103 protein-coding genes, 1 pseudogene and 1 riboswitch (2 of these 105 running past the window's edge) are annotated in these 111070 nt (G+C 73.7%); of the genes and pseudogenes, 45 read left to right on the top strand and 59 right to left on the bottom strand.

Annotated elements, in window-relative coordinates:
* The 4 genes from ACIOD1_RS08500 to ACIOD1_RS08485 all read right to left on the bottom strand — a co-directional run.
* Positions 1-432, bottom strand: partial view of a hypothetical protein gene (locus ACIOD1_RS08500; protein WP_401901062.1) — the 5' portion only. It extends 711 nt beyond the left edge of the window; only the first 432 of its 1143 coding nucleotides appear in the window; it begins with the start codon at positions 430-432; its stop codon lies off the left edge, out of view.
* A 139-nt stretch (positions 433-571) separates the two neighbouring features.
* Positions 572-1087, bottom strand: a complete 516-nt coding sequence (locus tag ACIOD1_RS08495) for a protein phosphatase (protein WP_365617083.1) — start codon at positions 1085-1087, stop codon at positions 572-574.
* 25 nt (positions 1088-1112) lie between these two features.
* Positions 1113-1859, bottom strand: coding sequence for a hypothetical protein (locus ACIOD1_RS08490; protein WP_401901060.1), 747 nt, complete (start codon positions 1857-1859; stop codon positions 1113-1115).
* Positions 1860-2018: 159 nt separating this feature from the next.
* Complete coding sequence (locus ACIOD1_RS08485) at positions 2019-5744, bottom strand: S8 family serine peptidase (RefSeq protein WP_401901059.1); 3726 nt, start codon at positions 5742-5744, stop codon at positions 2019-2021.
* Positions 5745-5991: 247 nt separating this feature from the next.
* Here ACIOD1_RS08485 and ACIOD1_RS08480 point away from each other — a divergent pair, with 247 nt between their 5' ends.
* Both ACIOD1_RS08480 and ACIOD1_RS08475 read left to right on the top strand, forming a co-directional pair.
* Positions 5992-7476, top strand: a complete 1485-nt coding sequence (locus ACIOD1_RS08480) for an MFS transporter (RefSeq protein WP_365617088.1) — start codon at positions 5992-5994, stop codon at positions 7474-7476.
* Between the two features lie 18 nt (positions 7477-7494).
* Entirely contained in the window at positions 7495-8160 is a 666-nt protein-coding gene (locus ACIOD1_RS08475) for a DUF6629 family protein (protein ID WP_401901057.1), read from the top strand.
* On the opposite strand, the gene ACIOD1_RS08470 is transcribed toward ACIOD1_RS08475, so the two are convergent.
* The 3 genes from ACIOD1_RS08470 to ACIOD1_RS08460 form a co-directional block, all read right to left on the bottom strand.
* Positions 8124-8378, bottom strand: coding sequence for a DUF6126 family protein (locus ACIOD1_RS08470; protein WP_401901056.1), 255 nt, complete (start codon positions 8376-8378; stop codon positions 8124-8126). The two genes, ACIOD1_RS08475 and ACIOD1_RS08470, sit on opposite strands and share 37 nt — an antisense overlap.
* Before the next feature lie 11 nt (positions 8379-8389).
* Positions 8390-9025 (bottom strand): helix-turn-helix domain-containing protein, encoded by a 636-nt coding sequence (locus tag ACIOD1_RS08465; protein ID WP_365617092.1) that lies wholly within the window; start codon positions 9023-9025, stop codon positions 8390-8392.
* Positions 9026-9093: 68 nt separating this feature from the next.
* Positions 9094-10632 (bottom strand): ATP-dependent DNA ligase, encoded by a 1539-nt coding sequence (locus tag ACIOD1_RS08460; RefSeq protein ID WP_365617527.1) that lies wholly within the window; start codon positions 10630-10632, stop codon positions 9094-9096.
* Positions 10633-10815: 183 nt separating this feature from the next.
* Here ACIOD1_RS08460 and ACIOD1_RS08455 point away from each other — a divergent pair, with 183 nt between their 5' ends.
* The gene (locus ACIOD1_RS08455; RefSeq protein WP_401901053.1) at positions 10816-13602 is read left to right on the top strand and encodes an alpha/beta fold hydrolase; all 2787 of its coding nucleotides are present in this window, start codon (positions 10816-10818) and stop codon (positions 13600-13602) included.
* Positions 13599-14465: an ABC transporter permease gene (locus ACIOD1_RS08450; RefSeq protein ID WP_365617096.1), complete on the top strand. Its 867-nt coding sequence runs from the start codon at positions 13599-13601 to the stop codon at positions 14463-14465. The genes ACIOD1_RS08455 and ACIOD1_RS08450 overlap by 4 nt, the downstream gene beginning before the upstream one ends.
* Before the next feature lie 105 nt (positions 14466-14570).
* Here the strand turns inward: ACIOD1_RS08450 and ACIOD1_RS08445 are convergent, their stop codons facing one another.
* From ACIOD1_RS08445 to ACIOD1_RS08420, 6 genes are all read right to left on the bottom strand, one after another.
* Positions 14571-15557: a D-2-hydroxyacid dehydrogenase family protein gene (locus ACIOD1_RS08445; protein ID WP_365617098.1), complete on the bottom strand. Its 987-nt coding sequence runs from the start codon at positions 15555-15557 to the stop codon at positions 14571-14573.
* Complete coding sequence (locus ACIOD1_RS08440; protein WP_401901051.1) at positions 15554-16501, bottom strand: aldo/keto reductase; 948 nt, start codon at positions 16499-16501, stop codon at positions 15554-15556. The genes ACIOD1_RS08445 and ACIOD1_RS08440 overlap by 4 nt, the downstream gene beginning before the upstream one ends.
* A gap of 74 nt (positions 16502-16575) precedes the next feature.
* Positions 16576-17205 (bottom strand): organomercurial lyase, encoded by a 630-nt coding sequence (gene merB, locus ACIOD1_RS08435; protein WP_365617101.1) that lies wholly within the window; start codon positions 17203-17205, stop codon positions 16576-16578.
* Between the two features lie 213 nt (positions 17206-17418).
* Positions 17419-18585: a galactokinase gene (galK, locus tag ACIOD1_RS08430; RefSeq protein ID WP_401901050.1), complete on the bottom strand. Its 1167-nt coding sequence runs from the start codon at positions 18583-18585 to the stop codon at positions 17419-17421.
* Complete coding sequence (gene galT, locus ACIOD1_RS08425; protein ID WP_401901048.1) at positions 18582-19625, bottom strand: galactose-1-phosphate uridylyltransferase; 1044 nt, start codon at positions 19623-19625, stop codon at positions 18582-18584. Before galT ends, galK begins: the two co-directional genes overlap by 4 nt.
* Positions 19626-19639: 14 nt before the next feature.
* The gene (locus ACIOD1_RS08420) at positions 19640-21445 is read right to left on the bottom strand and encodes a beta-galactosidase family protein (RefSeq protein ID WP_365617106.1); all 1806 of its coding nucleotides are present in this window, start codon (positions 21443-21445) and stop codon (positions 19640-19642) included.
* Between the two features lie 241 nt (positions 21446-21686).
* On the opposite strand from ACIOD1_RS08420, the gene ACIOD1_RS08415 reads away from it, so the two are divergent.
* The 5 genes from ACIOD1_RS08415 (at position 21687) to ACIOD1_RS08395 (ending at position 27345) form a co-directional block, all read left to right on the top strand.
* Positions 21687-22844: a substrate-binding domain-containing protein gene (locus ACIOD1_RS08415; protein ID WP_401901046.1), complete on the top strand. Its 1158-nt coding sequence runs from the start codon at positions 21687-21689 to the stop codon at positions 22842-22844.
* Positions 22845-22986: 142 nt separating this feature from the next.
* Positions 22987-24309: an ABC transporter substrate-binding protein gene (locus tag ACIOD1_RS08410; RefSeq protein ID WP_401901045.1), complete on the top strand. Its 1323-nt coding sequence runs from the start codon at positions 22987-22989 to the stop codon at positions 24307-24309.
* A gap of 128 nt (positions 24310-24437) precedes the next feature.
* Positions 24438-25286, top strand: a complete 849-nt coding sequence (locus ACIOD1_RS08405; RefSeq protein ID WP_365617529.1) for a sugar ABC transporter permease — start codon at positions 24438-24440, stop codon at positions 25284-25286.
* A 173-nt stretch (positions 25287-25459) separates the two neighbouring features.
* Positions 25460-26257, top strand: a complete 798-nt coding sequence (locus ACIOD1_RS08400; protein WP_365617531.1) for a carbohydrate ABC transporter permease — start codon at positions 25460-25462, stop codon at positions 26255-26257.
* 101 nt (positions 26258-26358) lie between these two features.
* Entirely contained in the window at positions 26359-27345 is a 987-nt protein-coding gene (locus tag ACIOD1_RS08395) for a hydroxyacid dehydrogenase (RefSeq protein ID WP_401901043.1), read from the top strand.
* On the opposite strand, the gene ACIOD1_RS08390 is transcribed toward ACIOD1_RS08395, so the two are convergent.
* Together ACIOD1_RS08390 and ACIOD1_RS08385 are read right to left on the bottom strand one after the other, a co-directional pair.
* A complete protein-coding gene (locus tag ACIOD1_RS08390) occupies positions 27333-28133 on the bottom strand; it encodes a sugar phosphate isomerase/epimerase family protein (protein ID WP_401901041.1) in 801 nt (266 codons plus the stop codon). The genes ACIOD1_RS08395 and ACIOD1_RS08390 overlap by 13 nt on opposite strands.
* The gene (locus ACIOD1_RS08385; protein ID WP_401901039.1) at positions 28130-29206 is read right to left on the bottom strand and encodes a LacI family DNA-binding transcriptional regulator; all 1077 of its coding nucleotides are present in this window, start codon (positions 29204-29206) and stop codon (positions 28130-28132) included. Before ACIOD1_RS08385 ends, ACIOD1_RS08390 begins: the two co-directional genes overlap by 4 nt.
* Positions 29207-29468: 262 nt before the next feature.
* On the opposite strand from ACIOD1_RS08385, the gene ACIOD1_RS08380 reads away from it, so the two are divergent.
* The 4 genes from ACIOD1_RS08380 to ACIOD1_RS08365 all read left to right on the top strand — a co-directional run bounded on the left by ACIOD1_RS08380 (position 29469) and on the right by ACIOD1_RS08365 (position 35062).
* Positions 29469-30593, top strand: a complete 1125-nt coding sequence (locus tag ACIOD1_RS08380) for a Gfo/Idh/MocA family protein (RefSeq protein WP_401901398.1) — start codon at positions 29469-29471, stop codon at positions 30591-30593.
* On the top strand, positions 30590-31765 hold the full coding sequence (locus ACIOD1_RS08375; RefSeq protein WP_365617119.1) for a dihydrodipicolinate synthase family protein: 1176 nt from the start codon (positions 30590-30592) through the stop codon (positions 31763-31765). The genes ACIOD1_RS08380 and ACIOD1_RS08375 overlap by 4 nt, the downstream gene beginning before the upstream one ends.
* Positions 31762-32601: a sugar phosphate isomerase/epimerase family protein gene (locus ACIOD1_RS08370; RefSeq protein ID WP_401901037.1), complete on the top strand. Its 840-nt coding sequence runs from the start codon at positions 31762-31764 to the stop codon at positions 32599-32601. The genes ACIOD1_RS08375 and ACIOD1_RS08370 overlap by 4 nt, the downstream gene beginning before the upstream one ends.
* Positions 32602-32668: 67 nt before the next feature.
* The gene (locus ACIOD1_RS08365) at positions 32669-35062 is read left to right on the top strand and encodes a polysaccharide lyase 8 family protein (protein WP_401901396.1); all 2394 of its coding nucleotides are present in this window, start codon (positions 32669-32671) and stop codon (positions 35060-35062) included.
* Positions 35063-35111: 49 nt separating this feature from the next.
* Here ACIOD1_RS08365 and ACIOD1_RS08360 read toward each other — a convergent pair whose 3' ends face one another.
* The gene (locus ACIOD1_RS08360; protein WP_401901036.1) at positions 35112-36095 is read right to left on the bottom strand and encodes a hypothetical protein; all 984 of its coding nucleotides are present in this window, start codon (positions 36093-36095) and stop codon (positions 35112-35114) included.
* Between the two features lie 184 nt (positions 36096-36279).
* On the opposite strand from ACIOD1_RS08360, the gene ACIOD1_RS08355 reads away from it, so the two are divergent.
* The 5 genes from ACIOD1_RS08355 to ACIOD1_RS08335 all read left to right on the top strand — a co-directional run bounded on the left by ACIOD1_RS08355 (position 36280) and on the right by ACIOD1_RS08335 (position 40135).
* A complete protein-coding gene (locus ACIOD1_RS08355; protein WP_365617125.1) occupies positions 36280-36633 on the top strand; it encodes a hypothetical protein in 354 nt (117 codons plus the stop codon).
* A 283-nt stretch (positions 36634-36916) separates the two neighbouring features.
* Entirely contained in the window at positions 36917-38554 is a 1638-nt protein-coding gene (locus ACIOD1_RS08350) for a N,N-dimethylformamidase beta subunit family domain-containing protein (protein WP_401901034.1), read from the top strand.
* 157 nt (positions 38555-38711) lie between these two features.
* Positions 38712-39092 (top strand): VOC family protein, encoded by a 381-nt coding sequence (locus tag ACIOD1_RS08345; protein ID WP_401901032.1) that lies wholly within the window; start codon positions 38712-38714, stop codon positions 39090-39092.
* A gap of 168 nt (positions 39093-39260) precedes the next feature.
* Positions 39261-39707 (top strand): SRPBCC family protein, encoded by a 447-nt coding sequence (locus tag ACIOD1_RS08340; RefSeq protein WP_365617129.1) that lies wholly within the window; start codon positions 39261-39263, stop codon positions 39705-39707.
* Entirely contained in the window at positions 39707-40135 is a 429-nt protein-coding gene (locus ACIOD1_RS08335) for a MarR family transcriptional regulator (RefSeq protein ID WP_365617131.1), read from the top strand. Before ACIOD1_RS08340 ends, ACIOD1_RS08335 begins: the two co-directional genes overlap by 1 nt.
* A 70-nt stretch (positions 40136-40205) precedes the next feature.
* Here ACIOD1_RS08335 and ACIOD1_RS08330 read toward each other — a convergent pair whose 3' ends face one another.
* Genes ACIOD1_RS08330 through ACIOD1_RS08320 form a run of 3 tightly spaced genes read right to left on the bottom strand, consistent with a single transcriptional unit; the run spans position 40206 to position 43035 of the window.
* Positions 40206-40982, bottom strand: coding sequence for an ABC transporter ATP-binding protein (locus ACIOD1_RS08330; RefSeq protein ID WP_401901030.1), 777 nt, complete (start codon positions 40980-40982; stop codon positions 40206-40208).
* Positions 40979-42040, bottom strand: coding sequence for an iron ABC transporter permease (locus ACIOD1_RS08325; protein ID WP_365617135.1), 1062 nt, complete (start codon positions 42038-42040; stop codon positions 40979-40981). Before ACIOD1_RS08325 ends, ACIOD1_RS08330 begins: the two co-directional genes overlap by 4 nt.
* Positions 42037-43035 (bottom strand): ABC transporter substrate-binding protein, encoded by a 999-nt coding sequence (locus tag ACIOD1_RS08320; protein ID WP_365617137.1) that lies wholly within the window; start codon positions 43033-43035, stop codon positions 42037-42039. Before ACIOD1_RS08320 ends, ACIOD1_RS08325 begins: the two co-directional genes overlap by 4 nt.
* Positions 43036-43070: 35 nt before the next feature.
* Positions 43071-43213, bottom strand: a riboswitch (cobalamin riboswitch).
* A 508-nt stretch (positions 43214-43721) separates the two neighbouring features.
* Here ACIOD1_RS08320 and ACIOD1_RS08315 point away from each other — a divergent pair.
* Positions 43722-45377 carry a GMC oxidoreductase gene (locus ACIOD1_RS08315; protein WP_365617139.1) on the top strand — a complete coding sequence of 552 codons (1656 nt, stop codon included), beginning with the start codon at positions 43722-43724 and terminating at the stop codon, positions 45375-45377.
* Positions 45378-45431: 54 nt separating this feature from the next.
* Here ACIOD1_RS08315 and ACIOD1_RS08310 read toward each other — a convergent pair whose 3' ends face one another.
* Positions 45432-45911, bottom strand: coding sequence for a carboxymuconolactone decarboxylase family protein (locus ACIOD1_RS08310; protein ID WP_365617141.1), 480 nt, complete (start codon positions 45909-45911; stop codon positions 45432-45434).
* Positions 45908-46987, bottom strand: a complete 1080-nt coding sequence (locus tag ACIOD1_RS08305; protein WP_365617143.1) for a dihydrodipicolinate reductase — start codon at positions 46985-46987, stop codon at positions 45908-45910. Before ACIOD1_RS08305 ends, ACIOD1_RS08310 begins: the two co-directional genes overlap by 4 nt.
* Positions 46988-47183: 196 nt before the next feature.
* Between ACIOD1_RS08305 and ACIOD1_RS08300 the strand changes: the two genes are divergently transcribed.
* The 3 genes from ACIOD1_RS08300 to ACIOD1_RS08290 all read left to right on the top strand — a co-directional run bounded on the left by ACIOD1_RS08300 (position 47184) and on the right by ACIOD1_RS08290 (position 50417).
* The gene (locus ACIOD1_RS08300; RefSeq protein WP_401901027.1) at positions 47184-48512 is read left to right on the top strand and encodes a glycoside hydrolase family 18 protein; all 1329 of its coding nucleotides are present in this window, start codon (positions 47184-47186) and stop codon (positions 48510-48512) included.
* A gap of 98 nt (positions 48513-48610) precedes the next feature.
* Complete coding sequence (locus tag ACIOD1_RS08295; protein WP_401901025.1) at positions 48611-49876, top strand: serpin family protein; 1266 nt, start codon at positions 48611-48613, stop codon at positions 49874-49876.
* Positions 49877-50117: 241 nt separating this feature from the next.
* Positions 50118-50417: a hypothetical protein gene (locus tag ACIOD1_RS08290; protein ID WP_401901024.1), complete on the top strand. Its 300-nt coding sequence runs from the start codon at positions 50118-50120 to the stop codon at positions 50415-50417.
* On the opposite strand, the gene ACIOD1_RS08285 is transcribed toward ACIOD1_RS08290, so the two are convergent.
* Positions 50390-51418 (bottom strand): PfkB family carbohydrate kinase, encoded by a 1029-nt coding sequence (locus tag ACIOD1_RS08285; RefSeq protein WP_401901022.1) that lies wholly within the window; start codon positions 51416-51418, stop codon positions 50390-50392. The genes ACIOD1_RS08290 and ACIOD1_RS08285 overlap by 28 nt on opposite strands.
* 3 nt (positions 51419-51421) lie before the next feature.
* Entirely contained in the window at positions 51422-52072 is a 651-nt protein-coding gene (locus ACIOD1_RS08280; protein ID WP_365617153.1) for a bifunctional 4-hydroxy-2-oxoglutarate aldolase/2-dehydro-3-deoxy-phosphogluconate aldolase, read from the bottom strand.
* Between the two features lie 89 nt (positions 52073-52161).
* On the opposite strand from ACIOD1_RS08280, the gene ACIOD1_RS08275 reads away from it, so the two are divergent.
* Together ACIOD1_RS08275 and ACIOD1_RS08270 are read left to right on the top strand one after the other, a co-directional pair.
* Complete coding sequence (locus ACIOD1_RS08275; RefSeq protein ID WP_365617154.1) at positions 52162-52944, top strand: IclR family transcriptional regulator; 783 nt, start codon at positions 52162-52164, stop codon at positions 52942-52944.
* A 118-nt stretch (positions 52945-53062) separates the two neighbouring features.
* Complete coding sequence (locus tag ACIOD1_RS08270) at positions 53063-54742, top strand: sigma-70 family RNA polymerase sigma factor (RefSeq protein WP_401901019.1); 1680 nt, start codon at positions 53063-53065, stop codon at positions 54740-54742.
* A gap of 84 nt (positions 54743-54826) precedes the next feature.
* Here ACIOD1_RS08270 and ACIOD1_RS08265 read toward each other — a convergent pair whose 3' ends face one another.
* Positions 54827-56218: a glutamate decarboxylase gene (locus ACIOD1_RS08265; protein WP_365617158.1), complete on the bottom strand. Its 1392-nt coding sequence runs from the start codon at positions 56216-56218 to the stop codon at positions 54827-54829.
* 192 nt (positions 56219-56410) lie between these two features.
* On the opposite strand from ACIOD1_RS08265, the gene ACIOD1_RS08260 reads away from it, so the two are divergent.
* The 5 genes and pseudogenes from ACIOD1_RS08260 to ACIOD1_RS08240 all read left to right on the top strand — a co-directional run bounded on the left by ACIOD1_RS08260 (position 56411) and on the right by ACIOD1_RS08240 (position 59088).
* Positions 56411-56815, top strand: coding sequence for a hypothetical protein (locus ACIOD1_RS08260; protein ID WP_401901017.1), 405 nt, complete (start codon positions 56411-56413; stop codon positions 56813-56815).
* Positions 56816-56889: 74 nt separating this feature from the next.
* On the top strand, positions 56890-57096 hold the full coding sequence (locus tag ACIOD1_RS08255) for a hypothetical protein (RefSeq protein ID WP_401901015.1): 207 nt from the start codon (positions 56890-56892) through the stop codon (positions 57094-57096).
* A gap of 47 nt (positions 57097-57143) precedes the next feature.
* Positions 57144-57573 (top strand): annotated as a pseudogene (locus ACIOD1_RS08250) (response regulator transcription factor); the annotation flags it as partial.
* Positions 57574-57850: 277 nt separating this feature from the next.
* Entirely contained in the window at positions 57851-58243 is a 393-nt protein-coding gene (locus ACIOD1_RS08245) for a tyrosinase cofactor (RefSeq protein ID WP_365617164.1), read from the top strand.
* Complete coding sequence (locus ACIOD1_RS08240) at positions 58240-59088, top strand: tyrosinase family protein (RefSeq protein ID WP_365617166.1); 849 nt, start codon at positions 58240-58242, stop codon at positions 59086-59088. Before ACIOD1_RS08245 ends, ACIOD1_RS08240 begins: the two co-directional genes overlap by 4 nt.
* Here ACIOD1_RS08240 and ACIOD1_RS08235 read toward each other — a convergent pair.
* Together ACIOD1_RS08235 and ACIOD1_RS08230 are read right to left on the bottom strand one after the other, a co-directional pair.
* Positions 59043-59747: a response regulator gene (locus ACIOD1_RS08235; protein WP_365617167.1), complete on the bottom strand. Its 705-nt coding sequence runs from the start codon at positions 59745-59747 to the stop codon at positions 59043-59045. The genes ACIOD1_RS08240 and ACIOD1_RS08235 overlap by 46 nt on opposite strands.
* A complete protein-coding gene (locus ACIOD1_RS08230) occupies positions 59744-61429 on the bottom strand; it encodes a sensor histidine kinase (protein ID WP_365617169.1) in 1686 nt (561 codons plus the stop codon). Before ACIOD1_RS08230 ends, ACIOD1_RS08235 begins: the two co-directional genes overlap by 4 nt.
* A 67-nt stretch (positions 61430-61496) precedes the next feature.
* Here ACIOD1_RS08230 and ACIOD1_RS08225 point away from each other — a divergent pair, with 67 nt between their 5' ends.
* Together ACIOD1_RS08225 and ACIOD1_RS08220 are read left to right on the top strand one after the other, a co-directional pair.
* The gene (locus tag ACIOD1_RS08225; RefSeq protein WP_401901394.1) at positions 61497-63074 is read left to right on the top strand and encodes a cation:dicarboxylate symporter family transporter; all 1578 of its coding nucleotides are present in this window, start codon (positions 61497-61499) and stop codon (positions 63072-63074) included.
* Between the two features lie 143 nt (positions 63075-63217).
* Complete coding sequence (locus ACIOD1_RS08220; RefSeq protein ID WP_365617173.1) at positions 63218-64978, top strand: S8 family serine peptidase; 1761 nt, start codon at positions 63218-63220, stop codon at positions 64976-64978.
* 75 nt (positions 64979-65053) lie between these two features.
* Here the strand turns inward: ACIOD1_RS08220 and ACIOD1_RS08215 are convergent, their stop codons facing one another.
* The 3 genes from ACIOD1_RS08215 to ACIOD1_RS08205 form a co-directional block, all read right to left on the bottom strand.
* Positions 65054-65749, bottom strand: coding sequence for a (2Fe-2S)-binding protein (locus ACIOD1_RS08215; RefSeq protein ID WP_401901011.1), 696 nt, complete (start codon positions 65747-65749; stop codon positions 65054-65056).
* Between the two features lie 80 nt (positions 65750-65829).
* Positions 65830-66885 carry an SIS domain-containing protein gene (locus ACIOD1_RS08210; RefSeq protein WP_365617177.1) on the bottom strand — a complete coding sequence of 352 codons (1056 nt, stop codon included), beginning with the start codon at positions 66883-66885 and terminating at the stop codon, positions 65830-65832.
* A 44-nt stretch (positions 66886-66929) separates the two neighbouring features.
* Entirely contained in the window at positions 66930-68279 is a 1350-nt protein-coding gene (locus tag ACIOD1_RS08205; RefSeq protein WP_401901008.1) for a PTS transporter subunit EIIC, read from the bottom strand.
* 179 nt (positions 68280-68458) lie between these two features.
* Here ACIOD1_RS08205 and ACIOD1_RS08200 point away from each other — a divergent pair, with 179 nt between their 5' ends.
* Positions 68459-69223 carry a GntR family transcriptional regulator gene (locus ACIOD1_RS08200; protein WP_401901006.1) on the top strand — a complete coding sequence of 255 codons (765 nt, stop codon included), beginning with the start codon at positions 68459-68461 and terminating at the stop codon, positions 69221-69223.
* A gap of 63 nt (positions 69224-69286) precedes the next feature.
* Here ACIOD1_RS08200 and ACIOD1_RS08195 read toward each other — a convergent pair whose 3' ends face one another.
* Together ACIOD1_RS08195 and ACIOD1_RS08190 are read right to left on the bottom strand one after the other, a co-directional pair.
* Positions 69287-70513 carry an MFS transporter gene (locus ACIOD1_RS08195; protein ID WP_401901004.1) on the bottom strand — a complete coding sequence of 409 codons (1227 nt, stop codon included), beginning with the start codon at positions 70511-70513 and terminating at the stop codon, positions 69287-69289.
* A 135-nt stretch (positions 70514-70648) separates the two neighbouring features.
* Positions 70649-71455: an alpha/beta fold hydrolase gene (locus ACIOD1_RS08190; RefSeq protein WP_401901002.1), complete on the bottom strand. Its 807-nt coding sequence runs from the start codon at positions 71453-71455 to the stop codon at positions 70649-70651.
* Positions 71456-71595: 140 nt separating this feature from the next.
* Here ACIOD1_RS08190 and ACIOD1_RS08185 point away from each other — a divergent pair, with 140 nt between their 5' ends.
* Complete coding sequence (locus tag ACIOD1_RS08185) at positions 71596-72282, top strand: GNAT family protein (protein ID WP_365617186.1); 687 nt, start codon at positions 71596-71598, stop codon at positions 72280-72282.
* Positions 72283-72345: 63 nt separating this feature from the next.
* Here ACIOD1_RS08185 and ACIOD1_RS08180 read toward each other — a convergent pair whose 3' ends face one another.
* Genes ACIOD1_RS08180 through ACIOD1_RS08170 form a run of 3 tightly spaced genes read right to left on the bottom strand, consistent with a single transcriptional unit; the run spans position 72346 to position 75621 of the window.
* The gene (locus ACIOD1_RS08180) at positions 72346-73374 is read right to left on the bottom strand and encodes a hypothetical protein (RefSeq protein ID WP_365617188.1); all 1029 of its coding nucleotides are present in this window, start codon (positions 73372-73374) and stop codon (positions 72346-72348) included.
* Positions 73375-73381: 7 nt separating this feature from the next.
* On the bottom strand, positions 73382-74737 hold the full coding sequence (locus ACIOD1_RS08175; protein WP_401900999.1) for an MFS transporter: 1356 nt from the start codon (positions 74735-74737) through the stop codon (positions 73382-73384).
* Between the two features lie 2 nt (positions 74738-74739).
* A complete protein-coding gene (locus ACIOD1_RS08170) occupies positions 74740-75621 on the bottom strand; it encodes an alkaline phosphatase family protein (RefSeq protein ID WP_401900997.1) in 882 nt (293 codons plus the stop codon).
* A gap of 260 nt (positions 75622-75881) precedes the next feature.
* Here ACIOD1_RS08170 and ACIOD1_RS08165 point away from each other — a divergent pair, with 260 nt between their 5' ends.
* Positions 75882-77396, top strand: coding sequence for an alpha/beta hydrolase (locus ACIOD1_RS08165; RefSeq protein WP_401900995.1), 1515 nt, complete (start codon positions 75882-75884; stop codon positions 77394-77396).
* On the opposite strand, the gene ACIOD1_RS08160 is transcribed toward ACIOD1_RS08165, so the two are convergent.
* The gene (locus tag ACIOD1_RS08160; RefSeq protein ID WP_401900993.1) at positions 77374-78888 is read right to left on the bottom strand and encodes a carboxylesterase/lipase family protein; all 1515 of its coding nucleotides are present in this window, start codon (positions 78886-78888) and stop codon (positions 77374-77376) included. The genes ACIOD1_RS08165 and ACIOD1_RS08160 overlap by 23 nt on opposite strands.
* Before the next feature lie 107 nt (positions 78889-78995).
* Between ACIOD1_RS08160 and ACIOD1_RS08155 the strand changes: the two genes are divergently transcribed.
* Together ACIOD1_RS08155 and ACIOD1_RS08150 are read left to right on the top strand one after the other, a co-directional pair.
* Positions 78996-79334, top strand: coding sequence for a hypothetical protein (locus tag ACIOD1_RS08155; protein ID WP_365617198.1), 339 nt, complete (start codon positions 78996-78998; stop codon positions 79332-79334).
* A gap of 119 nt (positions 79335-79453) precedes the next feature.
* Positions 79454-79735 carry a chaplin gene (locus ACIOD1_RS08150; RefSeq protein WP_365617200.1) on the top strand — a complete coding sequence of 94 codons (282 nt, stop codon included), beginning with the start codon at positions 79454-79456 and terminating at the stop codon, positions 79733-79735.
* Positions 79736-79811: 76 nt separating this feature from the next.
* On the opposite strand, the gene ACIOD1_RS08145 is transcribed toward ACIOD1_RS08150, so the two are convergent.
* The 4 genes from ACIOD1_RS08145 to ACIOD1_RS08130 all read right to left on the bottom strand — a co-directional run bounded on the left by ACIOD1_RS08145 (position 79812) and on the right by ACIOD1_RS08130 (position 82304).
* Positions 79812-80675, bottom strand: coding sequence for a tyrosinase family protein (locus ACIOD1_RS08145; RefSeq protein WP_365617202.1), 864 nt, complete (start codon positions 80673-80675; stop codon positions 79812-79814).
* A 26-nt stretch (positions 80676-80701) separates the two neighbouring features.
* Complete coding sequence (locus ACIOD1_RS08140) at positions 80702-81070, bottom strand: tyrosinase family oxidase copper chaperone (RefSeq protein ID WP_365617204.1); 369 nt, start codon at positions 81068-81070, stop codon at positions 80702-80704.
* A 72-nt stretch (positions 81071-81142) separates the two neighbouring features.
* Positions 81143-81676, bottom strand: a complete 534-nt coding sequence (locus ACIOD1_RS08135) for a GNAT family N-acetyltransferase (protein ID WP_365617206.1) — start codon at positions 81674-81676, stop codon at positions 81143-81145.
* A gap of 16 nt (positions 81677-81692) precedes the next feature.
* Positions 81693-82304, bottom strand: a complete 612-nt coding sequence (locus ACIOD1_RS08130) for a trimeric intracellular cation channel family protein (protein ID WP_401900990.1) — start codon at positions 82302-82304, stop codon at positions 81693-81695.
* A 274-nt stretch (positions 82305-82578) separates the two neighbouring features.
* On the opposite strand from ACIOD1_RS08130, the gene ACIOD1_RS08125 reads away from it, so the two are divergent.
* Entirely contained in the window at positions 82579-83571 is a 993-nt protein-coding gene (locus ACIOD1_RS08125; protein WP_365617210.1) for a DJ-1/PfpI family protein, read from the top strand.
* Between the two features lie 94 nt (positions 83572-83665).
* The gene (locus ACIOD1_RS08120; protein ID WP_365617212.1) at positions 83666-84289 is read left to right on the top strand and encodes an isochorismatase family protein; all 624 of its coding nucleotides are present in this window, start codon (positions 83666-83668) and stop codon (positions 84287-84289) included.
* A 71-nt stretch (positions 84290-84360) separates the two neighbouring features.
* Here ACIOD1_RS08120 and ACIOD1_RS08115 read toward each other — a convergent pair whose 3' ends face one another.
* From ACIOD1_RS08115 to ACIOD1_RS08105, 3 genes are read right to left on the bottom strand one after another with little or no spacing between them, the layout of a single operon-like run.
* Positions 84361-85482, bottom strand: a complete 1122-nt coding sequence (locus ACIOD1_RS08115; RefSeq protein WP_401900986.1) for an acyl-CoA dehydrogenase family protein — start codon at positions 85480-85482, stop codon at positions 84361-84363.
* Positions 85479-86669 (bottom strand): acyl-CoA dehydrogenase family protein, encoded by a 1191-nt coding sequence (locus tag ACIOD1_RS08110; RefSeq protein ID WP_365617216.1) that lies wholly within the window; start codon positions 86667-86669, stop codon positions 85479-85481. Before ACIOD1_RS08110 ends, ACIOD1_RS08115 begins: the two co-directional genes overlap by 4 nt.
* Complete coding sequence (locus tag ACIOD1_RS08105) at positions 86666-87646, bottom strand: NADPH:quinone oxidoreductase family protein (RefSeq protein ID WP_365617218.1); 981 nt, start codon at positions 87644-87646, stop codon at positions 86666-86668. The genes ACIOD1_RS08110 and ACIOD1_RS08105 overlap by 4 nt, the downstream gene beginning before the upstream one ends.
* A gap of 344 nt (positions 87647-87990) precedes the next feature.
* On the opposite strand from ACIOD1_RS08105, the gene ACIOD1_RS08100 reads away from it, so the two are divergent.
* Together ACIOD1_RS08100 and ACIOD1_RS08095 are read left to right on the top strand one after the other, a co-directional pair.
* Entirely contained in the window at positions 87991-88896 is a 906-nt protein-coding gene (locus tag ACIOD1_RS08100) for an SDR family oxidoreductase (RefSeq protein ID WP_401900983.1), read from the top strand.
* 34 nt (positions 88897-88930) lie between these two features.
* Complete coding sequence (locus tag ACIOD1_RS08095) at positions 88931-89728, top strand: hypothetical protein (protein ID WP_401900981.1); 798 nt, start codon at positions 88931-88933, stop codon at positions 89726-89728.
* Here the strand turns inward: ACIOD1_RS08095 and ACIOD1_RS08090 are convergent.
* From ACIOD1_RS08090 to ACIOD1_RS08070, 5 genes are all read right to left on the bottom strand, one after another.
* Complete coding sequence (locus ACIOD1_RS08090; RefSeq protein ID WP_401900980.1) at positions 89715-90548, bottom strand: enoyl-CoA hydratase/isomerase family protein; 834 nt, start codon at positions 90546-90548, stop codon at positions 89715-89717. The genes ACIOD1_RS08095 and ACIOD1_RS08090 overlap by 14 nt on opposite strands.
* 54 nt (positions 90549-90602) lie before the next feature.
* Complete coding sequence (locus tag ACIOD1_RS08085; protein WP_365617225.1) at positions 90603-91367, bottom strand: PIG-L deacetylase family protein; 765 nt, start codon at positions 91365-91367, stop codon at positions 90603-90605.
* 145 nt (positions 91368-91512) lie between these two features.
* Positions 91513-92817, bottom strand: a complete 1305-nt coding sequence (locus ACIOD1_RS08080; RefSeq protein WP_365617227.1) for an alpha/beta fold hydrolase — start codon at positions 92815-92817, stop codon at positions 91513-91515.
* A 270-nt stretch (positions 92818-93087) separates the two neighbouring features.
* Positions 93088-94173: an S-(hydroxymethyl)mycothiol dehydrogenase gene (locus ACIOD1_RS08075; RefSeq protein ID WP_401900977.1), complete on the bottom strand. Its 1086-nt coding sequence runs from the start codon at positions 94171-94173 to the stop codon at positions 93088-93090.
* Positions 94174-94245: 72 nt separating this feature from the next.
* The gene (locus ACIOD1_RS08070) at positions 94246-95229 is read right to left on the bottom strand and encodes a LysR substrate-binding domain-containing protein (RefSeq protein WP_401900976.1); all 984 of its coding nucleotides are present in this window, start codon (positions 95227-95229) and stop codon (positions 94246-94248) included.
* 70 nt (positions 95230-95299) lie between these two features.
* Between ACIOD1_RS08070 and ACIOD1_RS08065 the strand changes: the two genes are divergently transcribed.
* The 3 genes from ACIOD1_RS08065 (at position 95300) to ACIOD1_RS08055 (ending at position 98217) form a co-directional block, all read left to right on the top strand.
* Complete coding sequence (locus ACIOD1_RS08065; RefSeq protein WP_401900974.1) at positions 95300-96328, top strand: dihydrodipicolinate synthase family protein; 1029 nt, start codon at positions 95300-95302, stop codon at positions 96326-96328.
* Positions 96329-96468: 140 nt separating this feature from the next.
* Complete coding sequence (locus ACIOD1_RS08060) at positions 96469-97017, top strand: hypothetical protein (RefSeq protein WP_401900971.1); 549 nt, start codon at positions 96469-96471, stop codon at positions 97015-97017.
* Between the two features lie 387 nt (positions 97018-97404).
* Entirely contained in the window at positions 97405-98217 is an 813-nt protein-coding gene (locus ACIOD1_RS08055; RefSeq protein WP_365617236.1) for a LysM peptidoglycan-binding domain-containing protein, read from the top strand.
* Between the two features lie 16 nt (positions 98218-98233).
* Here the strand turns inward: ACIOD1_RS08055 and ACIOD1_RS08050 are convergent, their stop codons facing one another.
* From ACIOD1_RS08050 to ACIOD1_RS08005, 10 genes are all read right to left on the bottom strand, one after another.
* Positions 98234-98839, bottom strand: coding sequence for a response regulator transcription factor (locus ACIOD1_RS08050; RefSeq protein ID WP_365617238.1), 606 nt, complete (start codon positions 98837-98839; stop codon positions 98234-98236).
* The gene (locus ACIOD1_RS08045; protein ID WP_401900967.1) at positions 98836-100086 is read right to left on the bottom strand and encodes a sensor histidine kinase; all 1251 of its coding nucleotides are present in this window, start codon (positions 100084-100086) and stop codon (positions 98836-98838) included. The genes ACIOD1_RS08050 and ACIOD1_RS08045 overlap by 4 nt, the downstream gene beginning before the upstream one ends.
* 112 nt (positions 100087-100198) lie before the next feature.
* Entirely contained in the window at positions 100199-101110 is a 912-nt protein-coding gene (locus tag ACIOD1_RS08040) for a squalene/phytoene synthase family protein (protein ID WP_401900964.1), read from the bottom strand.
* 101 nt (positions 101111-101211) lie between these two features.
* Positions 101212-102891: a protein kinase gene (locus ACIOD1_RS08035; protein WP_401900962.1), complete on the bottom strand. Its 1680-nt coding sequence runs from the start codon at positions 102889-102891 to the stop codon at positions 101212-101214.
* A 27-nt stretch (positions 102892-102918) separates the two neighbouring features.
* Complete coding sequence (locus ACIOD1_RS08030) at positions 102919-104571, bottom strand: peptide-N4-asparagine amidase (RefSeq protein WP_401900960.1); 1653 nt, start codon at positions 104569-104571, stop codon at positions 102919-102921.
* A 161-nt stretch (positions 104572-104732) separates the two neighbouring features.
* Entirely contained in the window at positions 104733-105218 is a 486-nt protein-coding gene (rraA, locus tag ACIOD1_RS08025; protein ID WP_401900957.1) for a ribonuclease E activity regulator RraA, read from the bottom strand.
* 71 nt (positions 105219-105289) lie between these two features.
* Positions 105290-105556, bottom strand: a complete 267-nt coding sequence (locus ACIOD1_RS08020) for a GlsB/YeaQ/YmgE family stress response membrane protein (RefSeq protein WP_365617248.1) — start codon at positions 105554-105556, stop codon at positions 105290-105292.
* Positions 105557-105652: 96 nt separating this feature from the next.
* Positions 105653-105958 (bottom strand): hypothetical protein, encoded by a 306-nt coding sequence (locus ACIOD1_RS08015; RefSeq protein ID WP_401900954.1) that lies wholly within the window; start codon positions 105956-105958, stop codon positions 105653-105655.
* Positions 105959-105962: 4 nt separating this feature from the next.
* A complete protein-coding gene (locus ACIOD1_RS08010; protein WP_401900953.1) occupies positions 105963-106874 on the bottom strand; it encodes a hypothetical protein in 912 nt (303 codons plus the stop codon).
* Positions 106871-107854 (bottom strand): phosphatase PAP2 family protein, encoded by a 984-nt coding sequence (locus tag ACIOD1_RS08005; protein WP_365617254.1) that lies wholly within the window; start codon positions 107852-107854, stop codon positions 106871-106873. Before ACIOD1_RS08005 ends, ACIOD1_RS08010 begins: the two co-directional genes overlap by 4 nt.
* 209 nt (positions 107855-108063) lie before the next feature.
* On the opposite strand from ACIOD1_RS08005, the gene ACIOD1_RS08000 reads away from it, so the two are divergent.
* Entirely contained in the window at positions 108064-108675 is a 612-nt protein-coding gene (locus ACIOD1_RS08000; protein WP_365617256.1) for a TetR/AcrR family transcriptional regulator, read from the top strand.
* Between the two features lie 270 nt (positions 108676-108945).
* On the opposite strand, the gene ACIOD1_RS07995 is transcribed toward ACIOD1_RS08000, so the two are convergent.
* Entirely contained in the window at positions 108946-109491 is a 546-nt protein-coding gene (locus tag ACIOD1_RS07995; protein ID WP_365617258.1) for a TerD family protein, read from the bottom strand.
* A gap of 170 nt (positions 109492-109661) precedes the next feature.
* Positions 109662-110801, bottom strand: a complete 1140-nt coding sequence (locus ACIOD1_RS07990) for a hypothetical protein (protein WP_401900950.1) — start codon at positions 110799-110801, stop codon at positions 109662-109664.
* A 219-nt stretch (positions 110802-111020) separates the two neighbouring features.
* Here ACIOD1_RS07990 and ACIOD1_RS07985 point away from each other — a divergent pair, with 219 nt between their 5' ends.
* Positions 111021-111070: the 5' portion of a glutamate ABC transporter substrate-binding protein gene (locus tag ACIOD1_RS07985; RefSeq protein ID WP_401900948.1), read on the top strand. 763 nt of this gene lie beyond the right edge of the window; the window shows 50 of its 813 coding nt (coding positions 1-50); its start codon is at positions 111021-111023; its stop codon lies beyond the right edge, outside the window.

Below are 111070 nucleotides of genomic sequence, written 5' to 3'. Positions count from 1 at the left end.
GTCGGCCTGCCGGTCCTCGGCGACGGCCCGCAGCACGGCGGCGCAGCCGGGGTCCGCGAGCAGGTCGGGGCGGCCCACGCTCGCGACGCGGATCCGCGCCTTGAGCCCGCAGACGGCCGTGCTCACGGCGAGGCTCTCCCGGCGGGCCAGTACCCCGGCGAGCCAACCCGCCCGGGCGACGCCGCGCCCGCGCGGGGCCCAGCCGAGGCCGGCGGGGTCGGTGAGGGTGCGCAGCAGGGTCCGCCAGGCGCGTCGGCGGCGGTTGCCGCCCGCGAGGAGGGCCCGGGCCGGCAGTCGGGAGCCGAGGGCGATCCCGGAGGCGTACCGGGCGGCCTCGCCCACGGCGTCTGCGGCCTCGGCCAGTTCCCGACACAGGGCGTCGAGCGTGTCGACGTCCGGGTCTGCGGCCAGAGCGGTCACGGCGTCGGACATGGGCTCCTCGCGGGGTGCGACGGGGGTGCGGCGGCCGGGGTACGGCCGCCGGTGGGCCCCGGACACGGCCCGGGGATCCACGTTCGGTGACGTCGGCTTCACCGTACGTCGGTCCCCCGGGGCGCGCGCCCCGACTGCGCTACGGGAGTGGGTCGAGGCCCCTGAGCAGGGCGGCCGCGTCGAGCCCGGTGTCGAGGTAGTCGGTGAACAGCTCGTTGTGCAGGGCGTGCGGCGAGCGCCGGCTGCGGATCAGGGTGATCGCTTCCGCGGGGGCCATGCCCCGGTCCACGAGGCACTGCGCGACGACGAGGCCGGAGCGGTTGTAGCCGTGGAAGCAGCGCACGAGGGTGCGCCGGCCCGCGTCGAGGGCGTGGGCGGCGCTGCGGGCGAGTCCTTGGACCGTGTGGAGCTGCCCGGCGGTGAGCGGCGCGTCGGGGACCACCCCGACGAGGTGCTCGACGTCCGGGTGGGGGCCGTGGCCGGGTCTGCTGTAGAGGCTGATCACGAGGTCGAACTCCTCGCCCGGGACGGCGGCGCGTTCGGCCCCGTCGGGGCCGGCCCAGACGTGGCCGCCCATCCAGAGTCCGGGGATGATCTCGTCCCACGGGGTCGTGGGGACCGGGGCGTCGGGATTCTTCCAGCGGGTCTTCGTCATCGTTCGGGGAGCGTACAACAGGCTTTCAGATCGCGGGAGTTGCCGCGAAGGCGGTATCTCGGAAGGCCGTTCGCAGCGGGGCGGAGGGCGGGGCCGCGCGGCCCGGCAGGAGCAGGGCCCAGCGGTCGTGGCGCGGGGCGATCCACAGGGCCGGGCCGGATCCGGGCCGTGGGTGGTGGGCCCAGATCCCGCTGCCGGCGGGGTGCCAGAGCAGCCCCCGGGCCGGGGTGAGTTCGCCGGTGCGGATCCGCAGGGAGTCCGCCGTCCAGGCACGCGGGACGGGGTGGTCGGCGGTGGACAGGAGGTGGCGCAGGAAGCGCACCAGGTCGGCGGGGGGTGCGTACAGGGTGCCCTCGACGGCGCGGGTTCCGGCCATGCCGAGCGGGGCCCAGATCCGCCGTGCGGCGTAGTCGGCGAGCGGACCGGCGCCGAGGTGCTCGGCGAGGCGGGTGAGGGCGGCGAGGGCGGGTCCGTCCTCGCCCCGGGTCAGCAGGTGGTGGGCGGTGGCGCCGGCGGGGAGGTCGGCCGCGTCCGGCACCCCGTAGGTGGCGAGGGGGGTGTGGAGCGACAGCTCGCCCTGGCCGACGAGGCAGCCGAGGACGGGCCAGAGCGCGAGGACGCCGATCAGTGAGCCGACGTCGAGCGGGGTGTCGGCTCCGTCCGCCGGGCCGTGGTGGAGGGTGTCGCCCGATCCGGTCGCCCAGACGGCGTCCGGGTCGGCGGTGCGCACGAGGGCCTCGATCCGGGCGGCCTGTTCGCTGTGCGGGGTCATGTCCGGCACGGTACGTCGGTCCGGGCGGCCGTCGGGGCAGGTCGGGGGGAAGCCGCCGGGGAGTCGCCGCCCGCCACCCGAATGCCGGGGGCGGACGGCGGAGCCCGGCGGCCCGGGAGCCCGGGGCCCGCTGCGGACCGCGGGCTCCCGGGCCACCGGCTACGGCCTGTCGGGCCGGTCGGTCACCCGGAGGGTGTTGACCAGCGGCTTGCCGAAGCCGCTGTGGGTGACGAAGCGGACGTTGAGCACCCCGTCGGTGACCTTGACCGTGTAGGTCCGCTTCAGGGCGGTGTAGGGGCCCGCCTCCAGGGAGATGTCCAGGGAGGGCAGCACCAGGGCGTCTTCGGCCAGGACGTCGAAGACCCGCTTGTTCGGCTTGGTGGAGGACACCTCGGAGAAGCCGAGCTCCACGGTGTAGGTGCCGTTGGGCACGTTGTCGAAGCGGTACTCGTACATGCCCTCACGGGCGTTGCGGAAGAGCCGCTGGTCGTCCGTGCCGGCGATGGCGCGGCCGGTGGACCGGACGGTGGAGCTGCCCTGGTAGCCGTAGGAACCGGGGGTGTACTTGCGGTCCGGGGACCAGCCGTCTCCGGCCGCGTCGGTGCCCGCCTGGTCCGCACCGGTGTCCAGCGCGGCCTGGTAGCGGGGGACGACGAGCTTGACCGGGACGGTGAGGACGGGGCTTCGACCGCTGACCGAAGTGATCTTCAGGTCGGCGCTCAGCACCGCGCCGGGGGCGAGGCCGGCGGTGTCCACGGTCAGGGAGACCGGGGCCCGCCCGCCGGTGGGGAGGTTCCCCTGGGCCGGGGTCGCGGTCAACCAGGGGGCGTCCTCGGCCACGGCGTAGGCCGTGTCGAGGCCGGGGTTGGTGAGGTCGAGGGTGCGGGTGCGCCGCTGCCCGGCGGGCAGGACGACCTCCAGGGAAGAGGCGCCGGCCGTCACCCGGCCGGTGCGCAGGGACCGCGTCACCGTCGTGACGTCGGCGGCCTTGACGTCGAGGTCGGCCCGGGCGGCCTCGTAGGAGGGCGCGGTCAGGGACACCGTCCGGGGACCGGAGGGACTCTGGACCACGTAGCCGCCGTCGGCCGCGGTGGTGGCGGAGACGGCCGAATCGCCGCTGCCGACGGTCACGGTGGCCCCGCCGACGCCCGCTCCGTCGTTGGCGTCGAGGACCCTGCCGGTGACCACGCCGCTGCGGGTGGTGCGGAAGCCGATGGACAGGCCGTCGCTGAGGACGGCGGTGTTGAAGGAGTACGCGAAGGCGTCGGTGCCGGCCGCGTTCTCCACGCCGACGGTGGCGGAGGAGCCGCCCTTGATGCCGGTGCCTCCGGTGCCCTTGTAGGAGTAGGTGACGGCGCCGTCCTCGCCGATGGAGGCCGAGAAGGAGAAGGTGTCGGCCTGCGCCGACCAGTGGGAGACCTGGCGCCACTCGATGACGTAACTGCGGTGCGGCGCGGTGCCGGTGACGGCGGTGAAGACGCCCGAGCCGCTGCCGGCGGCGCCGACGACCAGGTCGTCCCAGAAGGGGTAGAGGGCGGCGTTGGGGGTGCCCGTGCTCGGGATGTCCCCGTTGACGTCGGCGGTGTTGTTGCCGCCGAAGCTGACGGTGCCGTTCGTGCCGATCCAGGCATGGCCGTACGTCTTGCCGTACAGCGGGAGCGGGAAGGGCAGGTCGACGCGCTCGGTGGTGTTGTCGCCGGTCAGCGCGAGTGGGTGGTCCCCGACCGGGTACGGGCGACTGCCCGGGGCGGCGCAGGCGTAGCCGTAGCCGTCGGTGCGCTCGGGCAGGTCGACGGCGACGGTGGTGTCCCCGGTGACGGTGACCCGGGCGGCGCCGGCGGTCACGCAGCGGGAGGGGTGGGTGGCGCCCACGGTGTAGGTGCCGTGGGGCACGGTGACCCGGAAGCGCCCTTGGGCGTCGGTGGTCGCCGTGAGCGGGGTGTCCGCGAGGATGACGGTCGCGCCCGCGGCCGGGCCGGCGGCGGAGGAGACGGTCCCGGTGAGCGTGCCGGAGGGGGCCTGGAGGAGCGTGAAGTCGCCGGTGGTGGTGGCCTGTTCGGTGACGGTGGCCGTCGCGGTCCGCGGTCCGTAGCCGAACTTGGCCGCGGTCAGGCTGTACGCGCCGACCGACAGGGAGGCGAAGCGGTAGCCGCCGTCGGCGGCGGTGGTCGCCGTACGGTCGATGGGGCCGTCGGCGGTGACCTTCACGCCCGCGACGGGGGCGCCGGAGCCGTCGCGGACGGTGCCGGCCAGGGAGCCGATCGCGCCGCGCGGGGCGGCGGCGACCGCGGCGAGCGCGTCGAGGCGCCCCTCGCCGAAGACGTTGTTGTCGGCGGCGCTGCCGCCGCACTGGGAGCTGTCGGTGTCCAGGGCCGTGCCGTCGAGCAGGGCCTCGGTCTGCGCGACGTCGCCTTCGAGCGCGGGCGCGGCCGACCAGAGCAGCGCCACGGTGGCGGCGGTGTGCGGGGAGGCCATGGAGGTGCCGGAGAAGGACTCGTAGCCGCCGCCGGGCACGGAGGAGCGGACGTTCACGCCGGGGGCGGAGATGTTCGGCTTGACGATGCCGCCGGGGCCCGCGCCGCGCGAGGAGAAGGAGGCGACGGCGCCGTTGATGTCGAAGGCGCCGGAGCTGTAGGAGGCGGCGTAGTCGCCGGGCGAGCCGCTCGTGGAGCAGCCGGGTCCGGCGTTGCCGTTGCTGAACGCGGGGAAGATCCCGGCGGCGCGCCAGGTGTCGACGACCTGCTGGTACCAGGTGTCGCCGCCCGATCCGCCCCAGGAGTTGTTGACCACGTGCGGGGCCAGGTCGGGTCGCGGGTTCTGACCGGACAGGTCGGTCGGGGCGACGATCCACTGGCCGGCGGCGAGCAGGGAGGCCTCGGAGCAGGAGTTGGACTCGCAGCCCTTGGCGGCGATCCACTTGGCCCCGGGTGCCACACCGATCTTGTTGGCGCCGCCGTCGTCGCCGACCATCGTGCCCATGGTGTGGGTCCCGTGGTCGTTGTTGTCGCACGGCGCCGCGCTGGCGCAGACACCGGCGGGGTCGAACCAGTTGTAGGCGTGGTCGTAGGTCCCGTCCGCGTTCTTGCCGCGGTACTGGTTGTTCACGGCGGGGTGGGTGTAGTCCACGCCGCTGTCGATGTTGGCGACGACGATGCCCTCGCCGCGCACGCCGAGCTGCTCCCAGACCTGCGGGGCCTTCACGCGGTCGATGTTCCACTCGACGGCGTCGGCCGCGGTCTTCTCGCGGGCGCCCTCGGCGGGTCGGGGGAGGGTGATCTTCTCGTCGGTCGCGATCCGGGAGACCTCGGGACGCTGGGCCAGGGCGCCGGCGAGCTTCTGGGTGCCGACGACGCGGACGGCGTTCACGATCCAGTACGAGGTGTACTCGGCCTTGGCCCCGGCAAGGGCCTTCAACAGCTCGGCCTGGGTCCGGGCGGCGTGCTCCCGCTTGGTCCGCAGAACCGTTTCCGCTTTGGCGGCCCGAGTCTTCTGCCGCCCGGCCGCGGTGAGGTCGGCGGCGCTGTCGAGGTAGACCCAGAAGGCCGCCTTGTCCGCCCCGTCCAGCTGGGCGCGCAGCGCGGGCTCGATCTTGCGATCGGCGGTTCCCGGGGTGGGCCCGGGGTCCGGCGCGGCGGCGGCGACCCCCGCGCCGAGCGGGAGGAGCAGCAGGGCGGCGAGGGCGGCGAGCCCCGTCCGTAAGGAGCGCCGACCCCGGCGCGGGGCCGGGCGATGGTGCGGCGCGGCGCGGTGGTGGGATCCGCCGCTGCGACGGGATGCGTGATGCCGCGGAGCGGGGGCGTCGTGGGGTGCGGGGTCGCTGTGGGGTGCGGGGCGGTCGTGGGGTGCGGGGTCGCTGCCCGGTGCGGGGCGGTTGCCTGGTGCCACGTGGGTCTCCTCGTACGCCGTGGGCGGGTGGAGCGCTGGGGTGGAGCGGTGAGAAGGCGCGCGCGGGCTCGTCCCGGCGGCGCCGGAGGGGGCCCTGGTGACGTGCGCGGGTCATGGTCCGCGAGGCGGCATGTCCACTACAAGAGCGCCTATTGAGCCTCGCCCCCGGGCCCTACGAGCGGACAGGCCGGCATCTCGGACCGGCCGCCGGGTGGCCTTCCCGGGCGCGGCGGGCCAGCCTGGGGGCATGACCGCGCCCGCACCCGGTGTTCCGCTGCACTCCGCCCGAGGTCGGTGGATCGTCTTCGCCACCGTGCTCGGTTCGGCCATGGCCCTCCTGGACTCGACCGTGGTCAACGTGGCGCTCCCGCGCATCGGCCGCGACCTCGGCGCCGACCTGGCGGTGCTCCAGTGGACGGTCAACGCCTATCTGCTGACGATGGCCGGGCTGATCCTGGTCGGCGGTGCGCTCGGCGACCGCTTCGGCCGGCGACGGATCTTCGTGCTCGGCGTGGTGTGGTTCGCGGTGGGCTCGCTGCTGTGCGGAATCGCCCCCAACGAGGGGGTGCTGATCGCCGCCCGGGCCCTCCAGGGCGTTGGCGGAGCCCTGCTGACCCCGGGGTCCCTGGCGCTGATCCAGGGCTCGATCCACCCTGACGACCGGGCCCGGGCCGTGGGCCTGTGGTCCGGGTTCGGGGGCGTCGGGGCGGCGGTGGGGCCGTTCCTGGGCGGCTGGCTGGTGGACGGGCCCGGCTGGCGGTGGGTGTTCCTGCTGAACGTGCCGGTGGCCGCGCTCTGTGTGCCGGTGGCGCTCAGGCACGTACCGGAGTCGCGCGATCCACACGCCGCCGGACGGTTCGACGTGGCCGGGGCGGCCCTCGCCGCCACCTCGCTGGCCCTGATCACGTACGCGCTGATCGAGGCCCGCGACGGCTCGGTGTGGGTGGTGTGCGCCGCGGTGGTCGGGGTGCTGCTGGGGGCCGCGTTCGTGTGGGTGGAGCGCAGCCGGGCGGATCCGATGGTCCCGCCGGACATCTTCGCCTCCCGGCTCTTCACCGCCGTCAACCTCGTCACCCTGTGCGTCTACGCGGCGTTCGGCGGCTTCTTCTTCCTTGTCGTGCTACAGCTCCAGGTGGTGGCCGGTTACTCGGCCCTGGGTTCCGGCGCGGCGCTGCTGCCGACCACCGCCCTGATGCTGCTGCTGTCGGCCCGGGCGGCGGCGCTCGGCGAGCGGATCGGGCCGCGGATCCCGCTGACGGTGGGACCGCTGCTCTGCGCCGCCGGGATGCTGCTGATGCTGCGGGTGGGGCCGGACGCCTCGTACGTCCGGGACGTGCTGCCCGCCCTCCTGGTGATGGGCGCCGGGATGACCACCCTGGTGGCCCCGCTGACCGCGACCGTGCTGGCCTCGGTGGACCCCGGGCGTGCGGGCCTGGCCAGCGGGATCAACAACGCCGCCGCGCGGGCCGCCGGGCTGCTGGCCGTCGCCGGGCTGCCGCTGCTGGCCGGGATGGGCCCCGAGTCCTATCTGTCGGCCGACGCCTTCGACGCGGCCTTCGGACGGGCCATGCCCTGGTGCGCGGGGATCCTGGTGTTCGGGGCCGGCCTGGCCTGGGCCACCGTGCGCAAGCCCGCCGTCGGGGCCCCGCACGCGCAGTGCCGCACCCAGTGCGCGCTCACCTCCCCGTCGCTGGAGCCTCCGGAGGCGAACCCGCCGGCCCGGCGCACCTGATCGGGCCCGGCGGACGCGATGTGCTGGAGTGCGGCTGCGGACCTGACGGCGGGCACGGTCGTGACCGCCGTCGGGGTGGTGTGCGTGGTGCGCGTGCGGCGCGCCCGCGACCTGCTCGTCGCCGGGCTCCCGCTGCTGCTGGGCGCGCACCAGCTGATCGAGGCCGCCGTCTGGAGGGCGGGCGGCGGCTGCGGACCGGCGACCACGGCCTGGGCCGTCGTGGCCCTGCCGGTGCTGCCCGTCTGGGTTCCGCTGGGGGTGCTGCTCGCCGCCGCCCCCGGCGACCGGCGGCGGCTGTGGGGGCCGGCGGCGCTGGGCCTGGCCGCCGCCGCGGTGCTCGCGTACTGCCTGGCCACGAGGCCGGTGACCGCCGAGATCCGGGGTCGGGTGATGGGGTACGCCCTCGACGTGCCGTTCGCGCCGCTGGTGACGGCGGTCTACCTCGCCGCCACCCTGGGCTCCCTGCTGCTCGCCGGGGACCGCCGGCTGCGCCGACTGGGTGTCGTCCTGACCGCCGGGGCGGTGGTGTGCGCGGTCCTCTGGCGGCTGGAGTTCGCCTCGACCTGGTGCGCCTTCGCCGCCGCGGCCTCGCTGCTGGTCCTCGGCTGGGTGCGGCGCGGGCCGCCGCCGCCCGCTCCGGAGCGTGGCTACTGGTTCTCGGCGCCGAGCACGAAGAGGAGGTAGACGAAGAAGGCGAAGAGGTGGCCGACGAAGAGGTAGGCGACCAGGCGGATCACCAGTCCGCGCGGGAACTTCGACTCGATCCGGCTCCGTACGGGCGCGGTCGCCGCCGCGGGCTCGGGCGCGATCGGCCCCCGCGCCTCGTCACGGACCTGCGGGGCCGCGTCGGGCTGCGGGGCGGCGGTCGGCTGCGCGTGTGACACGTTCTCTCCCTGGGGCATGGTCGGGCTCCCTAACGGTGGTGCGTGGTGTCGCCCGCGCCGAGGCACAGCCCGGCGAGGCTGCTCTGGAGCAGGGTGTGGACGAAGAGCAGCTCCGCGCCTCCGGGATCGGGCGCGCCGATCCGGTGCGGGGTCAGCGAGTCGAAGTGGGCGCTGTCCCCTGGCTCCAGGAGGTGCTCGACCTCCCCCAGGTGCAGTCGCAGCCGTCCGGTGAGCACGTACAGCCACTCCTCGCCGGGGTGGACGCGGACGAGGTCGCCCTGGCCGCGCCCCTGGGGGACGCCCACCCGCAGCGCCTGCATCCCGCGTCCGGAGCCGCCCGCCTGCCGGTACGTCCAGCCGTCGGCCTCTCGGGCTCCCGGTCCCCCGCCCCGTACGATGGGATCCGCGACGGCCGGGGTCTCGCCGAGCAGTTCGGAGACGGTCGTGCCGTAGGTGCGGGCGAGGCCGAGCAGCAAGGGCAGGGACGGCAGACGACGGCCGGTCTCCAGTCGCGACAGGTGCGCGGGCGAGAGCCGGGCGCGGGCGGCGGCCGCTTCCAGGGTGAGGCCCGCGCGGCGGCGCAGGTCGCGCAGTTGCGGGGCGACCGCGGGCAGGTCACCGGCGGGGTCGCCGGAGTCCGCGGGCCCCTCGGGATCGGGGTTCATACACCCGATTGAGCCAGAGGTTTACCTTCCTGGCAATTTCCCTTACCTCTGAGGCAAAAGCGCCCGGGTCACGACTCCATGGCGCCCTGTCCGCGGACCGTCTCCACGGTGTCGGCCTGCTCGGCCTCCTTGTCGGGGCGGTGGCGCAGGACTCGGGCGAAGCGCAGGGCGATGCCGGCGGGGTAGCGGGAGGAGCGCTGCAGGCCGTCGTAGGCGATCTCGACCACCAGCTCGGGGCGGACGCGGGCGGTGAACCCGTCGTCCTCGACCGTCAGCTCGCCCAGGCGAACGGTCTGCCAGCGGAGCATCTCGTCGGTCAGCCCCTTGAAGGTCTTGCCGAGCATGACGTACCCGCCGTCGGAGGTCCGCGCGCCCAGGTGGAGGTTGGACAGCAGGCCGGTGCGGCGGCCGTGGCCCCATTCGGCGGCGAGGACGACGAGGTCGACGGTGTGCACTGGTTTGACCTTGAGCCAGCGCTTGCCGCGCCGGCCGGCCTCGTAGGCGGAGTCCAGGGCCTTGACCACGGCGCCCTCGTGGCCCCGGGCCAGCGATTCGGCCAGGAAGCGTTCGGCCTCGGCCGCCTGCGCCGCCGGATCCTCCACCACCAGCCTGCGTACCCGGGAGGCCTCCGGGACGAGCGCGGCCAGCGCGGCGTAGCGCTCGCGGACGGGCAGGTCGAGCAGCACCCGGTCACCCTCGGCCAGCAGGTCGAAGAAGTACGCGGTCACGGGGAGGACGCGCCGGGCCGCCGCCACGTCCGAACGTGAGCCGACCCGGCTCGCGATCTCCTGGAAGGGCACCGGGCGGCCGTCGAGGCCCTGTCCGATGACCTCGCCGTCGAGGATGAACCGGTCGCCCGGCAGGGACAGGGCCAGTTCGGCCACCTCCGGCAGCCGGTCGGTGATCTCGTCCAGGGACCGGGTGTGGATGCGCACCTCGTCGCCGACGCGGTGGACCTGGACGCGGATCCCGTCGAGCTTCTCCTCCACGGCGCAGGGGCCCAGCGCCGTCAGGGCGTCGGTCACCGACCTGGCGGTCCCGGCGAGCATGGGCTGTACGGGCTGCCCCACGCGCAGGGTCACCCCGCGCAGGGCCTCGCTCCCCTCGGCGAGCACGGCCGCCGCGACCCGGGGCAGCGAGCCGTCCAGCATCACGGCCCGGCGCAGGGCGGCAGCGGGCACCCCGGCGGCCGAGGCCACGCCCTCCAGGGCGACGGCGTCCGACGCGCCCTGCCGGACCTCCCCCGAGAGCAGCGCCCGCAGGAAGCGCTGCTCGGGCGCGGTGGCGGCGCCGAGCAGGGCGGCGAGGATCCGGGCGCGTTCGGCCCGGGCCCCCGGCCCGGCCACGGCGGCCAGCTCGGTCACCGCCGCGTCCACCGCGCCGACGGTCAGGGTGGGGGACGGGGCCGGTTCGCTGTCGCCGGCCAGGGCGCGCCAGCCGACGCCGGGGCGGCCCTGGGGCAGCCGCCCGGACAGGTAGGCGACGACCAGGGCGGCCTCGCCGGCGGGAGCCTCCGCGAACAACCCCGCCAGCAGGGCGGTCTTCCGGGAGCGGGCGGAGGTCTCGGCGACCTCGCGGGACACGCGCACGACCTCGGCCAGCAGCATGCCGCCCATCCTGCCGCCGCCGGGCGGCTCCCGCAGTCCGGGACGGGCCCCCGGCGATCTCCCCGCGCGGCTCTCGCGTACCGCGGGCGCGGTACGCGGGAGCCGCGCGGTACTCCCGAAGAAGGGGTCGAGGTCCACCTGGGGCAGCTCGGGCCGGGGCACCGGTGGCCGTAGGGTTCCCGTATGAAGCCACGAATGCCCCGGCGGCCACGTCTGCCCCGGCGGCGCCGCGACCGTCTGCTGGCCGGCGCCGCCGCCCTCGCCGTGCTGGCCGGCGCCGGAACCTGGACGGTGGCCGCCGCGTCCGGCGACGCCCCGGCCGCCCACCGCACGGACCAGGTACTGGAGCGGCCCGGCGCCGGGATCGACACCTCCTACTTCACCGCCGGGGACCCCTCCCGCAAGCGTCCCGCCGTGCTCCTCGGGCACGGTTTCGGCGGGAGCAAGGACGACGTACGGGCCCAGGCGGAACAGCTGGCCCGCGACGGGTACGCCGTCATGACCTGGTCGGCGCGCGGCTTCGGCCGCTCCGGAGGGCAGATCGGGCTGAACGATCCCGAGCACGAGGTCAAGGACGTCTCCGCGCTGATCGACTGGCTGGCCCGCCGGCCCGAGGTGCGCCTGGACGCCGACGGGGACCCGCGCGTGGGCGTGGCCGGGGCCTCCTACGGCGGGGCCGTGTCGCTGCTGGCCGCCGGCCACGACCGGCGCGTCGACGCGATCGCCCCGCAGATCACCTACTGGAACCTGGCCGATTCCCTCTTCCCTCAGGGCGTCTTCAAGAAGCTGTGGGCCGGGATCTTCTTCACCACCGGCACGGCCTCGGGCCTCCAGCCCGGTGGCGGTCAGGCGGCGGCCGGAGCAGGGTCGTCCGGCGGCGCGTCCGCCGGCGCCGCGCCCTCCGGGACGCCGAACGCCGGCCCCACGGGTCCGGGCGCGGCCTCCGCCTGTGGGCGGTTCGAGCCGCAGCTGTGCGCCATGTACGAGCGGGTCGCGGTGGCCGGGAAGCCGGACGCCGAGGCGCGCGAGCTGTTGGAGCGGCGCAGCCCCTCCGCCGTGGGCGACCGGATCAAGGTGCCCACCCTGATCGTGCAGGGTCAGGACGACTCCCTCTTCCCGCTGGACCAGGCCGACGCCATGGCCCGGACCATCGCCGCCAACGGCGCTCCCGTCGCCGTCGACTGGGCGGCCGGCGGCCACGACGGCGGGATGCGCGAGTCCGACCGGGTCGCGGCCCGCGTGTCGTCCTGGTTCGACCGCTACCTCAAGGGCGACGAGGGGGTCGACACCGGCCCGGCGTTCCGCGTCTCGCGCTCCGGCGGCATCGACTCCACCGACGGGCGGGTCACCCTGCGCGGGGCGAGCGGCGACCGCTACCCCGGGCTGACCGCCTCGCCGAAGGAGTTCGCCCTCGCGGGTCGGGAGCAGACCTTCGCCAATCCGGCGGGCGCCACTCCGCCCGCCCTCTCCGCGCTGCCCGGCATCGGCGGCCAGTTGGCCTCCCTCGGCGCCGGCTTCGCGCTGGACTTCCCGGGGCAGTACGCCCGCTTCGACTCGGAGCCGCTGGCCGAAGGGATCCGTGTCACCGGCACTCCGACCCTCACCCTGAAGGTGAGGTCGACGGCTGCCGACGGTTCGGCCGTGCTGTTCGGCAAGGTGTACGACGTGGGGCCCGACGGGCTTCAGCAGGTGCTGCCGAGTCAGCTCGTCGCGCCGGTACGGGTGGAGGACGCCGGTCAGGGTCGCGACGTGCGGCTGCGGTTGCCGGCGATCGACCACGCCGTCGAGGCGGGACACCGGCTGCGACTCGTCGTGGCCGCCACCGACCTCGGCTACGCCTCCCCCGTCGCGCCGGCCTCGTACACGGTCGCGGCGCAGGGGCCGCTGGCCGTGCCCGTCATGGACGGCGTGCGCACGGCGACGGCCGGGCTGCCCGCCTGGGTGTGGTGGCTGCCCCTGGCCGCCGCGGCGCTCGCCGCGGGTCTGCTGGGCATCCGGCGCGGCGGGCCCGCCCGTGCGGCGCGGCCCGACACGGCCGCGGATCCCGCACTGGCCGACGTACCGCTGGACATCACCGGGCTCTCGAAGCGCTACGCCAAGGCCCAGGACCGGTACGCGGTGCGGGACGTTTCCTTCCGGGTGGAGAAGGGGCAGGTCCTCGGCCTGCTCGGGCCCAACGGGGCCGGGAAGACCACCACGCTGCGCATGCTGATGGGCCTGATCACCCCGGACGCCGGTGAGATCCGCGCGTTCGGGCACCCGATCCGACCCGGGGCGCCCGTGCTCTCACGGGTCGGTGCCTTCGTGGAGGGCGCCGGATTCCTGCCGCACCTGACCGGCCGGGCCAATCTGGAGCTGTACTGGCAGGCCACGGGCCGGCCCGCCGAGGACGCGCACCTGGCCGAGGCCCTGGCGATCGCCGGGCTCGGCGACGCCCTGGAGCGGGCGGTGCGCACCTACTCGCAGGGCATGCGCCAGCGCCTCGCCATCGCGCAGGCCATGCTCGGGATGCCCGACCTGCTGATCCTGGACGAGCCGACCAACGGGCTGGACCCGCCGCAGATCCGCGAGATGCGCGACGTGATGATCCGCTACGCGGCGGGCGGCCGGACGGTCATCGTTTCCAGCCACCTCCTGTCGGAGGTGGAGCAGTCCTGCACCCACCTGGTCGTCATGGACCGGGGCCGGCTGGTGCGGGCGGGCGAGGTTGCCGAGATCACCGGCGGCGGCGACACGCTCCTCGTCGCACTGGAGGGCCCGGTCAACGAGGTGACCGTGGAGAAGATCGCCGCCCTGGAAGGGGTGGGCTCCGTGGTTCCGGCGGACGACGGGCTCCTCGTACGGCTCGAAGGGACGACTGCCGCCCGGCTGATCGCCGAACTCGTCCGCCTGGAGGTTCCGGTGGCCGCGGTGGGTCCCCACCGCCGGCTGGAGGACGCCTTCCTGACCCTGATCGGAGGTGCGGCATGAGCACCGTCCAGGAGACCGCGCCCGGCTACCACCCCTCCCGGACGCTGCCGCTGCGCGTGGAAGCACTGCGCCAGTGGCGGCGACGGCGGACGCTGGTGATGGCCGGGGTGCTGGCCGCGCTGCCGTTCGTCATGATCATCGCGTTCGCGGTGGGCGGCGGCCCCGACAACGGTCCGGGCGGCGGCAACGGCCGGGTGTCCCTGATCGACACGGCCACGGCCTCCGGCGCGAACTTCGCCGCCACCTGCCTGTTCGTCTCGGCGGGCTTCCTGCTGGTGGTGCCGGTGGCGCTGTTCTGCGGGGACACCGTGGCCTCGGAGGCCGGTTGGTCCTCGCTGCGCTACCTGCTGGCCTCGCCCGTGCCGAGGGCGCGGCTGCTGTGGAGCAAGCTGGTGGTGGCGCTCGGGTTCAGTCTCGCCGCGATCGTGTTGCTCCCGGTGGTGGCCCTGGCCGCGGGCACGGCGGCGTACGGCTGGGGACCGCTGAAACTGCCGACGGGCGGGGCGCTGCCGGCGGCGGACACGGTGCCCCGGCTCGCGCTGGCCGTCGCCTTCGTCTTCGTGTCGCAGCTGGTCACGGCCGGGCTGGCGTTCTGGTTGTCCACGCGTACCGACGCACCGCTGGGCGCGGTGGGCGGCGCGGTCGGACTGACCATCGTCGGGAACGTGCTGGACGCGGTGACGGCCCTGGGGTCGTGGCGCGAGTTCCTGCCCGCGCACTGGCAGTTCGCCTGGGCCGACGCCCTCCAACCGCACCTGGAATGGGGCGGGATGATCAAGGGCACGGCGGTGTCGGTCTCGTACGCGCTGGTGCTGTTCGCGCTGGCGTTCCGCGGGTTCGCCCGCAAGGACATCGTGTCCTGAGCCCGCTCGCGCACGCCCTCGCCCCGGCGCGGCCCTCCACGAACCGGAGGGCCGCGCCGGGGTGTTCGTGTGCGGGGATGCGTCGGCCGGTCGAGGACGCGTCGGCTATGTGAGGACGCGTACGGGCGCGCCGTCCAGGTAGGCGAGGACGTCCTCGACCGCCTCCCCGTAGTACGTGGCGTAGTTGGCCCGGGTGACGTAGCCCAGGTGCGGGGTGGCGAGCAGGTTCGGGGCGGTGCGCAGCGGGTGGTCGGCCGGCAGCGGTTCGGTGTCGAACACGTCGAGGGCGGCGCCCGCGATCCGCCCCTCGCGCAGGGCCTCCAGCAGCGCGTCCTGGTCGACGATGGCGGAGCGGGAGGTGTTGACGAGGTACGCGTCCGGGCGCATGAGGGCCAGTTCGGGCGCGCCGATCAGCCCCCGGGTGCGGTCGCCGAGGGCGAGGTGGACGGAGACGAAGTCGCTGTCGGCCAGGAGTGCCTCCTTGGAGGGGGCCAGGACGGCCCCGACCTCTTCGGCGCGTTCCTCGGTGAGGTTCGCGCTCCAGGCCGACACCTCCATCCCGAAGGCGAGCGCGACCCGTGCGACACTGCTGCCGATCTTGCCGAGTCCCAACAGGCCCAGGCGGCGACCGTGGAGGTCGGCGCCGACCGTCTGCTGCCAGGGCCCGCCGGCGCGGAGGCCGGCGTTCTCCACGGCGATGCCCCGGGCCAGGCCCAGGATGAGGGCCCAGGTCATCTCGACCGGCGGGGTGGAGGAGCTGGCGGTCCCGCACACGGTCACGCCGACGCGCGCGGCGGCGTCGTGGTCGATGACCGAGTTCCGCATGCCGCTCGCGACGATCAGCCTCAGGCGCGGGAGCCGTTCCAGCACCCGGCCCGGGAAGCGGACGCGTTCGCGCAGGGTGACGAGGACGTCGAAGTCGGCGAGACGGGCGACGAGTTCGTCCTCGTCGTCGAGGTGGTCGGGGAAGGAGACGACCTCGATGCCCCGGTCCGTGACGGCGGACCAGTCGGCGTGGGCGCCCGCCGCCCGCTGGAAGTCGTCGAGGATCGCGCAGCGCAGGACGGCGGTGCCGGGAGCGGGGTCGCTCATGCGGCGGTTCCGGCGACGGCGTCGATCTCCGCGAGGAGTTCGGCCTCCAGGGGGCGGTCGGCGACGGCGGCGTTGGCGCGGACCTGTTCGGCGGAGGTGGCGCCCGCAATGACGGAGGCGCATCCGGGCTGGGCGGAGAGCCAGCCGATCGCGATCTCCAGCAGGGTGCGGCCGTACTTGTCGGCGAGCGCGGCGAGGGCTTCGACGGTGTCGAGGCGCTGCTCGGTGAGGTAGGAGTCGCGGCCTTCGAGTCGGGAGCCGGCCGGGACGGGGGCGCCGCGCCGGATCTTGCCCGTGAGCAGGCCGTTGGCGAGCGGGAAGTACGGCAGGACGCCGAGGCCGTAGTGGCGGGCGGCGGGAACCAGTTCGCGTTCGGCCGACCGCTGGAGCAGGGACCATTCGTTCTGCGCCGAGACGAAGGGGGTCGCGCCGGTCTCGCGGGCGACGTGGGCGGCTTCGGCGAGCTGCCAGCCGCTGAGGTTGGAGTGCCCGATGTAGCGGATCTTGCCCTCGGCGACCAGTTCGGTGAGCGCGGCGAGGGTTTCGGCCACGGGGGTGGCGGGGTCGGGGCTGTGCAGTTGGTAGAGGTCGATGTGGTCGGTGTCCAGGCGGCGCAGGGACTCCTCGACGGCCCGCCGGACGTAGGCGCGGCCCCCCAGGGACCCGGCGGCGCGGCCGTAGCCCATGTCCACGCCGTCGTAGCCGAACTTGGTGGCGAGGACCACCTGGTCGCGGCGGCCCTTGAGGGCCTGGCCGAGGTGCAGTTCGGAGCCGCCGCTGCCGCCGTAGATGTCGGCGGTGTCGAGCAGGGTGATCCCGGAGTCGAGGGCGGCGTCGACGACGGCGCGCGTCGCCTGGGCATCGAGGCGTCCGCCGAAGTTGTTGCAACCGAGGCCTACGGCGGAGACCTGGAGGCCTGAACGGCCCAGGGGGAGATAGCGCATGCGGGTCTTCCTCCACGTTCGTCCTGCACATGATCAACTGAGCAGGTCGAAGTCTAGGTCGCCCGACGGCCCGCTCAGAAGAGGTCGGCGAGGCGCTTGCCGATCTCCCAGGCCTCCCGCACCGAGCACACCCCCAGATCGGGGTCCCGGTCCGCGGCGGCCCGCGCGAGGGCGGGGGTGGCGTAGAAGTTGACCCGGTCGCAGAACACCTCGCGGATGTCGGCGCCGGTGGCCGGGGCCAGGGTCACGGAGGCCTCCGCCGGTGTGAGGTCGCGGATCCCGTCCGGGGTGACGGTGAGGGCGATGGCCTCGCCGGTGCTCGCGCAGCGGCCGGTGACCTTGCTGATCGGCTCCTTGAACACCAGGGGGAACATCAGCACGTCCATCACGCACCACCCGTACACCGTGCGTCCCCGCAGTTCCATGGCGTACGGGCGGGCGGAGTTCAGGGACACGCCGGCGCCGATGATGTCGCCGCTCTGCTCCGGGCCGTCGGTCTCCAGATCGAAGTCCATGCCGTGGAAGCGGTCCAGGACCTCCTCCGCCGGCCGGCCGAGCAGGGCGCCCGCCTTGGCCGGGGAGAGGGGCCCGTGTCGGAGCAGCCCCTCGACGACGACGGCGCCGGCGGCCATGAGCTCGACGCCCTTCGGGGAGGTCCACTTGGCGACCAACTGGTCGGACAGGTCCTGCACGCGGGGGTTCACTCACGTCCTCCTTGCTCACCGCGCCTACGGCCGGCCGGGCACGGGGTCGGGGTTGGGGTCGGGTCCGAACCCAGACTCAGCGTCCGATTCGCCCTGTTTCCAACCTATCGGACGGCAGGCCGACGCGGCGGGCGTGACCTCCCTCACTCCCCCCGGGGTCCGGGGCGCGGGTCGTCCGGGGCGCGGGTCGTCCGGGCCGCCGGGAGCGCCGCGTCAGAGGATCCGGTCCGCTCCTGCGGCGGGGGCGGCGGCCGTGACGCGCGGCGGTCGGAACCCGGCCCGGACGAAGGCGTCCGTGACGGCTCGGGTCACCTCGGCCTCGGCTTCGGCGTCGATCAGGGTCAGGGCGGAACCGCCGAAGCCGCCGCCGGTCATCCGGGCCCCGTACGCGCCCGCGGCCTCGGCGGTGGCGACGGCGAGGTCCAGCTCCGGGCAGGACACCTCGTAGTCCTCGCGCAGGGAGGCGTGGCCCGCGCTGAGCAGCGGACCCGCCTCGCGCAGCCGGCCGGCGCGCAGGGACTCCTCGACGCGCAGGACGCGTTCGTTCTCGGTGACCACGTGTCGCACCCGGCGGCGCGCGACCGGGTCCGCGAGCCGGGACAGGGCCTCCTCCAGCCCGGCGTACGGGAGGTCGCGCAGGGCGGGCAGTCCGAGCGCGGCGGCGGCCCGGTGGCAGGTGGCGCGGCGCTCGGCGTAGGCCCCGTCGGCGAGGGCGTGCCTGACCCGGGTGTCGACGACGAGCAGGCCCAACCCGGCCGCCGCGCAGTCGAAGGGGATGTGCCGCTGTTCGAGGGTGCGGGTGTCCAGGCGCAGGGCGTGCCCCTCGGTGGCGCACGCCGAGGCCATCTGGTCCATCACCCCGCAGGGCACGCCGACGTACGCGTTCTCGGCGCGACGGGCGAGCGCGGCCAGTTCGGGGCTGGGCGGGGTGAGCCCGTGGATGCCGGTGAGGGCGAGGGCGGTGGCCACCTCCAGGGCGGCGGAGGAGGACAGGCCCGCCCCCGTCGGGACCTCGGAGCGGACGTGGAGGTCCGCGCCGCCCGTGAGGTCGGCCGGGAGCCCGGCCTCCAGCAGCGCCCACGCCACTCCGGCGGGGTAGCCCGCCCAGGCGTCGGCGCCGCGCGGCGGTCGGGCCGGGTCGAGTCCGGCCGCGTCCAGGGTGAGGACCCCGGCCCGGACGTCGGCGGAGTGCAGCCTGAGGATCCCGTCGGTGCGGCGGGCCGCGGCCACCTCGGTGCGCTGCGGGAGGGCGAAGGGCAGGGCGAAGCCGTCGTTGTAGTCGGTGTGTTCGCCGATCAGGTTGACCCGGCCCGGCGCCGCCCAGACCCCTTCGGGCGAGTACCCGTACAGCTCCCGGAACTCCCCGGCGGTCCGGTTCACGGGGTCGCCACCTCGCGCAGGCGGGCGGCCGCGTCCTCGGGCCGGACGTCGTTCATGAAGGCCTCCATCCCGGACTCGGTGCCGGCGAGGTACTTCAGCTTGTCGGCGCTGCGGCGGACGGTGAACAGCTCCAGGTGGAGGGCGAAGTCGGCGCGCGCCCGGCCCGGCTCGGTCGGCGCCTGGTGCCAGGCGGAGATGTAGGGGGTGGGGTCGGCCCGGTCGAAGAGCCGGTCGAAGCGGCGCAGCAGTTCCAGGTAGAGCCGGGGGAACTCGGCGCGGGCCGCGTCCCCGAGGGCGGGCAGGTCGGGGACCCGGCGGTGCGGGTAGAGGTGGACCTCGTACGGCCAGCGGGCGGCGTAGGGGACGAAGGCGCTCCAGTGCTCGCCCTCCAGCACCACGCGGGCGCCCTCCGCGCGTTCGGTGGCCAGGACGGAGTCGAAGAGGTTGCCGCCGGTGCGGTCCCGGTGCGCGGCGACGGCGGCGAGCATCCGGGTCGTGCGGGGGGTGACGAAGGGCAGGGCGTAGATCTGCCCGTGGGGGTGGGCGAGGGTGACGCCGATCTCGGCGCCCCGGTTCTCGAAGCAGTAGACCTGGGCGACCCCTTCGCGGGCGGAGAGTTCGACGGTGCGGTCGGTCCAGGCGGCGAGGACCAACGCGGCCCGCTCCTCGTCGAGTTCCGCGAACGAGGTGTGGTGGTCGGGGGTGAAGCAGACCACCTCGCAGCGACCGGTGTCCCCGGCGAGGGAGGGGAAGCGGTTCTCGAAGACGGCCACCTCGTAGTCCGGCGCGGGGATCTCGCTCGCGTGGTCGGGCGTGGAGGGGCAGAGCGGGCAGTCCTTGGTGGGCGGCAGGTGGGTGCGGCCCTGGCGGTGGGAGGCGATGACGACGTGGTCGCCGAGGAGGGGGTCGCGGCGGACCTCGGAGGAGGTCAGGCCGGCGTCGAGGGGGCGGGTGTCGGGTACGGCGCGGGCGGCTCCGTCCGCGGTGTCGAAGTAGAGGATCTCGCGGCCGTCGGCGAGGCGGGTGCTCGTGCGCTTCACGTGCGGATCTTCTTTCACTGGAGGGTGACGACGGTGGCACGGCCGAGGTCGGGCCGGTCGCGCAGCGGGAGTCCGGCGGCGGGGTCGGGGTGCCCCGGCGCGGCTTCGAGTTCGAGGAGGACGAGTTCGTTGGGGCCCTCGCGCCAGAGGGGGGCGGGGGCGTAGAGGGTCCGCTGCGGGCCGCGCGGGGTGTCGTAGTGGCCGAGGAGGAAACCGTTCAGCCAGAGCAGGCCGGCCCCGCGCGCGGAGAGGTCGACGAACCCGTCGGCGGCCGGATGGTCGAGGGTGTGCGTGAAGCGGTGGAAGACGGGCTCGCCCCGCGGCGCGGCGGCGTCGGACCACGACAGGCCGTCGAGGTCGGTGAGCGGCAGCGGTCGCATCTCCCAGTCGAAGAGGTGCTGGTGGCCGTGGCGCACCGCGCGCCAGATGCCCTTGCGGTCGTCGAGCAGCGGCCCGTAGTTGACCCGGCCCTGGGCGCGCACCAGGAGGTCGAGGACCACGCCCGCCTCGCCGACGGGCAGGTCGAGGCCCTCGTCGGGGGTGTTGCGGTCGAGGATGCCGAGGGGGCGGCCGTCGGCGAAGACGTACGCGCGGTCCCCGAGCCCGTCGACGCGGACGGGCATCGCGGGGCGCGGGCCGGAGACGGTGGTGCGGTAGTGGACCAGGCCGTGGCTCTGGCCGAGCTGTTCCATGGACTCGGGGGCGGGGCGCAGCACGGGCGGCCCGGCGAGGAGGTCCAGGGCTCCGAGGAGCGGGGCGGAGCCGGCCGGGAGGGCGTGGGCGGGGGCCATCCGGGGCGGGAGCGTGGGCAGCGGTTCCTCGGGGAGGGGGAGGTACTTGCCGATGACCTCGCGGAACGCGTGGAACTTCGGGGTGAGTTCGCCCGCCTCGCCGATCGGGGCGTCGTAGTCGTAGCTGGTGACGGTGGGCTGGTAGCCGGGGTCGCCGGGGCGGGAGCCGGTGTGGTTGGCGCCGGCCCAGAAGCCGAAGTTGGTACCGCCGTGGGCCATGTAGAGGTTGACGGAGGCGCCGGTGGCGAGGAGTTCGTCGAGGGAGTCGGCGGCGTCCCGTACGTCGCGGACGTGGTGGTCCTCGCCCCAGTGGTCGAACCAGCCGATCCAGAACTCCATCGCGGTCAGGGGGCCGGTCCGCTGGTAGCGGCGCAGGGTGGCGAGTCGTTCGGCGGGGCGCGCGCCGAAGGTGGCGGTGGCCAGCCGGCCGGGGACCGAGCCGCCTTGGAGCATGGCGTCCTCGGGGCCGTCGGCGGTGAACAGGAGGCAGTCGAGGCCGCGTCCCAGCAGGGCCCCTTCCACGTGGGCCCGGTAGCGGACGTCGTTGCCGTACGAGCCGTACTCGTTCTCGATCTGGACGGCCACCACGGGACCGCCGCGACTCGCGAGCAACGGAAGCAGCTCGGGGACGACCAGGTCGAACCAGCCGTCGACCTCGGCGAGGAAGCGGGGGTCGGCGCAGCGCAGGCGCAGGCCGTCGATGGCGAGGAGCCGGGCGGGCAGGCCCCCGAAGTCCCATTCGGCGCAGATGTAGGGGCCCGGGCGGACGATGGCGTCGAGGCCGAGGTCCTGGGCGGTGCGCAGGAAGCGGGCCAGGTCGCGCGGACCGGTGAAGTCGGCCTTGCCGGGGGCGCTCTCGTGGAAGTTCCACGGGACGTACGTGTCCACGGTGTTGGCCCCCAGGGCGCGGAGCCGTCGCAGCCGGTCCTCCCAGAGGTCGGGGTGGACCCGGAAGTAGTGGAGGGCGCCCGAGACGATGCGGTGGGGGCGGCCTGCGCGGCGGAATCCGTCCTGGTCGTGCGTGAGCATGCGCTGACTCCCGAGAGAGGTCGAGATGCCGTGAGGTGCCGGACGTCGCCGAATATATGAACGTGTCGTCCGCGACGTCAATGACCGGTTGAACGGGATCGATCGAATCGATCGTTTCGGTTGCCTATGATGGCCACCACGCCGGGCGAACGTGGATGCCGCCCGCGACCGGGCGACGCCGGCGGACGCCGCACCGGGCGACCACCACCGGGAACGACCGGACCGACCTCAGGGGGACCTCGTGAGAGCACATGTGGACCAGCGACAGGCGCAGGTGTTGGCGCTCGTTCGGGCGCGGGGCAGCGTGCGCGTGGCGGACCTGGCCCGGGAACTGGGCATCTCCCCCGTGACCCTGCGGCGGGACATCGAGGCGATGGCGTCCCGGGGCGAGATCCTGCGGATGCACGGGGTGATCACTCGCGTCGCGTCGCGCGGCGGCACCCTCGGGGAGCCCGGCGCGCGGAACGGCCCGCACCCGGCGGGAGCCGTGGGGGGCCCGGGACGCACGGCCGGGCGCGTGGTCGGCATGGTGGTGCCGACCACCGAGTACTACTACGCCGATGTCGTGCGCGGGGCCCGGGAGGTGGTCGAGGCGCGGGGCGGACGGCTGGCCGTGGGGCTGACCCGGTACCTGCCGGGCGAGGACCGGACGCAGGCCGACCGGCTGCTGTCGACGGGGGCGGAGGGGCTGCTGCTGACGCCGAACTGGGACACCGGGTCGCCCGGGCCGGGCGAGGGGGCGTGGACGGCGGAGCTGGCGGTGCCCACGGTGCTGGTCGAGCGGTGGGCTCCGGCCGGCCATCCGGCGGCCTCGCTCGACCGGGTGGTGTCGGACCACGCGCACGGGGCGGCCCGGGCCGTGCAGCACCTGGTGGCGTCGGGGCACCGGAAGATCGCGCTGGCCTGCCAGGAGACCCCGACGACGGCGCGGCTGAGGGCCGGGTACGAGGCCGCCGTCGCCGCGCTCGGGCTGGAGCCGGCGCCGGAGTGGCCCCCACCGGCGGCGGGCGGGGCGCCCTCGGTGGCCGACCGGTTCGCCCGGACGCTGGAGTACCTGTGCGGGGCGGTCACCTCGGGCGGGGTGACGGCGGCCCTGATCCACAGCGACACCGACGCGATCATGCTGATCCCGAGGCTCCAGGCGCGGGGCGTGCGGGTGCCGGAGGACCTGGCCGTGATCACCTACGACGACGAGGTGGCGGGGCTGGCCGACGTACCGCTGTCGGCCGTGGCGCCGGCCAAGCGGGAGGTCGGCGCCCGGGCGGCCGGGCTGTTGCTGGACCGGTTGGACGAGCGGGGCGCCGAGGGAGTTGAGGGAGTCGTCGGAGTCGTCGGGGAAGCGGCCGAGAGTCCGCGCCAGCACCTGGAGCTGCTGCCACGCCTGACCATTCGTTCATAAAGGGCATGACGATCTCAAAGAAGTGATTGTTTTGATCGACTTGCGCATTCGCTCTTGACGCTCTGCCGTGGCGTGCCAAGGATGGGCCGCGTTCTCCCATCCGTCGCCGCCGTCGGCGGCGGTCGTCCGTAGGAGCCGAATCATGTCGCGCAGCCTTCCCGCCCGTGTCCCCCGCGCCGCCCTCACCGCCTCGGCCGTCTCCCTCGTCCTGCTGACCGCCGCGTGCGGCGGCGGGCCGAAGGCGCAGACGGCCGCGGACTCGAACGGCTCGCCCGCACAACCGGTCACCGTCACCTACTGGTCGTCCTCGGCGGGCGCGCAGCAGACGGCCGATGCCTTCAACAAGACGCACCCGAACATCCAGGTGAAGTTCTCCGCCGTACCCGGCGGCCCGGACGGGGCGGCCAAGCTGGCGAACGCGGTCAAGGGCGGCAACGCCCCGGACATCGCGACGATGGACTACTCGGCGCTGCCGGAGTTCGCGAGCGGCGGGAACCTGGAGGACCTGAGCGCCACCTCCGGCGAGCTCGTCTCCGCGAAGTTCCCCGAGGCGGTCCAGTCGCTCGTGAAGCTGGGCGGCCGGACGTGGGCCGTACCCTTCGACGTCACCCCGCTCGAACTCTTCTACCGCAAGGACATCTTCGAGAAGCACGGGGTCGCCGTGCCGAAGACCTGGGAGGAGTACAAGGCCGCCGGGGAGAAGATCAACAAGGCGGACCCCTCGATCCGCATCACCAACTTCGGCGGTGGAGACCCCGCGGCCCTGGCCGGTCTGGCCTGGCAGGCGGGCGGGCGCTGGTACGGGACCGAGGGCGAGAAGTGGAAGGTGGCGGTCGACGATCCGCCCTCGCGGAAGGTCGCGGAGTACTGGAACGGGCTGATGGCCTCCGGAGTCGCCTCGAAGACCCCGCTGTGGGGTGAGGGCGAGGCCAAGGAGCGCAGCTCCGGACAGGTGGCCACGGTGATCGGCGCCGCCTGGACGGCGGGCACCTTCCTCGCCAACTACCCGGACCTGAAGGGCAAGTGGGGTATAGCCCCGCTGCCCACGTGGGACGGCCGACCGGCCACCGGCATGTACGGGGGGACCTCGTACATCGTGCCGAAGGGCAGCAAGCAGACCAAGGCGGCGGCCGAGTTCATCCGGTGGGTCACCACGGAACCGGAGGCGATCCGGGCCCGGCTGAGCTCACTCAAGTCGCCGAGCAGCGCCCTGCCCGCCAATCCGGAGATGCGGGCCGAGGCGGCGAAGCTGTTCGACGCCTCGTACTTCGAGGGACAGGATCCGTACGCGCTGGCGAGCGAGGCCGCCGGGACGATCCGGCCCGGGTGGACCTGGGGGCCGGCTCAGCTCCAGGTGAGCGCGGCGCAGGGCGCGGCCGGGGCGGACCTGGTGAAGGCCCTGTCCGAGGGGCAGTCGGCCGCCGAGAAGGCCATCAAGGACCGCGGCCTGGGGCTGGCGGGCTGATGCCCGCCCACCACCCCGGCACCTCTGGTACCACCGGTACCACCGGTACCACCGGTACCACCGCCCCATCGGCTCCGGTGGGGCGGGCGGCGACCAGGGCCGGGACGCTGTCGCCCGCCGCGTTCTTCATGGCCCCGTTCTTCCTGCTCTTCGCCCTCGTCACCGTCGCTCCCGTCGTCTACGCCGGGTACCTGAGCCTCTTCCACGACGAGCAGTCGGGCCTGGGCTTCGGCGGCACCCGCCGGGTCTTCACCGGACTCGGAAACTTCACCAGGGCCCTGTCCGATCCCCTGTTCCTCGCCTCCTTCCGCAACGTCGCCGTGTACTGCGTCCTCTACGTTCCCCTGATGATCGGCGGCGCCCTCCTCCTCGCCCTGCTGCTCGACTCGGCGCTCGCGCGCGCCCGACGCTTCTTCCAGATCGCCTTCTACCTGCCGCACTCCGTGCCGGGGTTGATCGCCGCGATGATCTGGCTCTACCTGTACACGCCGGGTCTGAGTCCCGTGCTCCAGGCCCTGGACGGCGTGGGCCTCACCTGGAACTTCTTCGGCGGCGACGAGGCCCTCCTCTCCGTGGTCAACATCTCGGCCTGGCAGTGGCTCGGCTACAACATGATCATTTTCTTCGCCGGGCTCCAGGCGATCCCCCGCGAGACCTTGGAGGCGGCGACGATGGACGGCGCCGGAGCCGTCCGCACCGCCTTGCAGATCAAGGTGCCCAGCATCCGGCCCACTCTGGTGCTGACGGTCCTGTTCACCTGTGTCGGCGCCGTCCAACTCTTCGACGCCCCACAGCTCCTCCAGCTCCGGGCGGGCGAGATGGGCGAGTCCTGGTCGCCGACCATGTACGTCTTCAGCGCCGCGTTCAAGGGCCACGACTACGGCCTGGCCGCCGCGAGCGCCCTGCTCCTCGCCCTCGTCGCGGGGGCCGCGTCCTTCGTGGTCACCGCCCTCGGCAACCGCTGGAGGTCCGCGTGACCAGCGCCGCCCCGCTCACCACACCGCCGGCCGACCCGCCGGTGGGCCCATCGGTCGACCCGGCCGTCGCACCTTCTCGTCCCCCTCGCCCGGCTCGTCCGGCTCGTCCGGCCCGACCCGCGCCGCGCCGTACCGCCCGCGCCCTCCTCTCCCGGACCGCCGTCAACGCCGTCCTGCTGCTCTTCGCCGCCTACACGCTCTTCCCCCTGGCCTGGCTGGTGCTGGCCGCCACCAAGAACCGGCGCGACCTCTTCGCCACCGATCCCTTCTCCGCCGGCGAGTTCCACCTCCTGTCCAACCTCGCCGAGCTGTTCACCTACGAGGACGGCATCTTCGGACGCTGGCTCGGAAACAGCCTGCTCTACACCGTCTTCGGCTCGACCCTCTCCGCCCTGATCAGCGTGGCCTGCGGCTACGCCTTCCACGCCTACGGGTTCAGGGGCAAAGAGGCCCTGTTCGGCGTCGTTCTCGCCGGGGTCCTCGTCCCGGCCACCGTCCTCCAGCTCCCCCTGTACCTGATGGCCTCGGCCACCGGCACGGTGAACACCTACGCCGCCTACCTGGTGCCCATGCTCGTCAACCCGTTCGGGGTCTATCTGGCCCGGGTCTTCGCCGAGGGGTACGTCCCCGACGAGGTGCTGGCTGCCGCCCGGGTCGACGGTGCGGGTGAACTGCGCGTCTTCACCCACGTGTCGTTCCCCATGCTGTGGCCCGGGTTTGTGACCATCTTCCTGTTCACCTTCACGGCCATCTGGAACAACTTCTACGGCGCCTTGACCATGCTGAGCGACGAGCGGCTCTACCCCGTCAGTCTGGGCCTGTTCATGTGGAACCGCAGTGTCTACCAGCAGCCCGAGCTGTATCCGATGGTGATCACCGGTTCACTCGTCGCCGTCGTCCCGCTCGTGCTGGCCTTCCTCGGGCTCCAGCGGTTCTGGCGCTCGGGCCTCACCGCAGGAGCCGTCAAGTGACCCCTCTCAACTCCCCCGCCGCACCCTCCCCCTCCCCATCTCCTTCTCCTTCCTCTCCCTCCGCCGGCCCTCACGTCCGCCGGCCCGTCACGGTGCTCGCCATGCGCACCGGCACCCGAGCCGCCGTCCTGGGCGAGGCGGTCCTCCCCGAACTGCTCCGCGTGGCCGACGTGGATCCCGCGCTGCTCGTCACCGACTTCACCGACGAGGATCCCGAGCTCGCCGACCGACTGGACCGCGCCGAGGTGCTCCTCACCGGCTGGGGCTGCCCGCCCCTGGACTCGGCCGCCCTGGGACGGATGCCTCGCCTGCGGGCCGTCGTACACGCCGCCGGGAGCGTCAAGCACCATGTGACCCCGGCTTGCTGGGAACGGGGCCTGCTGGTGTCGAGCGCGGCCGCCGCCAACGCCCTCCCGGTGGCCGAGTACGCCCTCGCCGCGATCCTCTTCTCCAACAAGCGCGTCCTGGAATCAGCCCACGCCTACCGCGCCGCGCGCGGCCCCATCGACCTGCTGAGCCACTATCCGACGGTCGGCAACTACCGTCGGACCGTCGGCCTCGTCGGCGCCTCCCTCATCGGGCGGCGCGTACTGGAACTCCTGCGCCCCTTCGACCTGCGCGTCTTGGTCCACGACCCGTACGCCGACCCGGCCGAGGTCACCGCCCTCGGCGGAGAATGCTCCTCGCTCGACGAACTGCTGCGCCGCAGCGACGTGGTGAGCCTGCACGCGCCCGCCCTCCCCCAGACCCGTCACCTCCTCGATGCCTCCCGACTGTCCCTGATGAGGGACGGGGCCACCCTCGTCAACACCGCACGGGGCTCCCTCGTGGACACGGACGCCCTCACCACCGAGTTGGTGACGGGGAGACTGCACGCCGTGCTCGACCACACCGAGCCCGAGGTCTTGCCGGCCGGCTCCGTCCTGTTCGACCTGCCCAACGTGCTGCTCACTCCGCACGTGGCCGGATCCCTGGGCGGCGAGCTGGACCGGCTGGCGGCGAGCGCCGTCGAGGAACTGGAGCGCTACGCCCGGGGCCTCGCCTTCCGCCACCCCGTGGACCCGGCCCGCCTGGCCTACTCCGCCTGACGGCCGTGGCGTTCCACCAGGCGCTCCAGATGCTCCCTCCCCCGGGCGAGCAGGCCCGTCAGCTCGGCGGCGTCCGGGTACCAGCGTCTCTCGTACTCCCAGCAGAGCCAGCCCTCTCGGGGGGCGGCGGCCACCGCCTCGGCCAGCGGCAGCACCCCCGAGCCGAGCCCGAGCGGGGTCAGCTCCCCGGCGGACGCCACGTCCTTGACCTGGAGGTAGCCCAGATGCGCTCCCAGCCGTCGCCCCGACTCCGCCGGCTCCTCACCGCCGAGCCAGGTGTGCAGCACGTCCCACAGCGCGCCCACCGCTGGGTGCGCGACCTCGTCCAACACCCGGGCCGTCGCGCCCGCGGTGCGGTGCGAGTCGTGGGTCTCCAGCAGGATCCGTACGCCGAGGTGCTCGGCGTACGGGGCGGCTTCCCGCAGCCGGCGCACCGCGTTGGCGTCGGCCCGTCCCGGGTGGAGCTCGCCACCCCCGGGGAAGACCCGAACGTACGGCGCTTCGAGGTCCGCGGCGAGCCGGACCAGGTCCCGCAGCTCGGCGAGGAGCGGACCGTCCTCACCCGGCGCGGCCACCCGGGCGTAGCCGGCCACGCCGAGCACCCGCACCCCCGCTCCGGTCACCTCGCGCAGCCCGGCCGTCCGCTCGCCGACCGAGCTGCCGGGATGCAGCGGTTCCTCGGGGTGGGCCCGCAGTTCGAGGCCGTCGTACCCGTGCTCGGCGGCCAGCCCGGCGCTGCGGGCGAGTGGGGCGCCGGGCAGCCCCAGCGTGGAGAAGGCGTACCTCACGGCTTCCTCCCCTCGGCCGGCGGCGGCGCGGTGGAGCCGCGCACCATGAGTTCCGTGGGCAGGGTGGTGATGCCACCGGGAGGCAGCGGGCGGCGCCCGGTCACCAGTTGGGCGGCGAGCACTCCGGCCTCCCGCAGCGGTACCCGGACGGTGGTCAGGGCCGGCGCGGTGTCCACGCAGAACGGCAGGTCGTCGAAGCCCGCGACGGAGACGTCCTCGGGGATCCGCAGGCCCGCTTCGCGCAGGGCGGCGGCGACCCCCGTGGCCACTGTGTCGTTGGCCGCGGCCACAGCGGTGAAGGTCGCTCCCCCGCGCAGTAGTTCACGGGTGGCGTCGTACCCGGCGGAGCGCTCGAATCCGGCGTGCACGGTGAGCGGTGCGCAGGCCTCGGGCAGGTCGGCGTCACAGTGGGCGAGGGCGGCCTGATGACCGGCGAGCCGCTCTCTGCTGGTGCTCAGGTCGGGCGGCCCGGCGACGTAGGCGATGCGCCGGTGCCCCAGGGTCAGGAGGTGTTCGGCGAGGGCGAAGGCGCCGGCATGGTCGTCGAACATCACCGTGGCCACGGGCAGTTCGGGGGGCACGGGCAGGGGGGGACGCCCGCACAACACGACCGGGGCTCCGCTGCCCGCTATCCGTGCGACCCGGGCGGTCAGTGCGACGGTGTGCCGGGGGTCCTCGACGGCACCTCCGGTGAGGACGACCCCGCCGGCCCGTTGACCCTCCAAGAGGCCGAGGTAGTCGACCTCCGCGGCCGGATCGCCCTGGGTGTTGCAGACGACGGCCAGCCGGCGCGCGCCCGGCCGGCCGGTGGGGTCCAGGGCGCTCTGCAAGGAGCCCGCCAGGATGCCGAAGAAGCCGTCGGAGACGTCGTGGACGAGCACGCCGACGAGGTCCGAGGTGGCCGCAGCGAGCGCGCGGGCGGGGCCGTTCGCGACGTACCCGAGTGCTTCGACGGCCCGCTCCACCCGGGTCTTGGTGCCGCCGGCCACCGGATAGCCGCCGTTCATCACCCGCGAGACCGTGGCGGGCGACACGCCCGCGTGCGCCGCGACCTCGGCAAGAGTCACCGCCATGACCAACCCCTCCTTCTGCCTGCCCGGACTTCCCCGGGCCATCGTGTCATCGAGTGCGTGGATCTCCATAGTGCCCAATGATGAAAGCGCTTTCTATCCCTCGAACGAGTGTTGTGTTGGAGGGTCGGCCGGTCCTAGCCTGGACGCGTGGAAAGCGCTTTCTATCGAGCCCCTTCCCGCACGGCACGGCAATGAACGAGGCACGAGGACGAACGAGGACGGAGGAGGAAACACCGTGGAACGCAGGACGATCAAGATCGCGATGAACGGCGTGACCGGACGCATGGGGTACCGGCAGCATCTGGTCCGGTCCCTGCTGGCCCTGCGCGAGCAGGGCGGGCTGGACCTCGGCGACGGCACGGTGCTGTGGCCGGAACCCGTGCTGGTCGGGAGGCGGGAGACGGCCCTGCGGGCCATCGCCGAACGCCACGGTCTGGAACACGTCAGCACCGACCTGGCGGCCGTCCTGGCCGACCCCGAGGTCGAGATCTACTTCGATGCCCAGGTGACCGGCGCGAGGGAGGCGGCGGTGCGCAGCGCCGTGGCCGCCGGCAAGCACGTGTACTGCGAGAAGCCGACCGCCCTTTCCTTCGCCTCCTCGTTGGAGTTGGCCAGGGAGGCCGCGGCGGCCGGGGTCAAGCACGGGGTCGTGCAGGACAAGCTGTTCCTGCCGGGACTGCTGAAGTTGCGCCGGCTGATCGAGGGCGGGTTCTTCGGCGAGGTGCTGTCCGTGCGGGGCGAGTTCGGCTATTGGGTGTTCGAGGGGGACTGGCAATCGGCCCAGCGCCCCTCGTGGAACTACCGGTCCGAGGACGGCGGGGGCATCGTCGCCGACATGTTCCCGCATTGGGAGTACCTGCTGCACGAGCTGTTCGGTCGGGTCCGCACGGTGCAGGCGCTCACCCGGACGCACATCGGGACGCGGTGGGACGAGGAGGGCAAGCCCTACTCGGCCACGGCGGACGACGCCGCCTACGGCATCTTCGAGTTGGAGGGCGGCGCGGTCGCGCAGATCAACTCCTCTTGGGCGGTCCGCGTGCACCGCGACGAGCTGGTCGAGTTCCACGTGGACGGCACGCACGGGTCGGCGGTGGCCGGGTTGCGCGGCTGCCGGATCCAGCACCGCGCCGGAACACCGAAGCCGGTGTGGAACCCGGACCTGCCGCAGGGCGAGTCCTTCCGGTCCCAGTGGCAGGAGGTCCCGGACAACGCTCCGACGGACAACGGCTTCAAGGCCCAGTGGGAGCTGTTCCTGCGCCACGTCGTGCGCGACGAACCCTGGCAGTGGGACCTCCTCTCGGGTGCGCGCGGGGTGCAGCTGGCCGAGCTGGGACTGCGCTCCTCGGCGGAGGGCCGCCGACTGTCGGTGCCGGAGGTGGCACTGTGACCGGGATCCGGCTCCCCTCCGCGGACGGCGGGCTGCGCCTGTACCGCCCGTCCACCGATCCGCTCCCCCCGTTCGGCTGCGGACCGGCCCGCAGCCGGGTCCTGTACGCGGCCGCGCACGTCGTCGCCGACCCGCTCGCGGGCCCGGCCGGTGAGGAGCGGGAGGGGGCCGGCGGGACGGTCGACTGGGAAGCCACCCTGGGCTTCCGGCACCGGTTGTGGGCGCAGGGTTTCGGGGTCGCGGAGGCCATGGACACCGCCCAGCGCGGGATGGGGCTGGACTGGCCGACGGCGGCGGAGCTGATCCGCCGCTCCGCGGCCGAGGCCCGGTCGGTGGGTGGTCGGCTCGTCTGCGGAGCGGGCACCGACCAGTTGTCCGGGGGGCGGCCCGTCCCCCTGGCCGCCGTCGCCGCGGCGTACGAGGAGCAGGTGGCACACGTCGAGGCCTGCGGGGCCGGGGTCGTCCTCATGGCGTCCCGGGCACTGGCGGCGACGGCCCGTGGACCCGAGGACTACCTGAGCGTGTACGGGGAGCTGCTGCGACAGAGCGCCCGGCCGGTCGTCCTGCACTGGCTGGGGCCGATGTTCGATCCCGAGCTGGCCGGATATTGGGGCCACGAGGACCTCGATCTGGCCACGCGGGTGTTGTTGAAGGTCGTCTCGGAGCATCCGGACAAGGTGGACGGGATCAAGGTGTCGCTGTTGGACGCCGACCGGGAGAGGGAGCTGAGACGGCAGCTGCCGGCGGGCGTGCGCTGCTACACGGGCGACGACTACCACTACCCGGAACTGATCGCGGGCGACGGCGAACTGTCCAGTGACGCGCTGCTCGGGATCCTCGACCCCATCGCGCCGATCGCCGCGCGTGCGGCCCAGGCGCTCGACCGGGACGATCCCGGGGAGTTCCGGCGCCTGTTGGACCCGACGGTCGCCCTGTCCCGGCATCTGTTCGCGCCGCCCACGCGGCACTACAAGACGGGAGTGGTCCTGTTGGCCTGGCTGGCGGGGTACCAGGGGCATTTCACGATGCTGGGCGGGTTCCAGTCGGCCCGCTCGCTCCCGCACCTGGCGACCGCCTACGAACGGGCCGACCTGCTCGGGCTGTTCCCCGACCCGGAGCTGGCCGCGGACCGGATGCGTCGACTCCTGTCGGTGTACGGGGTGACCTCATGAGCCGGCAGCCGGCTCCGGAGCGGTTCAGCCTGAACCAGGAGACCGTGCACCAGTGGTCGCTGCCCGAGCTGGTGGCCGGGTGCACGGCGGCAGGGGTGGGCGCGGTCGGCCTGTGGCGGGAGCCGGTACGGCGGTTCGGGGTCCGGGCGGCGGCGAAGTTGGTCGCCGGCGCCGGGCTGCGGGTCAGCTCCCTGTGCCGGGGCGGATTCTTCACCGCCGCCGATCCGACGGGGCGGGCTGCCGCCTTGGAGGACAACCGGCGAGCCGTCGAGGAGGCCGCCGAGTTGGGCGCGGACACCCTGGTCCTGGTCTCCGGCGGGCTCCCCGAGGGGGATCGGGACCTGGTGCGGGCCAGGGAACGGATCGTCGGCGTCCTGGAGGAACTGGTGCCGTGGGCCGCCGCGCACGGGGTTCGGCTGGGCATCGAGCCGTTGCATCCGATGTTCGCGGCGGACCGCTGTGTGGTGTCGACCCTGGGCCAGGCCTTGGACATCGCAGAGCGGTTCCCCGCCGAGCACGTCGGGATCGTCGCCGACTCCTACCACCTGTGGTGGGACGAGCGACTGGCCGTCGACCTGATGCGGGCCGGGGCGGCCGGGCGGATCGTCTCCGTCCAGGTCGCGGACTGGGTCACCCCCTTGCCCGAGGGCGTCCTGCTGGGCCGGGGCCAGCTCGGTGACGGCTGTGTGGACCTGCGGGCCTTCCGGGAACTGGCCGACGCGGCCGGTTACCGCGGACCGGTCGAGGTGGAGATCTTCCATCCGGGGCTGTGGGCCAGGGACGGCGCCGAGGTGCTCGGGGAGGTGATCGACCGCTTCCGCGCACACGTCGGGTGAGACGGGGCCGGGAGACGGCAGGCCGGATTCGGACCGATCGGACAAGGAGCATGCGATGACACGCGAAATGCCGTACGGGTGGAGCAGGCGCGCTTTCCTCTCGGCCGCGGGCGGGGGTGCGCTGCTGTTCGGCGCGGCCGCCGGACCGGCGGCGGCCGAACCCGGGGCCGATGCCTACGAGGGGATGCGCGCGGTCTGGCGTCGCCTGTTCCTGGGGGACGGGTTCTCGGCCTCGGCCGAGCCGTTCCGTACCCGGCTGGCGGCTTCGGGCGAGGAGGCGGCGCGCTGGGTCGGTTCGATGGCGCCGACGCCCGAGTCCCTCTGGCCGGACCTCGGGTTCGCCACGGATCCCGAGAAGTTGATGCAGAGCTTCTACCGGCTGCGGGCGATGGCCGAGGCCTACGTACGGCCCGGGACGGGGCTCACCGGGGACGCCTCGCTGCTGGCGGCGCTGCTGACGGGGCTGGACCACCTGCACGCGCGGGCCTACCACGCGGGTCAGGTCCGGTACGGCAACTGGTACTGCTGGCAGATCGGCGCACCGCAGGCCCTGTTGGACCTGTGCGTGTTGTTGTACGCGGAGCTGTCGGCAGAGCGGCGGGCCGACTTCTGCGCGGCGGTGGACCACTTCGTGCCGGATTCCGCGGTGGCCTCCTACAGCGGGACGAGTACCGGCGCGAACAGGGTGGACCTGTGCCGGGTGTTGGCCCTGCGCGGTGTGGTCGGGGCGGATCCCGCGAAGATCGCTCTGGCCCGGGACGCGCTCGCGCCGGTCTTCCCCTACGTCACCTCCGGTGACGGGCTCTACCGGGACGGCTCCTTCGTCCAGCACACCTGGGTGCCGTACACCGGAACGTACGGGGCGGTGCTGTTGGGCGGGCTCGGCCTGCTGTTCGGCCTGCTCAGGGGAACGACCTGGGAGGTCACCGATCCCGGGGCGCGGATCGTATTCGATGCCGTGGAGCGGGCGTGGGCGCCCTTCCTGTTCAACGGCCTGGTCATGGACGCGGTGTCGGGTCGGGCCGTCAGCCGGGGGATCGCCGCCGCGGACGCCCGGCAGGTCCAGCAGGACGACCACACCCGGGGGCACGCCGTGCTGGCCGCGATCCTGCTGCTCGCGGAGGGCGCGGCTCCCGGCGACCGGAACCGGTGGCGGGGGCTGGTGAAGGGATGGTCGGCGCGCGACTACTACAGCCGTCCGATGGCCGACCGGTCGCTCCCCCTGTCGGCGCTCGCCCGGATGGCGGCCCTCGACGCCGACTCCTCGGTCGTCGCGGTGCCCGAACCGGTCGGACACCGGCTGTTCCCCTCGATGGACCGGGCCACGCACCGACGTCCGACCTGGGCGGCCTCGCTCTCCCTCGCCTCCCGCCGCATCGCCCACTACGAGACGGGCAACGGCGAGAACACCCACGGCTGGCACACGGGCAGCGGAATGCTGTCCTGGTGGGGTTCCACCTACGGCAACGGGCAGTACGCGGACGCCTTCTGGCCGACCGTCGACCCGTACCGGCTGCCGGGCACCACCGTGGCCCGCAAGGCCCTGGCCGACGGCGCGGGCGGAGACTGGGGCGCCTCACGGCCGGACGCGGTGTGGGTCGGCGGGACGACGGACGGCGAGTTCGCCTCGGTGGGCCAACACCTGCGGGGCCTCGGAAGCACCCTGGAGGCACGCAAGTCCTGGTTCTTCCTGGCGGACACCGTCATCTGTCTGGGGGCGGGGATCCGCGCCTCGGACGGCGTCGCGGTGGAGTCGGTCGTCGACAACCGCAATCTGGGCGCGACGGGCACCCACGACCTGATCGTCAATGGCGCGACCCAGCCCTCGACACCGGGCTGGTCGGCACGGTTCGCGGCACCCGGCTGGGCCCATCTGGCGGGCTTCGGCGGCTACGTCCTGCACGGCCCGGGTTCCTTCAGGGCTCTGCGGGAGACGCGTACGGGCCGGTGGAGCGAGGTGAACCGGGACGGGGCGACGACGGCGCTCACCCGACGCTACGTCACCCTCTGGTTCGACCACGGCACGGATCCGGTGGGCGCCGGCTACGCCTGCCAGATCCTCCCCGGGGCCACCGCCGCACAGACCTCGGCCCGCGCGGCGGCCCCGGGCTGGTGGAGCGTCCTGGCGAACACGGAGGCGGCGCAGGGCCTGGCCGTGCGCTCGCTGGGGTTCACCGGCGTGAACTTCTGGCAGGCCGGCGCCGTCGGCCCGCTGGAGGCCGATGGTCCCTGTTCGGTCACCGTCCGGGAGCGGGCCGACGGTACCGCCTCGGTGTGGGTGGCGGATCCGGGCCGGACCCTGGGGGCGTTGACCGTGGTGTGGAACCGGCCGGTGGCCGCGGTGGTGTCCCGACCGCCGAGTGTGGTCTCGGCGGAGGCCGGAGCGCGCCTCCGCCTCCGGTTCGGGGACCTCACCACGGCCGCGGGGTCGGGCCAGGAGGTGGTGGTGCGGCTGGGGTGAGTGCGGTCGTGCGGAGAGGGAGCGGGGCGGGGGCGGGGGCGGGGCGGGCTCAGTTCCCGTAGTCGTAGGTCATGCCGATGCCGAGGGTGCTCTGGGCGGGGAGCAGGCCGGTGCCGACGATGTCGAGGAGGGGCGGGAGGAGGAGTTCGGGGAGACGGCTCACCTCCTGGGGGCTCAGCGCGGCCCAGGGGGCGGCGGCGAGTTCGTCGGTGAGGCGCTCGACGGAGGTGCGCACGGCGAGTCCGGCTTCGGTGGCGGTGGCGATGGCCCCCTCGGTCAACAGGCCTCGGGCTACGAGTCGGGCGCGGGCGGCGCTCCACTGCTCGGGGGACCATTGGCGGCTCTCGAACACCTCGGCGGGGGCGGCGCCCGCTCCGGAGTGCAGAACCAGCGACTCGACGGGGTCGAGGTGGTGGGCCTTGAGGGCCGCGATGTGGCCGTCGCCCCGGTGCTCGCGCAGGATGGTGGCCGCGTGCCAGAGGACGGCGTGCGGCTCCTCGGGCCAGGGCAGCGCCGCGTTGGCCGCCGCCATGGGGCGTCCGGCCGTGACAGCCGTCTCGGCAGCCCGGCGGGCCAGCTCCGCGGCAGCGGCGAGGTCCGGGGAACCGGTGCGCTCGCCCAGCAGGGAGCGCAAGGCCCGGTCCACAGCGACGGCCCGCGCCGCGAGGGTGTCGGCGGTCGAGGCGCCGCCGGCGCCCGCGGCCACGTACCGCTCCACCATGGGCGGGGCGAAGGAGTAGAACAGGGCGGTGACGAGTGGCGCGGGCACCGTCCCGAGGGGGGCGGCCCGGAAGGCGAAGTACATGGGCCAGCGTTCGTCGGTGGCGTGGCCGAGCCCGGCCGCCTCCTCGTAGCACTCCGGCGCGTAGTAGAGGATCGCGTGGACGGGTTCGAGGTACTGCCACAGTTGCCGGACCGTGCCGAGGCCGTGTGTTCCGTCGCCCGCCCCGGTGGTCCCCGTGGATCGGGCGGAGCTGGTGGACGGAGTGGACTCGCCGACTCCCCGAGACCCGGCGACTTCCTCGTACGTCATCTTCGTTTCCTCCAAGGCATGTTGGCGGGCACCTCTCAAGCCGGCAGCCTAAGCGCGGAACCCGCCCGTCCCACCGGGCACACAGGAACCCGGTGGTCGCCGAGCGGCCCTGCCGGTATCGTCCACTCCCCCGACCAGCCGTTTCGCAGGATGCGACATGGCGTGACACCGAGAGAGCGGTTCCGTGCAGAGCCCACGAGCGACGACGACCCTCTGGCGCCCGACGGGTCCCGAGGAACTGGACCTCGTCCGCGCCTCGAACTGGCGCGCCTGGCCGCCCCGCCTGCCCGACCAGCCGATCTTCTACCCCGTCCTCAACGAGGAGTACGCGGTGATGATCGCGCGGGACTGGAACGTGAAGCACTCGGGGGTCGGGTTCGTCACGCGCTTCGAGGTGGACTCGGAGTTCCTGCTCCGCTACCCGGTGCGGCAAGCCGGCGGCAGGACGATCCTGGAGCTGTGGGTTCCGGCGGAGGAACTCGACGCGTTCAACGCCCACATCGTCGGCGACATCGAGCTCGTCCACGAGTTCCGCTGACGGATCGACCTTGGACGTGCGGCGTCCGGCCGAGGGGCGGCGGGCTGCTGCGTCTGCGGGGCGACCACCCACCCGGCCGACTGGGCGGCGTGGGTCTGCTCACGACCGAGCCCCAACACCTGCACCAGACGCTGTAGTCGAGGGGGCGCGGTCCTCGTCCTCACGGCTTCTCCCGCTTCGTCAGGATGCCACCACGGTCGCCCATCCCGGATGGAGCAGCGGGGCGGCTCCGGCGTCCAGGGCGGTCGGGGCGGGGCCAAAGGTGTGACATAGCGTGCCCCGTATGGATCAGCAGCACATACCCGGGGATGCCGACGGCGCGGGCAGGCGCCATTTTCTCGCCCTCGCGACCGGCGCGGCCACGGTCGCCGGCATCGGCGCCGTGGCCGGATGCGCGCAGGGCGGGGGCTCGGCCGGTGACACCCCCTCGAAGGGGGGCGCCACTTCAGGCAAGCCCGGGAAGCCCGGCTCGACCGGCTCTCCCCCGCCCTCCGCCGGAGCGGGGTTCGACGTCCGCGTCGAGAACGCCCGCCCCGGTAACGCCGACTGGCGCGTGACGAAGGCCGGACCGGCCCGGGCCGTCGAGGGGTTCGCGGACAAGGTCAGCGTGCTGCCGGGCGAGTCCTTCGGGCTGCACGTGTCGACCACGGCGCCGCGTTTCACCGTGTCCGCCTACCGGATGGGCTGGTACGGCGGGGCCCGCGCCCGCCTGGTGTGGCGGTCCGAGGCATTGCCGGGCGTACGCCGGCCCGAGCACACGGTGGACGCCGCCACCAGGACGGTGCGTACCCGCTGGGCCCGCAGCGCCTCCGTCGACACGAAGGGTTGGCCGGAGGGCTGCTACCTGCTGAGGCTCGACGCGCAGGGCGGCGAGGGCGGGCGCTTCGTCCCGATCACCGTCCGCTCGGCGACGACCGCCGGACGCACGGTGCTCGTCAACGCCGTCGCGACCTGGCAGGCGTACAACCGATGGGGCGGTTACGGAAGTTACGACGGACCGAGCGGCGGTTACGCCTCGCGCTCGCTGGCGGTGACCTTCGACCGGCCCTACGAGTACGACGACGGGGCGGGCCTGTTCCTCGTCTACGAGGCCCCGCTGCTCGCGCTCGCCGAGCGTATGGGCGTCCCCCTGGCCTACGCCACGACCAGCGACGTGGCGCGGGAGAAGCGGCTGCTGGAGGGGGCGACGGCGGTACTTTCCCCGGGCCACGACGAGTACTGGTCGCCGGAACAGCGCGCGCACCTCACGGCGGCGCGGGACGCGGGAACCAACATCGCGGTGTTGGGCGCGAACTGCTGCTACCGGCGCATCCGGTGGGAGCCCTCGGAGCTCGGGCCGGACCGCACGGTGGTCTGCTACAAGACCTCCTACGCCCAGGACCCCGGCTTCGGGCGGGGCCATCCGGCGACGAACGACTTCCGCTCCCCGCCCGCCGCCGATCCGGAGAGTTCGCTGCTGGGCGTGATCTACGACGGGTATCCGGTGGACGCCCCGTACGTGGTGACGAACCCGGGCCACTGGCTGTTCGAGGGGACCGGCGTGAAGGCGGGCGACAGCTTCGCCCACCTCGTCGGCGTGGAGTACGACAAGGTGGACGCCGGGTTCCCGCCACCGCGCCCGATCGAGATCCTGGCCCACTCTCCGGTGGTCTGCGAGGGGCGGCCCAGCCATCAGGACACCGCGTACTACACCACGTCGAGCGGAGCGGGGGTGTTCGCGACCGGCACCATGCGTTGGGTGGAGTCCCTCGACGCCACGGGCGACGGTCGCGGCGGAGGCAACCACGGCCTGGACGCGCGCTGCGGTGCGTTCACCACCCGGGTGACGGAGAACCTGCTCCGGGTGTTCGCGGCGGGGCCGGCCGGGCGGACCCATCCCGCTCGGGACAACGTGACGGCGGTGTACGGCGGGGGCGCGTGACCGTGACCGACGGCGGCCCGCACCCAGGAGCCGCCACCGCTATGGGTGGACTTCACCCGGTAGGGCTGTCTAGGATCGCGCTCACGGCATCGCGTGTCGGTCACCGACCGGGTGAGGCATGGAGGTGCCGTGACGTGCCTTTCGGAGGCATTCACCCATGTCGGTCCAGTTGAACCACACGATCGTCCACTCCCGTGACAACCGGGAGTCCGCCGAATTCCTGGCGCACATCCTGGCTCTCGAAGTCGGTCCCGAATGGGGCCCCTTCATTCCCGTGTCCACGAGCAACGGGGTGACCCTCGACTTCGCGACCGTCCCGGCCGGGTCCATCACCGTGCAGCACTACGCCTTCCTCGTCTCGGAGGAGGAGTTCGACGCCGCCTTCGAGAAGATCCGGTCGGCGGGGGTCCGCTACTTCGCCGACCCGCACGCCCAGCACCCGGGCGAGATCAACCACAACGACGGCGGTCGGGGCGTCTACTTCATCGACCCGGCGGGTCACGCGATGGAGATCATCACCCGCCCGTACGGCGGCTAGACGGCCGATCCGGCCACACCGAGGGGCCCCGGCGCGCAACGCGTCACGGGCCCCTTCCCCATTCTTCCGGGTCCCTCCGGGCGCGCCGTGGACAGATAGTCTGTGCACAGATAGTCTGTGCACACAGGATCGGGATCCGGTTCGGGATCGCAGTCGAGGAGAACGCGCATGTGGACGTACGAGCACGGCATCGAGACCACCGCCACCCCCCGGGCGATCTGGGCACTCTGGGCCGACGTGGCGCACTGGGCCGACTGGAACGCCGGCATCGAGAAGATCGAGATCGACGGCCCCTTCGCCACGGGCGCCCGGATCACGATGACCCCGCCCGGTGACGACCCGATCCTGCTGCGCGTCGCCGAGGCCCTGGAGGAGGAACTGTTCGTCGACGAAGCCCTCTTCGCGGGACTCGTCGTGCGCACCGCCCACCGGATCGACCCGGCCGGCGAGGGCCGGGTACGGGTGACCTACCGGATGGAGATCTCCGGTCCCGGATCGGACCAGGCCGGCCCCGAGATCGGCCCGGCCATCACGGCGGACTGGCCGGAGACCATGGCGGCCCTGGTGGAGCGCGCCGTGCGCACGCCCGCGCCCGCGCGGCCGGCGGGGCGCTGATGCCCCTCAGCCCCGGAGAGAGCCCCGGGTTCCTGCTGTGGCACGCCACGCTGCGCTGGCAGCGCGAGATGGTTACGGCGCTGACGCCGCTCGGTCTGACCCACGTGCAGTTCGTGCTGCTCGCCTGTGCCTGGTGGCTCAACGGCCGGGGTGAGCACCCCAACCAGCTGGCGCTCGCCCGGCAGGCCGGCACCGACGTCAAGATGACCTCGCAGGTGCTGCGCGCGCTGGAGCAGAAGGGCCTGGTCGTGCGTGAGGTGGATCCGGCCGACACCCGGGCCAAGCGGCTCCGGGTCACCGAGGCCGGCGCCGAACTGGCCCCCCGGGCGATCGCCGCCGTGGAACGGGCCGACGCGGAGTTCTTCCGGGTCGTCCCCCTCGACGATGCGCTCCCCCTGCTCAAGCGGCTCGCCCGACCGGAGGCCTGACCCACCCGGCACCGCCGCTCCGGCAGGGCCAGGGCGAGGGCGAAGGCCAGGGCCAAAGCCACCAGCCGGCCTACGGCACGTAGACGATGTTCGGCGCGCCCGTGATCGGGTGGTCCCGCACGTGGGCGCGTACCCCGTAGACCTCTCCGAGCAGTTCCTCCGTCAGGACCTCGCCCGGCGTGCCGGCCGCCACGACCCGACCGGCGGCCAGGACGTACAGCCGGTCGCAGAAGGACGCGGCGAGGTTGAGGTCGTGCAGGACGAGCAGGGCCGTCGCGGGGAGCCTGCGGACCAGGCCCAGGACCTCCAGCTGGTAGCGGATGTCGAGGTGATTGGTCGGCTCGTCCAGGGCGAGCAGGCCCGGCTCCTGGACCAGGGCGCGGGCGACCAGCGCGCGCTGCCGTTCGCCGCCGGACAACTCGTCGAAGGGGCGTGCCGCGAAGGCTCCCGCTCCCACGGTCTCCAGGGCGGAGGCGACCCGCAGCGCGTCATCGGGGCCGTCCTGTTCCCAGAACCGCTTGTGGGGGCTGCGGCCCATGGCGACGACCTCGCGGACGGTCAGCCCGAAGGTGCCGGAGGCGTCCTGGGGGACGACCGCCACCCGTCGGGCGCGTTCCTTGACGGCGAGCGAGCCCGCGTCGGTCCCGTCGAACCGGATCGATCCCCAGACGGGCCGCAGCGCCCCGTACACGCAGCGGAGCAGGGTGGTCTTGCCGCTGCCGTTCGGCCCGACCACGCCGACCGTCTCACCGGGGCGGGCGGTGAGGTCGATCCCGTGGAGGAGGGTGTGCCCGTCCACCTCGTAACGCACGGCGTCGAGGGTGAGTTCCAGCGGGCGGCCCGTCATCCGACGACCCCCTCGGTACGGGTGGACCTGCGCAGCATCCACAGGAAGCACGGCCCCCCGACCAGCGCGGTGACCACGCCGACCGGTATCTCCTCGGGGGCCGCCGCCGTACGGGCGACCAGGTCGGCCAGGGTCAGGAACACGGCGCCGCCCAGCGCGGCGACCGGCAGCAGGGCCCGGTGTCCGGCGCCCACCACCATCCGGGCGGCGTGCGGAACCATCAGCCCCACGAAGCCGATGGCCCCGCTGTACGCGACCAGCACCCCGATCACGAGGGAGGTGAGGACGAAGACGGCGGCCCTGAACCGGCCGGTGTCCAGGCCGAGGGTCCGGGCCCCCTCCTCCCCCGCGAGCAGCAGGTCCAAGGGGCGGGCGAGGGCGATCAGCAGGGCGGTGCCGACCGACAGCGCGGCTGCGGGCAGGACGAGTTCGTCCCAGCGGGCCCCTCCGAGGCCGCCCAGGGTCCAGAACAGCACGGAGCGGACCTGGTCGGGGTGCGCGGAGAGCACCAGCACGAGGCTGGTCAGAGCGGACAGGACGTACTGCACGGCGACGCCGGCCAGAACGAGGCGCCCGGTGGTCATGGTGCCACCGCGCCGGGCCAGCGCGTACACGGCGAGGAGCGCCGCCAGGGAACCGACGAAGGCGGCGAGCGGCACGCCCACGGCGGCCGCGATCCCGGCCGCTCCCGTGGCCGACCCGGCGGCCACGCCCGCCCCGGCCCCGAACACGATGACCAGCACTGCCCCGGCCGAGGCTCCGGAGGAGGCCCCGAGCAGGAAGGGGTCGGCGAGCCGGTTGCGCACGAGGGCCTGGAGCACGGCTCCGGCGACCGCGAGTCCGGCGCCGACGACCGCGCCGAGGAGCACGCGCGGCATCCGTACGTCCCAGACGATGGAGGCGAACGCCCCGCCCTTCGCCCCGCGTCCGGCGAGCAGGATGTCGACCACCCGGCCCGGTGCGATGCGTACGGGTCCCAGGGCCAGGCCCGCCACGGCCGAGGCGGCGAGGGCGACGGCGAGGAGGACGAGGACCGCGACGGTGTTCGGCCGCCTCACGCGGCGTCGGGGTGCAGTTGCCGGCCCAGGGACTCGACGGCCTCGGCGACGCGTACGCCGAGGACGGCCGAGGAGAGCGGGAGCACGACGAACCGGCGGTTCTTCACGGCGGGAACCTCGGCCAGGGCCGGGTCGTTCAACAGGCGCTGCTTCTTCGCCTCGACGGTGGTGCCGCCGTAGTCGTAGATGAGGACGACCTCGGGCTTGCGCTCGATGACCTTCTCCCACGACACGTCACCGAAGGTGTCCTGGAGGTCGGCGAAGACGTTCGTCCCCCCGGCCAGGGAGACGATCCGGTCGCCGATGCCCTTGCCGCCGGAGGTGAAGGCGGAGGCCTCGCCGGAGTCGTAGACGAAGACGGTCGGCTTGGCCTCGTCCTTCACCCGGGCGGTGACGGCGTCGACACGGCGTTGTTCGTCCGCGATGAGCGCCTCTCCGCGCTCGGGCACCCCGAAGGTCCGGGCGACCTCGGTGATCTCGGTCTTCAGCTGTTCGAGGCCCACCGGGCCGGAGGTGCAGTACTCCACGCTCAGCCGGGAGTCGATCCCGGAGGCGGTCAGCCCCGCGCGGTCGCGGCCCTGAGCCTTGTCGAAGGCGCTGGCGTAACCGCCGTACACGAAGTCGGGGTCGGCCGCGAGGAGCACCTCCTTGGAGGGGTACTCCTCGGCCAGCACCTTGATCTTGTCGTAGGCGGGGCGGTAGGCGGGCAGTACGGAGTCGTCGAGGTAGGCCGTGCCGGCCATCCGGTCCTGGAGCCCGAGGGCGAGCATGACCTCGGTGGCGTGCTGGTTCATGGTGACGGCGCGCTCGGGCGGCGCCTGATAGGTGCTGCTGACCCCGCAGTTGGTGACGGTGTACGGGAACCCGGGCGCGGCCCGCCCGTCGGCGGTGGCCCTCCCGGCTCCGGACGGGCCGCCGCACGCGACCAGCGGTATCAGGAGCGCGAGGGGAGCGAGGGGCAGGAACGAGCTCAGGGGTGCGCGGGAACGCGACATGGCGAGGCCTCTCCGGGGGATCCTCGTCCCCGGTCGAAGTGGAGAGGCGGCGCGTCAGTGTCTGACTCCCGGGGCCCCGCGCGGGCGGGTACCTCCGGTCACAGTGGCGGGACCGCACCGGATTCACACCGGTTTCCTGTCCTGCGCCGCCCGGGACAACCCGGCCAAGTCTGCCAGACGCGCACACCGGGAAGCGCGCCGCTCACGGGGCCGGTGCGCGGCGCGGGGCCGGTGCGCGGCGCGGGGCCGTGCCGACGGCCGCGGTCCGCGACGGCGAGACCTCGGCGGAGAGAATCGCCTGCGACCCGCCGGTCGTCGCGCCCGCGCGCCGGGCCCGCTGTCAGTGGCGGGGCCTAGCGTGGGCCCATCATCCGCGAGCAGTTCCCTGACTTGCGGGGGTGCTGCAGGGCTGCAGCCGTACGATCCCGCCCCACCGGCCCCCTCGGCTCCGCCAGGGGACAGCGCCCGGTGGGGCGGACGTGCGTCCGGGCCCGGCCGGAAGCAGGCAGCGCTCCCGCACCGGCACCGGCACCCGCACCCGCACCCGCCGAGAGCGCCAGGGGCGCAGGAGGAACCAGGGCCCCAGGAGGCGGAATCAGCCGGAAGTTACCTCGTCGTATGTAGTGACTTAGCTGACGCTCGACAGTAGAACTTGTTCCACTCCATCGGAGAGTGAGGAAGATCACATGAGTGACAAATCCCTGCACAGCAAGGTATCCAAGGGTGTCTCCCGACGCGGATTTCTTGCTGGAACCGGTTCCATTCTTGGGGCCATGGCCCTGACGGTCAACACCACTCCGGCCCAAGCGAATTCCGCCATGGCGGCGGCCGCCCCGACCGCCCCCATCGACAACGGCGCCCACGTCCGGGCCCTCGTCATCGGCACCGGCTACGGCGGCTCCGTCGCCGCGCTCCGCATGGCCCAGGCCGGGGTCGACGTCCACATGATCGAGATGGGGATGGCCTGGGACACCCCGGGCAGCGACGGCAAGATCTTCGCCAACACCACGAAGCCCGACTACCGTTCCTACTGGCTGCGCACCAGGACCAAGGCCCCGCTCAGCAACTTCCTCGGCTTCCCCATCGACAAGGACGTCCCCAAGTACACGGGCATCCTGGACGCCGAGGAGATGGGCGGGATCATCGTCTACCAGGGCCGCGGCGTCGGCGGCGGCTCGCTGGTCAACGGCGGCATGGCCGTCACGCCGAAGCGGCAGAACTTCGCCGCCATCCTCCCGTCGGTCGACGCCGACGAGATGTACAACACCTACTACCCGCGCGCCAACGCCGGTCTCGGCGTCGGCCTGATCGACCCCAACTGGTTCGAGACGGTGGACTGTTACCAGTTCGCCCGGGTCGGCCGCAAGCACGCCCAGCGCTCCGGCTTCCCGTTCGTCTTCGTACCGGACGTGTACGACTGGGACTACATGAAGCAGGAGGTGGCCGGCACCGTCCCCAAGTCGGCCGTGGACGGCGAGATCCTCTACGGGAACAACGCCGGCAAGAAGTCCCTCCAGAAGACCTACATCGCGGCCGCCAAGGCCACGGGCAAGGTCAGCATCTCCCCCCTGCACCGGGTCACCACCGTCTCCCCCTCGGGCGGTGGCGGCTACACGGTCGTCATCGAGCAGCTCGACACCACCGGCGGCGTCGTCGCCACCAAGACCGTCAGCGCCGACAAGGTGTTCTTCGCCGCCGGCAGCGTCGGCACGAGCAAGCTCCTGGTCAAGCTGAAGGCCACCGGCGCGCTGCCCCACCTCAACGGCGAGATCGGCAAGGGGTGGGGCGACAACGGCAACGTCATGTGCGGTCGCGCCAACCACATGTGGGACGCGACCGGCAAGGTCCAGGCCTCCATCCCCTGCGGCGGCATCGACAACTGGGACGCGGGCGGCGCCTTCGCCGAGGTCGCCCCGCTGCCCACGGGCATCGAGACCTACGCGTCCTTCTACCTGTCCATCACCAAGAACCCGAACCGTGCCGAGTTCACCTGGAACGCCGCCGCGGGCAAGGCCGAACTCAACTGGCAGACGGCCTGGAAGCAGCCGTCGATCGACATGGCCAAGACCATCTTCGACAAGATCAATTCGAAGGAGGGGACGATCTACCGGAGCGACCTCTTCGGGCTCAACAAGATCTGGGGCGACCACCTGACCTACCACCCGCTCGGTGGCGCCGTGCTCAACAAGGCGACGGACAACTACGGTCGCCTGCACGGGCACCCGGGCCTGTACGTGATCGACGGTGCGCTGATCCCCGGCAACACCAGCGTCAACCCGTTCGTGACGATCACCGCGCTCGCCGAGCGCAACATCGAGAAGATCATCGCCACCGACCTCTGACGATGACCGGATGCCGGGGCCGGCCGGACTCACCGAACGGCCCCGGACCATCCGTCAGCTCCCCGGCAGTACACAGACGCTGTCGAGGCCCAGTACGTGGTTCAGCCGGCCGAAGGCCAGCCAGGAGCCGATGCTCATGCTCAGCTCCACGATCTCCACCTGGGTGTAGTGCGCGGTCATCCGCTCCCAGAACTCCTCGTCGAGGTTGTGGTGGTCCAGGGCGTACCGCTCCGCGTACTCGGCGGCGAGCCGGGTGCGGTCGTCGAAGGCCTTGGTGGTCCGCCACTCGGTGACCGCGTCGGGGAACTCGTCCTCGACCTTCTCGCCGTCCCGGTCCGTCCGCCAGTCCAGGCAGAAGACGCATCCGTTGATCTGCGCGATGCGCAGCCGGGCCGCCTCGAACTCGCGGAGCCCGAGCGTGGTGTGGGCGTACACCGACAGGGAGAAGTTGGCCGCGGCCATCCCGATGCCGGGGACGAGGTCGCCCCAGACGTACTCGATCGGGTGCTGGCCTTCGGGGACGTCGATTCTCATGACTGCTTCCTTCCGAGTTTGCCGACTGCGGGACGCAGCGGGATGTCGAGCGCGTCGTAGAGGCCCGGTTCGGCGGCCACCAGCCAGTCGATGGCGCCGACGAGGCGGCCGACGGCGGTGGCGTTGCCGCCGGCCGAGCGGTTGTCGCCCTCGTCGGTGCACTCGATGGTGACCTCGATGCGGGGGCGGCCCTCGATGACCACGCGGTGGGCTCCGGCCCCGTCGGGCGGGGTGGGCCAGTCGGGGGCGCAGGAGGGGTGGATGCGGGTGACGTGTTCGATGACGATGCGGGGCTCGCCCTCGACGATCCCCTGGACCTCGAAGCGGATGGCGCCCTGCGTGCCCGCCTCGAACTCGCCCATGGTGGGCGTGGTGACGGTGGCGTCCAGGGCCCGCCGGTCCGAGGTCTCGCGTATCTCGTCGAGTTCGACGCCGAGGGCGCGGGCCATCATCCGGATCTGGCCGCCCCACACCATCGTCGGGACCGAGGGCATGAGCATCATGGGCTCGAAGTCCATGGGTTGGCCCATGCCCACGAGGTAGCGGACGGAGTCGGGCTGGTCGTAGGTGGAGTAGTCGAAGATCTCCTGGCAGCGGATCACGTCCACCCTGGTGCCCAGTCCGCTGAGCAGCAGCGGAAGCACGTCGTTGCCCCATCCCGGGTCGACCCCGGAGGCGAAGAGCGAGCCGCCGCCCTCCTCGACGGCCGCCACGATCGGGTCGCGGAACTCGGGCGGCGCGTTGCGGTGGTCATAGAGGGGGTAGAGGGCCGGGCTGACGACGACCGCCCCGCATCTGATCGCGCGGGCGAGGTCGGCGAGGGCGTCGTCCGGGCGGACGTCGCCGGAGGCCGCGTAGACGACGGCGGCCGGGCGGGCGGCGAGCACCGCCTCGATGTCGTCGGTCGCCGCCACCCCCAAGGAGTGGGCGAGTCCGGCCAGTTCGCCCGCGTCGCGGCCGACCTTTCCGGGATCGTGGACGATCACTGCCGTGAGTGCGAGCGCCGGGTGGGCGTCGACGGCGCGGATCGCCGCGCGGCCGACGTTGCCCGTGCCCCAGACCACCGTGGGAATCATGCGCGGAGGGTAACGACGGGGCGTAGAGGTGCCCAGAGGCATGAACGATGAATTTCGGACGGCCCGACGAACGGGAGGAAGCCGAGGTGGACACCCCCTTGACCCAGATGGTCCAGACCAATAGTTTCCCGTTGGACGGCTCACGCGTTCACGCACGGCTCAGGAGCACTACTCCCCGCATCCGCAAAGGAAGCCCATGCGCCGCAGCACCCTCGGCAGGCTGGTCGTCGCCGCCTGCTCCCTGTCCCTCCTCACCGCCTTCGCGCCCGCCGCGACGGCCGGACCCCAGGACGGCGCGGGGAGCCACGACCGCTCGTTCAAGAAGGTCGGCTACTTCACCCAATGGGGCGTCTACGGGCGTGACTTCCAGGTCCAGGACCTGGAGGCGAACGGGACCGCCGCGAAGCTCACCCACCTCAACTACGCCTTCGGCAACGTCAGCGCCGAGGGCAAGTGCTTCACCGGGAACATGCCGGGCGAGGCCGACGCCTGGGCCGACTACGCGCGGCCGCTGGACGCGGCGAACTCGGTGGACGGGGTCGCCGACACCGCCGAGCAGCCCCTCGCGGGCAACTTCAACCAGCTGCGCGAGCTCAAGGCCAAGCACCCCGGGCTGAAGGTGATGATCTCGCTGGGCGGCTGGAGTTGGTCCACGCACTTCTCGGACGCCGCTCTGACCCCCGCCTCCCGCAAGGAGTTCGTGCGCTCCTGCATCGACCTCTACATCAAGGGGAACCTGCCGCAGGACGGCGCCCGGGGCGGAGCCGGCGCGGCCGCCGGGCTCTTCGACGGCATCGACCTCGACTGGGAGTGGCCGGGCTCGGCCGGGGACAGCGACACCAAGTACCGCCCGGAGGACAAGCGCAACTTCGCCGCGCTGACGGAGGAGTTCCGCAACCAGCTCGACGCGTACGGGCGCCAGCAGCGGCGGAAGTTCGAGCTGTCGGCCTTCGTCCCGACGGCCCCCGCCAAGATCGACGCGGGCTTCGACGTCCGCCGGATCATGCGGTCCTTCGACTTCGTGAACCTCCAGGGCTACGACTTCCACGTGTCCGGGGAGAAGACCACCGCCCAGCAGTCCGCGCTGTACGCCCGCGACGACTTCAGCGTGGACGGCACCGTGAAGGCCTGGGAGCGGCGCGGGGCCCCCGCGCGCAAGCTGGTCGTGGGCATGCCGTTCTACGGTCAGGGCTGGACCGGGGTCAGCGGCGGCGGCGACGGCCTGGGGCAGCCGGCGACGGGCCCGGCGCCCGCGGCCTGGGCCGCCGGTTACGCGGACTACAAGGAGCTGAAGACGCTCGCCGCCTCCGGCGCGTACCAGGTCCACCGCGACCAACGCGGCGGCCACGCCTGGCTGTTCGACGGCACCACCCTGTGGACCTACGACGACCCGCAGGTGCTGCGCAACAAGGCCCGGTACGTCCGCGAACAGGGCCTGGGCGGGGCGATGTTCTGGTCCCTGGACGCCGACACCTCCGACGGCGAACTGACGGCCGCCGTGGACCGGGGCCTGAGCGGCCACTGACGGCGTGCGGGCCCGGCCCGCACGCCCCTGAGACCGGCGCCGCCGGGCCGCGGAAAACCGTTCCGGCCCGGCGGCGTCCACCACGTACCCTCCCCGCCATGAGGAACTCCACCGTCAGGGCCGTCAACGCCCTCACCTCGCGCTGGGCCGGCGCCCTCCCCGACGGGGGCACCGTCTTCACCGCCGCCGGGGTCTGGCCGCTGCTGGGCCTCCTCGCCGGCGGCGCCGCGGGGGCGGCCCGCGCCGAACTGGCCGGGGCTCTGGGCCTGTCCGCCGAGGAGGCGCCGGCCGCGGCGCGGGAGCTGCTGTCCGCGTTGGAGGGCGTACGGGGCCTACGGGCGGCGACGGGCCTCTGGAGCACGGCGGGCTCCACCCCGGCGCGGGAATGGCTGGACACCCTCCCCGAAGGCGCCCGGGGCACGCTCGGCGGCGACGACCCGGCGGCCGATCGGGCCCTGCTGGACGGCTGGGCCGCCGAGCGGACGGGCGGTGAGATCGGCCGTGTGCCGGTCGACCTGCCGAAGGATGCGCGGGGCCCGTCCCTCGTCCTGGCCTCGGCCCTCTCTCTCCGGCTGAACTGGATACGCCCCTTCGACGCATGGCCGGGCGAGGTGTACGACGGCCCCTGGGCCGGTCGGATCCTGCTCCTGCTGCGCCGCGACACCGCCCTCCTCGACCGGGTCGGGGTGGCCCGCGCCGACAGCGGGACCGTCACCCTGCTGGAGGTCGTCGGGGACGCCGGGGTGGACGTCCACCTGGTGCTGGGCGGCCCCGGGGCCGCACCGGGCGAGGTGCTCACCACCGGCATCGAGGCGGTCACCCGCGCCCGCGCCACCATCGGCGCGAGCCGGCTGCCGGACGGGGAACCCGGACCAGGTCTGACCCTCACCACCGTGCCCGCCACGACCCGGGAGCCCCGGCTCCTCATCGAGACCCCCGCCTTCGAGGTCCGGGCGGAGCACGATCTGCTGCACTCGGCCCGGTTGTTCGGTCTGGAGAGCGCCCGCGATCCAGCCTCCCACCTCTTCCCCGGGATCTCCGGGATCGCCGGCGAGCCCGTGTTCGTCGGCTCGGCCGCCCAGTCGGCCGTGGGGCGCTTCCACGCGCGGGGCTTCGAGGCAGCGGCGGTGACCACGATCGCCATGGCGGCGGGCGGGCTCCCCCGGTTCCCCCACCGTGCCCGACACGCGGAGGTCTCCTTCCACCACCCCTTCGGCTTCCTCGCCGTCCACCGCACCTCCCGCCTGGTCCTCGCGGCCGGCTGGGTCACCGAACCGTGCGCCTACGAAGAGCGTGAGGAGCACGGGGAACACGCGGACTCCAACGCGCACGGGGACCGCGCGAAGGGTGTGGTCGGCGCATGAGCGGGGTCACTTCGGAGGAGTGGTGGGGGCTGTTGCCCGGCGGTGTTCGCGGGCAGGTCGACGGGTACGTGCTCCAGGACGCCCGGATGCGGGCGGTCCGGCTACTGCTGGAGGTCTGCCGGGCTCGCGGCATGAGCCTCCACGACACCGAACGCGTCGTGCACGCCCGCTCCGTCCACCACGGCGACCGGATCGCCCGGACCCCCGACAGCCCCTCGACGCGGACTCGCTGGACGCCCTCGTGGCGGGCGCGCCCGGCCGCGTGGTGGGCATCGAGGCCGTCTGGGACGGGGACACCACCCACGACTGGTTCGTGATCCTTCTCGCCGTCATCGAGGACCCGCCGGGCGAGCGGGAGTTGGCGACGGTCCACCGGGGCGCGGCCGTACGCCTGCTCGGCGAGGGGCCGTACGCCCTCCCCCACCCGTCGGCGGCGGCCGCCGACCGGGTGGGCCGGGCCCTGGCCGACCGGTTCGGGGTCCCCTTCCACTTCGGGAGTCCCGAGGTGGCGTCCTACGGGGCGCCGCGCCTGCGGCCGTGACCACCCGGCGGTGATGCGCCGGGGGCGCCGGCGGTGCGGCCTCGGTGGGCCGCCGCCAGGGCCGCCGTTTCCGCGAAGGCGGGCACGTGTCCGGTGCCGCCCCGGCCGGACACCGACAGGGACGCCGCCGCCGTGCCGAGGGCCACGGCGTCCGCGAGGGGGTCGCCCAGGGCGAGGCGGGCGGTGGCGGTGCCGGTGAAGCAGTCCCCCGCGCCGGTCGCGTCCACGGGGTCCGGGTCGACGGGCACGGGGTGGTGGGAGACGGTCGTCCCGTCGTGCAGCAGCAGCCGGCCGGGCCCGGCGGTGACGGCCACGGCCCGGGCGCCCAGGGCCCGGTAGCGCCCGGCGGCGGTCTCCGGGTCGTCGGTGTCGACCAGGGCGAGCGCGTCGGCCGGGCAGGAGGTCTTCAGCAGCCCGGTCAACGGGGCGATCCGGGCCAGCAGTTCCCGGGCCTCGCCCGGACCGGTCAGCCCGGCGCGGTAGTTGGGGTCGTACGAGACGTGCCCGCCGGCCCCGTGGACGATCGCGGCCGCCGCCACGACCGCCTCCCGGCTGCTCGCGGAGAGGGCGCCGGTGATCCCGCTGGTGATCAACGCGCCGGCGGCGCTCAGCAGTCCGCGCCAGGATTCCACGTGGGCCGGCGCGAGGGTGGAGCCGGCGCTGCCCGTGCGCCAGTAGACGAACGAGCGGTCGCCGTCGGGGTCGGCGCTGAGCAGGTAGGCCCCGTTGGGGCGGGGGGCGCGCCGGACGTGCGAGACGTCCACGCCGAGGTCGGCGGCGCGGCGCAGCAGCGGAACGCTCAGTCGGTCCTCGCCGACGACGGCCAGCAGGGCGGTGCGGGCTCCGGCGGCCGCCGCTGCCGCCGCCGCGTTGAGGGCGTCTCCGGAGTAGGAGAGGCGGGCCGGGGTTCCGTCGGCGGCTTCGTGGAGGGCGGCGTCGGCGTGGATCTCGACCAGGACCTCGCCGAGGACGAGGACGTCGTAGCCGTTCGGGCTCGGCACGGTTCAGCGCCCCCCGTCCGCGGCGCAGGCGGCGCAGCACGGCAGGGCGAGGTCCGCGAAGGCGGCGGCGAGTTCGGCCGGGTCCTCGGGCAGGCCGTTGCCGATGCCGACGGCGCTCGCCCCGGCGGCCAGCCACGAACGGACCTCCCCGGGCCGGATGCCGCCGGTCGGGACGAGGAGCGCCTCGGGGAGCACGGCCTTGAGGGAGCGGACGTACGCGGGGCCGCCCACGTGCGCCGGGAAGACCTTCGCGGCTCCCGCGCGGCCCGCGGCGGCGGCGATCTCCCCGGGGGTGAAGCCGCCTTCGACGAACACCGCCCCGCGCCGGGCGGCGACCTCCCGGACCTCGGGCGCCGGGTAGGGGGAGATCAGGAAGGCCGCGCCGGCGTCGAGGGCCTCCTCGGCCTGGGCGGCGGTGGTGAGGGTGCCCACTCCGATCAGGGCGGTGCGGCCCGAGGCGTCGGACAGGGGGGCGGTGCGGGCGACCGCTCCGGCCCAGTCGGGGGTGGAGGTGGTCAGTTCCACCGCGCGGCACCCGGCGGCGAGGAGGGCCTCGGTGCGGCGGACGGCCTCGTCGGCGCCCGGGTCGCGGAGCACGGGCAGCAGGCGTTGCGCGGCGATCACCGCGTAGGGATGACAGGCCTGACGGGACATGCGCCCTCCCCAACCGTTCCACGTAGCGGAACAAGGTATCGTGTACCGGAACCAATGTGGTCCAGACCATACACAGCCAGGGAGCCGACGTGTCAACAGGGGACGCCCCCACGCCCCGCCCCGGCGGGCGCACCTCGGCGGCCGGTTCCGCCCTGGAGAAGTCGTTGCGGGTGTTGGAGGCAGTCGCCGCCCCCGGCGGCCCGCACCGGCTCACCGACGTCATGACGGCGGCGGCCGTGCCGAAGTCGAGCACCTTCCGGATCCTGGCCTCCCTGATCGAGCAGGGCTTCGTGCGGTCCGAGGGCGAGAGCCGCTACGGCGTCGGCCCCCGGCTGCGCGGCCTGTCCGCCCTGGTCGGCGCCGGCGAGCCGGCGAGCGTCCAGAGCATCCTGCGCGAACTCCAGGAGGCCACGGGGCAGACGGTGCACCTGGCCGTCCACACCGGGGAAACCATCACCTACATCCACAAATTGGAGGGCGACCAGCCCTTCCGGACGGCCTCCCGCGTCGGCATGCGCATGCCCCTGCACTCGACGGCGATCGGCAAGGCCGTCCTGGCGCACCTGGATCCGGCGGAGGTCCGCGAGCTGGTCGCCGCCACCGGACTGCCGCGCCGCACCCCGCGGACGCTCACCACCGCGCCCGCCCTCGCCGCCGAGTTGGAGGCCGTTCGAACGCGGGGCTTCGCCTTGGACGACGAGGAGAACGAGCTGACGATCCGGTGCGCCGGGGCGGCCGTCCTCGGCCCCGACGGGCGTCCGGTGGGCGGGGTGTCCGTGACGACCGTCACCTTCCTGGTCTCCCGCGAGGAGGTCGAGGGGTACGCACCCGCCCTCCTGGCGGCGGCATCGTCGCTGGCCCCGCTGCTCTGAGGGGCCGACGGAGAAGGAATGCGGAAAACTTCCCGCGATAAGTGTTATCGGGGTCCCCCCTCGACGGTCTCCCGGTTGTTGGGCATCATCGGCCGCCGGTACGGACAGGGAAGTTCACATGAGTACAGAGCACACGGCAGCACTGGTGGCAGCGGCCCGCGCGGGCGATCCTCGCGCGCAGGACGAGCTCGTCAGCGCCCACCTGCCGCTGGTCTACAACATCGTCGGCCGGGCCCTGAACGGGTCCTTCGACGTGGACGACGTGGTGCAGGACACCATGCTCAGGGCCTTGGACGGTCTCGGCACGCTGCGCTCGGACGACAGCTTCCGGTCCTGGCTGGTGGCGATCACCATGAACCGCGTACGGGCGCACTGGCAGGCCCGCACCACCGGCCCGGGGCAGAGCGCCCTGGAGGAGGCCGCCGACGTCGCCGATCCGGGGGCCGACTTCGCCGACCTGACCGTCGTCCGCCTCCACCTTTCGGGCCAACGCCGCGAGACCGCGCGGGCCACCCGTTGGCTGGAGCCCGACGACCGGGGCCTGCTGTCGCTGTGGTGGCTGGAGTGCGCCGGCGAGCTGACCCGCGCCGAGATGGCCTCCGCCCTGGAGCTGACCCCGCAGCACACGGCGGTGCGCGTCCAGCGGATGAAGGCTCAGCTGGAGTCGGCGCGCGTGGTGGAGCGGGCACTGGAGTCCCGGCCGCTGTGCGACGGCCTGCGGGCGATGACGGGTACCTGGGACGGCCGGCCCTCCGCGCTGTGGCGCAAGCGAATAGCCCGCCACGCCCGCGAGTGCCTGCGCTGCTCGGGCCTGTGGAACGGCCTGGTCCCGGCGGAGGGGCTGCTGGCCGGTCTGGCGCTGGTCCCGGTGACCGCCGCCCTGCTGGCGGGCGTACGGTCGGCCGTGTCCTTCGGGGCCACCCCGGCGGGAGCCGCCTTCGCGGACGCGGCGACGCAGATCTCCCCCGCCGTCGCGGGCCCCGGGCGGGCCGCGCGCCGCAAGGCGGGCGAGTCGGGGCACGGGTCCGACGGGATCGACCCGGCGGCCGGCCGGGCCACCCAGCGCAAGCGGCGCCAGAACCGACGCCGGGCCATCGGCGGCGCCGTCCTCGCCGCCTGCGTCGCGGGCGGCGGCATGGTCTACCTGGTCCAGCGGCCCGGCGACGCGGACACCCGGGCCGACGGCGCCGCGACCGCCTCCCCGCTGGCCGCCCTCTCCGCGACCGGCTCGGGCTCCCCCTCCACCCAGGCCTCCCCGTCGGCTTCCGCCTCGCCCTCGGCGTCGGCCTCGACGTCCCCCTCCCCCTCGACGTCCGCCTCCGCGTCGCCGTCCAAGAGCGGTGGGGCCGAGCCCACCCCCGCACGCAGCACCTCGAAGGCGCCCAGGCCCGTCGCGCCCGCTCCGGCGCCGGCCCCGCAGGGCACGGCCGCGCAGGTGGTGGCCCTGGTCAACTCCGAGCGCGCGAAGGCCGGCTGCGGACCGGTCAAGGAGGACTCCCAGCTGCGCTCCGCCGCCCAGGGCCACTCCGACGACATGGCCGCCCGGGACTTCTTCGCGCACACCAACCCCGACGGCGCCGACCCGGGCGCGCGCACGACGGCCGCCGGGTACCGCTGGTCCACGTACGGGGAGAACATCGCGAAGGGTCAGCAGACCCCGGAATCGGTCATGAACTCGTGGATGAACAGCCCCGGCCACCGGGCCAACATCCTCAACTGCTCCTTCAAGGACATCGGCGTGGGCATCCACACGGGTTCGGGCGGTCCGTGGTGGACCCAGAACTTCGGCGCACGATGAACCGCACCTGACCCGACCTCACCCGGACCTGACGCGGACGTGATCCCGGTGGGACCCCGGCGGGACCCCGGTGCGGCCCCGGCGTCAGTGGTGGAAGCCGGAGCGGGACTCGTCGGCGGGGACCGTGGGCGGGTGCGCGGTGAGGTGGTCCACGGCCTGACGGAGGTCGACCAGGAGGAGGGCGATCTGGTCGCGGGTCACCCCGTGCCGGATCAGGACGCGTTGGATGACCGTGTCGTCGCGGTCGGCGGGCAGCGGGTACGAGGGGACCTGCCATCCGCGCATCCGCAGCCGGTCGGAGAGGTCGTAGAGGCTGAACCCGGCGCCTTCGGGGTCGGCGAGGGTGTAGGAGACGGCGGGGAGCGCCCCCTGGCCGTCGTAGAGGAGCGTGAAGGGGCCCATGTCGGCGATCTGCCCGGCCAGGTACTGGGCGGTGTCGGCGCAGGCCTGTTGGACCCGGCGGTAGCCGCCGCGGCCCAAGCGCAGGAACAGGTAGTACTGGGCGATGACCTCGCCGCCGGGGCGGGAGAAGTTGAGGGCGAAGGTCGGCATGTCGCCGCCGAGGTAGTCCACGTCGAAGACGAGGTCGGCGGGGAGCAGGTCGGCGGTGCGCCACACGATCCAGCCGACGCCGAGCGGCGCGAGTCCGTACTTGTGCCCGGAGGTGTTGACGGACGCCACACGGGCGAGGCGGAAGTCCCACACCACGTCGGGGTGGAGGAAGGGGGCGACGAAGCCGCCGCTGGCCGCGTCCACGTGGATCGGGATGTCCCAGCCGTGCTCGGCCTGGATCCGGTCGAGGGCGGCGGCGATCTCGGCGACGGGCTCGTAGTCGCAGGTGTAGGTGACGCCGAGGATGGCGACGACGCCGATGGTGTTCTCGTCGACGTACTCGGCGAGCTGGTGGGGGCGCAGTCCGGTGGCGCCCGGCTCCAGGGGGACCTGCCGCAGTTCCACGTCGAAGTACCGGCCGAACTTCTCCCAGCAGACCTGCACGGGGCCGCAGACCAGGTTGGGGCGGTCGGTGGACTTGCCCTCGGCGCGGCGGCGTTCGCGCCAGCGCCATTTGAGGGCGAGCCCGCCGAGCATGGCGGCCTCGCTTGAGCCGGTGGTGGAGCAGCCGGTGCCGGCGGTGCCCCGGGGGGCGTTCCAGAGGTCGGCGAGGATGTTGACGCAGCGGGCCTCGATCTCGGCGGTCTGCGGGTACTCGTCCTTGTCGATCATGTTCTTGTCGAGGCACTCGTTCATCAGCCGGTGCACGCCGTCGTCCGACCAGGTGGTGCAGAAGGTGGCCAGGTTCTGGGCGGCGTTGCCGTCGAGGAGGAGTTCGTTGTGGAGCAGCGAATAGACCACCTCGGAGGGCGAGTGGTCGTCGGGCATCCGGTACTTGGGGAGGATCTCGCCGCTCAGCGCGGACGCGAACACGTCCGTGCCGGCGTCCTCGGCGTGCGCGTCCTTCGTCTTGTGAAGAGCCATATCCGGACTATAGACACATAGCGGTCGGTAAGGCCTGAGGTGTGGCACCCCCCGGCACCCCCCGACACCCCCCGGCGGAAGCCTGAAGACGGGTTCAGGAACCTTCAGGGACGGTTCAGGCGGGCCACCGAGAGTGGGGTCATCGCCGCACGGAACCCCGCACGGCGCCACCACGCAGCCGGGAGACACCCCATGCCCCACAGCCGTCCGTTCGCCTCGCCCCGCCACCGCCTGGTGGCCTCCGTCCTCGCCGCGGGGGCCCTCGGCCTCACGCTGACCGCCTGCGGTTCGGATTCCGGCGCGGGCGTGGACAAGGCCCGCTCGGCCCCGGCCGCCGAGGCGACCCCGGCCACGGAGCCCGTCGCGGCCGAGGCCCCCGCCCCCGGGACCACCCCGAAGGCCGCACCCGACGCCGCCGCGGGCCCCGCCGAGAAGGGCGGCCCGAAGACGACCCGGATCCAGGCCGTCGCCACGGCCGAGCGTTCGGTGGCGGGGGGCAGGATCACCGACGTCGAGCCCGCCCGTACCTGGAGATCCCGGCGGCCAAGCTGGACGCCGCCCGCGTCGACCGGAAGGCCGCCGCCCGCACCGCCCTGACCGGGGCGGGCGACGGGTTCGTCTCCCGGATCTCCATCCAGGGCAGCGAGTCCCGGCCGCTGTGGCAGGTGCGCGTGAACGTCGGCGAGCTGCGCCACGAGATCGACGTGGACGCGAAGACCGGAGCGGTGGTCCGGCACGAGAAGGAGACCGGCCGCGCCACCGACCCCGCGCGGAACGACCGGACCGGCTCCCACGGCCGCGAGGACTCGGACCGGCGCCCGTCCAAGGAAGAGGTCCGCGAGCGCTCGGGCGACTTCGGCCGCGACTTCTACGACTGATCCCGGCACGTTCCGCGCTAATCGGCTTAATAGGTAGGATTCGGGCAATGAGCAGCATCCTGATCGTCGAGGACGAGGCCTCCCTCGCCTCCGTCCTGCGCCGCGGGTTCGAGGCGGAGGGGCTGAGGGTCGACCTCGCGCACGACGGGAACGAGGGGCTGCGGCTCGCCCCTCGCCGGGGAGTACGACGCGATCGTGCTCGACGTGATGCTCCCCGGCCTCGACGGCCACCGGGTCTGCCGGGCGGTGCGGGCCGCCGGGCTGTGGACGCCCATCCTGATGCTCACCGCGAAGGACAGCGAGTACGACGAGGCCGAGGGCCTGGACACGGGGGCGGACGACTACCTCACCAAGCCCTTCTCGTACCTGATCCTCCAGGCCCGGCTGCGCGCCCTGCTGCGGCGCGTGGCCGCCGCCCGGCCGGCCCTCGTCGAGGTCGGGGACCTGGTCCTGGAACCCTGGCCATCGCGCGGGACATCGCCGCCGCGCACGGGGCGCGTTGTCGGCCGGATCGGGTCCCGGCGGCCGTTTCACGCTGCGTCTTCCGGCCGATTCCGGAGTGTGACCCCTTCCATATGACCCGTTCAACACCATAAGAATTCCTGCCACATGGCACTTTCCCCGGAAATCCTCCCGCCCGAAGCGGCGGAGACGGTCGGGACGGGAAGATCACTCATATGGTTGTATGCAGAACTTGTCTGCGCATGTCCGGATAGCGGTCAACTGGCCTGGTCACGCTGGTAGTTCTTCGCTCATGAACAAGATCACCCGCCGGCAGGCTTTGGGCGCCACTGCCGGTGCACTCACCGTCCTCGGCATCGCGGGCGCCACCGCGCACGCCGCCGCCACCGACTCCCGGGCCGCGACCACCCCCGCCGGCACCGTCGACGAGGTGTACCAGGGCCGCCGCATACGCATAACCCCCGCCACGGGCGGCGGCCACCACGGGGGCCACCACTCCCCGGGCCTGCCGACCGTCACGATAGACGGGCGTGAACTGCACGTGATGCAGAACGCCGACGGCACCTGGATCAGCGTGGTCAACCACTACGAGACCTTCGCCGAGCCCGTTTCGCTCGCCCGGGCCGCCGTGCGCGACCTCCAGGGCTCCCAGCTCGCGCCGATGCAGATGGGTGGCACGGCATGACCGTCCGCAAGAACCAGGCCACCCTCACCGCCGAGGAGAAGCGGGCCTTCGCCAACGCGCTGCTCGAACTGAAGCGCACCGGCCGCTACGACCGCTTCGTGACCACCCACAACGGTTTCATCATGAGCGACACCGACTCCGGCGACCGGGTGGGCCACCGCTCCCCCTCCTTCCTCCCCTGGCACCGCCGGTTTCTCCTGGAGTTCGAAGCGGCTCTCCAGGCGGTGGACGCGAGCGTGGCGCTCCCCTACTGGGACTGGACCGTCGACCGCACCTCCCGCTCCTCCCTGTGGGCCGGCGACTTCCTCGGCGGCACCGGGCGGGCCCGCGACGGTCAGGTCCTCGACGGTCCCTTCGCCTACGCCGCCGGCAAGTGGGAGGTGACGGTCCGCGTGGACGGCCGCGCCTACCTGCGGCGCGCGCTCGGCGAGGGCGTCGCCCAACTGCCCACCAAGGCCGAGGTGGAGGCCGTGCTGGCGATGCCGGTCTACGACGCGGCCCCCTGGAACAGCTCGTCCGGCGGCTTCCGCAACAACCTGGAGGGCTGGCGCGGGGCCAACCTGCACAACCGGGTCCACGTGTGGGTCGGCGGCCAGATGGCCACCGGCGTCTCCCCGAACGACCCGGTGTTCTGGATGCACCACGCCTACATCGACAAGCTGTGGGCCGACTGGCAGGCCAGGCACCCCCAGTCGACGTACCTGCCGACGGCGGGCACGGCGAACGTCGTGGACCTGCGCGACACGATGCGGCCCTGGAACGACGTGACCCCGGCGGACATGCTCGACCACCGGAAGTTCTACACGTTCGACACCGAGCCGGCCGCCTCCGCCCTCCAGCGGTAGTGCAGTTCGGGGCGGCCGACCTGGCCGTAGCGGGGGGCGCGGTCCGCGCGGCCCGTGTCCACCAGGTGCTCCAGGTAGCGGCGGGCGGTGATCCGTGAGGTCCCGGCCGCCGCGGCCGCCCCGGCCGCGGTCAGCCCCTCGGGGGCGGACCGCAACAGCGCCGCGACCCGGTCCAGGGTCGGGGCGCTGAGCCCTTTGGGCAGCTCCGTCGGACCGGGCGCGCGCAGGGCGGCGAGCGCCCGGTCCACGTCGTCCTGACCGGCCGCCTCGCCCGCCGTCGCACGGAACTCCGCGTAGCGCAGCAGCCGTTCGCGCAGGGTCGGGAAGGCGAAGGGCTTCAGTACGTACTGCACGACGCCCACCGAGACGCTCTCGCGAACCATCGCGAGATCACGCGCGGAGGTCACCGCGATCACGTCGACGGGATGGCCCGCGGCCCGCAGCCCCCGGGCGAAGCGCAGCCCGTGCCCGTCCGGGAGGGTCAGGTCGAGCAGCAAGAGGTCCACGCGGGTGCGCTCCAGCACCCGGGCGGCCTCGGCGAGGGAGTGGACGGCGGCCACGGCCGTGAACCCGGGCACCCGACCGACGTAGAGGGCGTGTGCGTCGGCGGCGACGGGGTCGTCCTCGACCACCAGCACCCGCACCTCGGGCGCGCTCACGAGGATCCGCCCGCGGTGCGCTGCCCCGGGATGCGGTACCCGGGCGGGAGCCCGGGATCGACCGGCGGGGGCGGGGGTTCCTGCGCCGGCCCCGTTTCGGCGGGCGGTAGGCGTACGGTGAACTCCGCTCCCCCGCACGGCACTTCGGCGGCGTCCACGGTGCCCCCGTGGCGGTGGGCCACCTGCCGGACCAGGGCCAGGCCCAGGCCGCGCCCCTCCCCCTTGCCGGACCAGCCCCGCCGGAACACGTCCACCCCCTCGGGCAGCCCGGGGCCGTTGTCGGCGACCTTCAGCAGGAGCCCGGCGGGGTCGCGGCGCACGGTGACGGCGATCCGCCCGGCCGGGACTCCGGTGAGGGCGTCGACCGCGTTGTCGATGAGGTTGCCGAGCACGGTGACCAGGTCCCGGGCGGGCGGGATGCCCGGGCCGGCGTCGATCGCCCCGCTGTCGGGGGTGACGACCAGCTCGATGCCCCGCTCGTGGGCTTGGGCGGCCTTGCCGAGCAGCAGGGCGACCAGGACGGGTTCGCCCACGGCGGTGACGACCTCGTCGGTCAGGGCCTGGGCCAGCTCCAGCTCCGCGGTGGCGAACTCCACCGCTTCCTCGGAACGACCCAGCTCGATGAGGGAGACCACGGTGTGCAGCCGGTTGGCGGCCTCGTGGGCCTGGGAGCGCAACGCCTGGGTGAAACCCCGCTCGTGGTCCAGTTCCCCGGCGAGCGCCTGGAGTTCGGTGTGGTCGCGCAGGGTGACCACGGTGCCCCTGCGCCCCCCGCCGGCGACGGGCGAGCTGTTGACGACCAGGACCCGGTCGGCGGTGAGGTGCACCTCGTCCACCCGGGGCCGGTCGGCGAGCAGGGCCCCGGTGAGGGGGGCCGGGAGGCCGAGGTCCGCGACCCCGGTACCGGTGATCCGCCCGCGCAGGCCCAGCAGTTCGCGACCGGCGTCGTTGACGAGGGTGATCCGGCGGTGGCCGTCGAGCAGGAGCAGCCCCTCGCGGACGCCGTGCAGGGCCGCCTGGTGGTAGTCGTACATCCGGCTCAGCCCGGCGGCGTTCATCCCGTGGGTGTGCCGGCGCAGCCGGGCGTTGACCACGTACGTACCCGCTCCCCCGAGGGCCAGCGCCCCGGCGGCGACCCAGCCGAGGGCGGAGAGCTGCTCGGCGAGGCGGTCGCTGACGGCGCGGACGGTGATGCCGGCGCTGACCAGACCGACGATCCTCCCGTCGACGTCGGCGAGCGGGGTGACCACGCGGATGGAGGGCCCCAGCGTGCCGGTGTAGGTCTCGCTGAAAGTCTCGCCGCGCAGGGCGGGTGCGGTGTTGCCGAGGAAGCGCTCGCCGATGCGGCGGGGGTCGGGGTGGGTCCAGCGCCGGCCGTCCGGGGCCATGATCGTCACGAAGTCCACGCCGGAGTCGGCGCGCACCCGCTCGGCGTAGGGCTGGAGGGCGGCCGAGGGGTCGGATCCGCTCGCGGCGCCCCGTACGGCCTCGCGCACGGAGGGCGAGTCGGCCACGGCTCCGGCCACGGCTCCGGCCTGGCGCCGGGCGGAGTCCTCGGCCTGGCCGCGGGCGGTCGCGTACGCGAAGACGGCGCAGCCCGCGATGACGACGGCGACCACCAGCACCTGCATGGCGAAGAGCTGGCCGGCGAGGCTCCGGGGCGGACGGGGGAAGCGGAACATGGCGCTCAGTGTGCACCCGGCCGTGAACTCAATGAACGCAAGGGTGACCGGGGTCACAGCACGGGCGATGGTCCTCCCGGGACACATTCACCACCCGGGAGGCATCGTGGCCGCCAGGCGCGACAGAACGCACTATCTCTACATCGCGGTGATCGCCGCGGTACTGCTCGGCATCGCCGTCGGCTTCGCCGCGCCCGGCGTGGCCGTGGAGCTGAAGCCCTTGGGCACGGGCTTCGTGAACCTCATCAAGATGATGATCTCGCCCGTGATCTTCTGCACGATCGTGCTGGGGATCGGCTCCGTCCGCAAGGCCGCCAAGGTGGGGGCGGTCGGCGGGCTGGCCCTGGGCTACTTCATGGTGATGTCCACCGTGGCCCTGGCCATCGGGCTCCTCGTCGGGAACCTCCTCGAACCGGGCAGCGGGCTGCACCTGACGGAGGCGGTCCGGCACGCCGGAGAGGCGCAGGCCAAGGCGGGCGGGGCCGAGAGCACCCCGGAGTTCCTCCTCGGGATCATCCCGACGACGCTGGTGTCGGCCTTCACCGGGGGCGAGGTGCTCCAGACGCTGCTGGTGGCGCTGCTGTCCGGGTTCGCGCTCCAGGCCATGGGCAGGACGGGCGAACCGCTGCTGCGCGGGATCGGGCACGTACAGAAGCTCGTGTTCCGAATCCTGGCGATGATCATGTGGGCGGCGCCGGTGGGCGCGTTCGGTGCCATCGCCGCGGTGGTGGGCGCGACCGGCATGGACGCGCTGAAGTCCCTCGCCGTGATCATGATCGGCTTCTACACCACCTGCCTGCTCTTCGTCTTCGTGGTGCTGGGCACGCTGTTGCGGGTGTGTACGGGCATCAGCGTGTTCTCACTGGTGCGCTACCTCGGCCGGGAGTTCCTGCTGATCCTGTCGACCTCCTCCTCGGAGTCGGCGCTGCCCCGGCTGATCGCGAAGATGGAGCACCTCGGGGTGTCGCGGCCGGTCACCGGCATCACCGTGCCCACCGGGTACTCGTTCAACCTGGACGGCACGGCCATCTACCTGACCATGTCCTCGCTGTTCGTCGCGGAAGCGATGGGCAAACCCCTCGCGCTCGGCGAGCAGATCTCCCTGCTGCTGTTCATGATCATCGCCTCGAAGGGCGCCGCCGGGGTCACCGGGGCCGGGCTGGCCACCCTGGCCGGAGGCCTCCAGTCGCACCGGCCCGAACTGGTCGACGGAGTGGGCCTGATCGTCGGCATCGACCGGTTCATGAGCGAGGCGCGCGCCATGACCAACTTCGCGGGCAACGCCGTCGCCACCGTCCTCATCGGGACCTGGACCAAGGAGTTCGACCGCGAGCGCGCCGCCGAAGTCCTCGCGGGTCGGGCGCCGTTCGACGAGACCACCCTGATCGACGACGACCACCCGGCCACCCCGGCCGGTCCCGACACCCCCGGCACGGCCGCCGTGCCCACGACGCCCAGGACGCCGCCGACGCGAGCACGGCGGCCGTGCCCGGGCCCGCCGCGGGCGCCCCGGCGGCCCCCAAGGACGGGGTACCTGCCTGACCGGTACCCGCGCGACCGCCGGCCGGGCAGGGCTCGCCCCCACGGTGCCCCGCCCGGTCGGCAGCTGTTTTCGGCCGGCAGGCCGGTAAATCCAGTGCGGTAAAAGGTACTTCCCTACGGGGCGGTACGTCTGACATCTTGCGTCCACCACTCGTTTCGTACGACCCGGTACGTGCCACACGCACCGCCGGGTCATCGGAGGACGCATTGATACCCCACATATCCAGCCGACCTCGACGTACCCTCGTGCTGGCGGCCGCCCTAGGCGCCGCCCTCACCTTCGGAGCCCCGGCCGCGCTGGCCGGTACCGCTCCCGTCTCCCCCTCGGGCTCCGCCGTTTCGGCCGTCCCCAAGGCTGCGGCCCCGGCTTCCCAGAGTGCGACCTGGGCTGCCGGCACCCGTGCCTACCTCGTGATCTCCGCCCCCGGTGACAGCACGGCCGTACGCTCGGCCGTCACCGCCAACGGCGGCACGGTCTTCTCGACCTTCGACGCGATCGGCGTCATCGTCGCCCACTCCGCCTCGGCCGGCTTCGCCACCACCATGCGCGGGGTCAGCGGGGTCCAGAAGGTGGGCGCGACGCGCACCTCGGACGTACCGGCCGACGCCTACAACCCGGCGCTGCCCGCCAACCCGGCGCAGTCGAGCACGGCGGCGGGCGAGCCCGTCCGCGCCGACATGAGCCAGATCAAGGCCGACCAGGCCTGGGCGGTCACCACCGGCTCGGCGTCCGTGAAGGTCGGCATCCTCGACACCGGTGTGGACGACCAGCACCAGGACCTGGCGCCCAACTTCAACGCGGCGGACTCGGTCTCCTGCGCGTACGGCAAGCCCGACACCCGCGCCGGCGCCTGGCGTGACGTGGACACCCACGGCACCCACGTGGCCGGCACCATCGCGGCCGCCAAGAACGGCAAGGGCGTCGTCGGCGTGGCCCCGGGCGTGAAGATCTCCGCGGTCCGCGTCGCCGAGCCCGGCAACTCGTTCTTCTTCGCCGAGAACACCATCTGCGGGTTCGTGTGGGCCGGTGACCACGGCTTCAAGGTCACCAACAACAGCTACTACACCGACCCGTGGCAGTTCAACTGCCCGGACAACATCGACCAGGCCGCCATCATCGAGGGCGTCACCCGCGCCCAGCAGTACGCGGAGGGCAAGGGCTCCCTCCAGGTCGCCGCGGCGGGCAACGAGAACTACGACCTCGCGCACAAGACGACGGACAGCGCGAGCCCGAACGACTCGACGCCGGTCACCCGCACCATCACCAACGCCTGCCTGGACATCCCGACCGAACTCCCGGGCGTGGTCACGGTCGCGGCGAACGGCACCGGCGTCACGAAGGCCTCGTTCTCCAACTTCGGCGCGGGCGTCATCGACGTCGCGGCTCCGGGCAGCGACGTCTACTCCACCCTGCCGGGCGGCAAGTACGGCACCAAGAGCGGCACTTCGATGGCCACGCCGCACGTCGTCGGTGTCGCGGCGCTGCTCGCCAGTGCCAACCCGGGCATCACGCCGGCGCAGCTGCGCGACAAGCTGGCCACCCAGGCCAACGACATCGCCTGCCCGTCGGACAACCGCTGCACGGGCACCGCGGCGAACAACGCCTTCTTCGGCGAGGGCCAGGTCGACGCGCTGAAGGCGGTCGGCGGAACCACGCCGCCGGCCGGCAAGTACTTCGAGAACACGGCCGACTTCGCGATCGCCGACAACGCGACCGTGGAGAGTCCGATCGCCGTCAGCGGTGTGAGCGGCAACGCACCGGCCACCCTCAAGGTGGGCGTGAACATCGCGCACACCTACATCGGTGACCTCAAGGTCGACCTGGTCGCTCCGGACGGCACCGTCTACACGGTGCACAACCGGGCCGGCGGCAGCGCCGACAACATCAACCAGACCTACACCGTCAACGCCTCCTCGGAGGTGGCGAACGGGACCTGGAAGCTCCGGGTCAACGACAACGCCGGCGGCGACACCGGCAAGATCGACTCCTGGAACCTGACCTTCTAGTCGAACCGGGTGTCGGGGGCCATCGGAGAACGGTTCGACCGTTCCCCGGTGGCCCTCCGTCGTTCCCGTGCCTTCTCATCGGGTGCGCAGGACGCAGTCCCCGCAGAGGCCGCCGCCCGGGACCTTGTAGTAGAGGCAGCAGCTGCGGCGGACGAAGGCCACCCCGAGGCCGGGCTCGTGGAGGAAGGTGCCCGTGCCGGACAGGGCGCCGTCCTCCGCCAGCAGGGCGCCCGCCAGTTCCACGGCCGTGTCCCCCTCGACCCGGTCCATCAGCATCCGCAGGGCGCCGACCAGCCCGGAGGCGGTGTTGCCCCGCAGCACCCGGGCCGACACCCCATAGGCCTCCCGCAGTGCGGTGTCGAGCCGGGTCAGGTTGCCGAGGACGCTCTCGCCGAGGGCCTCGGCGGGGAGCCCGGCCGGCTCCGGCAGCCACAGCTCCAGCGAACCGGCGGCGGGCAGCCTCCAGTGGACCCGGTCCGGGTCGAGATCCGGCACCCGCCCGGCGAGGGCGGCGCAGCCGAGCCCGAGCGACCACAGCCGCGAGGCGATCCCGAACTGCGCGGTCGAGGCGGCGACCCGGCCGGGCCCGCTGCCGATCCGCCGCCCGACCTCGGCGACGTACGGTCGCAGGTGCGCCCCGTACAGCTCCGTCAGCGGACGGAAGCCCGGTGCGGGCGGCTCCTCGCCGTGGGCGACGGTGAAGAACGGGCCGACGGCGGCCAGCCGGGTGAGGACGGCGGCGAAGTCGGCCGGTTCGGTGACGGAGTCCATGCCCGGATGATCTCAGGCGGACCGCGTCGAAGACCCGGGGGCTCCGGTGGCGCCCCCGGGTCACTGCGGTGTCGGCGCGATCAGGACGCCGGGGAGTAGGCCGCGACCTCGAAGTCGGACATGTCGAGGCCGCCTTCCTTGGTGTCGTCGTTGGCGAAGACGAACGACTCGATCGGCACGTTCCGTTCGGCGCTGAGCTGCGCCACGAGCTCTTGGAGGACCACGGTTTCCAGGACCACCCGCACCGCGTCGGCGGTCTTCGGCAGCCGGACGGTGTGGAGGTTCTCCGCGACGTCCACGTCCACGGTGGTGAGCAGCAGGGTCAGGTGGCCCGCGCCGGCCAGCGAGCGGGCCAGCTCGATCTCGCGGCCGTCTCCGTAGACCAGGTGCAGGGTGTTGCCCGCCGATTCCATCTCCCCGTGCAGGTAGTTGCGGGTGGCGGAGTGCGCGGCGGTCATCCGGACCACCTCGCGCAGCAGGAGCGCGCCCTCTTCGGCGGAGGCCCGGGAGGCTCCGGCGGCGACCCCGTCGGACGCGATGCAGCGGGCGCCGCGCTCCTTGAGGGCCGCCACCACCTGGGTGGACTGTTCGTGGACCGCGGTGGTCTGCTCCGCGATGTCGGCCCACGGGTCGCCGTCGCGCCCGGCGAGGGCGCCCGCGATGAGGTCGAGGGCCACGATGGTGCCGGTGTAGCCGATGGTGGAGGCGTAGGAGTCGGGCTCGTTTCCGAGGTCGACGACGAGGTCGGCCAGCTCGCCCATCGGGGAAGCCGCCACGTTCAGCAGCGCGGTCCGGGTGACCCCGGGGGCGGCGTTCTGGAAGGCGGCGAGCGTCTCGGAGCTGCGCCCGCCCTGGGAGACGGCGATCAGGCAGTCGGTCTCGAAGCCGGCCGTGCCGGTCTCGATCTCGCTGGACAGCACGCGCTGGGTGACGACTCCGGCCTCGCGCAACTGCTGGACAGGGACGGCGAGGGCTGCGTACGAGGCGCCGATTCCGGTGAAGAGGGGGCGGCGGGCGGTGCGCAGCGCGGCCGACTCCGGGGAGGCGAGCCGGGTGCGGACGCGTTCGGCGATCCGGGCGAGGGCTGCGCCCTGGTCGGCCTGGCCTTCGAGGAAGGTGATGCGGGATCCGGACATGGTGGTGGCTCCTGGCGGTGGGGAAGGTGCGGGTGGGGCGGTGCTCAGGCGGGCGAGTCGGCCTTGGGAGTCCCGGGGGCCTTGGGAGCTCCGGAGGCCTCTGGGGCCTCGGCGGCCTCGGGGCCCTCGGCCGGCTCGGTGGGCCGGGCGCCCCGCACGGCCTTGGCGGGCTTGGCTTCCTCGGCGTCCGGATCGCGTTCGCGACCCGGCGTCGGCAGGTCCCACTTGACGATGGCGAAGCGGAAGATCACGTAGTAGAGGGCGGCGAAGGCCAGGCCGATCGGGATGAGCAGCAGCGGCTTGGTGGCGATGCCGAAGTTGACGACGTAGTCGATGGCGCCGGAGGAGAAGCCGAAGCCGTCGCGGATGCCGAGGGCGTAGCACAGGGCCATCGAGACGCCGAAGAGGACGGCGTGGATGGCGTAGAGCACGGGGGCCACGAACATGAAGGCGAACTCGATGGGCTCCGTGACGCCGGTGACGAAGGCGGTCAGGGCGACGGAGATCATCATGCCCTTGACCATGGCGCGGTTCTCCGGGCGGGCGGTGTGCGCGATGGCCATCGCGGCGGCCGGCAGGGCGAACATGTAGATCGGGAAGCCGCCGGTCATGAACTGGCCCGCGGTGGGGTCTCCGGCGAGGAAGCGGTGGATGTCCCCGTGGACCTCGGCGCCGGTGGTCGGGTTGACGAAGGTGCCCGCCTCGAACCAGGGGAAGAACGAGAAGAAGTGGTGCATCCCGATGGGGATGAGGGCGCGCACGACGAGGCCGAAGAGGCCCGCGCCCCAGGCGCCGGTGCCGACGAGCCACTCGCCGAAGTGGAAGAACCAGCTGCCGACCGTCGGCCAGACCACTCCGAAGACGATGCCCATGCCGACGCCGGCGAAGGCGCTCAGGATGGGCACGAGGCGGCGCCCGCCGAAGAATCCGAGCCAGTCGGGCAGCTTGGTGCGGCTGAACCGCTGGTAGAGGAGGGCGGCGACGAGGCCCATCACGATGCCGCCGAGCACCTTGGCGTCGAGGGGCTCGCCGTCGGCGCCGACCGGGAAGGCCTTGCTGGCGAGCACGGCCTTGAAGACCAGGTAGCCGACCACCGCGGACAGGGCGGTGGATCCGTCCGCCTTCTTGGCGAAGCCGATGGCCACGCCGACCGCGAAGAGCAGCGGCAGATTGGCGAAGACGGCGTCGCCGGCCGCGGCCAGGACCATCGCGAACTTCTGGATGAGCACCGGGAAGTTCTCGCGGCCGAGCAGGTCGGCGCCGCCGAGCCGGGTCAGCAGGGCGGCGGCGGGCAGGGTGGCCACGGGCAGCATCAGGCTCCGGCCGATGCGCTGCATGACCGGCATGATCCGGGCCGACTTCTTGCCGGCGGCCGGTGCGGTGGCCGTACTCATCGCGGTACTCCTCGTCGAGCGGGGGTCGGGGGGACGATCCCGAAGGTACTTACTTGTTTCTTAGTGGTCAATAGTGGTCTGGTGTGGTCTTTCCCGGAGACACCCACTCGCTGCCAAGGTCCCCTGGAGTCAGGCCCTACGACCCTGACCAACTGGTAGTGAGTGGTATGCTTGCGGGCATGACCGCCGACTCCTCGCCCGCCACCGCCCCGCCCGCCCTCGGAGCCGATCCGTTGTGGTCGCGGGCCGCCGACCGGATCCGCGAGGAGATCGCCCGACGCGGCCTGTCCGAGGGCAGCAAGCTCCCGGCCGAGCGTGAACTGTGCACCCGCCTCGACATCTCCCGCGTCACGCTGCGCCGGGCCCTCGCCCACCTCGTGGACCAGGGTCTGGTCACCTCCTCGCACGGCCGCGGCTGGTTCGTCGCCACCCCGACGGCGCCGGCGCCGGCCCGCGACTGGCCGAAGGACCTGGAGTCCTTCACCGCCACCGCCCGGCGCAAGCACATGCGGCCCGGCTCGCTCGTCCTGCGCCACGACCAGGTCACCGCGTCCCTGGACGACGCCGACCGCCTCGGCGTCCCGGCGGGCACCTCGCTGATGCGCCTGGAGCGGGTGCGCCTGCTCAACGACGTACGGATCGCCCTCGACCGCACCCTCCTCGTCCTGGAACTCGCGCCGGACCTCGTCCGGGCCGACTTCCGCGAGGCCTCCCTCTTCGAGGAGCTGGTCCGCTGGGGCGTGGAACCGGAGCGGGCCGAGGCCACGATCGAGGCCCGCTCGGCGGACGAGGAGTTGGCCGGGCACCTCGGCATCGCGCCGGGCGCGCCCGTGCTCGTACTCGACCAGACCGTGTACACGCGCGAACAGCGGCCGCTCCTGCTGTCGACGGTGGAGTACAGCGGGGACCGCTACCGGCTGCGCACCACCTTCCAGACAGACTGACACGGCACGCCGCCGCCCCCGGGCGCCGATGGGCACCCGGGGGCACGACGAAAGACCCCTTTCCTACGCGGGCACGCGCACGGCCGGGGCGCTCGCCGACCGGGCCCAGCGCACGGCCGGGCCCATCGCGTACGAGGCCGACAGCAGCAGCGCGCCCAGCAGCAGCCATCCCGGGATCCCCCACAGGACGACCAGCGTCGTCAGCAACAGCGGGCCCAGGGTGCGGGCCACCGGCACGCCCGTCCCGAAGAAGCCCTGGTACTGGCCCATCCGCTCGGCCGGGGCCAGCGCGAAGCCGATCTGCCAGGAGCCGGCCGACTGCCGCATCTCCCCGTCGGACAGCAGGAGCGCGCCCACCACGAGGAGCGCCCCGGCGGCCCACGCGGGACCGGGCAGCGCGGCGGCGGCGAACACCGCGCAGGACAGGGCCGTCACCAGCCCGGACACCCGCAGCGCCCGCCCGGCGCTCGGCAGGTCGCCCACCTTCCGGGCCAGCCGCACCTGGAACAGGGTCACGGCCAGGGTGTTGAGCACGAACAGGGCCGACACCACCCACCCCGGAGCCGTGGTGCGCTGGACCACCCACAGCGGAAGGGCCAGGCTCAGCAGCGGCATCCGCAACAACAGGACGGCGTTGAGCAGGGTCACCAGCGCGTACGGCCGGTCCCGCAGGACGGCCAGCCGGGGCTCCCCCGCCGCCCGGCCCGGCACCGGCGCCACGAGCGGCAGCCCCCGCAGCAGGGCGGCGCAGACCAGGAAGCCCACCGCGTCCAGGGCGAAGACCGACAGGTACGCCCGCTCCGTCCCCACCCCCAGGGCCAGCCCGCCGAGGGCCGCGCCGAGGGCGAGTCCCGCGTTGAGCGTGGACTGGAGGTGGGCCAGCACCCCCGTCCGCTCCTGCGGGGCGACCACGCCCGCGAGCAGCGCCTGCCGGGCGGCGGCGAGTCCGCACTGGGAGACGGCGTAGAGGACCACGGCGCACAGGAAGGCACCGTAGGACCGGATGAACAGGAAGGAGGCCACCGAGCAGGCGGTGGCGACCGCGAGCAGCACCGAGAGCCCGCGCGGGCCCCGCCGGTCGGCGAGCGCCCCGAGCGGTACCCCGGCCACGGACCCCACGGCCCAGGCCAGGGTCAGGGCGAGCCCTATCTGGGCCGGCGAGAGGCCGACCACACGGGTGAAGTAGAGGGCGGAGCACACGTAGTACGCCCCGTCGCCGACGGAGTTGCTCAGCTGGGCGGCGGCCAGGCGGCGCGGCGCTCCGGGCGCGGGCAGGAACCGATTCGTCACGGGCACCATTGGACCAGGGTCGCGGCCCGCCCCCGTGGTCCAATCGGCGGTGGATCGGGCGGACCACTTCCGGCCCGCCCCCGGTCCCTACCGACGGGCTCGCCCCCGGCCCGACCGACCGGCCCGGCCCGCTGTTCAGAGCTCGCCGAGGAACTCCAGCAGGGCCCGGTTGAAGGCCTCGGGCCGCTCCACGCCCGGCAGGTGCCCGGCCCCCTCGATCACCGCGAGCCGGGCGTGCGGGGCGAGGGCGCACATGCCCTCGGCTTCGGCGACGGGGGTGTAGACGTCGTCCGCGCCGACCAGCACCAGGCAGGGCACCGAGGCGGGCAGTTCCGCGAGCACGGGCCGGTAGTCGGGCCGCTCGGCGCGCCCGCGCAGGGCGGCGGCGGCCCCGCGCGGGTCGGTGGCCCGCATCATCGCGCCCACCCGGGCGGCGACCTCGGGCTGCCCCGTCACGTTGTAGGGAGCGAGCATCTTGTCGATCACCTCCTCGGTGTAGGGCGCCATGCCCTCCGCGAGGAGCCGCTCGGCCAGCGCCCGGCGGAAGGCCGCGCCGTCCCCGGTCTCCGGGGCGGGGGAGGTATCGGCCAGAACGAGGGCCCGTACCACACCCGGGTGGCGCAACCTGACCTCAAGCGCGATCTGGCCTCCCATGGACACTCCGCCGACGACCGCCTGTTCGACGTCCAGACGCGCGAGCAGCGCGGCCAGATCGTCCGCGAGGTCCGCGAGGAGGGTCTTCTCCCCCAGCGGCGGGTTCTGACCGTATCCCCGCAGGTCAGGCGCTATGACCCGGTAGCCGGCGGCGACCAGGGCGGCCGTCTGGGGGGACCACATGGAGCGGTTGAACGGATGTCCGTGGATCAGGATTACGGCCGCTCCGTCGCGGGGACCGAAGTCATCGAAAATCGATACCGCGTCATTGCCGAATCGGGGGTTCATGAGAGGACTTTAAGGGGCTACATTGAGCCACTCGCGTTCACCTGACAGCCCGTTGCCTTTCACCCGTGTTTTGCACGGGGGGCGACGTCAGGGACGCAGACTGTGCAACCACCCCACCGCCCAGAAGGACCGAAGGCTCCGTGCCCGTACCCGTACTCCTCGCCGGCCGCTCCGTGCGGCTCGAGCCCCTCGCCCCCCACCACACCGAGGCCCTGGCCCAGGCCGGGGCCGAGGATCGTACGACTTACGCCTTCACTCCCGTGCCCCACGGGTTGCAGGCGTCCCACGAGTACATCGACCGCGCCGTAGCCGATCAGGCAGCGGGTCGATCGCTTGCGTTCGCCGTGGTCAGAGCCATGGACGGGCGGGTCGTCGGTTCGACCCGGTTCCTCGAACTCGACTACTGGCAAGGCCCGCTGGTGTGGCCCGCCGTGCCCGGGGTGCCCTTCGGAGATCCGGCGACCGCGATCCCCGATGCCACCGAGATCGGGAACACCTGGTTGTCGCCGGGCGCCCAGGGAACGGGCATCAACACCGAGGCCAAGCTGCTCATGCTGCGCCACGCCTTCGAGACCTGGGGCGTGCGCCGGATCTCGCTGCGCGCGGACGCCCGCAACGGTCGTTCGCGCGCGGCGATGGAACGGCTGGGATTCACCTGTGAAGGGGTCCGACGGGCCCATTCGCGCGGGCTCGACGGCGCGGTGCGCAGTACGGCCTTCTACTCGGTCCTCGACGAGGAGTGGCCCACCGTGCGCACCTTGATCGAACTGCGGCTCTCCGGCGCCGCGCCCCGCAAGCGTCGGCGCAAGACACTGATCCCGGCGTAAGGGTCCTCGGGGTCCGTTCCCCACCGCCCCGGCCTTCCCGCCCCGCCCCTGCCCGCCTCGCGTTCAGCCGAGGAAGGCCGGGGCGAGGGCGGAGTCCATCAGGCGGGACGGGGCTCCGCCGCCGTCGGCGGGCAGCGCGTACAGGTCGGCCCCGAAGTCGCCCGGCAAGGAGTAGACGACGGTCCTGTCGTCCGTCCACACCACCTGGTCGTCGACGCTGCGCTCCTCGGCGAGCGGGGTCTCCTTCATCGAGGCCAACTCCAGCGCGTACAGCCGCCACGGCGCGTCGGCCGGGAGGCCCTCCACCCTCTTCTTGAAGACCAGACGGGTCCCGTCGGGCGAGAGCGAGGGGCATTCGAGGTTCTCGCGCAGGGTGGTGACCGTGCGCGTGGCGAGGTCGCCGCGGATCAGGTGGGTCCGGCCGCCGGTGGCCATGGTCGCGTAGAAGGCCTTCTCGTCGGGGGTGAAGGTGACCCCCCAGAAGTTCACGTCGGCGTTGCGGTACTCCTTGCCGTCCTTGACGATCGCGAAGTCCTCCAGGGAGGCGTCGTACTTCCCCGTGCGCAGGTCGAGCAGGGAGGTGCGGGTGGAGAAGTTCGTCCCGGCGTACGAGTCCCCGCCGACGAAGACCGTCCAGGCGGCGAGGTGGCCGCCGGGCGAGACCCGGGCCCGGGTGGGGATGCCGGCCAGGGGGCGCGAGGCGACCTCCTTGAGCTCGGCGTCCAGGACGACGGCGCGGTAGCTCTCGGGGACGGCGCCCTTGTCGGCCCGCAGGCAGATCCCGGTGCCGCCGGCGGAGTGGAAGCGCAGGCAGCTGACCCCGGAGGCGGTACGGGGTCCTGCGGGCGCGCCGGCGGGGACGGTGGCCAGTTCGTCGCGGTGGGGGCCCCAGGCCATGTTGCGGAAGACGATCCTGCGCCCGTCGCCGGCCGGGGCGAGGGTGACCCGGCCTTCGGTGACCCGCGGGCCACCGGGCCGGGCCTGGTCCTTCTCCTGCGCCCGCGAGGAGGCGCGGGCGAAGGCGAGCACCCCCACCGCCGCGAGCACGGCGACGGCGGCGACCAGGATCAGGATCCGGCGTTTGAGGGTCATGGGGGCTCTACGGTCCTTTGCGTGCGGGGGTGGGCGGTCGGGCGTCGGCGGGCCTCAGCGCGAGACAGCAGGCGACGGCCGCGGCCAGCAGGACGGCGGCCACGGCGAGCGCGGGTCGGGCGCCCCACAGGGTCCAGGCGGCGCCGAAGCCGAGGGAGGCGGCGAAGCGGGCCACGGCCTGGCCGGTCTGGACGAGGGCGAGCCCGGCGCCCCGGTTCTCCTCGGGGACGGCTCCGGCGGCCTCGGCCATCAGGACGCCGTCGGTGGCGGCGTAGAAGGCTCCGTGGAGCAGCAGCACCGCGTACGGCAGCGCCGGGAGGTGGCCGCCGGTCAGCAGGAGTCCGTAGGCGAGGAGCAGGGCGAGGTGTCCGCCGAGGAAGACGCGTCGGCGGCCGATCCGGTCGGCGAGCCGGCCGAGCGGCAGGGCCAGCAGGAAGAAAGCGGCGGCCGTGCCGAGCGGGAGCAGTGCGAACCAGCGGTCGGCGATCCCGGTGGCGCGCTGGAGCAGCAGGAAGACGAAGGCGTCGCTGACCGTGCACAGGCCCAGCAGCAGGGCGGTGAGGCCGATGCGGCGCAGCTCGGGGCGGCGCAGCAGGCCGAGGGAGGCCCGCAGGGACACGGGCGCGGTCTCCGAACCGGAGCGGCGCCCGGCGACGTGCCCGCTGTCGTGCCCGGTGTCGTGACCCTTCCGGCCGGGGGCGGGGGCCCGTTCGCGGCCCGGTACGAACAGCACCAGGACCAGGACGCCGAGCGCGGCCACGCAGGCGCTGACGGTGAAGACGGCGTCGTAGCCGTCGGCGGCACCGCGCAGGATGAGGAAGGCGAGGATCGGACCGATCAGGGCGCCGGCGGTGTCCATGGCGCGGTGCACGCCGAAGGCGCGTCCTCGGTCCTCGGGGGCGGCGGCCAGGGAGATCAACGCGTCGCGCGGGGCGGTGCGCAGTCCCTTGCCGGTGCGGTCGAGCGCGAGGACGGCGCCGATCGCGGGCAGCGTGTGGGCGAGCAGCAGCAGCGGCTTGCACAGGGCGGAGAGGCCGTAGCCGATGCCGGCGAGGGCCTTGTGGCGGCCGAGGCGGTCGCCGAGGTGGCCGCCGGTGAGCCGGACCAGGGCGCTGACGCCGTTGTAGAGGCCGTCGAGGAGGCCGAAGCCGAGCGGGCTGAGGCCGAGCCCGGCGACGAGGTAGAGGGGGAGCACGGCGGTGACCATCTCGGAGGAGACGTCGGTGATCAGGCTGACCGTGCCGAGGGCGAGGACCGTGGGGGCGAGGGCGGCGCGCCGCCCCGGACGGGTGCCCGGGGCGACGGCCTGCTGCTCGGGGGCCACGGCGGGCGCGGGGGTACCGCGACTGTCCGCGACGTACATGGTCAGGAAGCCCAGATCCCCGTGATGTCGGTGGCGGTGGCGGCATTTCCGGCGTGGGTGCTCAGACCCGCCAGACCCTCCAGGGTGCGGAGCATGTCGTAGTGGTTGTAGGTGGTGGCCGAGGTGCTGCCGGGGGTGACGGGCTGGCCGTAGAGCACGGTGGGGATCTTGTTGCCGGCCAGGCGGTTGTCCTCGTCGAAGGTGACGACGAGGAGGCTGTTGTGGGTCTTGGCCCAGTCCGCGTAGGCCTTGAGGTTGTTCTTCAGCCAGGTGTCGCCGGTGCCGACGGAGCAGTCGTGCATGTCGCTGCAGAGGTTCGGGACGACGAAGGACACCTTGGGCAGGGTGGTGTAGTTCGTCGGGAACTGGGTCATCGTCTTCGCGGTGCTGGTGGGCACGTTGGAGAAGCCGAACCAGGGGTTGTGCTTGCGGGCGTAGTTGCCGCTGGAGCAGGTGGTGGAGCCCTGGCTCGGGAGGGTCTCGTTGTAGCTGGCCCAGGTCTTGCCGGCGGCGATCAGCTCGGAGGCCAGGTTGGGGGCGGAGCTGAAACCGGGGGTGTAGCAGCTGTCTCCGGTGACTCCCTGGTTGGAACCGGAGAAGAGCTGGAAGTAGTTGGGCTGGCTGGGGTGCGTGATGCCGTAGGAGTTGGTGAGGTTGGCTCCCCCGGTCTTGAGCGAGTTGATGTACGGGGCGCTGGAGCTGCCGATGACCTGGTTGTAGGCGTGGTTCTCGAACACCACCACGACGACGTGGTCAGGGGCCGGCAAGGTGGCGGCGTGCGCGGGCTGAGCGGCTCCGATGCCGGCCCAGAGCGCGGCGCCGGCGGCGGTGAGGCCGAAGGCGGCGGCCAGGGCGGTCTTACGGCCGGACCGTGAAGTGGTCATGCCAAACACGGGACATACCTCCAGGCAGAGGGGTTCTGGGGACGGGGCGGACGCACCATACCCAGGGGCATGTGCATGGGCCAGGGATAGGCGGCGAACAGCACGGGAACTCCGCAGGCCCTCTGGGAGTCGGGTAATGCCCACCCCCTTGAAAAACCAAGAGAAGCAAAAATGCGGAACCTTTGAGCACTTTCGGTCATCATTCGAACGGAAGCAGTCCATCCCCAGACGGGGCAGCAACAGCCGGAGACAAACCGCAGATGTCGTACGAACCCGACGGGCAGTCCCAGCCGCCGACCCGGCCGGAAGGGCAGTACCCGCAGCAGCCCCCGTACGGGCGGCAGCAGGACCGACAGCAGGGCCGGCAGCAGGGGTGGCCCCAGGCCCGGCAGCCACAGGACCGACCCGCGTACGGCCAACCCCCGCAGGGGCCACCGCAGCAGGGCGGCAGGCCCCCGCAGGAGCGGCCCGCGTACGGCCAGGACCAGTACCGGCAGCAGGGCGAGCAGCCCACGCAGCAGCAGCCGCGCTACGAGCAACCCCCGTACCAGCAGGAGCGGTACCGGCAGGAGCCGCACCCGCAGCAGGGCTACGGACAGCCGGGGTACGGGCAGGGGCAGCAGGGGTACGGCCAACAGGGTTACGGGCAGCAGGGGTACGGGCAGCAGCCTCACTACGACGACCACGACGGCTCCCGGCCCCCGTACGGGGAGGAGCCGCCGCGCCGCAAGTCCAAGGCCAAGCGTTGGATCATCGGCGGCGTCACGGTGCTGGCCCTCGCGGGCATCGCCGCGGGCGCGATGACGTACTTCGAAATACCGCCCTTCACCGACAAGGGCAAGGCCGTCTCCTTCGGCCAGGACGCCGGCGCGAAGAACGGCGACGCGGCCAAGCCGGCCGCGAGCTCGAAGATGTCGATGCCCACCGGCCCGGCGGCCGACTTCAAGAACTCGATGACCCTGGGCGACGGCACGCACGTGGCCGTCACCACCATCACCGGCAAGAAGTCGGGCTTCACCGGCAAGGTCTGGGTGTGGGCGCCCAAGGAGTACAACGACCCGAAGTTCGCCAAGAGCGGCTTCCCGGTCATGATCGCCCTGCCCGGCGGCGCCGGCTTCCCGAACAACTACTGGATGGGGACCGACCTCGGCCTCCAGACCAGCATCGGCAAGTGGTACAGCGAGGGCAAGAGCAAGCCCTTCATCCTCGCCATGCCCGTGCTGAACCCGGCTCCCGACGACAAGGGCATCTACTGGGACGGCTCCGACATCCCGGGCCAGCCCAAGATGGGCAGCTGGCTGACCGACGACGTCCCGGACCTGATGCGCGAGAACTTCCGCACGGTCAAGTCCCGTGACGGCTGGGCCTTCATGGGCTCCTCCACCGGCGGCTTCGCCGGCCTCAAGGCCGTGCTCAAGTACCCGGAGAAGTTCAAGGCCGTGGTCGCCTCCGGCCCCGACATCGTCCCGGACTCCTCCCTGTGGAAGGGCCACGACAAGGAGAAGGCCGAGAACAACCCGGAGCTGCTCGCCAAGCAGCTCATCGACAAGAAGGGCCCCGAGGTCTACCTCGCCTTCCAGGTCGGCGACAACGAGAGCAACAAGAAGACCCTGCCGGACGTGCAGAAATTCATCGCCAACTACACCAAGGGCCCCATCCACACCAGCCTGAGAGTGATCCCGGGCGGCCAGCACAACGCCAAGACCTACGTGCCGAACATGGGCGAGGGCCCGATCCAGTTCATCAGCAAGGTCATGGAAGGACCCGTGGAGTAACCGGGGCGTCCGGAGCCGCCCCAAGGGGCCCCGTCTCCCGCACCGCTTCCGGCTCCGGCCCGCCGAACACCTTCGGCGGGCCGTCGCCGTCCCAGGGCGCCCATCCCGGATCCCCCGTGACGGCGAAGCGGACCCAGGCCCCGTGCATCTCGTCGGCCAGCGCCTGCGGGGCGTCGGGGCCCGCCAGCCAGGAGCTCTCGGGCACCCGGAGGGTGTCGAAGACGAAGCCCAGCTCCAGGGCGTGGCAGGCCCCGAGGCCCGGTACGCCGCTGGGCCAGCGGAACTCGTAGAGGTGGCTCGGCGCCTCCCGGCGGGCCCCGGCGAGCCGGCGCAGCGGATCGCGCAGCAGCCGGTCCGTGATCAGGTGCCCGGCGAGGTCGGCCGGTCCGGCCCCGGGCAGGGCGGCGCGCAGCGCCCGTACGGCGTTCCCGTCCTTGCCGCTGCGGACCCGGGCCAGGGCCACGGCCGACGGTCCGAGCCGGTCCAGCAGCCGCATCCCGCCGGTCGGCGCGAGCCAGAGCCGGTACTCCTCGGCGGTCCAGCCCGCCAGCAGCGGCACGGCGCGGGTCGAGGCGGCCTCCAGGGGGTCGTCGGGCAGCGTGTCAGGATCGATGACCAGCCCGAAGGCGGGGCCGCCGAGCAGCGGGGAGGAGCGCCGCAGCACGGCCGCCTGGGCGGCGAGCAGGGCGGGCAGCCCGGCCGCCTCGAACGCCTTGGCGGTGGCGGGCACCTTGAGCAGCGCCGCCATCCGCCGGACCACGGCCCGCACCTTGTCCCGGGGCAACACCCCGGGGGCTCCGCTCTGCAGGACGGCCCGCGAGAAGAGGCCGGCGGCGCGGGGGGAGGCGAGCAGGGCGCCGACGCTGATGGCTCCGGCGGACTCCCCGAAGACGGTGACGCGGTCGGGGTCGCCGCCGAAGGCCCCGATGTTGGCCCGGACCCACTCCAGGGCGGCGATCTGGTCGAGGAGCCCCCGGTTGGCGGGGGCGTCGGGAAAGAGGCCGTAGCCGAGGACCCCGAGCCGGAAGTTGGCCGAAACCAGGACCACCCCGTCGCGGGCGAAGGCGGAGCCCTCGTAGACGGGGACGGCGGAGGAGCCCCGGGTGTGGGCGCCGCCGTGGATCCACACCATGACGGGCAGCCGGGCCCCGGGGGCCGGGTCCGGGGTCCAGACGTTGACGGTGAGGCAGTCCTCGCCGGGGATCTCCGGGTCGGGCAGCAGGGCGGCGAAGGTGTCCGGGTAGGGCGCCTTGGGCGCGGTGGGCCCGAACGCCCCCGCGTCGCGCACGCCGTCCCAGCCGGCCGGCGGCCCGGGGGCGGCGAAGGTCAGGGCCCCGACGGGCGGTGCGGCGTAGGGGATCCCCCGGAAGACGGCGACCGGGGGCGCCGGGGGGCCCGCCACGGGGCCGCCGGTCGGGGCCTCCCAGCGGCCCTCGACGGTGCCCTGTCCGGTGTCGGCCCGGGGCCGTCGGCCGCCGCCCCTCGCGCTCATCGGCGTGTCCTCCCGTGTGGGGCCGGTTCCGTCGCCGGCACGTTCGCACAACCGTCCCGGGGGTGACAAGGCGTGTCCCGGCCGGGGTCGGCCCGGGTTGGACCGGCATGCGAGCCACTCTGACACTTCCGGTCCTGCGCCGCCTGTCCCTCCTGCTGCCGGCGGCCGCCCTCCTGGCGGGAGCGGGCGCGGCCCACGCCGCCGCGCCCGGGCCCGACTTCCAGTACGTGGGCCAGGACGACCGGGTCCATGGCCTGACCTCCCCCCGGGGCTGTGTGAAGGCCGAGGGCGGCGGGGCCCGGGCGGTCACCAACCGGACTCCCGCCGCGGTGACCCTCTACCGCGACCCGGGGTGCGCGGGCCCGGCGGTGGAGGTCCTGCGGCCGGGAACGGTGACCCAGGTGCGCCCGTACTTCGCCTCGGCGCGCTTCGGCGCCGCCCGGTAGCGGACGGCCGGTGTCACCGGGTAGGCGAACGGACCGTGACCACTCGGCGCTCGCCGCGTTGTATGCCATGTCAAATGCCGCAGATTCTGTGGCGCCCCACATCTCACGAGGAGAACTCGATGTCGCGAATCGCGAAGGCGTTCGTCATCACCGCTGCCGCCGGTAGCGCCCTGGCCGCCGGTGCGGGTCTGGCTGCTGCCGACGCCGGAGCGCAGGGTGCGGCTGTCGGCTCCCCCGGTGTCCTGTCGGGCAACCTGATCCAGGTTCCGGTTCACGTGCCGGTCAACGTCTGCGGCAACACCGTGAACGTCATCGGCCTGCTGAACCCGGCCTTCGGCAACACCTGCGTCAACGCCTCGGGCGGCGGCGACCAGCACCACACCGAGGGCTACGGCGGCTGATCGCCCCCCTCACCGACCCGCGAAGGGCCCCCGCCGTGCGGCGGGGGCCCTTTGCGCGCGCCGGGCGCGGCGCGTGCTACTCGTAGCGGTAGAGCCCGCCGTGGCCCAGCAACTCGCGCGGGGTGACGTCCCAGGGGGGCATCGGCTGGTCGAGGGAGATCACCCGGCCGCGCTGGGGGTCGCCGAGCGCCAGGGGGGCGGCCGGCAGGTAGCCGGAATCCGGGTGGCGCCGCTGCCAGCGGTCCCAGACCAGGTCGACGAAGGCGTGGTGCAGCCAGAAGGCGGGATCGTTGGGGGCGGTGCCGCCCGTCATGTGGCCGCCGATCCACTGGTGGACCTTGTTGTGGTTGCGCCAGCGCTCGCTCTTGGGGGCCGCCCAGCCCTCGAACTTGTTGCGGAAGCCGCCGCCGGAGGCCGTGGAGTCCCACGGGGAGGTGTCGTAGACCGGGTCGTCGATCGCCCCCTGGAGTTCGGCGGGGGTCGGCAGCGCGATCGGATTGCCCGGGCGGCCCAGGTTGCGGGTGAGGAAGCGGGCTTCCGTCGTGCCGACGGTGACGGTCCAGTTGCCCCGCTCGTGGGCGAAGGGCCCGGTGGTCACCTGCCGGTCGCCCTCGCGGCCGGTGCCGCCGAGGAAGTCGTCCGCCCAGAGCGGGGAGACGGGGCTGGTGTCGACGGTCCAGTCCCAGTAGGGGATGGACACCCCCGGATCGACGGCTTGGAGCTGCCGCTCGAACTCCAGGAGGTAGCGCCGGTGCCAGGGGAAGAAGGACGGCGACATGTGCCCGACGCGCAGCTTGCGGTCGCGGTCGGGCACGAAGTACTTGTCGTGGGTGCGGACGAACTCGTCGTAGATCCCGTTCCGCTTGAGTTCCAGCACGGCCGCCGTGAACCGCTTCTTCTGGGCGCTCGTCAGGTTCCTCTGGTTCTGCCGGGTGTACACCGCGGGTCTCCTCCCCTTGCCGTCCGTCAGCCGTGGTGCGGGGCCGCGAGGGCCAGTTGGTTGGTGCCGAGTTCGTCGACGGCGGCCCGGGCCAGTTCCAGGGGCGTCCCGTACGACTGGAAGTGGTTGATCCCGCTGAGGTAGCTGCCGTCCGCGCGGCGCATCACGTGCAGGGGCCGGCCGTCGATGCGGACGGCCGCCGAGACGGGGTCGACGCTGATGTGCCGGCCCCGGTAGGTCTCCTCGGCGAGCGGCGCCGGGGTGAGCGTCTGGCGGGGCCGCCTGGCCCGCAGGAGGGGCCCGAGGGCAGCGACCGTGCCGGCGGCGACGGCCGCGGTGAAGGCCGTACGGAGGAACGCGCGACGGGTCGGTGGGGCGGCGGGTGCTGCGTACATACGGTCTCCCTCGCTCGGTGTCCACGCCACGGGGTCTAACGCGGGGCGGCGGGGGAGGTCACCTGTGCCCGGTCAGCGGCGGCGCCCGGGGTGCTTGTGGAAGAGGGTGGTGGGGCGCAGTCGGCCCTCGGGGTCGGTGGCGTAGTCGGGGATGGTGCCGGCCTCCGTCCAGCCGTCGGCGCGGTAGACGCGCTCGGCGCCGCTGCCCGTCTCGGTGTCGAGGAACAGCAGGACGATCCCGGCGAGGGCTGCCTCGTGCTCGGCCTCGGCCATGAGCGCGCGGGCGGTGCCGCGTCCCCGGGCGGCCGGGTGGACCATGAGTTTGCGCAGCTCGGCGCGGTGGCGGCCGTTGGGCTTGGACTCCCGGCACCAGCTGACCGTGCCGTCGAGACGGCCGTCGGCGCCGCGCGAGACCCACAGGGCGAGGGAGCCGTCCGCCACGGCGGGTCGCAGGGAGTCCCACCAGGCGGCGGCCTCCGCGTGGTCGAGGCCTGCCAGGAAGCCGAGGGAGGCTCCGCCGGCGACCACGTCGAGGAGGAGGTCGGCGAGTTCCGCGCGGTGGGCGGAGAGGTCGTCGGCGGTGAGGCGGGTGAGGGTGGCCGTCATGCGCCGAGGATAGGGATCAGGTCGTGGTGCGCTGGAGGCGGGGCAGGTGCAGGTCCCGGAAGATCGCCGCCAGCCGGAGCGCGAACACGAGCCCCGCCGAGGCGGCGGTGTTCAGGGTGTCGGGTGCGCCGGCCCCGTGCAGGAGGAGGTAGGCGGTCGCGCCGGCCAGGGCGGCGGTTGCGTAGACCTCCTCGCGCAGCAGCAGCGGCGGGAACTCCCCGCAGAGCACGTCACGGATCACCTCGCCGGTGACGCCGGTCAGGACGGAGAGGATGAGGACGGCCACGGGGGTGACGTGGGCGTCGAGGGCGGCGCGGGCTCCGATGACGGTGACCACGGCCAGGCCGAGGGCGTCGACGACCATGAGGGTGCGGTGCGGGAGGGTGCGGCGGCGCAGGTACAGCATGGTCACGGCGGCGACCGAGGCGATGACGAGGAGCAGCAGCCAGTCCCGCGTCCAGTAGAGCGGGTGCCGGTCGAGGATCAGGTCGCGCAGGGTGCCGCCGGAGATGCTCGCGGCGAAGGCGAGGACGAACCCGCCGAAGGGGTCCATGTTGGCGCGGTGCGCGGCGAGTACGCCGGAGGCGGCGAAGGCGGCGATGCCGAGGAGGTAGAGGGCGTGCGGCACGGCGCCTCCTTGAGGGTGGTCGGTGGGACGCGGGCGGGGGTGGTGGGGCGCCGTGGGCGGTGCGCGGGCACGGGGACGGCGTCGGGGTGGGCGACCCGTCGAGCCTGCCGTAGCCGGGCCGGGCCGCGCATCGGCCGTTCGGCCAGGTCGGGGACGGTGTCGGGGACGGTGGGGGACGACGCGGGACGGGCGGGGCGGCGCACGACGGTGCGTGTCCGGATGTGACAGTCATTCGTCATTGCGGCCATGGGGTGGTGGCCCCGACCATGGGTGCATGCCCACTCCACACCGGGTCGTCATCGCGGTCTTCCCCGACGTCGACCTCCTCGACGTCACCGGTCCGGCCGAGGTCTTCGCCCTGGCCAACGAGGAGATCGGAAGCCGCGCCGGATACCGGGTCCGGCTCGCCGGACCGACCGCCGGCGCGGTCCGTACGTCGGCGGGCGTGCGGTTGCTGGCCGATCTGTCCTTCGCGGAGGTCGGCGGGGACGTGGACACCCTCCTGGTGCCCGGCGCCGTCGATGTGACCGACGCGGGGCCCGTGGCCCTGATCGACCCCGACGTCGTGGCCTGGGTCAAGGAGACCGCGCCGCACGCCCGGCGCGTGGCCTCGGTGTGCGTGGGGGCTCACCTCCTGGCGGCCGCCGGGCTGCTCGACGGGAAGACGGCGACCACGCACTGGTCGACGGCCGCCCAACTGGCCGCCGACCATCCGACCGTCACCGTCGACCCGGATCCGATCTTCGTCCGCACCGACCGGGGTCGGTTGTGGACGGGCGCCGGCATCAGTGCCTGCCTGGACCTCGCGCTCGCCCTGGTGGCCGAGGACCTGGGCGAGGACGTCGCGCTGGCGGTGGCGCGGCAACTGGTGATGTACCTCAAGCGGCAGGGCGGGCAGAGCCAGTTCTCCGTCCCGCTGAGCCGGCCGGCCTCGGCCCGGCGCGACATCGACGAGCTGCGGCTGTGGATCGCCGACCACCTCGGCGAGGACCTGTCGGCGGAGGTCCTCGCGGGCCGGATGTGCCTGAGCGAGCGGCACTTCGCCCGCGTCTTCACCCAGGAGACCGGGGCGAGTCCCGCCGGCTACGTCGAGGCGGCGCGGGTCGAGGTCGCCCGGCGGCTGCTGGAGAGCACCGACGAGCCGCTCGACCGGGTCGCGGCCGAAGCCGGCCTCGGCTCGGCGGAGACCCTCCACCGGGCGTTCAAGCGGCAGCTCGCCACCACCCCCGGCGCCTACCGGCGCCGCTTCCGTACCCAGACCACCTGACCGTTTCGGCCTGACCGTTTCGGCCTGCGTTCCTTCCCTCCACGAGCACGGCGGACGGCTTCGCCCTGCCCTCTTCCACCACGAAAGGCACCTCATGAGCACGAACCAGCCCTCCAGGACCCTGCGCGACGTCAGCGGCCTCGACAACCGGCCGCCCCGGCTGGGCGACTCCATCCTGGTCCTGATCGACTTCCAGAACACCTACCGCACCGGGGTGATGGCCCTGGAAGGCGCCGAGGAGGCCCTCGCGGCCGGCGCCCGTCTGTTGGAGCGCGCCCGGGCGGCCGGCATCCCGGTCGTCCACGTCCTCAACGACGGCGGCGAGAACACCCCGTACGACATCCGCGCGCACATCGGCGCCATCAGCGACGAGGTCGCTCCGGTGGAGGGCGAGGCGGTCGTGGTCAAGGAGTTCCCGAACGCCTTCCACCTCACCGAACTGGAGAAGACCCTCACCGACCTGGGCGCCCCCGCGGGCAGCGGCAAGGACCTGGTCATCGGCGGGTTCATGACCCACATGTGCGTCAACTACACCACTCAGGAGGCCTTCAACCGCGGCTACCGGCCCACCGTCGTCGCCGAGACCACCGCCACCCGCGCCCTGACCGCCCCGGACGGGTCCGTCCTGCCCGCCGCGGCCCTCCAGGCGGCGGCGCTCACCGCCATCACGGACCTGTTCGGCGTGGTCGTCGCCACCGTCGACGAGCTGCCCGCCTGACCGGCCCCGGGGCCACACGAGCCCCGTCCCGCCGGCCTCGGGGGTCCGGCGGGGCGGGGCTCGCGGGCGATTCAGGGCGCCGGCAGCTCCGCGAAGTCGGCCACCAGGCCGCGGTGGTGGCCGGCGGTGCCCAGGGCCAGGGAGTCGGCCTTCGCCCGCTTGAGGTAGAGGTGGGCCGGGTGTTCCCAGGTCATGCCGATGCCACCGTGGAGCTGTACGCACTCCTCCGCCGCCCGGACCGCGACGCCCGAGCAGTACGCCTGGGCCACCGCCACGGTCAGCGGGGCGTCGGGGGCGCCCGTCGCGAGGGCGTCGGCTGCGGCGCGGGCCGCGGCGCGGGCGCCGGCCACGTCGAGCCAGAGCCGGGCCAGGCGGTGCTTGAGCGCCTGGAAGGAGCCGACGGGGCGGTTGAACTGGTGGCGCGTGCGCAGGTGGGCGACGGTCTCGGCCAGGCACCATTCGGCGAGCCCGAGCTGCTCCGAGGCCAGCAGCCCCGCTCCGGACAGCAGCGCTCCGGCGACGGCCGCCCGCGCCGTGGCCGGGTCCGCGAGCCGGACGCCGTGGGCCGATTCCAGCGAGACGGAGGCGAGCGGCCGGGTGAGGTCCAGCGGTACCAGGGGGGTGAGCCGGGCGGCGGTCGCGGGCACGGCGTGGAGCCCGGTGTCGGCCAGGACCAGCAGCACATCGGCGGCCGTCGCGTCGGCCACGGAGCCGACGGAGCCGGTCAGCACCCCACCGCCGGTGTCGCGGACCGGGGGCGGCAGGGGCGCGCCCGGGGCCTGGGTGAGGGGGAGGGCGGGGACGCAGATCTGCCGCCCGGCCGCGATCTCCCGTAGCAGCGAGGCCACTTCGGGGGCGGACGGATCGCAGCCGAGCAGGATCTCGACCGTGAGCACGGACCCCGTCAGGTAGGGCAGGGGGGCCACGGAACGGCCCAACTCCTCAAGGACCACGGCCGCTTCGCGGTGCCCGGCTCCCGCTCCGCCGAGCTTCTCGGGGACGAGCAGTCCGGCGGCGCCGATGTCGGCGGCGAGGGTGTGCCACAGGGCGGGGTCGTGGGGGCTGCCGGACTCGGCCCGGGCGAGCACCGTGGCCGCGTCGCAGCGGTCGGCGAGCAGGGCCCGTACCGCCGCGCGGAGTTCCTCCTCGGTGTCGGTGTAGAGCAGGTCGAGGGGGGCGCTCGGTGTCGTCATCGGGCGAGGTCCTTCCAGGCCGTGTCCTTGTCGTCGCGCGGCTCGGAGGGGAGTCCGAGGACGCGTTCGGCGACGATGTTGAGGAGGATCTCGCTGGTGCCGCCCTCGATGCTGTTGCCCTTGGCGCGCAGGTAGCGGTAGCCGGCGTCGCGGCCGGTGAAGTCGACGATGTCGGGGCGGCGCAGCGTCCAGTCCTCGTACAACAGGCCCTCTTCGCCGAGGAGTTCCACCTCCAGTCCGCTGATCTCCTGGTTCAGGCGGGCGAAGGCGAGTTTCATGCCGCTGCCCTCGGGGCCGGGCTGCCCGGCGGAGAGCTGTTGGCGCAGGCGTTCCCCGGTGAGGCGGGCGACCTCCGCCTCCACCCACAGGTCGAGGAGGCGCTGGTGCAGGGCGTGGGTGCGCAGGGCGGGGCGCTCGCGCCAGGCCGCCGCGACGGGGGCGATCATGCCGCCCTCGCGGGGGATGCGCATGCCGCCGATGGAGACGCGTTCGTTCATCAGCGTGGTGCGGGCGACGGCCCAGCCCTCGCCGACGGCGCCGAGGCGGTGGGCGTCGGGGATCCGGACGCCGGTGAGGAAGACCTCGTTGAACTCGGCCTCGCCGGTGATCTGCCGCAGGGGGCGGACCTCGACGCCGGGGGCGTGCATGTCGCAGAGGAAGTAGGTGATGCCCTGGTGCTTGGGCAGGGAGGGGTCGGTGCGGGCGATGAGGATGGCCCAGCGGGCGGTGTGGGCGCTGGAGGTCCATACCTTCTGGCCGTCCACCACCCATTCCCCGCTCTCCCCGTCCAGGACGGCCCGGGTGGCGAGCGCGGCGAGGTCGGAGCCGGCGCCGGGCTCGCTGAAGAGCTGGCACCAGACCTCCTCCCCCACCCACAGGGGCCTCAGGAACCGGCGCTTCTGCTCCTCGGTGCCGTACGCGAGGATCGTCGGCGCGGCCATGCCGAGGCCGATGCCGATCCGGCGGGGGTCGTTGTCGGGGGCTCCGGCGGACTCCAACTCGGCGTCGACGACGGCCTGGAGGGTGCGCGGCACGCCGAGTCCGCCGAGACCCTCGGGGTAGTGGACCCAGGCGAGGCCGGCGTCGAAGCGGGCCCGGAGGAAGTCGGGGCGGGGGGTGCTCGCGGGCGGGTGCGCGGCGAGCAGTTCGCGGGTGCGGGCGAGCAGGTGCTCGGCGGTGGGGGTCATCGGGCGGCTCCGTCCGGGCCGGCGGCGGGCACGACGACGACACGGCCGGTGGTGTTCCCGTCGGCGAGGCGCTGGACGGCGTCGGCCGCCCCGGCGAGCGGGACGCGTTCGCTGACCAGCGGGGCGATGAGCCCCTCGGCGGCGAGGCGGGTGAGTTCGGTGTGACAGGCGAGGATGGCCGCGGGGTCCTTCGCGGCGTACAGACCCCAATGGAGCCCGAGGATCGCGTAGTTCTTCACGAGGGCGTGGTTGAGGGCGGGGGCGGGGACGGAGCCGCTCGCGAAGCCGACGATCACGATGCGGCCCTCGAAGGCCACGCACTTCGCGGAGGCCGCGTAGGCGTCGCCGCCGACCGGATCGTAGATCACGTCGGCGCCGCGGCCTGCGGTGAACTCCTTGACGCGGGCGACGATGTCGTCGGTGGTGCGGTCGATGACGAGGTCGCAGCCGAGTTCCTCGGCGGTGGCGGCCTTGGCCTTGCCCCCGACGACTCCGATGACGGTTGCTCCCGCGGCCTTGCCGAGCTGAACGGCGGCGCTGCCGACCCCGCCCGCGGCCGCGTGGACGAGCAGGGTCTCACCGGGCTGGAGGCGGGCGCGGCGGTGGAGGCCGAACCAACCCGTCTGGTAGCCGATGTGGAGGGCGGCGGCTTCCGCGTCGTCGAGCCCTGCCGGCGCGGGCAGCAGGGACCGCGCGGGCGCGGTGACGTACTCGGCGAACCCGCCGTGCGGCAGGCTCGGGTTGGCGATCACCCGGCGACCGTCCTCGGTCTCCCCGCAGATCTCCACTCCGGGGGTGAAGGGCAGGGGGGGCCTGATCTGGTACTGGCCGCGGACGAGAAGGGCGTCGGGGAAGTTGACGTTCGCCGCGAGCACCCTCAGCTTCACCTCGCCCTCGCCGGGCACCGGTTCGGGAACCTCTTCGAGGCGCATGGCCTCACGGGGCTCACCGTTGGTGTGTACTCGCCATGCCTGCATCCCGGGGCCTCCAGCCGCCGTCGAGGAACCACGCTCGGCGGCATACTAAGCGGTCGCTTGCACATCTGGGAACCGGTCCGTCCGGAGCGAAATCAGGCCGACCCCCAAGTGGTATGCGCCCCTCCACGGCTTTCGACACGTCTTGCCGGGCAGCCTGTGACCCGTACGCGTCACGTCTCGACGGCGCGCGGCACCCGACCCGGGCAGAAGCGGACGAGACGGATGGCCGGGATTCGCCCACGGGTCCCACCCTCGGGGCGGCGGGGCGGGCGGCCAGGGCGATCGGGCGGGGCGATCCCGTCACGGGCATGGAGATCTGAGCGCCCGCGCGCTATCGATGCCCCATGACGGACAACGCTCGACGCGGCCTGCCCGCGCCACCGCCCCTCGGCGCCGCCGCCCTGCCCCCGGGTACGTACGCGGGGCAGGTGGTCCTCGTGACCGGCGGCGGCACCGGCTTGGGCCGGGCCATCGCCACCGAGTTCGCCCGACTCGGCGCCGACGTGGTCATCGCCGGTCGGCGCGCGGAGCAACTGAAGACCGCGTGCGAGGAGTTGGCGGCCGTGCCCGGCGCGGGCCGGGTGACGGCCGCCGTCTGCGACATCCGGGACCCGGAGCGGGTCGCGGCCGTCTTCGACGCGGCCGAGGCCTCCCTCGGGCTGCCGGACGTGCTGGTGAACAACGCGGCGGCCAACTTCCCCTCACCGGCCGAGGACCTGTCGCCGAACGCCTGGCGCGCGGTGGTGGACATCACCCTGACCGGCACCTGGTTCATGACCCGGGAGTTCGCCCGCCGCCACCTCGCGGCGGGCACCCCCGGCTCGATCGTGAACATCGGCGCCTCGTACGCCTGGACCGGCGGCCCCGGCTTCGCCCACAGCGCGGCGGCCAAGGCCGGAGTGAAGAGCCTGGTGGAGACGCTCGCCGTGGAGTGGGGCCCCTACGGCATCCAGGTCAACGGCCTGGTCCCGGGGCTCTTCCCGCACTCCGACATGAGCGACGACATCCGGGGCGGCCTGGAGCGGGCCGCCCCCGCCGCCGACACCCAGGGACTGCGCCAGCCCGCCCTCAGGGTGGGCGAGCCCCGCGAACTGGGCTGGGCCGCCACCTTCCTGGCCTCGCCCTACGCCCGCTTCGTCACCGGCCACATGCTGGTCGTGGACGGGGCCAACTGGCAACGCCGGACCCTGGTCCAACCCGAGACGATCCCCTTGCGCGAACAACTGGGCCGGGGCCCGTTCGGCTCGTGAGGCGTTGTCAGTGGGGGCCGGCAGGGTGGGTCGGGTGACTCTCGCCGAACTGACTTTCGAGCACTGGCGTTCACTCGCCCTCGCCGACGCCGAACGCCTCGCCGCCGAGGCCGCCCTGCGGGTGGGCGGCCGGGTGACGCTGGTGGACACCGTCGAGCACCTGGGCGGGCCCCTGCACCGGGTGCGGATCGAGCGGGAGGGAACGGAGTTCGCCCTGGTGCCCGGCGGGACGGTCCGGCTGGGTTTCGATCCGGACGCCTGGCGCCCGACGCCCGAGCAGGAGGCCGACTACGCGGACTCCCTGAGCCAGGGGTTCGGCTTCGGGCCCGACCTCAGGGCCCACCTGACGGCGGAGTTGAGCCCGGTGCGGACCGTCACCCTGGCCACGGTGCTGATGGCGGTGGAGGACGAGGAGGCGACCGCGCCGCCCGAGGAGATGCCGACGGTACTGGCCGGGCGCGGGCTGCGCATGCCCCGCGCCGACGAGTGGGAGCACGCCTGCGGAGCCGGGACGCGCACCCTGTTCCGCTGGGGCGACACGTGCCCGCTGGACGAGGACCCGTACGGCACGGGCGGGATCCGCCACGAGCCGAACGCCTTCGGCCTGCACATCGCCTACGACAGCTACCGGTGCGAGCTGAGCGCGGAGGGCATCGCCCTGCACGGCGGGGACGGGGGCGCCGGGGTCTGTGGGGGCTACGGCTCCGTGTTGGCGTGGCTGCCCCTGGCCTCGGCCTACCGGGGCCACCCGAAGGCGGTCGAGGCCCTGTACGCGGAGGCGGAGGACATCGGGGACTGCTTCTCGGTCCGGCCCGTGATCACGCTCCCCTGAAGCGGGGTTCCCTGCGGGCGGCCTTGGCGCCGTATCCCTCGCGGGAGTCCTCGGAGGTGAGGGTGAGGGCCGCGGTCATGGCGACCTTGTCGAGGGCGGCGGGGAGGGCCGCGTCCGCGTAGGAGTCGACGGCCCGTTTGATGCCCTGGACGGCGAGGGGGGCGTTCGCGGCGATCTCGGCCGCCAGCGCGCGGGCGGTGGCGTCCAGGTCGGCCCCGGGGACGACGAGTTGGACCAGGTGGAGGCGTTCGGCGGTGGCGGAGTCGATCCTGCGGCCGGTCAGGGCGAGGAACTTGGCCCAACCGGCCCCCGCCTCGCGGGCGATGCGCAGGTCCCCGCCCGCGTCGACCGCGACCCCGAGCCGCGCCTCGGGCAGGGCGAAGACGGCGTCCTCGGCGGCGATCCTGATGTCGGCCATCAGGGCCAGCTCGAAGCCGAAGCCCAGGCAGTAGCCCTGGACGGCGGCGATGACGGGCTGGGGCAGACGGGAGAGCACGGCGAAGCGTTCGTGGACCCACCGGATGCCCTCGTAGTAGTTCCGGGTCCGTTCGGCCGCCGACTCCCCGGTGATGGCGCCACCGGGGGCGCTCACGTCGATGCCCGCGCAGAAGGCCCGCCCCTCCGCGCGCAGCAGGACGGCGCGCACGGAGGGGTCGAAGCGGATCCGATCGGCGAGCAGGCCGAGTTGGCGGGTGGACTCCCAGCTCCAGCCGTTGAGCTGGTCCGGTCGGCAGAGGGTGAGGAGCGCGAGCCCGTCCTCGACCTCCAGCCGGATGCGTTCCTCGCCCTCGCCGATCCCGTTGGAGACAGTGTCGATCACGGTGTACCGCACCCCCGAGGTCATCTGATGGAACGTCAGATTAGGGGGACGCGGTCAGCGGGGGAAGACCTCGAACGGCACGGCCGGCCGGCCGCCGAAGCGCGCGGCCGCCTGCTGGGCATTGCCCGTGAGGAAGGTCCGTACGTACTCCTCGGGGTCCTGGTCGGTCAGCACCTCGATGTACGCCTTGTGCTCCAGCAGGGACTTGACCGACCGCTCCAGGCCGGGGCCGGCGTCGGCCGCGTGGGTGGGGGTGGAGGAGCCCGCCACCGCCACCCAGCGCACCCCGCTCCAGGGCTCCAGCCCCTGCTCGGAGATCAGCTCGGGGAAGATCCACCGGTTGCCCGCGTCCGCCGCCGCGTCCAGGGTGGCCCGCCCGACGGCCCGGTGGTCGGGGGTGTTCCAGTAGCCACCGCCACCGGCGCCGCCCCAGGTGTCGCGGTGGTTGAGGGTGATGACCAGTTCGGGGCGGTGGCGGCGGACCGCCGCGGCGATGTCGCGGCGCAGGTCGAGGCCGTACTCGACGACCCCGTCGTGGTGGTCGAGGAACTCGACGGTGGAGACCCCGACCACGGCGGCGCTCGCGCGCTGCTCGGCCTCGCGCAGCGGGGCGCAGTCGGCGGGAGCGATGCTGTCGATGCCGGCCTCGCCCCGGGTGGCGAGGACGTAGACCACCTCGCGGCCCCCGTCGACCCAGTCGGCGATCGCCGCGGCGCAGCCGTACTCCAGGTCGTCGGGGTGCGCGACGACGGCGAGGGCGCGCTGCCAGTCGGTGGGCATCGGCTGCAAGGGGCTCGGCTGATCCACTCGTTCGGTCATGATCGCCACTCTAGGTCGTCGGTCCCACGGCGACCCGGCCACTCGGCCGGTCAGCGGTCCCGCGACGCCACTCGGCCGGTCAGCGGTCCCGCGAGGCCACTCGGCCGGCCGCCGGTCCCGCGATGACCGGCCGCGCGAGGACCCGCTACTCGGCGATCAGGGCGAGCAGCCGGTCCAGGACGCGGGGGCCGCCCGCGCGGACGCCGTCGTGTTCGAACTCGTCCGTCACCCAGGTGCGCAGGCCCCGGATCGCGCGGGCGGTGCGCAGCGAGTGCGCGGTGTCCACGTACATGTCGTCGTGGTAGACGGCCGCCGCCACCGGAACCTCGTTCGCGGCGAGCCGCGCCGGGTCGTAGAGGGGCTGCCACCCGGTGTGCGACGCCAGCAGTTCCGCGGTCTCGCGCAGGGGGGCCAGGGCCGGGTCGGTGGTGAAGTGCCAGGGGTGGATGCTCTCGCCGCTGAAGAGCAGCGGGTCCTCGCCCTTGAGGGTCAGGGCGGCGTCGAAGGCGGGGTGCGCGGCGCGGACCCGTTCGGCGGCCCAGCCGGTGGGGGTGGACGGGTCCTGGGCGTAGATCGCCTCGTGGAGGAGGGCGTAGAGGGGGTGCCCGGCGAAGGAGAGCTGGGCGTGGACGTTCTCCAGGAAGGCGTCGGAGAGGGCGGGACCGGCCGGGGTCGGGACGAAGGCGTCCTCCAGGAGGTAGTGCAGCTGGTGGCTGCCGTCCGCGACGCCGAGCAGCACCCCGAGGGACTGGAAGCCCTCGACCGTGAGCCGTTGGCCGCCCCGGAGTTCGGCCGGGCGTTCGGCGAGGTGGGCGGCGATGCGGCGGGCGCGGTCGACGTCCATCGGGTAGCGGGCGTAGTGGGCGGAGTTCTTCCGCTCGATGCGCGGGTACGCCGCCTCGTACACCTCGTCGGCGCCGGCGTCGAGGGAGGGCAGCCCTCCGGTGATCAGGGCGGCGGCCAGGCCCTCGGGCGCGGCGCCGAGGTAGTGGGTGGCGCAGAAGCCGCCGAAGCTCTGGCCGAGTACGGTCCAGGGGGCTCCCCCGGTGAGCGCCGGGCGGATGGCCTCGGCGTCGCGGACGATGGAGTCGCTCCGGAAGTGCGTGAGGTACGCGGCCTGTTCGGCGGGGGCGCCGCGCAGCGGCAGGCTCTGTCGGCCGGCCGGGGTGGAGCGGCCGGTGCCGCGCTGGTCGAGGAGGAGCACCCGGTAATCGGCCAGGGCCCGACCCAGCCAGGCCTGCCGCCCGACGAACCGCCGGGCCCCGAAACCGGGGCCGCCCTCCAGGTAGAGCAGCCAGGGCAGCTTCTCGGGGTCCTTGCCGGCGGCCACCACCTCGCGGGCGTACAACTCGATGGACTCGCCGTCGGGGCGGTCGTGGTCGAGCGGCACGGTGAAGTGGTGGTCGGTCAGGACGACACCGGGCTGGCGGTAGCGGTGGGCGGCGGTCACGGACGGCCCCTGGGGTGCTGGGTACGGATCCCGCGCCCCTGCGTCCCCCGCCGGATCGCGGCGGGGGAAGGGGACACGGGCTGCGGTCGCCGCCGAGTCTACGAAAACCCCCGGGCCGGGGGCAGGCCCCCCACGGGGCGCCGGGCGCGACCCGCCGGCGGGGGCCCGGGGCCGTGGAGGGCCCCGAGCCGCACATCGGGGGCACACGGGCCGCCCGCCGAAGCCGTCGCCGAAGCGGCCTACGGAGGTGTCAGCCGAGCCGTCGGCGGGTCAGAACTCGACCACCGAGCGGAGGACCTCGCCGCGCTCCATGCGGGCGAAGGCCTCCTCGACCCCGTCCAGCGGGATCGTCTCCGAGACGAACGCGTCGAGGTCGAGCCGGCCCTGGAGGTACAGGTCGATCAGGAGGGGGAAGTCCCGCTCGGGCAGGCAGTCCCCGTACCAGGAGGACTTGAGGGCGCCACCGCGCCCGAAGACGTCCAGCAGCGGGAGTTCGAGCTTCATCTCCGGGGTGGGGACGCCGACCAGGACCACGGTGCCCGCCAGGTCGCGGGCGTAGAAGGCCTGGCGGTAGGTCTCGGGGCGGCCGACGGCGTCGATGACCACGTCCGCGCCGTTGCCCCCGGTCAGCGCCTGGACGGCCTTGACCACGTCCTCGGTGCGGCCGTTGACGGTGTGGGTGGCCCCCAGGCCGCGCGCCCACTCCAGCTTCCGGTCGTCCAGGTCCACGGCGATGATCCGCGAGGCGCCGGCGAGCCGGGCTCCGGCGACGGCCGCGTTGCCCACTCCCCCGCAGCCGATGACGGCGACCGAGTCCCCGCGCCCCACGTTGCCGGTGTTGATGGCGGCGCCGAGGCCCGCCATCACCCCGCAGCCGAGGAGTCCGGCGGCGGCCGGCGAGGCGGCCGGGTCGACCTTGGTGCACTGCCCGGCGGCGACCAGGGTCTTCTCCGCGAAGGCCCCGATGCCCAGCGCCGGGGACAATGGGGTGCCGTCCTCCAGGGTCATCGACTGGGTCGCGTTGTGCGTGTTGAAGCAGTACCAGGGGCGGCCGCGCTTGCAGGCCCGACACGTACCGCACACCGCACGCCAGTTGAGGACCACGAAGTCGCCGGGGGCCACCGAGGTGACGTCCGGTCCGACGGATTCCACGATCCCGGCGGCCTCGTGGCCGAGGAGGAAGGGGAACTCGTCGTTGATGCCGCCCTCGCGGTAGTGCAGGTCGGTGTGACAGACCCCGCAGGCCTGGACCTTCACCAGGGCCTCGCCGGGCCCCGGGTCGGGCACGAGGATCGTGGTGGTCTCCACCGGTGCGCCCTTGCTCCGCGCGATGACGCCTCGTACGCGATGTGTCACGTCGTACCCCGCTCTGGTCGTTCGGTCTGGATCATCGAACGTACACGGACGGCGCCACCGAGGGGAGCCGCGTCACTCCATGGAGCGCGGGGCGGCCAGTTCCGGCGGTACGGAGGCGCGGAGCGCGAGGACGAGGGCGGCCACGGCGGGGTGGGCGTCGGCCCCGCTGCGGTACGCGATCAGCGTGCGCCGTTCCATGCGCAGCCGGCTCAGCGCGACGGCCGGGTCGAGGGGGCCCGTGATGCCGAGTTGCGGGACCACGGCCACTCCCTGGCCGGCCGCGACCAGGGCGAGCACGGTGGCGAACTCGTCGACCTGGTGCCGGATCCGGGGGATGAACCCGGCCGCCCGACAGGCCCGTACGGCCATGGCGTGGCAGAGGGTGCCGGAGGTGGCGGTGATCCAAGGTGTGTCGCGATGCGTACGGAGGACCGTGTCCTGGTCGGGGTCGGCGCCAGGGCCCGGAGCGGCAGCGGAGCCGGAGTCCGGCGGCGCCTCCGGGACGGAGAGCCGGGGGGACGCGGGGGCGGGCTCGGCCAGGTACATCGCCTCCCCGTAGAGCGGCAGCGCGGTCAGACCGGGCTCGGGCGGCACGGGCACGAGGTCGTACGCGTGGACCAGGGCCACGTCCAGGTCCCCGGCGCGCAGGGCGTGCGCGACCGCCGCCGGGTCGGTCTCGCGGACCATGGGCTCCAGCCCGGGATGGCGGCGGGCCAGCCGGACCAGGGCCGCCGGGACGATGGCCCGCGTGGCGGTGGGGAAGGCCCCGATCCGCAGGGCTCCTGCCGGCCCGCCGCGCGCCTCGGCGAGGTCGGCGTCGGCCTGTTCCAGCCGCTCCAGCACGGCGTCGGCGTGCCCGACGAGGTGCAGGCCGGCCGGGGTGAGGCGGACGCGGCGGCCGGTGCGCTCCAGTAGGGGCAGGCCGGCCTCGCGTTCGAGGACGGCGAGCTGTTGGGAGACGGCGGAGGGGCTGAAGGCGAGGGCTTCGGCCACGGCGGCGATGGTGCCCCGGCGGGCGAGTTCGCGCAGTAGGCGCAGGCGGCGTACGTCGAGCATCGGCTCAGCTTACGGTTCGGGTAAGAAACGTGAGCTGGATCCGATGGTCGGGGCGGGCCAAGCTCGTCCCATGCGACAGGACACGAACGACACGGCGCCGGCCATCACGGCGCCGACAACGACCACGGTGACGACCACTGCGGCGACCGCACCGGCACCGGCGACGACCACGACGACCGCACCGGCACCGGCACCGGCACCGGCACCGGTGGTGCTCTACGGGATCCACGTCCCGCTCGTCACCCCCTTCGACCGGACCGGGGCCGTGGCCGCCGAGGCGCTGGAGGGGCTCGCGCACGGGGTGCTGGACGCGGGTGCGGCGGGGATCGTGGCCCTGGGCACCACCGCCGAGACGGCGACCCTGGAGGAGTCCGAGCGCGATCTGGTCACCGAGGTCTGCGCCCGGGTCTGTCGGGAGCGGGGGGCGCCGCTCGCGGTGGGGGCCGGTGCGAGCGGAACCCGGGCGAGCGAGGCCTCGCTCGCCCGACTGGCGCGGTGGCCGGAGGTGACGGCGGCGCTGGTGCCGGCGCCGGCCTTCGTGCGGCCCTCGGCGGCGGGTGTCCTCGCCCACTTCACCCGGCTTTCGGCGGTGAGCCCGGTACCGCTGGTCGTCTACCACGTCCCGTACCGGACCGGGCAGCCGCTGGACGCGGAGGCGCTTCGGGCGCTCGGGGCCCTGGCCGGGGTGGTCGGGGTCAAGTACGCGGGCGGCGGGATCGACCAGGAGACGGTGGCGCTGCTCGGCGAGCTGCCGGACGGGTTCGCGGTGCTGGCCGGGGACGACGCGTTCCTGTCGCCGCTGCTGGCGCTCGGTGCCTCCGGCGGGATCCTGGCGTCGGCGCACTTCGCGACGGAGCGGTTCGTGGAACTCGACGCCGCCTGGCGGGCCGGCGACGTACCGCGCGCCCGCACCCTGGGCCACGCACTGGCCCGGCTGTCGGCGACGGTCTTCGCGGAGCCCAACCCCGTGGTGGTGAAGGGGCTCCTGCACGCCCAGGGGCGGATCCCCACCCCCGACGTCCGGCTCCCGCTGCTGCCCGGGTCCCGTTCCGCGGTGGAGGTCGCGGAGGCCGCCCTCAAGGAGTTGGCCGGAATCTGACCGTTGACGGGCCGCGCACCGCCCGTGATCGAATCGGGCCCATGGGGATGCGGGTGGAAGAGGGACGGGAAGCACCGGAGGGGCACCCCGGGGAGCGGCGGTCGCGGCTGCGCCGGTGGGCCGCCCACGAAGGGCGCTGGATGAGGTCCCTCGGCCTGTGGGTCGCCCGCCGCCGGGACGGGGTGGGGCGGGGGGACACGGCCGTCGGTTACGCCCGCGCCCAGGCGCCGACCTCGTACGGGCTCGTGTTCGTCTTCGCCGTGGAGACGGTCGGGGTGTCCTTCCTGCTCGCCCCGTACCCCGTCGCACACCTGGTGATGTTGCCGCCGGGCCTCTACACGGTGTTCCTGGTGCTCGGGCTGCACGCCGCGGCGGTCACACGGCCGCACGTGGTGGGGCCCGGCGGGGTACGCGTGCGCCACCGGGCCTCGCTCGACCTGCGGATACCGCTGGAACTGATCGCGCGCGTCGCCGTCGACGTCCGCTTTCCCGACGCGAACCGGTCCGAGGATGGGGTCCTGGACGTGGCGGTCGCCTCCCAGACCTCCCTCACCCTGACCCTGGTCCGGCCGGTGACGGCGGTGAGCCTGTGGGGCGAGCGCAGGCGGGTGCGGACCGTACGCTGCCACGCCGACGACCCGCGGGCCGCGGTGGCGGCGATCAGGGCGCTGCTGCCGGCCGTTCAGTAGCCCGATCCGCGCCGGAAACCGTCCCGGATGGGCGATTCGCCGCCATCGGGCGCCTCGCCCCAATCCACCGCACGGGGCGGTGAATTGCCCGGATTGCGCGGGGCGGCCCCAAACCCCTCCGGGCCCATGATGTGAGTCACACCCGCCCCGTCAACATCATTTCCCCGACGTACCCCATTCCCTTTCTCCGGAAAGGGAATCCGGGTTTTCCGAGAGAAACTTTCAAGGTCATTGCGCGGCCCGATCGAGAGAAGTCGATCTCCTCTCCGAAATTCCATCTTGTTCGGGAACCGGAGCCTCGCCTACGGTCACCTCACTCCCAGCGGCCGACTGCCGAATCCGGCCGCCGCCGGGGCTCTCCCGTACCCGCACGTGAGGAATAGCGCCATGCCCGGACTGGGTAAGCACCGTCGGCCGAAGCAGCACCCGATCGCCCGCAGACTCGCACTCGCCGGCACCGGCGGGGCGGCCTTGGCCCTCCCCCTGATCAGCGCGAACACGGCCGGAGCGGCCGTCCTCCAGGCGACCACCCTGCCCGCCGCGCAGGCCGCCACCGCACTGCCGGCCGTCGCGGAGAAGGCCACCGTCGAAAAGGCCGCCGCGACCCTGACCTATTCCGTGGTCGGTGGCGACACCCTTTCGAAGATCGCGTCCGAGCACGCGGTCAGCGGTGGCTGGCAGGCCCTCTACCAGTCCAACCGGAACTCCATCGGCGGCGACCCGTCCGTCATCCACCCCGGGTTGAGGCTCAGCCTGGGCACCGGCGCGAAAGCCGCCGCCGCGAGGGCCACGGCGGTTCAGGCCACCGCGGTGCAGGCCACGACAACGGCCACGACCGCGAAGACCGCCACCGTGGCGGCAGCTCCCGCGCAGACGTACTCCAACAATCTCGACGGATGGATCCGCGAGTCCCTGGACGTCATGGCCCGGCATGGAATTCCCGGCACCTACAACGGAATTCACCGCAATGTGATGCGGGAGTCCTCCGGAAATCCCCTCGCCATCAACAACTGGGACTCCAACGCGGCGGCCGGAATCCCCTCCAAGGGGCTGCTCCAGGTCATCGACCCGACCTTCCGGACCTACCACGTGCCCGGTACCCCGATGGACTCCTACGACCCGGTCGCCAACATCACGGCCGCCTGCAACTACGCCGCCTCGCGCTACGGCTCCATCGACAACGTCAACGGCGCGTACTGATCCCGCCGGCCACCGGTCAGAGCCAGCCCTGGCGGCGGGCGGCACGGACGGCCTCCATGCGGTTGCGGGTGCCGGTCTTGCCGATCGCCGCCGAGAGGTAGTTCCGTACGGTCGACTCGGACAGGAACAACTTCGCCGCGATGTCCGCCACCGTCGCCCCGTCCACCGCCGCGTTCAGGACGTCGACCTCGCGCGGGGTGAGCGGGTTCGGGCCGGCGCCGAGGGCCGCGGCCGCGAGGGCGGGGTCGATCACCGTCTCCCCCGCGAGCACGCGCCGTACGGCGGCGGCCAGTTCCTCCACCGGGCCGTCCTTCACCAGGAACCCGGCGGCCCCCGCCTCCATCGCGCGGCGCAGGTAGCCGGGGCGGCCGAAGGTGGTCAGGATCAGCACGCGGCAGTCGGGCAGCCGCCCGCGCAGCTCGGCCGCGGCGTCGAGGCCGCTGAGGCCCGGAAGTTCGATGTCGAGGAGGGCCACATCAGGTCGGGCGTCGAGCGCGGCCGGCAGGATCTCGTCGCCCGCGGCGACCTGCGCCACGACCTCGATGTCCTCCTCCAGCCCCAGCAGCAGGGCGAGCGCGCCCCGCATCATCCGCTGGTCCTCCGCCAGCAGCACCCTGATCATCGGCCCTCCTCGTCCTCTCCCCCGACCGGCTCCACCGGCACCGGGAGTTCCGCCGTGACCCGGAACCCGCCGCCGGGAACCGGGCCGCTGCTCAGGGTGCCGCCCGCCGCGGCGAGACGTTCGCCGAGGCCGGTCAGCCCGCTTCCCGGCGTGGCCGAGCCTACGCCGCTCCCGTCGTCGGTGACCGTCAGCCGGGCCCGCCCGTCCGAGCTGCGCAGCTCGATCTCGCAGGTGGCGGCGCCGCTGTGGCGCAGGGTGTTGGTGGCGGCCTCGCGGACCACCCAGCCCAGCAGGGCCGCCTCCCGCGGTGGCAGCGGGGGGCCGGACTGGCGTACGAGGGGCTCGACGCCGGCGGCCGTGAGCGCCCCGCGGGCCCGGTCGAGCTCGGCGGCGAGGCTGGCCTCGCGGTAGCCGGTGACGGCCTCCCGGATCTCGGTGAGCGCCTGCCGTCCGACGGTCTCGATGTCCGCGATCTGCTCCAGGGCCGCGTCGATGTCACGGGGTGCGATCCTGCGGGCCGCCTCCGACTTCACGACGATCACCGAGAGCGTGTGGCCCAACAGGTCGTGCAGGTCGCGGGAGAAGCGCAGCCGCTCCTGGTCCACGGCGGCCCGCGCCAGTTCCTGCCGGGTCCCGCGCAGTTCCGTCACCGTTTCGGACAGGGCCAGGATGGCCGCCGTGACCATGCCGGACAGGAAGGTCCCGTAGACGATGCCGAGGGCGTCCCAGCCCCCGCGGAAACCGGCGACTCCCCCGGCCACCGCGGTCAGGGCGAACATCACCGGCGCGAGCGCCCGGCCGCGGACCACGGCTCCGGTGGCGAGGCCGAGGAGGGGGAAGAAGTAGAGCCAGGCACCTCCGTACGCGAGGGCGAGCGCGCAGGTGACCACGCCCATCGCGACCAGGCCCCACCGGGTACTCGCTGCCTCCCGCGTGGACCGGACGAAGGCGCGGAACACCACGCTGATGTAGAGGGAGTTGAAGACGAGCAGGCCCACCGCGCCGACCCAGGGGTTGGGCGTCTCGCCGTGGAGCAGGTTGGCGACGGCTCCCAGGCCGAGCAGCAGCCAGGGCAGGAGGGTGAAGCCGGTGGGCGGGCCCATCGGGCCCCGTCCGTGATCGGGGGCCCCGTCGCACTCCTGGCGGAACCGTCCCCCGCGCCGCCGCGCCGCCCCGCGGGCGGACCGTTCGGCCTTCCCCCGGCCCGTCCCCGGCGTGGCCGTGCCCGTCTTCCCGTCGTCGCTCATGTCCGCTCCCCGCCGCTCGTTTCCCATGGCTCCCACGGTAGGAAGGGCGGCGGCCCCGGCGGCAGATCCGGGCGTACGCGCCGCGCCGGTACGAATGTCACGGCCCGCGCCGTCACCGCCTCCGGGGGCGCTGGGCGCGGGCCCTGAGCAGGGTGCGCAGCGGGGCGGCGAGCCCGTAGCCGACGTCCTTGCGCAGGGCGCCCGCCCCGGCCCGTTCCACGGCGGTCAGTTGGTGCGCCATGAGTTCGGTCATGGCCGCGACCACGGGGCGCAGCCCGGGCGCCGTCAGGTCCGGGACGTCCTCGGCGGCGGCCAGCGCGGTACGGGCCCGCGCGCACTCGGCGGCCAGGAGGTCCCGCACGGCGGGAGTGTCCCGGCCCTGTTCGAGGTCGGTGCGGGTGACCCCGTGGGCGGCGAGGTGGGCGCGCGGCAGGCAGAGCCGGCCGTCGGCGAGGTCCCCGCAGAGGTCGGCGAGGAAGTCGACGCGCTGGGCGGCGTCCACGAACCGGCGCCAGGCCGCCGCCTGTTCCTCGTCCGGTCCGCCCTGGTACTGGAGGCCGTTGAAGGCGACGACCCCCGGCCAGGCGTAGGCGTCCAGGTAGGCCTGGAATCCGGCCTCGTCGGCGAACCCGTCGAAGCCGGCCTCGGCGGTGGCGGCGCCCTCCAGGAACCGGGTGATCCAGTGCGCCGGGAGTTCCCGGGTGCGGACGGCGTGGGCGTAGGCGCGCAGCAGCGGGTCGGGGCCGTCCTTGGAGTCCAGGGCGCCCCGTACGCGGTCGCCCAGTGCGGCGAGCCCGGCGGCGCGCTGCTCCGGGGTGCCGGTCTCGGCGGTGTCGTCGACCAGGTTCATGAAGGCGAGCCCGGCGGTGAGCCAGGGCACCAGGGCCGGATCGGCGAGCAGGCGCAGGGTGACGTACGGGGCCGGTTCCCGGCGCAGGACCCGACGGGCAGTGTCAGTGTGGGCTTCCCGGAGCCCGGGGTCGGATATTCCGGCCCGGGTGAGGGTGGTGCGCCAGCTGGGCATGGTGCCGTGCTCCTCGGATCGCGTCGTGACCGTCCCGTACGTCCGCCCGCGCACGCCTACGCACGCGTGGGCGGGCGGGCGGTTCGTACGGGTACACGATGTCAGGAACGGTAGATCTTCTTGACCTTGCCGTCGGTTCCGGCCAGGACGTAGCCGCCCTGGCCGTACGCGTCGCTGAGGTAGGGGCGCATGCAGGGGGTCTGGTCCATCATCCAGGGCTCGACGATGACGTAGCGCGAGGTGGGCTGCGGGACGCCCAGGTCGCGGGCGGCCTGCTCCAACAGGCCGGGCAGGGCGTCCCAGTTGACGCCGGCCATGTCGATGAGCGGCTCGCCGTCCTTGACAGTGCCGTCGGGTCCGGTGCGCTTGGCGCTCCCGTCCCGGTACTGCCAGGCGTCGACGGTGCGCGCTCCGGGGGCGGTGGGGATCGAGGCGAGGAGGTAGCCGTCGTAGATCCGCAGGTCGACGAAGGTGGTGGTGCCGGCGCGTTCCTTGAGGGCCGCGAGCGCCGTGCGGATGTTCGCCGGGGTGAGGAGGCTGCCCTTCGGGGCGGCTGCGCCGGTCGCCGCGCTCGGTGAGGCGCTGGTACGGGGGCCCAACGGCGGGGCGGCCGGGCCGGATCCGGAGGCCGAGGCGCCGGGGGTGACGGGAGCGACCGTGCGGGCGCCGGACTTGGCGTCGGTGTCCTTTCCGGTGTCCCCCGGGAGCCACTGGACGATGCCGAAGATCCCGCCGGCCAGGGCCGCGGCCAGCAGTACGGCGGGCAGGGCGCGCCGGCGGGGCCGGGCGGGCGGCTGTGTCAGGGGGACGGTGCCGACCGCGTAGGGGCCGGACGCGGGGGCGGGTGTGGGCGCCGGCCCCGTGACGGGGCTCGGGGGGCCGAACAGCCCCAGGGGCGCGGCCGGCCCGGCGGGGGCCGGAGGCCCGGCCGCGAGTGCGGCGCTCGCGTTCCGGAGCAGTGCTTCCAGGGCCGCGCCGTCGGGCCGCGCCGCCGGGTCCCGTACGAGCAGCCGTTCCAGGACCGGGCCCAGCGGGCCGGAGCGGACCGGAGCCGGGATGGGCTCGTCGAGGACGGCGGCCATGGTGGCCAGGGTGGTGGCCCGGCGCAGGGGGTGGGTGCCCTCGGAGGCCACATACAGCATCATCCCCAGCGACCACAGGTCCGAGGCGGCGAGCCCCTCCACGGCGCGCACCCGCTCGGGCGCGATGTACTCGGGCGAGCCGATGAGCACCCCGGTGGAGGTGAGCGCGCTGGACCCGTGGAGGGCGGCGATGCCGAAGTCCGTGAGGACGGCCCCGCCGCCGGGGCGCAGCAGGACGTTGGCCGGTTTCACGTCCCGGTGGAGCACGCCCTCGGCGTGCGCCGCCCGGAGCGCGGACAGTACGTCGAGACCGAGCGCGATGGCCTCCGCGACGGGCATCGGGCCGGCGTCGAGGCGGTCGTCGAGGGAGCCGCCCTTGACCAGCTCCATCACGATCCACGGGTGGCCGTCGGTGCCCGGCGCGGGCTCCACGATGTGGTGGATGGTCACCACGTTGGGGTGGGCGAGGCGGGCCAGGGCCCGGGCCTCGCGCACCGCCCGTTCGCGCAGTTGGACGGTCAGCCCGGGCTGGGCGGCGGCGGTGGCGGGGTCCGGCGGGCGCACCTCCTTGAGGGCGACCTCGCGGTGCAGGGCGATGTCGCGGGCGCGCCACACCGTGCCCATGCCGCCGGCGCCCAGGGGGCCGATCAGTTCGAAACGGCCGTCGACAAGCCGTCTGCCGGCCTCGCTCGTGTCCATGGGCCGACATCGTAGGCGGCGGTGGCGTCAGCAGCGCCGGCGGTCCACCGTCACCGTGCCCTGTGCGGTGGCCACCGTACGGTCGTAACAGCCGGAGCCCGGTTCGGCCCCGTACAGGCGGTAGCGGGCGGTGGTGGCGGCGACCGCGTGCCGCTGCTCGCGCGGGACGTTCGCCGTGTAGGTGGCGTCGCCCGTGTACGTGTCGTCCAGGTGCGTGCGGCCCCTCTCGCGGCCCGCGTGCGAGGTGACGGTGTCGGCGCGGTCCCCGAGCGAGAGGACGGTCCGCAGCCGGTCTCCGGCGCCGAGGGTGGTGGCGCCGTTCATGGTGTGGGCGCGGCTGGTGAGGGTGGTGTCGACGCCCCGCGTGACGCTCTCCTCGTCGCTCCAGGAGGCGTCGAGGGCGTCGAGGGCCTCCCCTTCGGTCCAGCGGTGGGCGGAGGTGTTGCGCACGGAGCGGGCCACGGTGGTGGTGACCCGGCCGTGGGAGGTGTCGAGGTGTCCGGCGACGGTGAGCCGGTGGCCGCCCTCGGTGTCGAGGCGGTGCTCGGCGCCGGGGGTGCCGGGCGGGGTCCAGCGGCTGGAGGCGGTGGGCGCCTCCTCCTCGTGGCGGGTCAGGGCGCCGGTGACGACCTGCCGACCGTGGTCCTGCCAGAGCAGCAGGTTCGTCGGGGTGCTCCAGCCGCTCTGCCCGGCCGGGACGCCCGCGACGGACACCTCGACGCGGTGCGGGCGGCCGTCGTTGAAGAGGGCGGCGAAGGGAGTGAGGTCGTACTGGATCGGCTGGACGTCGAAGGCGCGCGGGCCGGGGGTCACGTACCAGAGGAACGGGTTGGACCAGCCGCCGGTCCAGACCGTCGGGAAGGGCGCGGCGATGCCCGCGAGCCGCCCGTCCACGGAGACGCGGACCTCGCGGTAGGGGCCGTCGGCGGCCTTGCAGGAGTAGGGGGCGGCGTCGGGGACGGTCAGGTACCAGTACTCCTCGCAGCCTCCGCCCGAGCCGGTGGCGTACACCTCGGCCAGGAGGCGCTCGGTGTTGCGGGGGGTGGTGACGGTGGGAGTCGTGAGCGGGAGGACAAGGTCGGGGGTGGCGGCCGGGCCGGTGCGGCCTTCGGCGGCGTAGAAGGTGAGGGTGACGGTGACGTCGATGACCCCGGTGTAGGTGTCGTCGACCACGTTGCCGATGAGCATCTCGACGGACTGCGGGCGGGCGAGGGCGTCCCGGTAGCGGGTGACGTCCTTCTCGACGGACCAGGCGATGCCGTCGGGCGAGGGCTCCGGGGTGGAGGTGCGCAGGATCTCGACGCCGCCGAGGGTGAGGTTGCCCAGGCGGTCGTACTGGCGCCCCTTGACCTTGCCGTCGAGGCGCAGCACCACCTTGGCCCAGCCGCGGTCGGAGCCGCAGCCGGTGGGCGGGGTGTAGGTGCCCCGGTAGGGGGTGTAGTCCCGGAACCGCGCCTCGGCGAGGGTGACCCGGCAGGAGCGGGTGGCGGGGCGGGAGACGGGCGGGCCCGGCGTGAGCGGGTCGTGCCAGTCGGTGCCGAACTCGGTGGGCGGGGCGGGGTCGGCCGTCGCGGGGGCGACCTCGCGGATGGTGGTGGTGGCCGTCGCGGTGCCCGTGGCGAGGGTGGCTGCGGCGAGGGTGAGCGCGCCGAGCAGCCCCATGATCCGGTGTCGTCTCATGGGCCCGCAGTGAAACCCGTCGGGGCGCGCCCGCGCCAGGGGCGGTGGTGCGCGGGTGGCGGAAAACGCCCGGTGCGGGACCCCGGCCGGCGCCGGGCCGGTCCCGGGCCGAGGCAGGTACCGGGGCCGGGGCCGGGGCCGGGGCCGAGGCCGCTCCGGTGTCAGGCGCGGGCGGGCAGGACCACGATCCCGTCGTCGTCCACGTGGACGGTGTCGCCCGGGCTGAAGGTGATCCCGCCGATGGTGACGGGCTCGTCGACCGCTCCCGCGCCGGTCTTGCCGCTCTTGCGGGGGCAGGTGCCCAGCGCCTGCACCCCGAGGTCGAGCCCGCCGAGGGCGACGCTGTCGCGGACCGCCCCGTTGATGATCAGCCCGGCCCAGCCGGAGCGCACGGCGGCCCCGGCGATGAGGTCGCCGACGAGCGCGGTGCGCAGGGAGCCACCGCCGTCGACGACGAGGACGGCTCCGTCACCGGGGGTGTGGAGCAGCTGGCGCAGCAGCGAGTTGTCCTCGTGGCAGCGGACGGTGCGCACGGGCCCGGCGTAGAGGGCGCGACCGCCGATCCGCCGGAAGGGGGTCGCGCAGATGGCGAGGGCCTCACCGTGCTCGTCGTAGAGGTCGGCGGTGGGAACGGGGGTGACGCTCATGTGGTTGGGGGCTCCTCGCAGCTCGTACGTCGCGCCGTGCGGGGCCCACCCTAAGGGCTGTCCCGTGGGCGTCAGTTCCGGGAGTTGCCGAAGAGGATGCGGTAGCCGACGAGGAGGACCAGGGAGCCGGCGATGGCGGAGCCCCAGGTGGCGAGGTCGAAGAACTGGGTGTCGATGGGGCGGTCCAGGAACTTCGCGGAGAGCCAGCCGCCGAGGAAGGCACCCGCGACGCCTATGAGGATGGTGCCGATGAAGCCGCCGGGGTCCCGGCCGGGCAGCAGGACCTTGGCGATGCCTCCGGCCAGGAGGCCGAGGATGATCCAGCCGATGATGCCCATGGTCGTTCACTCCCGCTCGTCGATGTGCGTCTACACGGGGGAGGACGCGAGCGGAGGCCCGTTGGTTCTCCCGGGCCGCGTGAGCGGGGGCGCTCGTCAGCGGGAGCGCGGGCGCGAGCGGACGAGCAGGGCGGCGACGGTGACGGCGGTGGCGATCGTGCGGGCGCCCGCCGCGAACCCGCCGCGGGAGCGGTAGGACAGCAGGGAGCGGGTGGAGCAGGCGGAGAAGGCCGACCCGACGCTCAGCCAGGAGGCGGCGGATCCGAGCGAGAGCGTCGAACCGATCGAGCCGACGGACAGCACGCTGCCGATCGAGCCGACGGAGAGCACGGAGCCCACCGACCCGATCGACAGCACGGAGTTCTTGGACCACAGCGAGAGGTACGAGCGGTCGGTCGTCATGTCGTCAGGCTGCCACATGCCGGACGGGTACGGGGCTCTCCGCGGTGGCGGACCGCACCGGCGCGGCGGCGGGCTCGGGCCCGGCGTGGGCCGTGGCGTCGGGAGCGGTGCGGGTCAGGAGCAGGACGCCCCGGGTCGCGGCGAGCGCCCCGGTCACGGCGAGGAGGATGCCCAGGGCGCCGCCCTGGAGCCGCTCGCCGAGCAGGATCATGCCGATGGCGGCGGCGGCCAGCGGGTTGGCCAGGTTGACCACGGCGAGCGGGGCACCGAGGCCGCCCCGGTAGGCCCGCTGCGAGAGCAGCATCCCGCCGACGGCGAAGACCACCACGAGCAGGGCCACCCCCACGACGCGGACGCTGAGCAGGGCGCCGCCCCGGCCGCCCGCCACGGCCACGGTCTGCGTCAGGGCGGAGGCCACGGCGGAGGCCAGCCCGGAGGCGGTGGCGTGCCGCAGGCCGGAGCGGGGGTCCTTGCGGGCGGTGAGCAGCAGGATCGCGGCGGCGGTGGCCCCGGAGACGGCGAGGGCCTCGGCCAGGGTGAGGGTGTCGTCGGGGGCCGGCCCGGAGGCGGGGATCAGCAGCAGCCCGAGGCCGACGACGGTGGCGAGGGTGCCCCGCCACTCGGTGGTCGCGACCCGGCGGCCGGCGCCGTGCGCGCCCAGCGGGACGGCGGCGACGAGGGTGAGGGCGCCCAGCGGCTGGACCAGGGTGAGCGGTCCGTAGCGCAGGGCGGCCGCGTGCAGCAGCGCGGCGCCGGCGTTGAGTCCGGCCGACCACCACCAGGCGCTGTTGCCGAACAGGGCGGAGGCGGTGCGGGCGGAGGAGGTGCGGGCGAGCCGCTCCTGGGCGACGGCCCCGGCCGCGTAGGTCGCGGCGGAGGCGACGCAGAGCAGGAGGGCGAGGACGGTGGCGTTCACCGTCCGGCTCCCGAGACGGCGACCGGCAGGGGCGCGGAGGACACGGCGGCCACGACCGGCACGTTGGCCATGGCCGACGCAGCGGCCACGACCGGCGCGGCGGCCGTGCCCGGCACGGCGGCCTCGGTGGCCGCGCCCGGCGGGCCGGCGGCGGTCGGCGCCGAAGCGGGCGCGGGGCGCGCGCTCGGGCCCCGGACCGCGCTCGGGCGGGCGCCCGGCACGTTGCCCGCGACCGGAGCGGTGGCCCGGGTGACGATCGGGCGCGGAACGACCAGGAGGGCGGCGCCCAGCAGCGCGGTGGCCACGATCGCGTCGAGCCAGTAGTGGTTGGCGGTGCCGACGACCACGAGCAGGGTCACCAGGGGGTGCATCAGCCACAGGACCCGCCACCGCGACCGGGTCGCGGCGATCATGCCGAGGGCCAGCATCAGCGCCCAGCCGAAGTGCAGCGAGGGCATCGCGGCGAACTGGTTGGCCATGGTGTCGGTGGCCGGGGCGGCTCCGTAGACGGTGGGCCCGTAGACCTGACCGGTGTCGATCAGGTGCGCGGCGTCCAGCATCCGCGGGGGTGCCAGCGGGTAGGACAGGTGGATGGCGAGGGCGGCGCCGGTGAGGACGGCGAGCACCCGTCGGGTCCACAGGTAGTGACGGGGGCGGCGCAGGTAGAGCCAGACGAGGAAGAGCACGGTCGCCGGGAAGTGCACGGCCGCGTAGTAGGTGTTCGCGGTGTGCACCAGGGCGTCGGAGTGCAGCATGAGCCTCTGGACGGCGCCCTCGCCGGGCAGGTGCAGCGCGCGTTCGGCGTCCCAGACGTGGCCCGCGTTGCGGAAGGCCTCGTCGGTGCGGCCCGTCGAGAGCATCCGGCCCGTCTTGTAGACGGCGAACAGTCCCGCGACGAGCAGCAGCTCGCGTATGAGCCGGCGCCGCGCGTCCTTCTTCCCGGCGGAGGCGGGCTCGCCGGTGGTGGTGTGGGAGGTCATCCCCCGGTCTCACTTCTTTTGGTACTGCGGTTTCGGGCGGTCCACTGCGGCGGCTGCGTCGCGCCGGATCACCCCGATCGACACGCCAGTGTATCGATACATTGGCGTATCGATACGCTGGTGTACCGATACGGTTCCGTAGCCGTACACTCGGATGTACACGGACCGGATGGAACCGCGCTGGAGCCCCGCGAGGAGAGCCGTACCCCATGACGTCAACGCCGCAGGTCACCGCGCGCCGCTCCAAGATCACACCGGAGCGCGAGCGGGAGTTCTACGACGCCGTCCTGGAGCAGTTGCGCGAGCACGGGTACGAGGCCCTGACCATGGAGGGCGTCGCCGCTCGGGCCAGTTGCGGGAAGTCCACGCTGTACCGGCAGTGGAAGACCAAGCCGCAGCTGGTGGCCGCCGCCCTGCGGGCGTCCCGCAGCGACCGGACCCTGGCCAGCGTGGACACCGGCACCCTGGTGGGCGACCTGCGCGAGGCCGCCCGGATCGCGGCCTGCACCTCGGGAAGCGACACCCGACTGAGCCAGGCGCTCGGACACGCGGTGCTCAGCGACGAGGAGCTCCAGGGCGCCCTGCGCGAGGCGCTGGTGGAGCCGGAGCTGGCCGCCTTCGACACGATCGTGGCGCGGGCGGTGGAGCGGGGCGAGATCGCCGCGAACCATCCGGCCGTGGAGTTCCTGCCCGCGCAGCTGATGGGCGTCCTACGGATCCGCCCGGTGCTGGAAGGACGGTACGCGGACGCCGACTACCTGGTCAGGTTCGTCGACGCGGCCCTGTTGCCCGCCCTGGGCATCACGCCAGAGACGCCCTAGCCGGTCCCACCCGGCCCTCGGCTCTCCGAGCCCCCCATACCGGTGGGCCGTCGTCCACGATGACCGGACGACGACCCGCCCGCGCTGCCTCGTGGGGACGGCGGCAGCGCGCCACCCGGACGGGTCGGCGGCCACTCCCGAGCAGGGTGACCGCCGGCCCGTCCGTTCGGCTTCCCGGGTCCGTACGTACGGCTTGCCGGGTCCATGCGTACGGCTTGCCGGGTCCGTTCGTTCGGCTTCCGGGCAGTCGGTCGGGCGGCGGTGCGGGAATCAGCCGCGCGCGGCGCCCATGACCCGGACGTACTCCTGCGCGTCCACGCCGAACCCGTGCGGGCGCGCGTCCAGCGACCACACGCCCTCGGCGTCCCGGACGAACTCCGCGACCGTGGCGGCGGTCGAGTCCGCGACCTCGGCGAAGTTCCCCGTGGCCAGCTCGTTGTAGCCCTCGCGGATCCGCAGCCCGGTGCCCGCCACCCCGGCGAACGTCCGGGCGCCGTGGCCCGCGGAGGGCCCGCCGTCCTGGATCACCACGCCCACCACCACGCGGCCCAGCTCGGAGGCCAGCCGGTCCAGTTCCAGGACCATCACCTCGTCGAAGCCGAGCCCCTGGCCGGTGCGGCTGTCACGGGTGAGGGTGATGGTGCCGTCGGGGGCCCGGCTGCCGAAGTGGACGAGGTAGACGGGCTCCCCGTAGGGGTCCGCACCGGCGTACACCGCGGCCAGTATGTCCAGGTCGTTGGCGGGTGTGCCGGACGGGCTGGGGTCCCACCGCAGCGCTATCTCCACCTTGGCCAGGCTCTTGCGTACTCCGCTCACCGAACTCCCCCTCCGCCGGGCCACTTTGGTCCGTGACGCCCCGACATGCTGTCACGGCTCGGTGATCAAGGGGGGAACCACCGTACGTTCCCGGCCAGTTCGGAGCCGTCGGGTCGGCCGGCGGTGTCGACCCGTACGGCCCCCCGCCAGGTCGGCGGGGGGCCGCCGCGCTACCAGTCCCCGTCCTGGACGGCGTCGCCGGGACGCGGAGCGTTGCCGAGCGGCTTGACCTGGCCCGGCGCCGGTGTCACCCAGGGGCTGTGGTCGTCGCCGAGCCAGTCCCCGACCGGCTTGACCTGCTCCAGGGGTCCGGCGGCGGGGAGGTCCGTGCCGTCCTCGTCATAGTGGTCGAACCAGGGCAGGCCCGCCTTGGTGTAGGCGGCCCGGTCCACGGGGGACGGGGGCGCGTCCTCGCCGGTGATCCGCCGCCACTCCGGCGGGGTCACCAGGTGGACGAAGACCCGCGCGGCCGGCCGGTCGGCCCACCGCGAGAGGCCCCGGTCGTCGCGGTAGACCTCCTGGCGCATCGCGCCGCCCGCACCGAGGCCCATCACCGGGGACGGCGCGGGGACGGCCGGGCCCCTGCCCGCGGGGGCCGCGCCGGGAGCGGCTGCCGCCATCGGCGCCGGAAGGGGCCCACCGAAGCCGGCGGGCGCGGGCGGGGCTCCGTACCCTCCCGGCGCGGAGCCCGGAGCGGCGGGGAAGGGCCCTCCCCCGGGAGCGGACGGGCCCGCGGCGCGGGGTCGCATGCGGTTCGCCCGCTCGACCTCCCGCCACCGGCGCAGTTCCTCCTCTTCGAGGGGGAACGCCTGGAGCTGCACCCCGCCGGTGGTCTCCTCGCCGGTGACCTGACCTTCGACGGTGGCCCCGAGGCCGAGCGGTACGGCGACGAACTGGCGCACCGTGCCGGCGCCCGAGTTGATGCCGTCCAGCCAGGGCTGGCGCGGGAGGACCACGTAGTTCTGCGGCCCCCGCGCCAACCGGCCGGTCCAGCGGTCGCCCGAGACCGCGCACACCTTGCCCACCCCGACCTGGAGCGCGGTGGGCTCGGCCGATCCGGCGAAGCTGAGCCACATGGCCTCGCGCAGGTACACCGGCAGCATCACCCCGCCCTTGGCCCGCCACTCCGGCGGCACGGTGTCCGGGTAGTCCTCGACCCGGCGCAGCGGGAACTCACCCAAACCCGGCGGGAGGGCGTGCGTACCCGACTCAGGGAGGCGCAATGTCCGGATGAACCTGATCTGCGCCCCGTCGCCCAACAGCAGCGCGTTCCCCTGGACCCTTGCCCCGCCCGTCACTTCAGCCGTCACCCTGCCCCCGCCCCTTCTCCCGCCGCGGGGCCTTCCCGCCGCAGGATCTCCGGCCGCGCCGGATCGTTATGCTCAAGTTTTCCTCAGAAGTAGTGACGATATGCCCGCCACCTTCCTAGCTTCCTGGTACACGCGTGTAGACGCCCCCGCGGTTCCGCGTGTGCCCCGTCCCCGCGATTTTCCCCCCGTGGTTCCGCGTTCCCGAGGAAAGAGTGCAGCATGAAGGTTCCCAAGGCCGGTGCGGTCGCCGCAGTGATCGCCCTGGCCGC

This window comes from Streptomyces sp. NPDC088097, from assembly GCF_044741845.1.
In the GTDB taxonomy this organism is placed as follows: Bacteria; Actinomycetota; Actinomycetes; order Streptomycetales; family Streptomycetaceae; genus Streptomyces.
The sequence above is the reverse complement of the archived record's forward strand: the minus strand, read 5'-3'. Positions and strand labels throughout refer to the sequence as shown.

Coding starts and splice junctions, on each gene's coding strand:
- ACIOD1_RS08205 (WP_401901008.1), bottom strand. CDS start 68,279: ATGAGTACGGCCACCGCACCGGCCGCCGGCAAGAAGTCGGCCCGGATC.
- ACIOD1_RS08165 (WP_401900995.1), top strand. CDS start 75,882: ATGTCGTACGAACCCGACGGGCAGTCCCAGCCGCCGACCCGGCCGGAA.
- ACIOD1_RS08295 (WP_401901025.1), top strand. CDS start 48,611: ATGAGGAACTCCACCGTCAGGGCCGTCAACGCCCTCACCTCGCGCTGG.
- ACIOD1_RS08395 (WP_401901043.1), top strand. CDS start 26,359: ATGCGCACCGGCACCCGAGCCGCCGTCCTGGGCGAGGCGGTCCTCCCC.
- ACIOD1_RS08260 (WP_401901017.1), top strand. CDS start 56,411: ATGCCCCACAGCCGTCCGTTCGCCTCGCCCCGCCACCGCCTGGTGGCC.
- ACIOD1_RS08050 (WP_365617238.1), bottom strand. CDS start 98,839: ATGATCAGGGTGCTGCTGGCGGAGGACCAGCGGATGATGCGGGGCGCG.
- ACIOD1_RS08170 (WP_401900997.1), bottom strand. CDS start 75,621: ATGACCACTTCACGGTCCGGCCGTAAGACCGCCCTGGCCGCCGCCTTC.
- ACIOD1_RS08405 (WP_365617529.1), top strand. CDS start 24,438: ATGGCCCCGTTCTTCCTGCTCTTCGCCCTCGTCACCGTCGCTCCCGTC.
- ACIOD1_RS08225 (WP_401901394.1), top strand. CDS start 61,497: ATGGTCCTCCCGGGACACATTCACCACCCGGGAGGCATCGTGGCCGCC.
- ACIOD1_RS08445 (WP_365617098.1), bottom strand. CDS start 15,557: ATGAGCGACCCCGCTCCCGGCACCGCCGTCCTGCGCTGCGCGATCCTC.
- ACIOD1_RS08460 (WP_365617527.1), bottom strand. CDS start 10,632: ATGCTGCTGGCCGAGGTCGTGCGCGTGTCCCGCGAGGTCGCCGAGACC.
- ACIOD1_RS08100 (WP_401900983.1), top strand. CDS start 87,991: ATGACGGACAACGCTCGACGCGGCCTGCCCGCGCCACCGCCCCTCGGC.
- ACIOD1_RS08030 (WP_401900960.1), bottom strand. CDS start 104,571: ATGAGACGACACCGGATCATGGGGCTGCTCGGCGCGCTCACCCTCGCC.
- ACIOD1_RS08035 (WP_401900962.1), bottom strand. CDS start 102,891: ATGGACACGAGCGAGGCCGGCAGACGGCTTGTCGACGGCCGTTTCGAA.
- ACIOD1_RS08230 (WP_365617169.1), bottom strand. CDS start 61,429: ATGTTCCGCTTCCCCCGTCCGCCCCGGAGCCTCGCCGGCCAGCTCTTC.
- ACIOD1_RS08070 (WP_401900976.1), bottom strand. CDS start 95,229: ATGCTCGACGTACGCCGCCTGCGCCTACTGCGCGAACTCGCCCGCCGG.
- ACIOD1_RS08280 (WP_365617153.1), bottom strand. CDS start 52,072: ATGTCCCGTCAGGCCTGTCATCCCTACGCGGTGATCGCCGCGCAACGC.
- ACIOD1_RS08140 (WP_365617204.1), bottom strand. CDS start 81,070: ATGTACGCAGCACCCGCCGCCCCACCGACCCGTCGCGCGTTCCTCCGT.
- ACIOD1_RS08045 (WP_401900967.1), bottom strand. CDS start 100,086: ATGAGCGACGACGGGAAGACGGGCACGGCCACGCCGGGGACGGGCCGG.
- ACIOD1_RS08210 (WP_365617177.1), bottom strand. CDS start 66,885: ATGTCCGGATCCCGCATCACCTTCCTCGAAGGCCAGGCCGACCAGGGC.
- ACIOD1_RS08020 (WP_365617248.1), bottom strand. CDS start 105,556: ATGGGCATCATCGGCTGGATCATCCTCGGCCTCCTGGCCGGAGGCATC.
- ACIOD1_RS08450 (WP_365617096.1), top strand. CDS start 13,599: ATGAGCACCGTCCAGGAGACCGCGCCCGGCTACCACCCCTCCCGGACG.
- ACIOD1_RS08495 (WP_365617083.1), bottom strand. CDS start 1,087: ATGACGAAGACCCGCTGGAAGAATCCCGACGCCCCGGTCCCCACGACC.
- ACIOD1_RS08000 (WP_365617256.1), top strand. CDS start 108,064: ATGACGTCAACGCCGCAGGTCACCGCGCGCCGCTCCAAGATCACACCG.
- ACIOD1_RS08315 (WP_365617139.1), top strand. CDS start 43,722: ATGAGTGACAAATCCCTGCACAGCAAGGTATCCAAGGGTGTCTCCCGA.
- ACIOD1_RS08480 (WP_365617088.1), top strand. CDS start 5,992: ATGACCGCGCCCGCACCCGGTGTTCCGCTGCACTCCGCCCGAGGTCGG.
- ACIOD1_RS08380 (WP_401901398.1), top strand. CDS start 29,469: ATGAACGGCGTGACCGGACGCATGGGGTACCGGCAGCATCTGGTCCGG.
- ACIOD1_RS08180 (WP_365617188.1), bottom strand. CDS start 73,374: ATGACCCTCAAACGCCGGATCCTGATCCTGGTCGCCGCCGTCGCCGTG.
- ACIOD1_RS08105 (WP_365617218.1), bottom strand. CDS start 87,646: ATGCAGGCATGGCGAGTACACACCAACGGTGAGCCCCGTGAGGCCATG.
- ACIOD1_RS08360 (WP_401901036.1), bottom strand. CDS start 36,095: ATGACGTACGAGGAAGTCGCCGGGTCTCGGGGAGTCGGCGAGTCCACT.
- ACIOD1_RS08085 (WP_365617225.1), bottom strand. CDS start 91,367: ATGACCGAACGAGTGGATCAGCCGAGCCCCTTGCAGCCGATGCCCACC.
- ACIOD1_RS08320 (WP_365617137.1), bottom strand. CDS start 43,035: ATGTCGCGTTCCCGCGCACCCCTGAGCTCGTTCCTGCCCCTCGCTCCC.
- ACIOD1_RS08115 (WP_401900986.1), bottom strand. CDS start 85,482: ATGACGACACCGAGCGCCCCCCTCGACCTGCTCTACACCGACACCGAG.
- ACIOD1_RS08155 (WP_365617198.1), top strand. CDS start 78,996: ATGCGAGCCACTCTGACACTTCCGGTCCTGCGCCGCCTGTCCCTCCTG.
- ACIOD1_RS08440 (WP_401901051.1), bottom strand. CDS start 16,501: ATGCGCTATCTCCCCCTGGGCCGTTCAGGCCTCCAGGTCTCCGCCGTA.
- ACIOD1_RS08345 (WP_401901032.1), top strand. CDS start 38,712: ATGTCGGTCCAGTTGAACCACACGATCGTCCACTCCCGTGACAACCGG.
- ACIOD1_RS08055 (WP_365617236.1), top strand. CDS start 97,405: ATGCCCGGACTGGGTAAGCACCGTCGGCCGAAGCAGCACCCGATCGCC.
- ACIOD1_RS08065 (WP_401900974.1), top strand. CDS start 95,300: ATGCGACAGGACACGAACGACACGGCGCCGGCCATCACGGCGCCGACA.
- ACIOD1_RS08370 (WP_401901037.1), top strand. CDS start 31,762: ATGAGCCGGCAGCCGGCTCCGGAGCGGTTCAGCCTGAACCAGGAGACC.
- ACIOD1_RS08270 (WP_401901019.1), top strand. CDS start 53,063: ATGAGTACAGAGCACACGGCAGCACTGGTGGCAGCGGCCCGCGCGGGC.
- ACIOD1_RS08240 (WP_365617166.1), top strand. CDS start 58,240: ATGACCGTCCGCAAGAACCAGGCCACCCTCACCGCCGAGGAGAAGCGG.
- ACIOD1_RS08175 (WP_401900999.1), bottom strand. CDS start 74,737: ATGTACGTCGCGGACAGTCGCGGTACCCCCGCGCCCGCCGTGGCCCCC.
- ACIOD1_RS08005 (WP_365617254.1), bottom strand. CDS start 107,854: ATGACCTCCCACACCACCACCGGCGAGCCCGCCTCCGCCGGGAAGAAG.
- ACIOD1_RS08300 (WP_401901027.1), top strand. CDS start 47,184: ATGCGCCGCAGCACCCTCGGCAGGCTGGTCGTCGCCGCCTGCTCCCTG.
- ACIOD1_RS08350 (WP_401901034.1), top strand. CDS start 36,917: ATGGATCAGCAGCACATACCCGGGGATGCCGACGGCGCGGGCAGGCGC.
- ACIOD1_RS08470 (WP_401901056.1), bottom strand. CDS start 8,378: ATGCCCCAGGGAGAGAACGTGTCACACGCGCAGCCGACCGCCGCCCCG.
- ACIOD1_RS08015 (WP_401900954.1), bottom strand. CDS start 105,958: ATGACGACCGACCGCTCGTACCTCTCGCTGTGGTCCAAGAACTCCGTG.
- ACIOD1_RS08465 (WP_365617092.1), bottom strand. CDS start 9,025: ATGAACCCCGATCCCGAGGGGCCCGCGGACTCCGGCGACCCCGCCGGT.
- ACIOD1_RS08245 (WP_365617164.1), top strand. CDS start 57,851: ATGAACAAGATCACCCGCCGGCAGGCTTTGGGCGCCACTGCCGGTGCA.
- ACIOD1_RS08215 (WP_401901011.1), bottom strand. CDS start 65,749: ATGGACTCCGTCACCGAACCGGCCGACTTCGCCGCCGTCCTCACCCGG.
- ACIOD1_RS08490 (WP_401901060.1), bottom strand. CDS start 1,859: ATGACCCCGCACAGCGAACAGGCCGCCCGGATCGAGGCCCTCGTGCGC.
- ACIOD1_RS08365 (WP_401901396.1), top strand. CDS start 32,669: ATGCCGTACGGGTGGAGCAGGCGCGCTTTCCTCTCGGCCGCGGGCGGG.
- ACIOD1_RS08110 (WP_365617216.1), bottom strand. CDS start 86,669: ATGACCCCCACCGCCGAGCACCTGCTCGCCCGCACCCGCGAACTGCTC.
- ACIOD1_RS08455 (WP_401901053.1), top strand. CDS start 10,816: ATGAAGCCACGAATGCCCCGGCGGCCACGTCTGCCCCGGCGGCGCCGC.
- ACIOD1_RS08385 (WP_401901039.1), bottom strand. CDS start 29,206: ATGGCGGTGACTCTTGCCGAGGTCGCGGCGCACGCGGGCGTGTCGCCC.
- ACIOD1_RS08060 (WP_401900971.1), top strand. CDS start 96,469: ATGAGGTCCCTCGGCCTGTGGGTCGCCCGCCGCCGGGACGGGGTGGGG.
- ACIOD1_RS08200 (WP_401901006.1), top strand. CDS start 68,459: ATGACCGCCGACTCCTCGCCCGCCACCGCCCCGCCCGCCCTCGGAGCC.
- ACIOD1_RS08410 (WP_401901045.1), top strand. CDS start 22,987: ATGTCGCGCAGCCTTCCCGCCCGTGTCCCCCGCGCCGCCCTCACCGCC.
- ACIOD1_RS08310 (WP_365617141.1), bottom strand. CDS start 45,911: ATGAGAATCGACGTCCCCGAAGGCCAGCACCCGATCGAGTACGTCTGG.
- ACIOD1_RS08475 (WP_401901057.1), top strand. CDS start 7,495: ATGTGCTGGAGTGCGGCTGCGGACCTGACGGCGGGCACGGTCGTGACC.
- rraA (WP_401900957.1), bottom strand. CDS start 105,218: ATGAGCGTCACCCCCGTTCCCACCGCCGACCTCTACGACGAGCACGGT.
- ACIOD1_RS08125 (WP_365617210.1), top strand. CDS start 82,579: ATGCCCACTCCACACCGGGTCGTCATCGCGGTCTTCCCCGACGTCGAC.
- ACIOD1_RS08265 (WP_365617158.1), bottom strand. CDS start 56,218: ATGGCTCTTCACAAGACGAAGGACGCGCACGCCGAGGACGCCGGCACG.
- ACIOD1_RS08305 (WP_365617143.1), bottom strand. CDS start 46,987: ATGATTCCCACGGTGGTCTGGGGCACGGGCAACGTCGGCCGCGCGGCG.
- ACIOD1_RS08160 (WP_401900993.1), bottom strand. CDS start 78,888: ATGAGCGCGAGGGGCGGCGGCCGACGGCCCCGGGCCGACACCGGACAG.
- ACIOD1_RS08340 (WP_365617129.1), top strand. CDS start 39,261: ATGTGGACGTACGAGCACGGCATCGAGACCACCGCCACCCCCCGGGCG.
- ACIOD1_RS08120 (WP_365617212.1), top strand. CDS start 83,666: ATGAGCACGAACCAGCCCTCCAGGACCCTGCGCGACGTCAGCGGCCTC.
- ACIOD1_RS08150 (WP_365617200.1), top strand. CDS start 79,454: ATGTCGCGAATCGCGAAGGCGTTCGTCATCACCGCTGCCGCCGGTAGC.
- ACIOD1_RS08330 (WP_401901030.1), bottom strand. CDS start 40,982: ATGACGGGCCGCCCGCTGGAACTCACCCTCGACGCCGTGCGTTACGAG.
- ACIOD1_RS08420 (WP_365617106.1), bottom strand. CDS start 21,445: ATGCTCACGCACGACCAGGACGGATTCCGCCGCGCAGGCCGCCCCCAC.
- ACIOD1_RS08040 (WP_401900964.1), bottom strand. CDS start 101,110: ATGCCCAGCTGGCGCACCACCCTCACCCGGGCCGGAATATCCGACCCC.
- ACIOD1_RS08190 (WP_401901002.1), bottom strand. CDS start 71,455: ATGAACCCCCGATTCGGCAATGACGCGGTATCGATTTTCGATGACTTC.
- ACIOD1_RS08335 (WP_365617131.1), top strand. CDS start 39,707: ATGCCCCTCAGCCCCGGAGAGAGCCCCGGGTTCCTGCTGTGGCACGCC.
- ACIOD1_RS08135 (WP_365617206.1), bottom strand. CDS start 81,676: ATGACGGCCACCCTCACCCGCCTCACCGCCGACGACCTCTCCGCCCAC.